This window comes from Anaerolinea thermolimosa, assembly GCF_001050195.2.
Classification (GTDB): domain Bacteria; phylum Chloroflexota; class Anaerolineae; order Anaerolineales; family Anaerolineaceae; genus Anaerolinea; species Anaerolinea thermolimosa.
Window position 1 is genome coordinate 333,521 of sequence record NZ_DF967965.1, and the last position, 88,294, is coordinate 421,814.

Sequence of the window (88,294 nt, forward strand, 5' to 3'; positions counted from 1 at the left end):
GAGTAAGTGAAGGAAGAAACGAAGGCGAATCATGATGGCCGGGGAAGAAAGTTACCGCCGGGGGATCAAACCCAATTGTGAAGCCTTTCCTACAGCTTCGGTGCGGTTGGAGGCTTCAAGTTTATCAAGGATATGCCGAATGTGAGTCTTGACGGTGTTCTCGGAGATGAAGAGACGGGCGGCTATTTGCTGGGTGGTCAGGCCTTCGGCCAGGCAGGCCAGCACCTCACGTTCGCGTTCACTGAGCAGTGCCGGGGGCGGCTGGACGAAAGAATGGGAAACGGCATCCAGCACCGGGCCGATCACCTCAGGAGAGAGCGCGCCCTGCCCCTGAACAACGCTCAGCAAAGCCCGCCGCAATTCTTCTGGTTCGGTGTTTTTAAGCAGGTATCCATTGGCACCCGCCCGGATGGCCCCCAGCAGGTCTTCGTCTTCCTGGGAAATCGTCAGCATGAGAATGCGTACTTCGTTCTTTGCCCGGCGCAAGGTGCGAATCAGCGTGATGCCATCCATGCGGGGCATGTTGACATCCAGGAGGAGCACATCGGGATGGGTTTGCTCGATGACCTGAAGGGCCTCTTCGCCGTCACTGGCTTCGCCTACGATAGAAAATTCTGGCATGTCTCGCAGCAGGCCGATGAGCCCTCTGCGGAAGAGGGCGTGATCGTCGACCACCACCAGACGAACCGGCGTGTTCATGAAGCCGCCTCCAAAACATGCTGAGGAAGGAGCAGTCGCACCGTAGCTCCCCGCCGCGGTTGACTGATGATTTGAAAATCGGCCCCGATTAATTCCGCCCGCTCACGCATCCCGCGTAATCCGTGCTGGGCAACGCTGGGCAGATCCTCAGGGTCAAAACCCTGCCCGTCATCGCTGATCTCAAAGATGAGCTGGTCGCACCATTCCCGCAGGCAAATGGATACCCGGCTGGCATGGGCGTGCTTGCGCACGTTATTCAGGGCTTCCTGGGTGATGCGCACCAGCTGGGCCTGTACTTCGGGTAAAATGTTGATCGTTTCAGAGGGCATATCGACCTGTACAGAGAGGCCGGTGTTCTTTTCGAAGGACTCTGCAAGCATTCTGATCCAGGCCTGCATACCTCCATCCGGCTGGACGCGTAAATTGTCAATGGCCTGGCGAATTTCCTGATAGGCTTCGGCAATCACCTGTTTACTTTCCTGAAGCAGGGTGTTCAGACGGTGAATATCGCCCTGTGCCAGCGCTGATTGCATCTGCGCGGAGTGCATCTTAAGGAAGGCCAGGGTTTGAGCCAGTCCATCATGGATTTCGCGCGCCAGGCGGTTGCGTTCCTGGACGATGATGAGATATTCCAGCGAACGAGTCAGACGTTCGTTTTCGAGAATCCAGGCGGTTTGCGCGGCGAGGGTGCGGAAGAACAGTTCCTGGCGCTGGAGGAGTGCGGGCTGACGGGTGAAAACGAGGATCACACCCAGGTTTTGTCCTTCGGGCAGGAGGAGCGGGAAAGCCCGCCAGGAAAGTGCGGTGCCCGGGATGGGCTGTGGGGTAGAAGAGGGCGAAAGCAATTCATTTTTAACCAGCTGATCGGCCAGCCCGGGGGTTATTTCTTCAGAGGTGCCAGAGAGGATGCGTAATTCAGAAAGGTGCGAATCGGGCAGGGGACGGAGCTGGAGGAGAATTGCCTCAAGATGAAGGGCGTTTCGGACGGAGTCAAAATGTTGGGTAAGGTTGGCTTCCAGATCATGACGTGAGGAGGGAAGCGTGTGGAGGGTACGCAGGGTTTCGACTTCCTGATGGCGCAGGCGCACACTCTCAACCGCCATGGCCACTTCATCAAAGAGACTCTCCAGGAAGGAGCGCAGATGATCTGATAGGCTTCTTCCAACCGGTAGATACAGGTTGAAAATTCCCAGAGGATGCCCGGCGAAGATGAGAGGGAAACAGTATACCGAAAGGGCGATGCTGAATGGGCCCTGTTTGAGCGGGCATTCTTCACCGGTGAGCGCCTGAAGTTTATGGCACTGTTTGCAGCGGGACTGTACTTCGGCGGAGAGGAGATGATCTCCCCAAGATTCCAGCGCAGATGGAGGAATATGACCGAAAGTGAAAGCCGGCATGGGCTGTCCCCAGGTGTCGAAAGGCACAAAAGACGCCCCGAGGCTTTCGGTCACACTCGAAACCACCGAAAGGGCGGCTTCGACGAGTGTTTTCTCGTCGGATGCTGAGGTGAGTTCCCGGTTCAGTTGTAACACTGCCGAGAGACGTTTTTCGGTTTCCTGAAGCCGCTGGTTTACCTCATCGAGGGTGGCGCGCCAGGTTTTTCTTTCACGCTGGAAGTGCCAGAGGCTTTGTGCGGCTATTCCTGCACCGAGGATTACCAGCACCCATGGGAGAACGGTCAAAAGATTGGGCATAGGGTTATTTTATATCAGAAAGGGGAGATTGTTTCCAGTGTGGCAATCTCCCCTGTGAATGGGACAAGAGGCAAGGGGGAATTCCCCCCATTACGAAAGAGTTACTTAAGGGTCTTCACATACGCCAGGATTTTCCAGATTTCATCCTCGGTGAGGATGCCCTTATAGGACGCCATTGAGGCACTGCGCCCGGCTGCAGCTCCACCTTCATTGACTACCCAGAACAGATAGGCTTCGGAGGCGTCTTTGGAGGCCTGCTGAAGATTGCCCGGATGTGGGTCGAGGGCGGCACCGGCAGGGCCATCGCCGAGACCAGCCGTGCCGTGGCAGGATTCGCAATTCTGGGTATAAAGGGCCTTTCCCTCGTCGATGGCGGCCTGATCGCCAGTGTAGGGGTTGGTCTTCCCGGCATATTCGGCGGGGGGGTCTTTACGGACGATGGTGGGCTTGCTCGAACCACCACCGCAGGCGGCAAGGAACAACCCGCTTAGCATTAAAACGGTCAGGGCGATCCAGAATGGTTTTTTCATCGTTTATTCTCCTGTGAAAACCGGATAACGTTTGGTGAATTTGTTCACAAGGTGATTATAATCCTTTTAAAATTTTTGTGAAGGGGGAGTAGAAGCTTACAAAAGGTTATCAATCTCGATAAAATTGGTTGATGATCTGATAGATGACTATTAAAATACAGAGTATTGTCACTAACGTGAACGATATCGATCGATTAAGATGTATGACAATATCCTATATTTTTAGAGGTGGAACTATGTTTCGAATCAGTCGAAGGCTGGATTATGGCTTGCAGTTGATGACCGCTCTGGCACAGAGCGACCAGAATCATGCCCAGGCGACGGCATCCCTTGCTGATCGGCTGGGTATTCCTCTGCCGTTCCTGCATCAGATCGGTCGGTCGCTTATTCAAGGCGGGTTGATCAAAGCCACACCTGGGCCGCGTGGCGGTTTGCGGCTCAATCGACGGGCCGAAGATATCACGTTGTTGCAGATCGTGGAAACCCTGGAAGGCCCCGTGCGCATCACTCCAGAGCCGAACGGGAACGGCAACCACCACGGGGTGAATACCCAGGTCGTCTGGGAAAGTTTGCAGAATAAGGTGATGGCTCACCTTTCATCCATCCGGCTGAGCGAAATTGCATCCGGAATGGAATCAACGCCTGAAAAGGTATTTACTACCTTTGCATCTTCCAATTAACTGACAGGCTGTACTTCCAGCAAAGCAGCAGGCGGTCCCCAGGCGGGACTGCCTGCTGCTTTATTTCGCTTAATTTGTGTCATAATAGATTCTGCCGGGATGGGTGGCCTCATAAGATGAGGAAAGCCGGTGAATGGGAGGAGATGGATGGCTGGAACTTTTTGGGTGAGGAAAATATCCGAGGGGAAACCGCTGACGGTGAACGGGTGGACACTGGTACCGCTCTCTCAGGCGCTGGTTATTCAGCTCCCGGGCTGGCGGGGTGGCCTGGTGTGGAATCGGCCGCTGGGTGTGTGGGTAAGCCGGGACGAAGGGCAAGAACATTTTTTACCTGTGCGTGATACCACACGTACGGCGATCCTGGCCATGCTGGCAGGAGCAATTTCTTTTCTGCTGGTTATGAGCTTATTCCGCCGCAGGGGGTGGTGCTAAGAATTCCGGGTAGCGAGGAGGTGGAAAGATGACGGAGGAATCAGAAGTGAAACAGGCAGGGGCAGTGGCCACAGGAAAGGCGCTGGATGTGGCTGAAGGAACGCTGTACCAGTTTTTGAAGACAGCCGAAGCCAGCGCAGTATACGGCGAACCTGTACGTGAGGGTGATGTGCTCCTGTTGCCCACGGCAGAGGTGGTGACATTCCTGGGTTTTGGGGTTGGAGAAGGGGGCGGTAGTGGCCCTGAAGGCACCGGCGGAGGTTCGGGAGAAGGAGGCGGGGGCGGAGGCAAGACCTACGCCCGGCCGGTCTCGGTGGTGGTGGTCAGCCCGCAGGGGGTAGAGGTGAAGCATATTCTCGACGTCACCAAAGTGGTGCTGGCCGCGTTGACCACCTGGGGGTTCATCGTTGGGATGGCCCTGCGGATGTCGCGCCGCCCGTCCAGGCATTAAAAAAACCACCCCCCGCCGATAAAGGCGGGGGGTAGAAAAACTTGAGAAGTTTCAGGCATTTTGCCAGGCGTCGAGGGCTTCGAGCACTTCCTGGCTGTGCCCTTCTGGTTTGACTCCTTCCCAAACCTTTACAATGATTCCCTGGGGGTCGATCAGGAATGTGGTGCGGAAGACTCCATCATACTCTCGCCCCATGGCCTTCTTTTTTCCCCATACGCCGTAAAGCTCGCAAACGCGATGGTCTTCATCGGCAAGAAGGGTGAAGGGGAGGTGGTATTTTTCTTTAAACTTCGCGTGTGAACGGCTGCTGTCGGGGCTGACCCCCAGGATCACCACACCGCGTTGTTGATAGACATGGTAATCGTCGCGAAAACTGCACGCTTCGGTAGTACAACCGGGGGTGTCGTCTTTGGGGTAAAAATACAGCACAACCGGGCTTCCGCGGAAGTCTGAAAGATTGCGCTCAATGCCGTTTTCATCGGCGAGTTGAAAATTGGGTGCGGGTTGATTGGCTGAAATGGGCATGGCAAATATCTCCTTCTGTTTATAATTTTGCCACAATTTGTCCCATTTTAGAAGGGTCATACCCATCCAGTCCCTGTACAAGTTTCTGGAATGAGGAACTGTGCATCAGCTCTATGAGCGGTTGCAGCAATTCGGATTCGTAATGGCGGGTGGGGATGACCAGCTGGTAGGGCTCGGTGAAGAGGGGCAAAAAATCGAGGTCAAGGGCGCGGGCTGCTGCCAGAACCCCCAGCCCGCAATCGGCGCGGCCTGACGCTACGGCTGCGGCGACTGCCAGATGGGTATATTCTTCATGCTCATATCCGCGAATAGCCGTCGGATCGATGCCAAGGCGTGAGAGATGAAAGTCGAGGAGCACCCGCGTTCCGGCTCCACGCTGACGATTGACAAAGACCACATCCTCGCGCGTCAGATCTTCCAGGCTGGATATTTTTTTGGGGTTTCCTCTGGCCACCAGCAGGCCCTGCAGGCGGTCGGCCCATTGCACCAGGGTAACCGGAATGTCTGGCAGGTATTGACGGATATACGGAAGGTTGTATTCACCACTCTGGGGATCGAGCAGATGCGAACCCGTCAGATGGGCTTCACCACGTCGCAGGGCTACCAACCCTCCCAGGCTGCCCACATTGGCTGAGACCAGGCGTCGGTTCTTCCGGGGTAATTCCTGGGCGAGCAGGTCGAGGCTCGGGTCGTGGGAGCCAATCGCCAGGATAGTGCGCTCGATTTCACCGGCAGAGCGATAGAGGTTCACACGCACGCTGGAGCCAGCTTCCAGCCCCTGAATGCCACGGGGAATGATAGCCAGCCCGTCGGCGCGAACCAGCGAGGTGATCACCCCTGCTCCGCGCGAGAGCGGGGACGCCAGAAGGGTATCATCGACTTTTCCAACCACCACGCGCACAAAATCATCGTCACCGGGGGGAGAAGTGATCTTGCGGGTAAGGCAGGCTTCGATCTGTACTGGCTCGCGGGGAGCTCGTCCCAGCCAGGTATCGAGCAGAGGGCGGACGAAAATCTCGCCGGTGAGCGCAGCTGACACCGGGTATCCCGGCACCCCGATAATGGGGATATCTCCGCCGGTGCGGCGATGAATCATGCCCAGAATCACCGGGTGCCCGGGGCGCACGGCCACACCATGGACGAGTAACTCACCCAGCCGGGCCACCACACTGGCTGAGAAATCTTCTGCACCGGCGGAAGAACCGGCGTTGAGGAGGATGAGATCGCATTCCTCCGCGGCCTGCTGCACCCGCTGGCAGATTTGCTCCTGATCATCTGGAGTGATGGGATATCGAATAGCCGTGCCACCCCATTCGTTCACCTGTGCTGAAAGAACCACGGAGTTGAATTCGATGATGTCACCAGGCTTAACTGGTTGCCCAATAGGCACCAGCTCGCTGCCGGTGGGTAAGACCCCCACCCGTGGGCGCCGGGCAACCTGAAGCTGGACGTTCCCGCTGGCCGCCAGGGCGCCCAGGTCGATGGGGCGCAGGGTGTGCCCTGCGGGGAGAACCAGCTCGGTGGCAACGATATCTTCACCCATCGGGCGGACGTGAGTCCATGGCGGGAGGGGTTCACGCAGGCGGATGGTATGAGGATGGCGCGGGTCGGAGGCTGGTTGACCGTGGGCGTCTAGCGGCTCAACCGCTTCAATGGGCACCACGGCGTTGGCCCACTCGGGCAGAGGATCACCCGTGTCGACATACCTGGCCTGTTCCCCGATTGACAGAGCCACAGGACGGGATGGTAGAGCCCCTGAAGTATGTTCAGCACGCAGGGCAAAACCATCCATCGCGGCGGCGTGGTAATGGGGTGAAGAGAGCCGTGCCCAGACGGGTTGTGCCAGTGTGCGCCCGGCGGCATGTTCATCGAGGGGAATCGATTCCACCCCCAGAACCCCCCAGAGGCCGGCTTTTTCCAGAGCCTGCTGGAATCGTTCCTTTGCCTGGGCGAGCGGAATATCGTGCAGGTAGACGGACATGGCTGGCTCCCAGCTTTATAAAATCTCAATAGGTGGGTAAGACCCCCACCCGTGGGCGCCGGGCAACCTGAAGCTGGACGTTCCCGCTGGCCGCCAGGGCGCCCAGGTCGATGGGGCGCAGGGTGTGCCCTGCGGGGAGAACCAGCTCGGTGGCAACGATATCTTCACCCATCGGGCGGACGTGAGTCCATGGCGGGAGGGGTTCACGCAGGCGGATGGTATGAGGATGGCGCGGGTCGGAGGCTGGTTGACCGTGGGCGTCTAGCGGCTCAACCGCTTCAATGGGCACCACGGCGTTGGCCCACTCGGGCAGAGGATCACCCGTGTCGACATACCTGGCCTGTTCCCCGATTGACAGAGCCACAGGACGGGATGGTAGAGCCCCTGAAGTATGTTCAGCACGCAGGGCAAAACCATCCATCGCGGCGGCGTGGTAATGGGGTGAAGAGAGCCGTGCCCAGACGGGTTGTGCCAGTGTGCGCCCGGCGGCATGTTCATCGAGGGGAATCGATTCCACCCCCAGAACCCCCCAGAGGCCGGCTTTTTCCAGAGCCTGCTGGAATCGTTCCTTTGCCTGGGCGAGCGGAATATCGTGCAGGTAGACGGACATGGCTGGCTCCCAGCTTTATAAAATCTCAATAGTTACCAGTGAGCCGGCTTCGATGCCGGTGGCATCGGCGGGGATTTTCAGCAGGCCATCGGCTCGCGCCAGGGTAAAAATCAGGTTGCTTTTGTAGAAAATCGGCTCAGCCATCCATGTTCCTCCCTGTGAAGTGAGCTGTACGGGCAGGTAATCTTCTCGCCCGGCCTGCGAGGGCACATTAACGGCCAGGCGCGCTTGGATGGCCGTTCGCGGGCGGGGGGCGATGAGCCCGAGGCAATGTTCAATCACGGGCACCACGAACAGGCGGGCAATGACCAGTGCGCTGACCGGATTCCCCGGAAGACCGATCACGGCTTTGCCACCACAGACAGCCAGAATGGTGGGCTTGCCGGGTTTCACATTGATCCCGTGCACCAGCACGCCGGGTTTCCCGGCGCGGGCGATGATTTCAGCGGTGAGATCGCGTGTGGATGCGGAAGACCCGGCGGTGATGACCACAAGGTCGTTTTCATCAAGGGCCTGACGGAGGGTCTGATTGAGGGGTTCGGGATCATCGGGTACGATGCCGTATCGGCGGGGGCGGGCGCCAGAGGCAGTGACCAGAGCGCTGAGGGTGTAACTGTTGACATCCCGCACCTGGCCGGGGGCAGGCGTCTGTTCCGGGGGGATCACCTCATCGCCGCTGGAAAGAATGCCCACCCGGGGTGGGGCCGTTACAGGCACCTCCAGAATCCCCAGAGCCGCCAGTCCGCCGATTTCAGCCGGGCGAAGGCGCACCCCAGCAGGGAGGACTTCATCACCCGATCTTACATCTTCTCCGGCGAATAATACATTTTCGCCGGGGGCAGCGGCACGTAAAATCTCAACCTCTCCTGGCCGGCTGTACTGGGTGTATTCCAGCATGACCACCGCGTCTGCTCCTTCGGGGAGCATTCCTCCAGTGTGAATGAGCGCGGTCTGACCGGGGTTTAAGACGAAACCCGGTGCACTACCCATGGGAACTTCACCCGCCAGGGTGAGGTAAGCGGGGAGGCTCTCAGAAGCGCCAAAGGTATCACGCGCGCGGACGGCAAAGCCATCGACGGCGCTGCGCGAAAAAGCAGGGAGGGGTTCGGAGGCGTAGATAGGTTGGGCACTCACGCGCCCCAGGGCGTCGGTGAGGCTCACCATTTCAATCTGTGGGTTGGGGGGTGGGAGGTGTTTGAGGAGCAAGGTGAGGGCTTCAGTGGGGGGGAGGAGTTCGAGAAATTCGGGCATGGATCATCCACTCCACAGGGCCAGGTTGAGGAAGTAAATGGTCAATGCGAAGGTAGAGGCCGCGACCACCGTCAGTAATTTCCAGCGGGGGCGTGCTCCGTTGCCGATGGAGGTGATTAAAAAGATCTGAAACAGGCCGATGGGCAGCCCGAGCAGGCCCGGCCAGGTTAGTGCCCAGGGTAAACCTGCCAGAGCCGCCGAACCGAGAAGGAAGTACCCCCCTAAAATGAGCAGATTATGCAAATTCATGCCGCGCTGCCAGCCCAGGCGGGTGAGCATGTTCAGACGCTCTTCGCGGAGATCGGCAGCATACGCCGGCAGGCGGAGAGCCAGCAGAGAGGCCAGGGTCAGGAAGGTGAGGGGGAAGGTGATGAGTGCCAGGAGGCGGTGCAGTTCCCCTGCCTGTAAAAGAAAAGCCAGAACCGGAGTAAGGTTGGCCAGAAAAAAGGCCAGCACCAGCTCGCCATAACCGGAGCGGGCCAGGCGCAGGGGAGGGACAGCGTCGGCCAGGGTGAGGAAAAAGGAAAGCCCCAGTACAAGGAAGCCCGACAGAGTCAGGGCATGCCCGGCGAGTAAGAGCACGGTAAGCACGGCGCCGATCGTCAGGGTGGTGGCTGAAATTTGCAGGAGGTTGAGGCGCGTCAGGCGGGGTGGGTCACCGGGTTTGCGTATGGGATCAGAGAGGGGAGAACGGTCGAAATATTCCCGTAAGAAATAACTGCTTAAAAGGAGGGTAAGCATGGCAGCCTGCCCGGCCAGGTATGCCTGCCAGTGAATGGCGATCCCCAGGTATTTGGCGATGCCGGCCCCAAGAGAGTATGTGAGGATGCAGGCGAGGAGAGCCCAGGGATGGACGATGCGCAACAACTCACGGGTTGGGGAGGGAGGGGGTGTGTTCATTTACTGGCGGAAGAAATGGGCGATGAAAAACCAGATGTTTTCCGGGCGTTCACCTAACCGGCGCATGAAATAAGGATACCAGTGTGTACCGTAAGGCACGTAGACCCGAACCGGGTAACCGGAGGATGCGAGCTGATCCTGCAGGTCGCGCCGGATGCCGTAGAGCATTTGAAATTCCAGCGCGTTTTGAGGAAGGCCCACCTCTTCAGCAACCTGCCTGGCTGCCCGGATGCGTGCCGGGTCGTGGGTGGCCAGGGCAGGAAGGGGTGGAAAACGGCCATCCTCGCTCAGGGTGGGGCAACCGGCTTCCAGAGCACCCTGAATCAGAGATCGGGCGAGTCGATCATAATTTTCATCCACATCCGACTTGTGCGGGAAAGCCACCGAGACCGGCTCTTTGTAGGCCCCTTTGCACAGACGCACACGGCCTTGCCTGGCCAGAATACGGTCGAGGTCGGCACCGGTGCGGTAGAGATAGGCCTGCAGCACAATACCCACATTATCAAAGCCCTGTTCACGCGCAGCATGATAAAGGGCCAGGGTAGGCGCAGTGAGTGAGGAATCTTCCATATCGATGCGGATAAAATTGTTCTGCTCTCGCGCCTTCGTAAGGATGGTAAAGAGAAGCTCCTGGCACAGGGCAGGGTCAATGACCAGGCCGATCTGGCTGAGCTTGAGCGATACATTGGCGCGAACATGGTGCGCCTCTATTTTTTCGAGGAGAGACACGACCTCATCCGCTGCGTTACGGGCTTCCTCGCGGCTGGTGGTGGATTCTCCAAGATGATCCAGGGTGGCCTGAATGCCCCGGGCGTTCAGGTCACGCACGGCTTTAAGGCCTTCTTCGGCAGTTTCACCTGCCACAAAGCGCGAGGCGGCACGCCAGGCAAAGCTCCAATGGGTGATGAGCCGCTGCGCCCAACCGGCTTTTGAAAGGGAAACGAAAAACCAGCGAAGCATGACTTTGATTCTATCATCAATTGCTGATCTGTTTTTGGGGCGTATGACATGGATATGGTGTGCCTGTACCTCTCTATATGGGGCAGGGGCTCGTTGAGGCGATACTGATAAACTTTGATATAATTTTCACAGAAAGCCCTTTTTGCAAAGAGATGGTCTCATTTGTCACCCAAGGAGGAGTGCAAAACCATGAAGCGTGTAACCTGGATTTTTGTGTCGGTGCTGGTGTTCACCGCCCTGGTGCTTGGGGCGTGCGCACCTGCGGCTTCAAGCGGCGGCGCGAAAAAAATTCGCGTGGCTACCGATGCCACCTTTCCACCTTTCGAGATGGTTGATGAGCAAACCAAGCAATTAACCGGCTTCGATGTGGAGCTGATGAATGCCCTGGCAAAGAAGGCGGGCTTTGAGGTGGAGTGGACCAACGTAGGCTTCGATTCGATGCTGGCGGGAATTTCTGAGTGCCAGTATGATGCGGCTATTGCGGCCATCACCATCACGGAAGATCGTAAAGCCACCATGGATTTTTCTGATCCGTATATCAACGCCGGGCAGATTGTCACCGTTCGGAAAGAGACCACAGATATCAAGAGCAAGGATGATCTGAGCGGCAAAAAGATCGGCGCTCAGATTGGCACCACCGGCGCCATTGAAGCCGGAAAGATCGCGGGGGCCGAGGTAAAAACCTACGATGCTTATGATCAGGCCTTCCTCGACCTGGCCAATGGGCAGATTGATGCCGTCATTGCGGATTACCCCACCACACTGGCTTTTCTGGCTACCAATCCCGATAAGCTGATGACGGTTGGCGAAGTGTTCACCGACGAGAATTATGGCATTGCAGTTTGTAAAAAGAAAAGCAGTGAATTCATGGGGCCGATTAACGAAGCGCTCAAAGCTCTCAAAGATGACGGAACGGTAAAGAAGCTGGAAGAAAAGTGGCTCGCGGGCCAGTAAGCACCATCGGGCTGTGGGGGCCGGGGCTACCCGGCCCTCTTGTTGTGTTTCATTAAAGGCGGTGAGCATGGCAAATCCATCGGTTCCTCAACCCGATTCCCACCTCCCCACCATTCCCGGCAACGAAAATGCCCTGCGATGGGATCCGGGCTGGCTCCTGGTGGTCAGTGCGATGGCGTTACTGGCCATTCTGGTGTTCGTGGTACGCGATCCTTTTGATCGTATCTTTCGTTTTGTGCTGGATGGTGTGCGGGTTACCGTGGTAGTGACCCTGGTGACTTTTGGGCTGGTTTTAATCATCGGCATGATTGGCGCACTGGGCCGGCTTTCGCGTATTGCGCCGTTGCGCGGGCTGGCCACGGTGTATGTTGAGGTCGTCCGCGGGATTCCCCTGCTGGTGCAATTGTATTTCTGGTATTATGCTTTTCCATCCATCGTCCGTGACCTGGGTGCCCGGTGGAATATTGCAGGAATGAAGGATTTTGTGGCCAACCCTTATTTTATGGCCATCCTCGGGCTGACGCTCTGCTACGCGGCCTATATGACTGAAGTTTACCGGGCAGGGATTCAGAGCATCCCCAAGGGGCAGATGGAAGCGGCTCGCAGCCTGGGAATGACCTACTTTCAGGCCATGCGCTACATCATCCTCCCTCAGGCCGTGCGGGTGATCCTGCCACCGGTTGGAAATGAATTCATCACCCTGCTCAAGGATTCCTCGCTCGTTTCGGCGGTGGCAGTCTCTGATTTGACTCGCCGGGGGCGAGAGTTTCAGGCCATCACTCCTTTACCTCTCCATATCTACCTGATGATTGGCCTGATGTATCTGATCATGACTCTCCTTTCGGCACGGGTGGTAAGTATGCTGGAGGCCGGCGTGCGCCGTGAACGGTGAGATGATAGAGCAACCGATCATTCAAATTGAGAAGGTACACAAGTATTTTGGCCGGGTGCATGCCTTAAGAGGGGTGAGCCTTGATGTATTCAGGGGAGAGGTTGTAGTGATCATCGGGCCTTCGGGGTCGGGCAAATCTACACTTTTACGGTGCATCAACCGCCTGGAGGAGTTCGACAGTGGGCGGATTGTGGTGGATGGCATTCCACTGGATACGGCAGAGAACATCAACGCGGTGCGCGCCGAAGTGGGAATGGTCTTTCAGCAGTTTAACCTCTTCCCTCATCTGACCGTTCTGGAAAACATTACCCTGGCGCAGAAGGTAGTACGGAAGCGCAACGCTGAGGAAGCTGAAAAGATCGCCATGGACTTACTCGGTAAGGTGGGCATCCCGGAGAAGGCCAACGCCTACCCCTTACAGCTTTCGGGGGGGCAACAGCAAAGGGTGGCCATAGCCCGTGCCCTGGCGATGAATCCAAAAATCATGCTCTTTGATGAGCCAACCAGTGCCCTCGACCCGGAAATGATTCAGGAAGTGCTGGATGTGATGCTGGCACTGGCGAAGGAAGGCATGACCATGGTGGTGGTTTCGCATGAGATGGGCTTTGCCCGGAACGCTGCCAACCGGGTGATCTTCATGGATGAAGGACTGATTATAGAAGAAGCTCCGCCCCAGGTTTTGTTCACCAACCCATCCCAGGAACGCACCCGGCTTTTCCTGAGTAAGGTTTTATAGCGCCTGGAGGATCGAAAGCAACGTATGTTGTTCCCTCTGGGAAAACTCCCCTACGATTTTCTGGCGAAATTGCTCAGCCAGGCTCCGGTCACCGATCCGCGGGTTTTAATTGGCCCGGGAAGCGGCCTGGATTGTGCGGTCATTGACCTGGGTGAGCGCTATCTGGTGTTCAAGTCTGACCCGATAACCTTTACCACTGACCAGATCGGATGGTACGCCGTGCAGGTCAATGCCAATGATATTGCTACCACCGGAGGGGTGCCGCGCTGGATGCTGGCCACCCTGCTTCTGCCGGAGGGGAGGGCGACGCCTGAACTGGTGGAGAGAATTTTTGATCAACTGAGCCAGGCCTGCGCGGCGTTGGGTATCAGCCTTGTAGGTGGACATACGGAAGTGACCTATGGGCTTGATCGGCCGGTGATCAGCGCGGCGCTGGTGGGAGAGGTAGAAAAGGGGCGGCTTGTCAGGCCGGACGGGGCGCGTCCTGGGAACAGACTGCTTTTGACCAAAGGGGTACCGGTAGAAGCCGTCTCTATTCTGGCTCGTGAATTTGGGGCGCATCTCAAGGCGGTTTTAAGCGAAGACGAGTTGCAGGAAGCGCGAGATTACCTGATGAACCCGGGCATCAGTGTGGTGCGTGATGCCCGGATTGCCGTTGGAGCCGGGCGAGTGAGGGCGATGCACGATCCCACAGAAGGCGGACTGGCCTCTGCTTTGTGGGAACTGGCTGAGGCCAGCCGGGTGCGCCTGGTGGTTGACCCTCAGGCGGTGAGGGTACCCGACCTGGCCCGGCGTATTTGCAGCCAGCTGGGGATTGATCCGCTGGCGTCGATCGCTTCGGGGGCGCTGTTGATGGCAGTGGAAGCGGATGATGCTGACATCATTGCCAGCGCTTTAGAAAAAGAAGGGATCCCGTGCGCAGGCATTGGCAGGGTGGAGTCCGAAGGGACGCCGGAGGTGCTTACGCCGGATGGAAAGGCCCTGGTGCGCCCCATGCGGGACGAAATTGCCCGTCTTTTTGAGCGAGAAGGGTGACGCTGACGAGCGAATCAGCAGATCAATGATCGGATGAACGGGTGTTTTACCACCTGGCCTTGCGGCTGTTGCCTTTCAGCTCATCCTGAAAGACGATGCTCAGGAAAAAGCTGACCACGCTGACGATCAGTGATCCGAGGAAGGCCGGTACAAAGCCATCTACGGTGAAACCGACCCCGAACTGGGTGCCGATAAGACCTGCCAGATAAAAAAGAAGCGTGTTGATGAGCAGCGCGCCCAGCCCGAGGGTGATAACGATGATTGGACAGGAAATGACGGTGAGGATGGGGCGTAAAATGGCGTTGACCAGCCCGAAAATGAGTGCCAGCCAGAGGACTTCCCACCAGTGATCAAATTGAGGGGTGATTCCCCGCCCGTTGAGCAGGTAAATGGCAGCGTATAAACCAGCGGCATTGATTCCAAGGCGGATGAAAAGTTTGGTCATGACCGTTCCTCCTGTTGTTGAATACATTGTACCCGGAATGGCTGTTTGCCGGAGTGTGATTTTCCCATCCTCTGCTTTGATGGGATTTACCCGCTGACACCACCTGATGTTCCTTTATTCCCTGCAACGATATTCCATCCACACGAGGGTATTTTGAAGTGAAAACTGGCAGGTCAGGAAGGCGTCTACTCCACGCCCGAAAGGGTAGTTTACGCTCATCGGGCGGTGGCGGTACTGGAAATGCTGCAGGGCCACAGGAAGCAAAGCGCGTAAGGCTGCATCTTCGTGTTCAGGCGGAGAGGCTATCCACAGCATATCCGAGTAGCCGCGAATAGGTTCCCAGGAGGCAAACCCGAGCGTCTGGACCGGCTGGTTACCGTTGCCATAATATCGGGCGGCCCAGTGAAGCTGAGAATTCCCGTTCAACCACATCCACAGCTGGTTCCACCATGCCGGGTGGAAGTGATTTACCTCAAAACTCATGTTCCAGGTTGTATCGGGGGGGTAGTTTAGCTCCAGCCAGCGGCGTTGCAGGGGCCAATCGATGCGCTCGCGCGGGCCAATTTCCACCCCAAAGGGGGGGATTAGATCGGGCACCCCGTTGCTCAGCCATGTGGAACGGCGTGACCTCTCGACGAAACCTACCGAGGCGTAGAGGTTATAGGCCGGGGCGTTATCGTCTCGCACCTGAAGCCAGGCTGATTTCACCCCCCGTTCCCGAATGTACTCAAGGGCGCGCAGGGTCAGTTCGCGGGCAATGCCCCGTCGGCGATAATCCGGATGGACAGCCACATTGGCGATCATGAAAATCCATTTTCCACCCTTGAAGATGGGGATCAGGCTTAAATTACCAACCAGCCGGTGATCTTGCTCCCAGACAAAACCAAAGAGAGGGGAAGATATTCGCTCACCGCGCCAGAATGTCCAGCGAACGAGGGCAGGGTCAGCGGCGGCCTGGCGGATGTGGCGCAGATATTCACGGCCATCGGGGTCAAGGGTAGACGAAAAACAAAGCTCCATCAGATCGGCCACGGCAGAGAGGTCGCGGCGCGCATCGAGTGGACGAATGTGACTGATTTTTTCCGCAGGGTGGTAGCGCACGAGGTTATTTTACATCTGAGGAAGGCAGGAGGACAATTGAAACGGGGTGGAAAAAACGGGGGTGTGGTGGGCCCTTCTGGAAAAAAGGGTTCTCTAACAGGAATCTTATATAACAAATGTTCAATGTTAATAAACTCGATGCTATAATTCTGACACAGTGGGATTTTCTCCACCAAAGGATGGAAGCTTATGATGCGATTTGATCGTTTTACCGAAAGAGCTCAAGAGGCCGCTCAACGCGCGGCGGAGATCATCCAGCGATATGGGCATAACCAGATTGACACAGAGCATATCCTTCTGGCGATGATCGAACAGCCGCAGGGGGTGGTTCCTCAATTACTGGAAATATTAAAGGTGGATGCCAATTTACTGGCAGAACGCCTGGATTATATCCTGCGTACCAGCCCGAAGGCGAGCATTTTTGGCGGAGGTGCCGGGCAGATTTTCATCACTCCGCGGGTGAAACGCATCATCGATCTGGCCAATGAAGAGGCCAATCGGATGAAGGATGAATATATTTCTACCGAGCACCTCTTTCTGGCGGTGTTGAGCGAGCGAAACACGCCAGCGGCGCGTTTGCTGGAAGGGGCGGGCGTTACCCGCGAGCGTGTCAATGAAGCGATTATGCAGCTGCGCGGGGGGCAGCGCGTTTCAGACCCTCAGGCCGAGACGCGCTATCGAACGCTGGAAAAATACTCACGTGACCTTACCCAGCAGGCGCGGGAGGGGAAGCTCGACCCGGTGATTGGTCGGGATAAGGAAATTCTGCGTGTGATGCAGATTCTTTCTCGCCGCACCAAGAATAACCCTGTTCTCATTGGAGAAGCCGGGGTCGGAAAGACAGCCATCGTAGAGGGTCTGGCGCAAAAAATTGCCAGCAATGATGTGCCGGAGATTCTGGCGGGTAAACGCGTGGTGGCGTTAGACCTGGGGGCCATGATTGCGGGTTCGCGTTTTCGCGGTGAGTTTGAGGAGCGCCTTAAAGCCGCCATTGAAGAAGTTCAACGTGCGGCAGGCGAGATCATCCTCTTTATTGATGAATTGCACACCGTGGTGGGGGCGGGCGCGGCACAGGGGGCGATGGACGCTTCCAACATGCTTAAGCCCTCACTGGCGCGGGGCGAATTGCAATGCGTGGGTGCAACCACGCTGGATGAATACCAGAAATATATTGAGAAGGACTCTGCGCTGGAGCGGCGTTTTGCGCCCGTATTTGTGGACGAGCCGAGCGTAGAAGATACCATTCAAATGTTACGTGGTCTGCGAGACCGGTATGAGGCCCACCACAAGGTAAAAATTTCTGATGAGGCCCTGGTGGCTGCGGCGCGGCTCTCTGCGCAGTATGTGCCTGACCGTCATCTACCCGATAAGGCTATTGACCTGATTGATGAGGCGGCGGCCAAATTGCGAGTGGCGCTTTACTCTCTGCCGCCAGAGTTAAAAGCGCGCAAGACTGAAATCGACCGGTTGATGGCCGAGGAGGAACAGGCTGGTCAGGAACGTGATTATGAGCGTGCGGCTCTCAAAAAGGCGGAGCGACTGCGCCTGGAAAGTGAGTACAACGAGTTGCGGGTAAAATGGGAACGTGACCATCAGCTGGATGGACAGGTGGATGAGAATGATATTGCCGAGGTCATCGCACAATGGACGGGTATCCCGGTGAGCCAGATGATGGAGTCTGAAGCGCAGCGTTTATTGCACATGGAAGAACGCCTGCACGAGCGTATCATCGGGCAGGAGGAGGCTGTTCACGCGATCGCCGATGCCATTCGCCGTGCCCGGTCGGGTCTCAAAGACCCACGACGCCCGATTGGTTCGTTTATCTTCATCGGGCCTTCAGGAGTAGGAAAGACTGAACTGGCACGTGCCCTGGCTGAGTTCCTCTTTGGTGATGAAGACGCCCTGGTGCGGCTGGATATGAGCGAATACCGTGAACAGCATACGGTTTCGCGCCTGTTTGGTGCCCCACCCGGATATGTGGGGTACGAAGAAGGCGGGCAACTTACCGAAGCGGTGCGCCGACGGCCTTATCGGGTGATCCTGTTCGATGAAATCGAAAAGGCCCACCCTGAGGTCTGGAATGCGTTATTACAGATCCTGGATGATGGTCGCCTTACCGATGGGCAGGGCCGGCAGGTGGACTTCCGCAATACGGTGTTAATCATGACCAGCAACCTGGGCACCGAGTTCGTGCGCAAGGGGGGCACGCTGGGCTTCCTGCAACCCAACGACACAGCCGAAGATCGGCAGATGCATGATAAGATCGAAAAGGCCCTCAAATCGACCTTCAGGCCTGAGTTCCTCAACCGTATTGATGAGATTATCATCTTTTCACCGCTCACCGAAGAACAGATGTTGAGCATTGTGGATCTGCAGATGAGAGAGGTGCAAACACGGCTGGTGGAGCACGGCCTGGAAGCCGAGCTGACCGACCGGGCACGCCAGTGGCTGGCAAAAGTGGGCTACGACCCGAACTTTGGGGCGCGTCCATTGCGCCGGGCATTGCAAAAATACGTCGAAAGCCCGCTCTCTGTCAGCCTGCTTTCGGGTGAGTTCCACCCCGGTGATAAGGTGGTGGTGGATGTGGAGGAAGACAGAGTGGTCTTTCGTAAGGTGACCGAAAGCGAGCCATCGCCTGTAAACCAGGCTTAGGCAAAATCAGCGGGGCTATCTCCAGGTACAGGGGACAGCCCCGCACCGTTCTCTTTTGATGCACAAAGGCATGGAGCCCGCCTGAGCCGGGCCCTGGTGTTGTGAGGAGGCGGAGCGAGAACCAGCGGGCTGGCATTGGAATTGCATGATTCGGGTATACTAAGCAATATATGGCACTGGAAGTGTGGCAGATTGTGACGTTTCTTTCGGGCCTGCACCTTTTCCGGGGGATCGAGGAGGAGCGCCTGAAGTGGATCGCCGGGCAAATGACCGAATTGCGCCTGCGCGAGGAGGAGCTTGTCTACGAAGAGGGGCAAGAACCCAATAACCTGTACTTCATTTTTGAAGGCCGGGTGCAGATGACACGCTACCGGCGGGGTGCCCCCAAAGAGGAAGAAATGCTTGGCTTCCTCGATCAGGGTGATTACTTTGGGCTGGAGGTTTTGGAAGCAAGGACGGCGCGTCGCACAAGTGTTCAGACGACTACGGCAGTGGTGCTTCTTTGCTTTTCTGCCGAAGCCTTGAACGAGGTCTTTGCACAGGTTCCAGAATTGATTCCCCGGCTGGATTTAATGATTGCTTCTTTTCATCTGATGCTGCGGACGAACCTGGATTGGCTTAATCCGGAGGAATACATCCTCTATATTGCTCGCAAGCATCCATTCTTCCTGTGGGTACGTCTTTTACCTCTTATTCTTCTGATCACAATAGTGGTCGGGTTATTCCTTGGATTGTATGGCACACTGGGCTTGAGCCTTTTTTTGATCTTGATGGCAGGTGCACTGGCGGTCGCCGGGGGTGTGGGACTCTGGATTTATGTGGATTGGTCGAATGATTATTACATCGTCACCGCCAGGCGCATTGTATTCCAGGAGCGTATCGTTCTGCTCTACGACAGTCGACAGGAATCGCCCATGGAGCAGGTACAGTCTACCGAAGTGGATCGCTCTTACCTTGGGCAGTTGCTCGGATTTGGCGATGTGCGTATCCGCACCTATACGGGGGTGATTGTGTTCCAGGCGGTGCGCCTGCCTGCGGAAGTGGAAAAAATCATTCAAGAGCAGATCAAGCGGGTGCAATCTACCCTGCGACAGGCCGAAATTCGTTCGATAGAAGAGACAATTGCCCGCAGGATCGGCTTGCTACCCGCCAGGAGCGGCCCGCCCGGAGAGGCCACACCTGCCAAACCCGCTCCGACCCCGATGCAGCGCTTCATGGCAGACCTGTTTCACCTGCGCTATGAATATGGCGATACCATTCAATATCGCACGCACTGGTGGATTTTGATTTCGCGCATCTGGCTGGTTACGCTCTTATTGCTCGGAGTGGTCTTTACCAGTCTGTTCTTGCTGGTAAAGGCTGCCCTCGGGCAGATGCCGGAAGGATTTCCGGTGGTGGGGGCCTTCCTGGGGTTGATGCTGCTTGGACTGGGGTTCTTCCTCCGGTGGGTCTATGTTTATATTGACTGGCATAATGATCGTTACCTCATCACCAGTGATCAGGTAGTGGATATTAACCGGAAGCCTTTAGGGAAAGAGGAGCGTCGCGCGGCGCCGATCCGCAATATTCTCAGTGTGGAGTTTAAACGTCTGGGAATCATTGGACTGCTGCTTAACTTCGGGACGGTCTATATTCGGATTGGAGATACGCTTTTCACCTTTGACAATGTTTATAATCCTTCGGAGGTGCAGCGGGAGCTGTTCCACCGGATGGCGGTGCGAAGCGTGCGTGAACGTCAGCAACAGGCTGAAGCCGAACGTCAGCGCATGGCTGACTGGATTTCAGCCTACGATCGATTGACCCGCCGGTGAACCAGTTTGCATGGGCCTGTTAAGTTATAAGTTATAAAGAAAATGTTACCGAAGGAGGGGGCTCTTTGGTGCAGGTAGAGATACTACGGCGAGGTTGGCTCTAGCCTCAACGGCCAGATGACTTCAACAATACGTTGCTGAACAAGGGCATCCTTTATCAACGCAGGCGAGAGACAGTAAGATGAAGCCCCTGCTTCGGCCAGTAGTTCCGCCGCCTGGCGGGGCTCCTGGGGCACTACCTCTAACCCACTACCGGGCATGTTGAGAACGGGCACCAAATCCGTGATATTCATTGCCAGGTTGAGGGCGCTGTCATGCAGTTCCTCCCAGGTATCCACCACCCCGGTAGTCAGTAAGACCACTGCGGCAAACATGGCTACCAATAGAGGTTTCCACTCCTGGCGCAAGAGCACCAGCATCAGGGCTAACCCTGAAAAGAACGCCCCTATAACTTTGGGGCCAAAGTGAAAATGGACTATCAGGTATATGATCCAAAGGATAAAAAGAAGCGCGTATGGCGCCCATTGCCGAAAGCGGGCTTTGAATTTTACCCATGGGATAACCAGGGAGCCAAGAGCTTCATCCTTTTCGCCTGGGAACGCCTCCCGGACATCTGATCGCGCCCGATTAAACTGCAATTAGCGAGACCTCATTTATTTGTAAGATGTATAATATCTCCAGGTTTGCTTGTGGTTAGATGACACCGGCACACAAACCGATCTGCAACCCTACGACGCATTGAGGGGACTTGCTCTTTCAACCCCGGGGGAGGTTTCTGTGATCATCAGCGCCAGCCGCCGTACCGACATTCCGGCCTTCTACACACCCTGGTTCATCCGCCGCGTGCGCGCCGGGTACTGCACCGTACCCAACCCCTTCAACCGCAACCAGGTGAGTTACGTCTCGCTCAAGCCTGAGGATGTGGATGTCATCGTCTTCTGGACGCGCAACCCTGCCCCGCTCATTCCCTACCTGGACGAATTGGATGCGCACGGCCTGTGCTATTACTTTCAATACACTGTGCTGAACAACCCGCGCGCCCTGGACCCCCAATCTCCACCCCTGCCGGCGGCGCTGAAGACCTTCCTCCGCCTGGCCGAAAAAATCGGCCCGCAGAAGGTCATCTGGCGCTACGATCCCATGGTCTTCACCCTCCACACCGATGCCGAGTACCACCGCGAGACCTTTGCCCGCATTGCCACAGCACTGCGCGGCTTCACCCGGCGCGTGGTGATCAGTGTGATGGACCGCTACCCCAAAGCCGAGAAGCGCCTGGCTGTGCTCGAATCGCACGGCTTTGCGCTGAATGAAAATGTCATGACAAACCCGGCTTTCGAGCGCCTGATGCGCGATCTGGTCGCTATCGCCGCCCAGAACGCGATGGAGATCGTCAGCTGCGCCGAAGACCTCGACCTGACGCCCTACGGCGTGCGCCCGGGTAAGTGCGTGGATGATGAATACATCCGCAGTGTGTTCGGCCTTGAGGTGACCCACAAGAAGGATCCCCACCAGCGCGAGGTGTGCGGTTGTGTAGTCAGCAAGGACATCGGTGCCTACGATACCTGCCTGTTTGGCTGTCAGTACTGCTACGCCACACAGAGTTTCGACCGCGCACGGAAACAGCACGCCGAGCACAACCCCGAATCGCCCTCGCTGATCGGGTGGTATGAGGCACCACCGCCGACCAAGGATGAGGTGCCACCGCATGATGCAAAGCAGTTGAATTTATTTTAATCAGCGGGAAGATGAGCATGATCAGGCATGATCCCTATACCTACCTGCTGGACGAATTGCGCATACGCAACGACGCCGAGGACGAGGAAACGTTTGCGGATGCCCTGCATCGCTTACAACCGTACGTCACCCGCCTGCGGGAGAGTTACGATGCTTCTCCCTCACGGGTGGATTTTTCGTGTGAGCACACTCGCGCCGCCTACATGCTGGTCTATTATCCTCACTACATCGAGCCGCTCTACCAGATTCTGTGCGCCCTGCCCCAAGATGTGATTCAGACCTGCTTCAACGGTGAGAAGGTGCGCGCCGCCTTCCTGGGAGCCGGCCCGGTTCCTGAGGCCTTGGGGTGGGTGGCCTTTCTAAACGAGTATGCGCCCCAGGCCAGAGTGGCACTGGCGAACCTGCTGGACTGGCACGTACATGCCTGGCGCATCGGGCAGGAAATTACGGCCTACGCCCTGGCGCCCTACTACTGGCCGCGCGGGAAGACCCTGCTCCAACCGTTCGAATTCGATCTGCTCAACCCCGCCGCACTGGAACAACCGCGGCTCCAGCAGGCCATTCGGCGATCCTCGCTCATCGTGATGCAGAACTGCCTCAACGACCTGCTCCATGCCCGCGAGGCCGTCCTGGAAACTTTCCAGCGCATCCTGGACCTGGCGGAATCGCCCACGCTGGTCGTGGTGTGTGATCTCTACTTTCCAGGCGTGTGCGATCTCATGGCTGAGATGCTCGCCGCCATGACACAGTGCCACTGGGGAGAAGTGGTCTTTCCCTTACAGTACCGTGAAGTGACCTCATGCATCCCCCCGGAGGTCATCACCCGCCACCTGCTCACCGGCGACAGAACCCGACGCCTCATCCCCCGCAAACATACCCGTTTTTATGCTCTGGCTGTGTGGCATGTTTAACCCTTAAACTGCGAGTGTAACCGATGAACGAACGCCTGGACGCCCACCTCTCTGCTATGGAAGACCTGCTCCGCGAGAGCGGCCTGCAGATTGTCGAGCGGCGGGCCATTTCCTACGGCGTGCAAATCGTGCTCACCGATGGTCAGAGTAAGGTGCCACTCAATTTCTTTACCAGTGGACGTATCACCGCCCAGGGCAGGCCTTCGGATTTACAGGTCAAACTCGACGCCTGGGCTAAACAGCAGGAAGCCACCTTTCGCGGCCAGGCGGCCGAGGAAGAGCGCAAGTCGCAGGCCAACATCCTGGTGGCGGCACCGGCCCACTTTCATAAGGTGCGCAGTTTGTTGGCCGACATGCCCGGTGTGAGCTTCGTCTCGCCGCGCGGCTCGGCCCTGCTCCATGCCGAGATCGAGCAGGAGCATCAGCACGTGGCGGTGACGCTGTACCCCTCGGGTACGCTGGTGATCCAAGGGCTGGCTTCGCGCTTGCTCGATGAGATCACCCAAACCCTGAACGTGCATGTGGTCAAGCCCCTGGACTGGGCACTGGTAGAAGGCGCACCGCCGACGGAAGATGAGCGCTATGCCGTCCTGGAAGACGGTGAGACTTCACCCGCCCTGGCGTGGCTGCAGATGCACTGCGACCCGCAGGTGCTGTGGTTCACCCGCCCGTCCCTTTTCTACACCTTGGTCGCGGCGGCGCAACTGCGCGAAGCCTGGCCGAGAGTAAATTATCCCCTGGCTGAGGCGCGGGTGCTGGTCTTGCCCTTTGCGCGGGCGCTGAGCGGCTTTTTGACCCAATTGGCCCTGCATCTAGGCTGGGTGGAGGGCGATGCGTTTACAGTGCCCCCTGCGCTCGATACCCTGCGCGGCTGGTGGGAACGCCTGGCTTCTGCTTTGCCCGACCCACAGGTGCAGGATACGCTGGCGGCGGCCTGGCAGGCCCTGTGCGATGCTCTGCGCCCCGATTTTGTCCTTCAGCCTGCGCCGCCGCTTTGCCCCGAGGACGCTGAAGCGCAGATCGCCGCTGTGTTGAAGACCATCACACACTTCTACCGCATCTGGGTGGCATCGCCAAATGTGCCCGCTGCCTCTCCCCCGGCCCCAACGGGTGAAGCCGATGACCACGCCGAAGCCTGGATCGGTACAGACGAGGCTGGCAAGGGGGATGTCTTCGGCCCGCTGGTGGTGGCAGGGGTGGCAGTCACCGCCGAAACCCTGCCTCAATTGCAGGCGCTGGGGGTGCGCGACAGCAAGGCACTGGATGATGCCGCCATCCTGCGCCTGGCGGGGGCGATCAAGGCGCTTTGCCCGCACGAGGTGCTGGTTTTGGAGCCGCAGACCTATAACAAGCTCTACCCCCGGCACGGTAGAAACCTGAACCGTCTACTGGCCTGGGCACATGCGCAGACCATCGCTCGCCTGGCACAGCAAACCGGGATCACCCATGCCCTGAGCGATCAGTTCAGCACGGCGCACGAGTTGGAAACCGCCGTGGCGCAGGAAGCCCCCGGGGTGCACCTGCGGCAGTTTCCGCAGGCCGAGCGTGACCCGGCCGTAGCGGCGGCGTCCATCCTGGCGCGGGCGGCTTTCCTGGAAGGTCTGCACGCCCTACAACAGCGCTTTAAGGGTGTTTCCATCCCGCTCGGGGCGACCGATCCCCAGGTGCGCCAGGCCGTGCGCGATATCTACGAGCGGTGGGCCATGGACGGACTGCGCGCCGCGGCCAAGTGCCATTTCCGCACCGTGACCGAGGCGCTGGGGAATGTGCCCTTGCACTGTTAGATCAATCCACCAGTCCCAGACTCTGCTCCCGGGCAACTGCCTGGGTGCGTGTGCGCACGCCCAGTTTCAGGTAGAGATTGTTCAAAGGGCGGTATTTTTCACCTTATTCCCCTTTCCGAAGCCGCCCGCAAGTATGGGCTAGACGAAGCCTGCTGGAGAGGAAAAAATACGGTAAAATAGTCAGCATTGACTGGCTTTTATTGTTTTTGAACGAAGGTAGCGAAAAGAATGGCTATTCGAACGATTGTAACGGTTCCAGACGGTGTACTGCGGCGCAAGGCCAAAAAGGTCACCACTTTTGATAAGGAATTACACACCCTGATCGAAGATATGATTGAAACGATGCGTCAGGCTCCGGGGGTGGGGTTGGCCGCACCGCAAATTGGGGTTTTACAGCGGGTGATTGTGGTGGAATATGGGGATGAAGAGGACGAGGAAGCCCCCAAAAAACTTTTCGCTGTGGTTAACCCCGAAATCACCCATGCCTCAGAAGAAATGGTGGTGGGGAATGAAGGTTGTCTTTCCATCCCCCGGATCATGGGTGAGGTTGAGCGCCATGAAAAGATTGAAGTGCGGGGGCAAAATAAGTTTGGCAAGCCCGTGAAGTACAGGCTTTCGGGCTGGCTGGCACGCATTTTCCAGCATGAAATTGATCATCTTGAGGGCGTGCTGTTTACCGATCGAGCAACAAAGCTCTGGCGAGTTGCTGAAGAAGAAGAGGAAGTGCCGGACACGGTTTAAATCCCGGCCCAGGCCATGTACCTGACCCGCCTTTCGTTGACTAACTTTCGCGCGTTCACCCGCCTGGATATGGAAGTTCCCAGGCGGACGCTTTTGCTGGTTGGGGACAATGCTCAGGGCAAGACGAGTATCCTCGAAGCGGTGTATTACCTGGCCACGTTTACGTCCTTCCATGCTCAATCAGACAGACAACTGATCAACTTTCTGGCCGGTAGAGAAGCGCTGGCAGTGGGGCGGCTGGTCGCAGAATTTCAACGCGGCGAAGCCCGCCATCAGCTTGAGGTGCGTCTGATTCAAGAAACAAACGGGGCCGGGTCGCGTTTTCGCAAGGAAATTTTACTGGATGGGGTCAAACGCACCCCCAATGAGGCCACAGGGGCTTTTGAGGCGGTGATTTTCCTGCCGCAGATGACGCGCATTGTAGAGGGAAGCCCCGAAGAACGCCGCCGGTACCTCAACCTGGCGCTGGCGCAGGTGGTGCCCGGGTATGCGCAGGCGCTCAGTGAATATGCCCGTGCGCTGGAACAACGCAATGCACTGCTCAAACAACTCAATGAACGCGGGGGAGATGCCGATCAGCTGTTGTACTGGGATGCCATCCTGGCTGAGCGTGGAGCAGAATTGATCTTTCATCGGATTGCAGCCATTCAGGAGCTGGAGCGTCTTTCAGCGCGTATCCATGCAAGGTTGACGCATAACCTGGAAGTGCTTCAACTGGTGTATCAGCCGGCGTATGATCCCCTGCCTCAACCGGAAGGACAATTCGCCTTGCCGCTGGTAACACCCATGAACCGCAGTGGCTTTACCCGCGAGCAGATTCGCCGGGGCTTCATGGAACGCCTGATGACCCTGCGGCAGGAAGAAATTGCGCGCGGGATGACCACCATTGGCCCCCACCGGGATGAGGTGCGTTTCTTGAGCAATCACATTGACCTGGGGAATTACGGCTCGCGCGGACAGGTGCGAACGGCACTGCTTTCTCTCAAGCTGGCCGAGGCGCAATGGATGCGAGAGCGTTCGGGGCACTGGCCGGTGATGCTCCTGGATGAGATTTTAGCCGAACTGGACGACCGCCGGCGTGTTGATTTACTGGAATACCTGGGAGAATGTGAACAAACCCTGCTTACCACAACCGACCTGAAACTTTTCTCAGAAGATTTCTTGCGAAAGAGTGTTCTCTGGCAGGTGGAGCAGGGGGTTATTTCGAAAATTCAACCCGCCTGTACTGAGGGGTAGGCCTTTCTGACAGAAAACTAACGCAGTGGATTCCGAGCTGGCACACCCACCCGGCGGGGGTAATTTTGCGGGGTGGCCGCGATTTTGTCAATGATAATCAGGAAGCGCTCTTCTGCCACCCCCGGCAGGGTGACGGGGACAAGCTGACGGAGCCGTCCACCGAGAAGGCGAATGGCGTTTTCACTGGCATGGGCCTCAGCCGGAGCGCTTTCGCCTTTCTGGGCCAGGGCAGCGCCGCCCACCCGCACCAGGGGGAGGAGATATTCAGCCAGCACATTCATCTGGGCCACCGCGCGCGCTACGGCCCACTCAAAATGTTCTCGATATACCCGGTTTTGCCCCAGCTCTTCCGCACGGGCCTGGATCACCTCAACATTTTCAAGACCCAGGGTTTCTACAATGTGGCGGCAAAATTCTACTTTCTTGCCGATCGAGTCGACCAGGGTAAGGCGCATGGTGGGGTAAAGGATTTTTAGGGGAATGCCCGGAAAACCTGCGCCTGTGCCGATGTCGATCAGGCTTTCGGGAGGGCGGTCTCGCCAGGCCAGCGAACAGGTGAATGAATCCAGAAAGTGTTTGATACGAATACCGGCTACATCGCGGATAGCGGTCAGATTCATACGGGTGTTCCATTCGAGGAGCTCTTCTTCATAGCGCTTTAAAAGAGCCACCTGCCGTGGAGTGAGGCGGATCTGGAGCAAAGATTGGGCTTCCTGCAGGAGTTTTTCCATGTTGAGGCGATTATACCCGGAAGATTAAAAAAGCTTAATCCCTTGACAACTCACCCATTGATTGATAGACTGAAGCTTAATCTTATGAAAGGAGAAAGGCGCATGAACAGGTATGCTTCCATCTGCATCGCAGTAATTATGCCGGATCGCACCGACCTCGGTGGCGCTGTGTTGATTCCTTGTCGTAGTGCGCCTGCTCCCAGATAGAACGAACGGAACGAACTGAGAGGCCACGGGTGCACCGACAGAACCCCCGTGGCCTTTTTCTTTGCCCTGGAATGATCAGGCCACGAGCATTCAAAAACCGTGGCCTGTTTTTTTTTGGAGGAGAAGATGGACGCTGTGATCGTAAACGACCTGTATAAGCAATTCGGAAAACGTGGTGAAACCCTGGTGAGTCGCCTCTGGAAGCGGGCTTCATCCAACGGGAAGAACGGGAATGGATCGGCTCAGGGGAATGGGGCTCGTCCGGTGGTGATCGCGGTAGACCATGTGTCTTTTTCGGTGCAAAAAGGGGAGATCTTCGGCGTGCTTGGCCCGAATGGGGGCGGCAAATCGACGCTCATCCGGCTGATCTCGACCCTGATGCTTCCGGATGCAGGTCACATCACTGTGCTGGGATACGATGTGGTGCGCCAGCCGATGAAGGTGCAGGAGCGGATCAACCGGGTTTCGGTTGAGGCCAGCTTTTTCAAGAAGCTTTCGCCGATGGAAAACCTGCTCTACGGTGCGCGGCTGTACGGTTTGAATGCAGGTGATGCGCGCCGCCAGGTGGTGGAGATCCTCACCCGGCTGGGCCTGGAGAAACGCTCCATCTATAGCCCTATGGAAGAAATGTCGCGAGGAATGCAACAAAAAGTGGCCATTGCCCGCGCGCTGCTTTCACGGCCTGAGCTTCTTCTGCTGGATGAACCCACCACAGGCCTGGATCCGCGTTCAAAACGTGAGGTTCAGGCGGTGGTGCGTGAGATGCGTGAGCAGTATGGCACCACCATTATCCTGACCACCCACGATATGAACGAGGCGGACACCCTCTGTGATCGGATCGCCATCATGAACAGCGGCAAGATCATCGCCCTTGACACGCCTGCGGGGCTTAAGGCTATGGTCAGTCCGCAAGACGGCAGGCCACCAACGCTGGAAGATGTTTTTCTGGAATTGACCGGCGAAAAGCTGGTCAAGCCGGAGGAAGAAGAACCATGAACAACCATTTCATCTTTGAAAGCCGGGAGCTCCGGCTGACTCCTCTCAATATCGAACAGGATGCGCCGGTGCTGGCTCAATGGAGCCGTGATCTGGAGATCGCTCGCCGCCTGCGCAGTGACCCGTTCGTTCAACCTCTGAGCGTGAGTGAAGCGCGCCGGGTGTTTGAGGCCTGGTTGAAAGAGGTGGAGGCATCGAACCGAAACACGCTTTTTGCCCTGCGCCCGCAGGAAGATGAACGCCTGGTTGGCTTTCTGCGTATCACTGGTATTCTCTGGCTGCATGGAACGGCGAACTTTGAGTTGCTTCTGGGCAGTGAAGAAGATCGAATGCGCTATGCCGATGAGGCGCTGGTGCTTGGGCTAAATTATGCTTTTGGGGAACTGCATCTGTTTCGAGTTTCAGTGCAGGTGCCAGAATACGATGCGGCTGGCCGGGCGTTGTACGATCGGGCGCGTTTCACTCTGGAGGTGCGTCAGCGGCAGGCTGTGTTCCATGAAGGGCGCACCTGGGACCGTCTTCAGTTTGGAATGTTACGCCCGGAGTGGGAGGCTTTTTATCAACGTGAGGGGGTGGCCCTATGACCACCCCCACGTTAGAGGGGAAGCGGGTGCGCCTCGGGCGCATGGAGGGAGAGAAGGACCTGGAATCCTGGGCTGGCTGGTTTAGAAACGTGGAATTCCAGCATTTGCTGGATGTTGAACCACCCCACCTCTGGTCTGCCGGGCAGATTCAAACCTGGTTGGAAAGGAAAGACGACAGGTCTGTACTTTTTGGGATCCGCACTCTGGAAGATGATGCGCTGATTGGTTTTGTTACCCTGGAAGCCCCGGATTGGACGGCACGAACCGCCTGGACATCCATTGGGATTGGCGTGGAGGCGCGGTGGGGGCAGGGGCTGGGGAGGGAAGCCATGAGCCTTCTCCTCGGATATGCCTTTGAAACCCTTCATCTAAACCGGGTCTCGCTGACGGTTTTTGAGTACAACCAGCGCGCCATTCGATGCTATCTCCGGTGTGGTTTCCTGGAAGAAGGCCGGGCAAGGCTGGCTGTTCAACGCTTTGGAAGGCGATGGGATCTCGTATATATGGGTTTTCTATATGAAGACTGGTTGTGCCTGAAGAAGAGGGAAGAGCCGGTTATCCTTTCTTAAGTCAAAAAGGATCTTCTATGACTGCATTAACCTTACAATTGCGTGCTTCCTTTGCTTTTGTGGAGCGCAATTTCAACCTGATTAAACGTTACTGGGCCTGGGAAATGGTCTGGCTGATTTATTCGACTGCCGAAAGTCTCTCGGTGAGCTTCATTGGTCTGGGAATGGGAGCAATTAGCGGCAATGGAGCGGCGGCCCCGCAGGTTAACACGGGGTATCTGGTATTGTATTTACTCATCGGCACGCTGGTATGGCGCTTTCTTTCGATGATCTTTTACTGGATTACTGACTTGATTAACATTGAACGGTGGGAAGGCACCATCGAATATACGCTGATGGCCCCTGTGCGCCGCCTGACTCACATGGCCGGGCAGACTGTCTTTGCAGTGGTGTATAGCCTGTTTTTCACCGGGATCATCCTCACGGTGACCACGCTGGTCTTCAAGATTGATCTGAGCCGGGCAAATATTCCTGGTGGTGTGGCGATGATTTTGTCGGGGAGTATTTCCTTCATCGGCATTGGCATCATGGCTTCATCGCTACCCCTGCTCTTTCCTGAGCGAGGGGCGCAGATGACCAACGTCTTTATCGCCCTCTTAATGCTGGTTTCGGGAGTGTATTATCCGGTGAGTGTGTTGCCAGGGTTTTTACGCCAGCTGGCTGTGTACAGCCCGGCCACCTATGTGCTGGAAGGGGTGCGACTGGCCATGCTGGAGAATGTGCCCACCCATGAGTTGTGGGGCTTCATGCGCCCGGTATTATTAATCGGGGTGTTCCTGGTGCCTGCGGGCCTGTGGGTGTTTGCTCAGGCTGAACGCTACGCCAAACGCACCGGAAAACTGCACCGAAATGGGTGAACAGCCATAAAAGTGCTTTCAAAGAACGCCGAACTTGGCGTGTGAGAGAGAACGATGGGGGTTAGGCCCTTAATCCACGAGGGCACGGAGGGCATCCGGGCAGTGAAGGGTGATGTGGCCGCCTTGATCTGCCGATAGGATGCCCTGCCGTTTAAATGCAACCATCACCTGGTTGGCCCTCCGGCGAGATGCACCAACCAGCTCAGCGATGTCATTTTGTGGAAGGCGCAGGCGGATCAGCACACCCTGAGGAGTGTTTTGCCCGTATTCTTCTGCCAGCAGGAGCAACTGATGAGCAATGCGTCCGGGAACATCCAGGGCGGCAAAGGTACGGATCAACCGGGTGGTGCGCCTGACCCGTTCAACCAGGGAATGGAGTAGATTTTCGTTGGCTCTGGGGATCGTTCGCAACATTTCCAGGAAGTGGGAGCGGGCCATCCAGAGGGTGGAGGTGGCTTCCAGGGTAATCACACTGGCCGAGCGCTCAGCCTGGTCGATGACGCCCAGTTCACCGATAATATCTCCCGGCCCTTGAATGTTGAGGGTAACCTGAGTACCATCCATCTGTGGCAGATAGACTTTCACTGTTCCATCAAGGATGAAGTAGACCAGATCGCTGGGTTCGCCTTCGGTCACCACGTCAACTGCCGGTGGAAACTGACGAGCGTGCAGGCGCTGGCATACCCAGGACATTTCTGACGGGGTAAGACCTTTAAAAAGGGTGATGCGGGTGGCAGCTTCAAGGGGGTAGTTCATGGACACCCTTAATGTACCCGGTCTGAGAACTGATTACAAGCTTAAAGAATTACGAATGGCTTACAATCGTGCCGTTGATCTTTCTGGATGACCATGAATGTTCTTTTGTTTATCGGGTTTGGGCATGGGTAGCGTGGGGGACCTGGACCACCCCGTCGGTTTGATTGAGGTGCAGGGTCAGTCCTTCCCGTGCTACCATTGTACCGGGGAGCAGACGTTCGGCCTGGGCTGCGATGCGGTCCATCTGTTCATCATCGTATTCCGGTGCATGATGAAAGAGCACCAGTTGCCGTGCACCAGAAACCTGAGCCGCCTGGATGGCGATGCCCACCGTAGAATGTCCGTAGCCCTGAGTGTTGGGCAGTCCTGCGGCCATGCCAAGATAATGCTCATCGGTGTACTGGGCGTCATGGATGAGCAACCGGGTTCCCTGAGCGAAATGAGCCAGCCTGCGGTCGCCATTGACATACCCTTCGGTATCGGTGGCGTATACCATCGAAACATCGTGCCAGTCGATGCGATAATGTAAAACTCCGTTGGGATGGGCATAAGAGCGCAATACCCGGATGCGGATCAGGTCGGGGTCTTCCATCAAAACAGGGTCGCTGGCGCTTCCCAAGGCCACACCTCCGACTGATTCGCCGATGGCCAGCAGGTCGGGTTCGCGCAGAGTGGCGAAGCTGAGCCAGGCATTGAGTTCGGAGAGATGCAGTGGAAAATAAGGGGGTGACATGACCGCTGCAAGCGCCACTTTGGGGCTGGAATTGAGGAAGTCGGGCCCGAAGAGGTGCAGTCGGGTGCTTGGGACAAACGCCGGAGTGAAAAATGGAAACCCCTGGGTATGGTCGTGATGGAGATGGCTGAAAAGCAGGACGGCCTCAACGGGTTGTTTATTCTCGCGAGAACGGCGCATCAGTTCGCGCCCCAGCGGGATGATCCCCGTACCGGCGTCCAGAATGATCGTCCATGCACCAATGGTCACTTCAATGCAGGGAGTGTTGCCTCCATAACGCACGGTAGATGCTCCCGGGGTTGGGTAACTGCCGCGCACACCCCAGAATCTCACGCTGAATTCTTGATTTTCATTCATCCCTGCATCCTCCCTTCATCCTTCTGACCTGCCCTATGAGAATACTGGAGAGGCAGGAGAAGAGCAAGGAAAAAGTTCTCACTCCGAAGATTTGTTGATATACTAGCCCCGATGCATCACTGGAGGGCTATTCTCTTCGATATTGGCGGGGTTCTGGTGTGCACAGAAGACCCTGCTCCGCGCCAGCGCCTCGCTCAGCAATACGGGCTAAGTCGTGAAGGGCTGGAAAACCTGGTTTTCGGAAGCCCGGTCAGCCTGGCGGCGGAGCGAGGCGAGGCTTCGGAGGAGGATGTCTGGCAGTTTGTCCGGCGCTCTCTCCACCTTAATGAGGCGGCGCTGGTTGAATTCAAGCGCGATTTCTGGGCCGGTGATCGGCTGGATCAGACTCTGGTTGCCTGGCTGGCCAAAAAACGTTCGCATTTCCGCATCGGGTTGCTGACCAATTGCTGGAGCCGGGAGCCTTTGACGTATTATTCAACGCTCCTTGGTCTGCCTGATCATTCCCTGGCCGGGGCTGTAGATGCTGTGGTGAGTTCAGCCCAGGTGAGGGTGCGTAAACCACACCCGCGAATTTTTGAAGCGATCCTTCAGGTGCTCGGTGTGCCTCCTGGCGAGAGCATATTTGTGGATGATTTTCTGGAAAATGTGGAAGGCGCACGTGCGCTGGGTATGACGGGGATTCATTTCCGCAAGCGGGAGGACGTGTTATCTGCCCTTGACCGGATGCTCCATGGGGGACGGCTTCATGAATAATGGCGGAGCCCTGCACGTACTGGGGGTTGTGGCAGATACGCATGTGCCCGACCGGGTGAATGCTCTGCACCCGGAATTGCTTTCGGCGCTGAGAACTGCCGGGGTGGAGAGGATTCTTCACGCTGGAGATGTCTGTGTTCGCCAGGTGATTGAAGAACTGGAAAGTGTAGCTCCGGTAACGGTGGCGCGTGGAAACCGCGACTGGATGCTTTCGCCCTTGCCTCCATGGAGTGCCCTGCTGGAACTGGATGGAGTTCGGGTGGCAATGGCTCATGGGCAGGGGAGTTTTTTTACCTACTGGCTGGATAAATTCCTCTTTGTCTTTCAAGGGTACCGGTTTGAGCGGTATCAGCGGGTAGTGGCAGCGTCTTCGGCTCTGGAGGCCGATGTGTATATTTTCGGGCATACCCACCGCGCCGAAAATCGCCTGGTGGGAGGACGGCTTTTCTTCAATCCCGGTTCGGCCAGCTTTGGTTTTATTAAGGGCAGCCGTCACCCGTCCTTCGGTTTGTTAACCATCCGCCCCGGTGGGCAGGTGCAGGGAGAAATTCGTCCGCTGAACGGGTGGCGGGTGGTAAAGGGGCGCTGGGAGCGATTGTAAATCCCGGGACACCCGGCCTGGGCAGAAGAGCCTGCCGTCACCCGGGCTTTGTTCCATGCGGTACAGGCTAAAAGAGGGGAGCTGCCCGGGCGATGATTTCGGGCAGCTCCCCTGAATGTTTTATGAGACTCGTCGTATGCGCAGTACGGTTGACGAAAAATCAGAAAGCATAACCGGTACTCCCTGCTCCATCCAGGCCAGGCCTGAGCGGGGTTCGGATTCGCCTTCAATTTCGTAAAGTGCGTTTTCATCCAGCCCGCGCAGGCGCACCGGCGGGAGCATAACCGGCTCAGGGATATGGGTGCGGAAGACAAAAAGGACCCCTTCGGAACGATCTTTACTCATGTATTGAACTGCCGAGAAGGGGGACTGTTGCGGCGATAGGAGCCGGAACTGGTCGCCGAGTTGAACGATGGGGCGAATTTCTTTGTAAAGAGCAATCCAGTGAGCGGCCTGCTGGCGTTCTTCTTCGCTCCAGTGGAGCAGATTCCCGCCCACACCCAGGGCACCACACATGGCCACATGGAAGCGGAAGTCTAAAGGAATGCGCTCGCTGGCGGCATCGGTTACCCAGGCTTCCATCACGCTGGCAGGGAAAATGCAGGAGAACCCCTCCTGAATGTTCAGGCGAGCGGTTGCTTCGGTGTTATCGCTCACCCATACCTGATCGGCCAGGTGTAAGATACCCAGGTCAGCGCGCCCTCCACCCCCGGAACAGCTTTGCCAGATGACGTTGGGATGGCGGCGGCGTAATTCACCCCACACGCGGTATACTCCCTGCACATAACGCACCCAGAGTTCACGCGGGTCACCAGGAGCATCTGGCCAGCCAGGTTCGCTGACGTTTCGATTCATATCCCATTTGATGAAAGCAATATTGTTCTCACGGAGGAGGCGGTCCAGGGTCTCGATCAGGTATTCCTGTACATCAGGCCGGGCCAGGTTGAGGATGAGTTGATTGCGGGCTTCGGTGCGGGGACGGGAAGGGAAGTGAATGACCCAATCGGGGTGCGCCCGGTACAGGTGGCTGTCGGGATTGACCATCTCAGGCTCGATCCAGAGCCCGAAATCCATTCCCAGATCATTGACTTTACGGATAAGGGGTTGCAATCCATCCGGGAATTTGGCAGGATCGGGCCACCAGTCACCCAGTCCGGCATTGTCGGAATGGCGCCCCTGGAACCAGCCGTCATCTACGACGAAGAGTTCGATGCCCATATCGGCGGCGAGTTCAGCCAGGCGGGTTTGACTCTGGACGTCAACATCAAAGGTGGTGGCTTCCCACGAGTTGTAGAGCACCTTATGGGTGATGGGGCCGTGAGGAAGGATGGAATGCCGGATAAAATCGTGCAACAGACGGCTGGCCGCGCCGAAGCCGCCCTTCGTATAGCCTGCAAAAGCTGAGGGAGTGGTGAATACTTCTCCCGGCTGAAGGCACCAGGCAAAATCCCAGTCGTTCAGCCCGATGTTGATCCGGGTGGAGTCAAAATCGGTTACCTCTGCAGTGATCTTCCAGTTTCCGCTCCAGGCCAGGGCGCCGAACCACACTTCTCCCTGATCTTCATCCGCCGTCCCGCGATCGATGGCAAACCAGGGGCTGGCATGATGGCTGGTTGTGATACGGCGGCTTTCCAGCACTTTCAGGCCGGGTTTGAGAAATTCACGCTGGAGATGGTTTTCATCCAGCCATTTTCCGCTCAGATGAGTCAGGCGGTATTGACCGAACCGTGGAAGGTGCCACTGGGCAGAGAAAATCCGCTCCAGGGTGACGGGCTGGCTGCCCAGGTTTTCCACGGTAACCCAGCGCTCGATCAGGTCCTCGGCAACATGGGCGCGGTAGTGCAGGTTCACCCGCAGAGGATAGAGAGCATCGTGTAGATGCAGGATGAGTTCTTCTCCCTGGGTGCTGGCCTCTTCAAAGAGCAGGACTGTGTCACGGGTGCCATCTGAGAAAGTCAGTTTGAGGCAGGGGTCAATATATTTCAGACCGCCGCAGGCAGGGTATTCCTCTGGAACCACCTGTCCCGGGCCGTTAAAAGAGGCCCACCCTGGCATGGCGATTGGAGGTGGGTAATCCGTCGGGCGGGGGAGGCGCACTCCCCAGTAGCGATGGGTGAGTAACCCCATGGCATTCATGCCTGTGGCGTAACCGGTGTTTCTTGTTTCGATGATCCAGGAGTTGGGGAAAGAGAAGATAGGCATAGGATTTCTCCAGATGTGAGAGGCCTGACTCAGGCCAGGTAAAAGAATCGCCCCTGATGGGTTTGCGAGTCTAAAAGATAGAAGGATCGTTCTTCCACTCTGACGCCGCCCAGTGCACCCGGGTTGATCAGACGCATCTTCCCGATTTGTTCATCGCGGCGCCGATGGGTGTGGCCGGTAAAGAGAAGATCAACCGACTGGCTGCGGATCAGTTCTTGAAGAGCGGCGGAGACGTGCCCATGGACGGCGGCAATTTGCAGCCCTTCGATCTCTCCGCGGTAAATCATGCCTGAGTAGTTCGAGGGGTTAAGCTGGAGCAGTGCCTGGCGGATGGCACCGGTGGCAATGTCTCCATTTCCGCACACATGGATCACGCGGAAACCGCCCAGAGCGGAGGCTGTTTCGGGGGTGGTCAGGTCGCCACAATGGATGAGCACTTCGGCCCCTTCCTGCCTCAGACGCTCCAGGGCAACCTGCAGGTTGTGAAGATGGTTATGAGTATCGGAGATGATGCCGATTTTCATCGTCAAACAATTTCCAATAGCCTGAAGGCAATATTGCTTCTTCGGAAAGAACGCTCCAGAGCCGCTTTGTGGGTCTCATCCAGCGAGGTGATTACCAGCCGCAGGCTGAATCCGCCATCGGGTAAAGTGTTGTTGACCGAGCGCAGGATGTTCCCTCCATGCCGCGAGACGATTCCGGCCAGGCGGGAAAGCACCCCGGGGCGGTTGTCTTCCTGGGGGGCAACCAGGTTGACGGTCGTCCAGTGCAGGTTCTCGCGGGTAATACCGGCCTGAATGAGCGCCTGACGCAGATCTTCCACCCGGATGGCGCCCCCGCCCACCGCCGCGTACAGGTCTTCCAGGCTGGCGCAACCGAGAAGTTCAAGAAGGGTATCGACACGGTCTGCCTCCAGAGTTTGCACATCTTCGAGGGCCAGAATACCGGCCTCGGCAAGCATTCCACGTACCCTTTGCCGCCCCTGGTCGGCAGATTTCCGCAATGCCTCGATCGCCAGCACCACCCGCAGCAGGCGGGCAGTCGATTCGTTACAGAAGCTCAACCATTCTTCAGAGGGGGTGAGACGTTTACCGCTGGTGACCACCTCAACCACGTCTCCCGGGGAAACACGGTCGGAGAGCCGGGCAAGGTTGCCATTGACTTTAACAGCGCTGATCTTATCCAGCAGGAATTCTTGCTGGATGGATGCTACTGCATCGAGCACGGTGGAACCCTCTCTCAGGAAGCGCGCCCCTGCAGGTTGTGAAGATGGTTATGAGTATCGGAGATGATGCCGATTTTCATCGTCAAACAATTTCCAATAGCCTGAAGGCAATATTGCTTCTTCGGAAAGAACGCTCCAGAGCCGCTTTGTGGGTCTCATCCAGCGAGGTGATTACCAGCCGCAGGCTGAATCCGCCATCGGGTAAAGTGTTGTTGACCGAGCGCAGGATGTTCCCTCCATGCCGCGAGACGATTCCGGCCAGGCGGGAAAGCACCCCGGGGCGGTTGTCTTCCTGGGGGGCAACCAGGTTGACGGTCGTCCAGTGCAGGTTCTCGCGGGTAATACCGGCCTGAATGAGCGCCTGACGCAGATCTTCCACCCGGATGGCGCCCCCGCCCACCGCCGCGTACAGGTCTTCCAGGCTGGCGCAACCGAGAAGTTCAAGAAGGGTATCGACACGGTCTGCCTCCAGAGTTTGCACATCTTCGAGGGCCAGAATACCGGCCTCGGCAAGCATTCCACGTACCCTTTGCCGCCCCTGGTCGGCAGATTTCCGCAATGCCTCGATCGCCAGCACCACCCGCAGCAGGCGGGCAGTCGATTCGTTACAGAAGCTCAACCATTCTTCAGAGGGGGTGAGACGTTTACCGCTGGTGACCACCTCAACCACGTCTCCCGGGGAAACACGGTCGGAGAGCCGGGCAAGGTTGCCATTGACTTTAACAGCGCTGATCTTATCCAGCAGGAATTCTTGCTGGATGGATGCTACTGCATCGAGCACGGTGGAACCCTCTCTCAGGAAGCGCGCCCCGCCGCTGGGGGTGAGAATTTCAATGGGGCGGTAGTGGGAGGTATCGCGGTGGTGACGAATGCAGTCGATCACCCCCCACATGTTTTCACCCTCCATTTCCCGGGTGGCGATGGCTACTTCGACGGCTCCATAATCGGGTAACCAGATGGTGACCTGAATGGCACGGTAACCATTCTGGGGGTAGGCAATGAAATCGTCAAAGCGGTCGTTATCCAGGTAGGGGCCAAAGAAGGTATTGACCGCTCCAAGGAGTTCGTAACAGGCTGTGCGGGAGTTGTTGTCGACCACGAGACGAAAGCTGATCAGGTCATTGACATGGGCGAAATTATTCAGGGGGGCTTTCCGCGCCCGTGCCATACGGCGGAGCTTTTGCCAGGTTTGCCAGTACCCTTTGACGAAGATAGAAACCGAGCCTTCTATACCGGCTTTTTCCATGAGATGAGCCAGTTGCTCCATGAAGGGTTCGATGAACGAAAGTTGCAAGCGTGGGTCGGCGTCTATGCGGGCATGGACATCGGCAAAGGTCTCGGGCTCGGCGTAAGGAAAGGCGAGGTCCTCCAACCAGCAGCGCCATTGATAGCAATTCAGGATACCTGCCAGTTTCCCGTAGGCGCGAATGGCTTCGGTGGCTTTCTGCACCCGTTTGGCGGGCGGCATGTGTTGCAGGGTGAGGAGATTATGACTTTTGTCGGCCAGTTTGACCAGAAAGACACCCGGATCGCGGAACATGGCGATCTTTCGCAGGGTTTCCAGCTCGCGGGAGCGGCCATCTCGCGGGTTGCTCAGCTTGGTCACCCCATCGACGATATGAGCCACTTCTTCACCCAGGGGGCCGGGGAACTTCTGGCGGATGCGGTCGAGGCTCTCGCCGGAGTCTTCGACGCTATCGTGGAGAAGGCCGGCGATGGTCCAGGCTTCATTTCCCACCAGCCGGTCGAGGAAAGCCCCTACCCAGGCGCAATGGGTTTCAAAATAAGGTTCGCCGCTGAGACGTTTCTGCCCGGCGTGGAGCTCTCGTCCCCAGGCATAAGCCTCGGCGATGGCCGGTGTGCGCGGGACGAACTTCCCCGGCATGATATCATCAGCCAGGTTGGGGCGCATCTCATGAATGGTTTGAATGTGCACCATGTAAAAATTTTAACCTTAATTTGAAGAAAAAGCTGCTTTTTACACTCCATTTGTTTGTGAGATTCGTCACAGGATTGATGTCAATGCAAAATAGAAATGTCCCCTGAAATGCAAAATAGAGATGTCCCCTATGAAGAGTGGTGAGACAATGCCAGATGTGATGTTGAGGTCCATGTTAGTCAGTGCCATGGGGTGAAGCTTCTTCGATGGGTTTCCCGTTCAGGTGGTGACCATAGCGGCGCCAGGGGTGATTGGGGGCAGGGGACGGTGGAGCCTTGACCTGACGATCGAGGGATTTGGTATCCACGATGTCGGCTTGACGGATCGCCTTCTGGTAGAGGGAGTAAGGCAAGGGCTGGTTTTTGTAGAGGATCGTCACTTCTCCTTGAGGGGTCTCGCAAACGGTTACCCGGGCATTGCGTAAGGCATAGTCTGGGCGTTCGGATTGGATCTGGTAGATCATGTGCTTGAACTGGAGGGTCAGGTTTTTGGAGAGGGTACGGGTTTCCTGGTGAGACAGGATCAGGTCCAGGTTTTCGGCAGGTAACAAGGGTCGATGGGCATTGTGATGACTGCGCGGGGCTACTGCAAAACGGCGGTTGAAATCTTCCCGAAACTCGGGTAAGAAAGCATTCGCCGTGGCCATGTCAGAAATCCCCCGTAAACGCAGTTCTTTCACCAGGCGGTCTTGCAGGGTCTGGTTCGCCCGTTCAATGCGTCCTTTGGCTTGGGGAGTACTGGCACACAGGATCTGGATCTCCAGTTCCTGCATGGCCCGTCCAAATTGGGTCAACCCGGAGGTGGTTGCCAGAGGACGGGGCTGATTGACCCGAAAAATGCCATGACGGTCGCTGTAGAAGGCTAGCGGCTTGCCATAACGCTCCAGGTAGTGGCGCGTCGCCTCACAGTAGGCGAAAAAGGTCTCATCGGGCACAAACCACAGTTCCATCAACTGTCCCGTCGCATCATCGATAAACACCAGCAGGGTACACTGCGGACCCCGTTCTTCGAACCAGGCATGATCCGAGCCATCGATTTGCACTAACTCCCCTAAACACGCTCTCCGTTCGCGCATCTGGTGCACTGGCGCTTTCTTCCCCCGCCGCGGCTTCCATAGCCCTTCAGCTATCATCAGTTTGCGCACACTTTCCCGCGAAAGCCTCAATTGATGCCGCTCGCTCAACTTCTCATGCGCTAACGTCGGACCAAAGTCCGCATAACGCTCATACAGCAGGTCCAGGGCTTTCTGCCGCGTTCCTCCATCCAGCCGATGGTTGCTCGGCTTCCCCCGCCTTCGGCTCACCAGCCCTGCCGCTCCTTCGCCTTTGTATGCCCGATACAGCCGTTTGATCTGTCGTACACTCAGCCCCAGTATCCGCGCGGCTTCCCCTTGCGTTAGCCGCTTGTCTTTTATCCGTTGCATCGTTTCTAACCGGGTGATCTCTTCTTTACTCATCGCTAGTAGTTCGTCCATTCCCTTTCTCGTCCCTCCTATGGGGACATTTTAACTTTGCACAAAGGGGACTTTACTACTTTGCACTAACATCGTCACAGGATTGATTGACAACCTTGTTTTGGGGGGGTATAATCACCTTTCGTGACACTAATAAGGGAGAGTACGTGATGGAGCCAGAAGTAGCGAAAGAGACCGAAGTCGAAACCAAACCAGAAATTAAACCCAAAATGCATTTTACCGGCAAGGTTTTAAAAACGGGGCTGGCCGGGGCTCTGGTGGATATCGGTCTGGAAAAACCAGCGATGATTCACATTTCGCAGATCGTTGCTCCAAACGATGAGCCGATCAAACGGGTGGAAGATGTATTGCAACCCGGGCAGGAAATTGACGTCTGGGTTCGGCGGGTGAAGGATGACCGGGTGGAATTGACCATGGTCAAACCGCTTGACCTGGAATGGCGAGACATCAAAAAGGGCATGACCGTCAAAGGGAAGGTTGTGAGGCTGGAGAAGTTCGGTGCCTTTGTTGAAATCGGCGCTGAACGACCAGGTCTGGTGCACATCTCAGAAATGGCCTACGGGTATGTTCGTCAGCCATCCGATGTGGTTAAAGAAGGGGATGAAATTGAAGCGCAGGTGATCGATTTCAACCGCAGAAAACGGCAGATCAAACTGAGCATGAAGGCCCTTTTGCCGGAGCCGGTGGTTGAGGAAGAACCCCCTGCACGTGAATTTGTGGAGATGCCCAAACGCGAAAAACCCCAGCGCAAGAAAAAGGCGAAATCTGCTCGCTCACGCGGTGGAGAATCGGGCAGTGACGTTGAAGAATTGCTGGCGGCTCTTGGGCAATCCTCAGCCGAGGCGGAGGAAGAGACAGCCATGGCCATTGCCTGGCGAGAAGCCATGGAACGCGCTAAAGCCCGCAAGCAGGAAGAGAAAATGCGCCGGAACAAGGGAATTTCGCAGGAACAGGAAGAGATTCTCAGCCGTACTCTGGACAATAAAGTTCAGACCACCTGATGCAACGAACGCTCCCACGACTCTCTCCCATGCGTTCAGAATAGAACCCGCTCCAAGGCGGGTTTTCTTTTGCAAAAGCAGAATGCCTGTGGTACACTAACTCCGATGGGTTCAACCGAAGCCTCCCCATCCAGGGGGAGGCAGAATGATGGTGAGGTTGGAAAAAGGAAGATGATGGAAGGATTGAAAAACAGACGACATCCCAGACCTCGAACCTGCTGGGCGGGGAGGTGCCGGTCAACGGCCCTCCCCTCTTCTCTTAAAAGGAGGGGAAAATGACGACAAAATACATTTTCTTTACGGGCGGTGTAGTCAGCTCGGTTGGAAAGGGTGTGACGGCGGCGGCCATGGGGCGGTTGCTCAAGGAGCGCGGCTTCTCTGTGGCGGTGCAGAAACTCGACCCTTATATTAACGTAGACCCGGGCACGATGAGCCCTTATCAGCACGGCGAGGTCTATGTGCTGGATGATGGAGCCGAGACTGACCTTGACCTGGGGCATTATGAGCGCTTTATCGATGTGAGACTGAACAAAGTATGTAATGTGACCACTGGCCAGGTGTATGCTGAGGTGATCAGTAAAGAGCGCCGGGGCGATTACCTGGGCGGCACCATTCAGGTTATTCCGCACATTACCAATGAGATCAAACGGCGCATCGGTCTGGTGGGGAAGACCACCGGCGCGGAGATTGTACTGGTAGAGGTGGGGGGCACAGTGGGAGACATTGAGAGTCTCCCCTTCCTTGAGGCGATCCGTCAGTTACGCAGTGACCTGGGACGCGAAAATACCTTTTACGTGCATGTCACCTGGCTCCCATGGATTGGCGCGACGGAAGAATTAAAAACCAAACCCACTCAACACTCGGTGCGTGAGCTTCGTTCGATTGGTATTTCTCCCGATATGATCGTGGCGCGTTCTGATCATCCGGTGGATGAGTCGTTACGGGAAAAGATTGCCCTCTTCTGCGATGTGGAACGCCGCGCGGTGGTGCCCATGGTGACCACTTCGGTGTTGTATGAAGTTCCATTGCTGCTGGAAGAGGCGGGCGTGGCCGAGCTGGTGCTTCATCGTCTGGGCCTTGAGGCGCGTACCCGCCCGGACTGGAGCGATTGGAAAAAACTGGTCGAACGCGTGCGTCAGCCCAAGCCCAAAGTACGCATTGCTCTGGTGGGGAAATATGTTGAGCTTCATGACGCTTATATGAGTGTGCGCGAGGCGCTTAAACACGCTGCGCTGGCCCTGGGGGTGGAACCGGAGATTCACTGGGTGCACTCGGCGGAGCTGGAAAAAGGGAAGGGCTGGGATCAGGTGGTGCAGGCGGACGGTATCCTCGTGCCGGGTGGCTTTGGAAGCCGTGGAATCGAGGGGAAAATCCGCGCTATTCACCATGCGCGCACGCAAAAAGTACCTTACCTTGGTTTGTGCCTGGGAATGCAGTTGATGGTGGTGGAGTTTGGGCGGTATGTATTTGGAAGCGACGAAGTCAACTCCACCGAATTTGACCGATCTACCCCCTACCCGGTGATCGATTTAATGCCCGAACAGCATGGCATTACGGATATGGGTGGGACGATGCGCCTGGGTCTGTATCCATGTCGCCTTCAACCAGACACGCGTGCGCGTGCCTGTTACGGGGTGGATGTGGTGGAAGAACGCCACCGGCATCGTTTTGAGTTTAACAATGCGTTCCGCGATATTTTCACGCAGCGTGGCATGGTGCTTTCGGGGCTTTCCCCTGACGGGCGACTGGTGGAAATTACCGAGATTGCCGATCATCCTTTTATGGTGGGAACTCAGTTCCACCCGGAATTTCTCTCACGCCCCAATCGGCCGCATCCACTTTTCCTGGGGTTCATGCGGGCAGCGGCTGAACGTGCCGGTGTGTTAGAGACTGAGAAAGAAACGGTTACAAACGCCTGAGGCAGAGCCGTGCAAGGTTCCGGCGAATGAGCTGCTCGGATTGGCGTTCCTGTATTATACTTGGGATGCCTGTAGCAAAGGGTTGCGGCTTGATCGCCGCCGAAAAAATTTGACTGACGAGGTTTGAAGCTATGGACACTGTTATTGAATCGATTATGGGGACTGAAATTCTGGATTCCCGGGGCAACCCCACCATAGAGGTGGAAGTTGTCCTGGCCGATGGAAGCTGGGGGCGTGCCGCGGTACCCTCAGGGGCTTCGACTGGCGTGCATGAGGCGCTTGAGTTGCGAGACGGGGATAAATCGCGCTTCCTCGGAAAGGGCGTGACGAAAGCCGTTGAGCACGTAAACAACGAGATTGCCGACGAGCTCGTCGGGTGGGATGCCGTGGAGCAGAAAGCCATTGACATGCGCCTGCTCGAACTGGATGGCACGCCGAATAAATCGAAACTGGGGGCTAACGCTATCCTGGGTGTGAGCCTTGCGGTGGCCAAGGCGGCGGCCAATGCCCTCGGTTTGCCGCTTTACCGCTACATTGGTGGGGTGTATGCTCACGTGCTTCCGGTGCCGATGATGAATATCCTCAACGGCGGCGTGCATACAGGCTGGCAGTCGACCGATGCGCAGGAATTCATGGTCATGCCGCTGGGTGCCCCCACCTTTGCGGAAGGTTTGCGCTGGGGGGCAGAAGTTTATCATGCCCTTAAGAGCGTGCTGAAGTCACGTGGTTATTCCACGCTGGTGGGCGATGAGGGCGGTTACGCCCCGGCGCTCAAGGCCAATGTCGAGGCGGTTGAGGTGATCCTTGAAGCGATTGAAAAAGCCGGTTTCAAAGCTGGAGCGCAGGTGGCCATCGCGCTTGACCCGGCGGCTTCGGAGCTGTTCGATGAGGAGACCCGCAAGTACAACCTGCGCAAAGAAGGTAAGATGCTTTCGGGCGAAGAGATGGTGGCTTTCTGGAAGAACTGGATTAATCAGTATCCGATTGTTTCTCTGGAAGACGGCTTGGCCCAGGACGACTGGGAAAGCTGGAAGCTTCTGGTGGCCACGCTGGGAGACCGTATTCAGATTGTGGGCGATGATTTGCTGGTGACCAACCCCGTGCGCGTTCGGCGGGCGATTGCCGAGAAAGCGGCCAATGCCTTGCTGGTAAAGCTCAATCAGATTGGTACCCTCACTGAGACCATCGAAGCGGTTGAGGCCTGCCATCGCGCCGGATGGCGCGCAGTGACTTCTCACCGGAGTGGTGAGACAGAGGACTCTACCATTGCCGACCTGGCGGTGGCGCTGAATATGGGGCAGATTAAGACCGGTGCCCCGGCCCGCTCGGATCGCGTGGCCAAGTATAACCAGTTGCTGCGCATTGAAGCCGAACTGGGCGATACAGCAAAATATGCCGGCTGGGACGCGCTGGTGGTTCGTCCACCCTTTGCGAAGTAATTTCTCCCTGGTTTTGACAAAAGACCCCGAGGGTTTTTAATGCCCTTCGGGGTCTTTTGATTCTGGTATGTCGTCCAGAAAATGGAGAATTTCCTGGACGACCTGCCCAAAGGCAGGACTTGTGGGAAGCACCACGTGGTGCTCTCCATTAACCTGGGAATAGCGGGCATTGGGCCCGATCATACTGGCGAGCTTTCGAGAAAGCTCCGGGCGGGTGATCGGGTCGCGTTCTCCCTGAAGAATGAGGGTGGGCATCTGGAGACTGCGTGCCTGCTGACGAACATTCTTCCCCATCTGGCGGAATTGTTCCAGAAAGAGAAGTGGAACCTGAAGCGGGCGTATGGCCTGTTGCACCTCAGGGTGTGCCAGGTTAACCTCTGGTGCTACCTGACCAGCAGCGGATTGAAGGTGAAGGGTAGGGAAGGATACCAGGCGAAATGGCCGAAGGGAAACCGGAAGGACAAGGCGAACCAGCCAAACGGCGGCACGGAGAGGGAGAGTTTCGTTGAACCAGAAGGGAGCAATGAGCACCAGGCGGTCGGGCTGGCTGGCAAGTGCCGCAGAGATGGCAAGTGCCCCGCCCATGGAGAACCCGCAGAGCACCACGGGCTTCCCTGTGGCGCGCGCTGAGGAGACTTCTCGGGAGAGAAACCGAACCCACCCGGCGGTGCGTTGCCTGAAGAGAGACGAAATTTGAACACCAAATCCCGGTAAAAGCGGCACCCTCACAGCCCATCCTGCGCGGTTGAGCTCTTGAGCCAGAGAACGCATTTCGTTGGGGGTGCCCGGAAAGCCATGCACCAGAATGACCAGGCCACGATCTCCGGGCAACTCGAAGGCTTCGTGTTCGGGGGTGGAGAGCAGGTTGAGGTCGGGCAAGAGTGGGTCGCAGCCGGGGGTAGTCAGGGCGTGGAACAGGCTGAAGAGAAGCAAGAAGCCTCCCTGAAGGGTGATTCCCCAGCCCATGCCCCGCCAGAAGGGTTCGGTTCCTCCTTCTTCTGTCAGGACCAGAAAGCCCCCTGCGGCGAGGATCAGCAAGGCCAATCCGGCGCTGATCCACAGGGTGCGCCTGAAGGTGCGCGCAGCATGGGCCTGTCGGTTGCTGTCAAAGGGCAGGCCAAGCCTGGCAGTGGCAAAGCGCAAGCTGAGGAAGGCCAGGATGACCTCGATAGCCCCCCAGACCATTCCCTGTAAGCCCAGCCCTTTCCAGATAGCATCCTGCTGGAAGATCAGGTATAACCCGGCGCCCAGGCTAATCGCGCCCCAGGTAAACAGTCTTCGGCTGAGAATGCGCTGGAAGTCGTAAATCATGGCAAATGTTTATCCTCCTTACCCGGCTTGGAGCTTATCCAGAATCGCAAGAACACTGGCATTGGTGGGAATATCCTTCATGGAATCGCCATAATGCTGAAAGCGAATTTTACCTTCCAGATCGATGACAAACAAAGCAGGCATGCGTCCCATTTTTAAAAGATTAAATTCTTGATCATACTGGCTGGCAACCCGCGAGCGAAGGTCGGGGCAACCGATGAAAGGCAGATTATTCTCCTGCCAGTAACGCTTGAAGGCGTTGGGGCCATCGGGGCCGATGGCGATGATTTCAGCGTTGCGGGCGGTAAATTGAGTGTAATCCTGGCGCAACTGCGCCAGATGTTGACGGCAATAGGGTCATATAAAGCCGCGCAGCAGAACCAGAACGATGAATTTTTTCCCACGAAAGTCTGATAATCGGATCGTGCGGCCAAGTGTATCGGTGAGTTCAAAATCAGGGGCTGTAGGATCGGCGGGTAAATGGGTAACCATAGAGAAACTCCTTTCGTGTGTACGAAAGAGAAACAAAGATTATGGAAGAGCTTCAGAAAAATGATCCCTGATGAATTCAATCACCGGATTCAGGAAGAGGTCGGGACATTCTTCCTGGGGAAGGTGCCCACAGGCCGGGAGAACTGCCAGACGCGCCCCTGGAAGTTCAGAAGCCAGGCGGACGCTATCGGCGGCGGGAATGATCTGGTCGTTTTCTCCGCTGATCACCAGGGTGGGGAGGAAAATTCCCCTCAGCCGGGGAGCCAGGTCTTCATTGCCACTGCCTGCTTTGGTAAATTCCCACAGTGCCGCATCCCAGTTGGCCATGTGCAGGGGTTTACGGTAGCCAGCCTGGATTTCGGGAGTGATGCGGGAGGGATCGTGCCAGGCGGCCCGGAGGAAAGCTTCTCCCTGCTCACCGGCCAGGGAGCGGGCAAAGAAAGGCCCCAGCCGATCCATCTGAGGGGTGTGAACCAATGGTTGCAAGATGCCAAAAGGGCGCCGGTTGCCGGTGTAAATGGCCGCATCCACCAGCACCAGCCCGCTCACACGTTCTGGATGAGCCAGAGCGGCCTGAACTGCTAACCGCCCACCGGCAGAATTACCCACGAGAATGGCTTTTTCCATTCCCAGGGCATCCATCAGACCCAGGAGAAGGGTGAGGTTGCCTTCTACCCCGTAGGGGCTTTCTCCCTTCCAACTGCCCGGAAGGGGGCGTTCGGTGAGGCCAAAAGCGGGCCGGTCATACGCTACTACTCGTGCATACTGGCTGAGAGGCCCCATCACCTCACGCCAGGAAAAGACACTGGCGCCAAATCCATGAAGCAGGATCATCACCGGTTCGTCCGTGCCGGCTTCTTTATAATGCACCTGTAACCCATTTGCGGTGAGAAACCGGCTATCGGGGTCAGCCAGTGCTTCGACGGGTTGAATATCGGGCAGGGGAGGAACAGGGATCACCAGCGGCCCGATGATGAGTAGCACCAGAAAGAGGCCTGTCACAGCCGCAAGGACGCGAAGAGGGCGATTCATGGAGACTCCTTCAGGCTGGTCAGGAAGTCCGTCAGGGCTGAAACCACCTGCCGTTGTTGCTCTTCACGCGAAATGGAGGCTGGCTTATCACCTGGCTGGTTACCATACCATCCAAACTCGGCATGGTTGCCGCCGATGATTTCAACCCAGCGGGTGTCTGAGGGGAGCAAAGCACGCGAGGCGGCGATTTTCTCAGCGGTGGCCAGTCCATCCTGCGTGGCATAGATGGAGATGCTCTTTACGTTCACAGATGAAAGGTCGTCGCTTGCGGCCGGGTACGAAGCAAGTAAGGCCAGCCCGGTGATTTTCCCGGGATGATTCCGGACAAAGTTAGCCGCCATGGCTCCACCGAGGGAATGGCCGCCAAGCACCCAGCGGCGAACTTCAGGATGGGCAGCAATCACCTTCCCTGCAGTATTGGGAGCCAGAACAGCCAGATTGAGCGGCATGGGGGGCAGAATCACCAGATATCCGTTTCTGGCGAGTTCCCTGGCCAGGGGGGCGTAGGCCCGGGCATCCACATGTCCACCCGGGTAAAAAATGAACCCGGTATCCGGTGAACTACCGGCTGGTTTAAATTCGTACCAGGAGGAGGGACGGCTAACTGAGAGTGCAGAATCGCGCTGCATGGCCGCCAACGCCTCAGGCATGGGAGGAGAAGGGGTGAGGCCCCAGAAGACAAAACCACCTGTGACCAACAGAAGGATGATCAGCAGGCCAATCAAAACCTTGCGTAAAACATTCATACCATGATTGTAGAATGAAGCAATGGCCAGATCAAGGTCAGGATTGTACAAACCTCATACAGCGGTGCGGATTATTCCTGGAGCATTGAGCGGGCCATTTCCCAGATGCGGTCGAACATGGCGGGGGTGAGGCGCCCCGTCTGGGTGTTCTGGCGGCTGGGATGGTAAGAAGCCAGAAGCCAGGGGAGGTTAACATCGGGTTGGTAAAATGCCGCGTGTTGAAAAACCAGGTGATTGGATGAAACCCCCTGCTGGCGATACCAGGCCAGCAACCAGTCAAAGGCGATGCGACCGAGGGCCACAAAACCCTGCAGGTGAGGGCGTAAGAGGCCGATTTCTTCTTCGAGGTAAGGGTGGCAGGCGGCGATTTCCTGCGGGGTGGGTTTATTGTCTGGAGGGGCACAACGTACAGCAGCGGCTATGTAGAGGTCGTTCAATTGCAGGCCATCTTCTCGATGATGAGACAACGGTTGGTTGGCGAACCCCGCACGGTACAGGGCGGCATAGAGAAAATCGCCCGATGCATCGCCGGTAAAGTTGCGCCCGGTACGGTTTGCGCCATGTGCACCGGGGGCCAGCCCGACTACGAAAATGCGAGCATGGGGATCGCCAAACCCGGGGACGGGTTTCCCCCAGTATTCCCAATCCTTATAGGCGCGCTTTTTCTTTTCAGCCACTGCTTCACGCCACGACACCAGGCGAGGGCAACGCCGGCAGGTGATGATGCGCTCCGATAACGATGCCAGAGAATCCTCAAGATCACTCACGCTGTTCTCCTGTTTGGGGTGAAAGCCCATTTAAAAACGTATCAAGGAGAAAATGTACCACGGCAGTTTCGTCAAAGCGGGGAGAACCGGTTGCGGAAAAGAAGGGATACATCATTCCCAGGAATGCCCAGGTGGCCATTTCGGGATCCACGGAGCGGAGTTCTTTTTTTTGAATGCCGCTCCGAAGGATATCGGCTATGCCGTCAATGAAGGTAGCATGGTACCGGCTGGAGAAGGACTCCCGCTTTTGCGGGCTGAGCTTGTTCATCTCCTGGGCCGCAAGCCGAATGAGCGCCCGGCGTTCCATTGGAAGGCGGGTAAAAATCGCATGGATGAGAAAGCCCAGCTTCTGAGGAGTCCCTCCGGGTTGAGATGTTGCCTCAGAGATTAAGGCGGTGAGTTCTTCCAGACTGCTCTCCAGGATTGCCAGGAAGAGATCCTCTTTATCAACAAAATAATAATACAGGCCAGGCTTGGAAATATGACAACTGGCCGCAATCTCACGCATGGAGATACCATCGTAACCGCGGATGACGAACAGCCGCGCGGCTTCGTTTAGAATGTGAGAGCGCATATCAGATGGCGAGGAGGGCTCCATAAACATCTGGGGTTGATTTTACCTCTCTTTGTCAGAGTTGTTCTGCTTCTCCAGCCACCGCATGCTCTCGGATAGTCTCCAGTTCGGCATCCCGGTTTTTCAGAAACCAGGCGGCCAGGAGGAGGAGAACCCCCACACCGGCTACTGTCAGGAACGCGGTGCTGTAACCGGCCAGCGGGCTTTGGACGGCACGTGAGGCGGCCACAGCTCCCACGAGGGCACTGCCTATCAGTTGACCAACGCTGGAGAAAAGAGTGATCACTCCCTGAGCAACGGATCTTTCCTGCACGCGGGCTTCGTTGAGCATGATGTATCGCACAGGAGCACCCAATAAAGCACTTAAACCCAATCCTACGAGCACCCCGGATAGGATGAAGAGGGGAAGTGAGGTAGAAAAGAGGCTGAGCAGAACCAGCCCGATGGTCATGACCAGGTTGCCGACGAAAATGACCGGTTTCGAGCCCACATGATCGAGCAGGCGGCCAGCCAGGGGTGAACCAATCATCATGGCCAGCACCACAGGCATAAGCATCCAGCTCGCATTTTTCTGCGTGATCCCGGCGCCTTGCAGGCTGATCACAGCCAGCAAAGGCATAAAGACCAGGCTGGCCTCAGCAAAACCAGCACCTGCAGAGAGAAGATAGGCCAGGCCAAGTTGACGGCGGTTAAAGAGACGCTCTGGGAGGATGGGATTCTCTGCACGGTGCTCTACAAAACGTAGAAGTACGAGGAGCCCAAGCGAGAGACCCAGAAAGGGCCCCACGGCTGGTGAAAACAGACTGGAAAAGAAATGCGTGGTATCGAGCTGGTTGATTCCGAAGGCGAGGCTTCCCAATAGCAGGCTGAGAACGGCCATACCTGCCCAGTCAAAGCGTGGTGAGTGACCGGGACGTGTGACCGGAAGCAGGCGAATACTGAAGAGAATGATCACCCCGGCTACGGGCAGGTTGATGAGGAACAACCAGTGCCAGGTGGCCAGACTGAGCACCACTCCACCCAGAATGGGGCCGATGAGAAAGGCCAGCCCGAAGACGGCTCCAATGAGCCCCAGGGCACTACCGCGCTTTTCAAGGGGAAAGGTGTCGCCGATGACGGCACTGGCTACCGGGAAAATGCCTCCGGCGCCAAATCCCTGAATGGCCCGCCCGGCGACGATCATGAAAAAGTTACCAGAAAAGGCGACAAGCGTGGAACCTGCGGCGAAGAGAGCAAGATCGAGGATGTAAATCCAGCGGCGGCCATAGAGGTCGGAAAGTTTTGCCATGAGGGGAGTGCTGACCAGCTGGAAGAGAACATACATGCTAAAAATCCAGGTGAGAGCGCGCTCAGAGACCTGGAATTGAGATCGTATGGCGGGTAAAGCTGGCCCGACGATGGCGATATCCAGGGCGCCCATCAGCACACCAAAAAAGAGAACCGTGAGCAAGCGATTTCTACGTTGATTTTCCATTGGGTAAATCCATTCCTTTGTTCTGGCTATTTACCGACCGGTCGGTCAGTACTACGCTATCATACCATGAGAAGAAGGGATGTCAAGAGATGAGGGGTGATCAAGAATCCTCAGGTGAGTATTCTTCTTTCAATGTCCACCCTGTGGGTGTCCAATCTGGCAATGGGGGGGAAAGGTTAGCCAACCAGGGATCGATCCACGGGTGAAATGGGTTGTGATTGGCCGATACCGGTGTATGTGATGTCTGTGAACCTTTTGAATGAAACCTGCGCCTGAATCGTTACACCCGGGTGAGAGGAGATCTGGAGGGGTGATTTCACCAACCGCCTGTGTAACAAAGGTAAACGAGTGTTTGTCCCATATCTGGTTGGTTTTTGATTGCTTACCACATATGGTGATAAAAAGTTGTAAATCAGGCGGATTTGCCCCCATATGTGGGGTTTCAAAAGTCGCCCACCATTTTTGGGACAGACACAAACGAGAAAAAGCTTGACAGAACAAGTGTTCTATTGTATACTGTTGCAGTATTCAATAGCCCGGTGTTTTCAGGAGGTATCCATGTCTCGAATAGTGCATTTTGAACTTCCCACATCGAATGTGCAGGTCAGCAAAAAGTTCCTCGAAGAGGTCTTTGGCTGGAAGATCGAAAAATGGAATGGCCCGGTGGAGTACTGGACGGTTACCACAGGTGATCCTTCAGAGCCCGGAATTAACGGAGGACTGGGTGGTGCGGCGAATGAGTTCCACGGCACTGTGAACACTTTAGAAGTGCCCAACCTGGATGAAACCCTTGCCAGAGTCGTGGCCGGTGGCGGGCAGGTGGTGATGCCCAAGGATGAAATCCCGGGGGTGGGCTGGCTGGCTTACATTCGCGAGCCTGGCGGGGCTGTGCTGGGGGTGATTCAAAACTTCCCTGAAAGATCAATGTAAAGCAACACATCGGGGAATTTGGGCAGGGTAGGAACAGCTACCCTGCCCCTTTTTCGGTAACAGACGGTATCCATTCGTTTCCACGGGCAGGAAAACGAAAGGGTATTCTGGATTCTTCTGCTATACTTATACCAACATATCCCGCAGGAGGTTTTCATGTTTGCCAATGCCCTGATCGTCCTGCTGGTACTGGTGCTGTTTTTTTTAGCGGTACTGCTGGTGCGTACAGCGCTTTATGGGCGTCCGCCTCAGGCGGTGGAGCCAGCGGCCCTGGCTGAGGTATCCGGGGAGGTGGTGGCCGAACATCTGGCAGAAATCATTCGCCATCCCACAGTCTCTGAGTTGGACCCCGAAAAAATCGATTACGCGGCCTTTATTGAATTGCGCGCTTCTTTAGAGAAGCTGTATCCGCGGGTGCATTCTACCCTGCGGCTCGACCCGGTTAACCGTTACAGTCTACTATATACCTGGAAAGGCAAGGATGAGCGCCTGCCTCCCATTCTGTTGGCCAGCCATTCGGACGTGGTACCGGTGGACCCGGCTTCGCGCGGCGAGTGGAAGTACCCTCCGTTTGAGGGGCGTCTGGCGGAGGGATACCTCTGGGGGCGGGGTACGCTGGATAATAAAAATACCCTGATTGCCATGCTGGAGGCTGTTGAGACACTCCTCAAGAGCGGCTATCAACCTGAGCGAACGATTTTGCTGGCCATCGGGCATGATGAAGAAGTGGGCGGGCGGCAGGGCGCAGCCCAGATCGCCGGGCGGATTCAAGCCTACAATACCCGGCTGGCAGCTGTGCTCGACGAAGGTGGGGCTGTGTTTTCCTCAGGGATTGTGCCCGGGGTCAAATTGCCGCTGGCGCTGGTAGGAATTACGGAAAAGGGTTATCTCACCCTGCATCTGGAGGCGGAAGGGCAGGGTGGACATGCTGCCTACCCGCCACGGCACACAGTGATCGGCGTGCTGGCCATGGCAATCGCTGCTCTGGAAGATGCTCCGATGCGCGCTCGTACTGCGCTGATCGAGTTGATGTTCGAACATCTGGGGGCTTTTCTTCCTTTCGGACTGCGCCTGGTATTCGCCAATTTCTGGCTCTTCAGGCCGTTATTCCGCAGAGCAATGCTCACCAACCCACGGATGGCGGCGATGATGCGCACCACAACAGCGGTGACCATGATCTCAGGTGGAATCAAGGACAATGTCTTGCCGGCTCATGCCAGCGCGGTGGTGAACTTTCGTTTGTTGCCGGGTGACCACATTGCTGATGTGGTGCAGCATGTTCGTAAAGTAGTGGGGGAAGATACCGTTCAACTTCACATTCCTGAAGGTGCGGCCTGGGAATCTCCCCCGGTGTCTCCCGTGGATGGAGCGGCCTTTCGCAGTTTGAGCCAGGTTATTCAACAGGTATTCCCCGAAGCGCTGGTGGCCCCTTACCTGGTTATGGGGGCTACGGATGCCCGGCATTACGCGGGAGTGTGCGACCATATTTATCGCTTCAGCCCGATGATTCTGGATGAAGAGGGGGTTACATCCATTCATAATAAAAATGAACGCATTCCCATCGATGTTCTGGCACGAATGGTGCAATTTTATGTGCAATTGATTCAGGTGTGGGGAGCGGCCTGAGGATGGGAGGTCTTCAGGGTGGGTTTTCCCATGGATTGATGCGACTTCTGGAGGAGAACGATGCCAATCTCAGCCGAGCAATTCAAAAACATTCATGATCTGGTGCGGTATCTCAATGATCTGGAGAGCAAAGTAAACCTGCTGGAAGAACAAAATTCAGCCCTGCGTACCTCTTTGGAGGAAATGAGCACACGGAATGCTGACCTGGTGGCTTTTTTGAAAGAGAACTGGCCAAAGACCAGCCTTTTCCATCGCAGTTTCTGGGTGAGGGCCCTGACCATTTTCGGGCACAACCTTGTCATTCAACTGATTCTGGGGGTATTCCTGACGATCATCTATTTTGCCATTCTGGCGCCTGTGCTGATACAGCTTTTCCGGCAGATGTCGGGTTCACTGCCCTGAGGGCCATCTGAGGAATTCTCCGCTGAGCGAACGATCTCTCTCTTCACTTGCCCGACAAATAGAACACCTGGCGGTGCGGGTCTGGCCGGGGATAACCAGTTTGCCCGCTGAACGGCGGGTTGTTGCCGCACTGGATGTGCTGGGGGCGGGGTATTATGCTGTTTTAAGCCTGGCAGGCCTGGGCTGGTTAGTGGCAGTAAGCGACTGGGGGGTTTTACGGGCGCACAGTTTGTTGTTTCTCGTGCTGTTACTGCTGGCGATGCTGTTCAATCGCTTCCGTTACTTTGCGTTTACCGAATTAAGTTTTGGAAAAACGTCGAGCGTTTTTAGCTCCATGGATGGGGTCGCTGGATGGACGGCGGCGCTGTTGCTGGGACCGATCGGATTATGGGTCGGTGTGATCAATGTGGCTGTACGTTTTGCCATGGATCTGCCGGGAAATTTGCAGGCTTCTGCGCGCTGGGAGTTGTTGCGCGTGGAGCTTTCTAACCTTGTGGAAAATACCCTTGCCCGGTTGGGAGCTCTGGTATGTTACCGCGCGATGGGTGGGGCGATTCCATTCCCGAGCATGGAAATTCATACAGTGATTGTGGCATTGCTGGCTACGGCTGTCATGGTTCTCCTTCAGCAGGTGATCTCTGTGCCATTTTATGTCCTTCTTGCAGCTGCGGTGGAGGTCATTGACCACGAGGTTACGCCTTTCCGCTTTTTACGCTTTGTGGTGGGGAAGGGAATCATGCTGGCGGTAGCGGCACCTTTTGCGGTGCTGGCGGCAGGCTTATACCGCGATTATGGTCTGTGGATGATGTTGTTCTTCTTCGGGGGGCTGGTGGTGGTAAGTTACCTGGCCAATCGCTTCAGCCGTTCAGCGTTGCATATTCAATTGCAATCGCGCATGATGGAAGGTCTGGAGAGTCTCAGCCGGGCGTTGTTGCTGGCCCCGCCTGACAGGGAGCGGATTCTCCATGCCATTCGGGAGCATATCACTCAGGGGCGGTTACACCTTCCCGGTAGACTGGAGATTTGTCTTTTCCCGGGCGAAATCATCCTGCATGAACCAGCCATGTGGTCTGCTCTTCCAGAAGATGCCTGGAACTGGTTGCGTGATCATCCCGGAGCGCACCACTTCGGACCGGCTATGCCCCTACCCTGGAACGAAGTAGAAACGGATCGCAGTACGGCTCTGGTGAGTATCAATGATTATGATAGTGGGGAGATGGTGGGTGGAATTTATCACTCGGTTTCAGCGCGTGGATTAATTGACCGCCAGCTTTATTTGCTCTACCTTCCGGCGTTGAATACCCTGGCAGACCAAATTTCACTGGCACTCCGCCGGGTGAAGGGGTATCAGCAGTTGTTGCAGCACCGGCGTGTCGAAGAAGAATTGAGGCTTGCGGGAGATATTCAGGGGAGTTTTCTGCCTGATCGCTTCCCTGAATTACCGGGCTGGAGCCTTTCGGCGATGCTGGTTTCAGCGCGGGATACCTCCGGGGATTTCTTTGACTTCTTCACCCTACCCGATGGGCGGGTAGGCATCGTACTGGCTGATGTGGCCGATAAAGGCATCGGGGCGGCACTGTACATGGCCCTGAGCCGGGCTTATCTCCGCAGCCTGGCGTTGGAGAAAGACCCACACCCTTCTGCCACCCTGGCGGCGCTTAACCGACGTATTCTCCAGGACACCAGTTCAGATCTTTTTGTAACGCTGGTCTATGGCCTGATTTCTCCGGGGAGCGGCACCTTCACCTACTGTAATGGTGGGCATCCACCTCCTCTGGTGGTGCGCTCTAACCCGGACCAACCTGTTGAGTTGCTGGTGCGGACCGGGATGGCGATAGGCGTAACGGAGAACACTGAGTGGCAGGAGGGTTCTATTGAACTCTTTCCGGGAGACTATATTCTGATGTACAGCGATGGGATTACCGAAGCTCAGTCTGACAGCGGGGAGTTTTTTGGACTGGAGCGTTTGATCCGTGAGGTTGAGGCGATGCGGGGACGGCCACCGGCTGAGGTGCGTGAATACCTGATTCAGAGGGTGCAGGATTTTTCGGGTGAGGTGCAGGAAGACGACATTGCCCTTTTGGTTCTGTGTAAAACGGGGTGATTCTGTGTCAACACGGATGCGTTCAGAGGGGAGGCCAACCAAAGGTATCGCGGTGCCATGGGAATTGCGGGTTATCCTCTGGGCCGGGGCCAGCGCGGGAGGAATGCTTGGAGTGTGGCGTGCCTTCACAGCATGGGTGGTTCATTTTCCCTGGGTGCAGATCGCCGGAATGGACCTGGTGTATGGATTCGGGCTGGGGGCAGGTCTGATTGGGGGCATGTGCGCCGTGGCCAGGCTGTTTCCTGTCATTTCATCCAGCCCGAAGGTGCAACATCTGGCGGCTTTGCTCTCTTTTCTGGCGGGAGGGGCCGCTTTTGGGCTGGTGGGAGCTGCATTCTTCTTCGCTATGCCCGGTTTTACCCTTTCTGAGCAGTGGATGGAGCTGGTGGCTACCTTTGAAGCAGGGTTGAGCCTGGCATTGGCGCTCTGGCCATTCCCATTTCAGGGGCGGAGGAGAGATTTTCTACCCCGGAGCTGGCCGTGGCGTATGCTCATCGCAGGGGCCCTGTTTGTTTCACTCCACGGGGGGTTTCTGTTCCTGCATATTTCGAATCAGAGCGCGCTTGTCATCTGGCCAGGGGCGGTATACCAGCAGTGGTCTGGAAAATGGGCAGGAGAGGTTCTCCTGCCGAACGCGTTTAACCGCCTGGCCCTGCTGGATGCATTTGTAAGTGGAGCGTTGCTTTGTTTGGCATTGCTGGTGAGCCTGCGGCTGGCTGCTGGAAACCGGCTGTGGGCTTCACGGCCATTACGCTAGGGTTATCTCCTGGTCAGGGAGTCGAGAAATTCGATCACCAGTGGATTGAAGAGATCAGCCCTTTCGTAGTTGGATACGTGGCCGGCTTCCGGTAACGCTTGAAACCGGGCACCGGGGAGGCGTTCCAGAAGGTCTGGCGCATACGAAATGGGGACAGTACGGTCTTCTTCACCCATCACGAGCAGAATCGGCTTGCCGGTTTTACCCAGACGGGCATATTCTGCCATCGGGTCGATGTCGAAGTGGCGCAGGGTGGAAATGAGAGCACGACGAAACCCGCGATATTGCATCTGGACGCGGTAGTTGGCCTGCCATTCCGGGAGGAGAGCCGGGTTGTAAAAACTATCTTCCTGCCGGGCAAGGATGTATGGTTGAATGTAAACGGTGTAAAGGTACTCACCCACCCCGGGCAGGTTGACCGGAAAGATGGTCTGGGGGGTAATTTGCACCACCTGAGGGTCTACCAGGGTGACGCTGGCCACGCGGTCAGGATATTGATTGGTGAAGGCGGCCACCAGGGCTCCGCCCATTGACAGCCCGACTAGGTGAACCGGTTCCTGAATCTCAAGGGCCTGAAGGAGGCCAGAGATTTGACGCAGGAATAGATCGAGGTTATAGGGGCCGGGGGGACGATCCGAATAACCGCGACCGTACAGGTCAAAGCGAAGCACACGAAATCCAGCCTGAGCCAGTACAGGGGCATTGCGATCCCAGGCGAACATGGGGGCCGAGAACCCGTGAACCAGTACCACCAGGGGGCCCGTGGCCGGGCCGGTGAGTTCGTAATGCACCATGCCATCCGGGAGTTCGATAAAATCACCGGGGGCACTGGCGCGGGTGTTCTCGTCGAGGGGGAACTTTTCCTGATCGTAAGCGGCGTACGCTCCCCAGAGGATGACAACTCCGAGGAGGAAGGCGGCCAGAATGCGCAATTTTCGCGATGGATGGGAAAGCATGAGCTTGATCCTGGGATGAGTATACTCCAGGATGAGCATTCAGGGATGCGGGAGAGGGGCACAGAGATGCACCGATGGAAAAATTGAGATTTTTCATCTATTGACAGCTATTCAGTTAAATAGTATATTTTCACCATGCAATTCCCGAAGCGAGACAACCGGATGAATTTGACTACTCAGCGCCGAGAAATTTCTTTCGCGGGGCAGTCGAGCTACATCCGTTGACCTTAAGAATAAGTCTAAGTGTACTCAAAAGCCCCGCACCCTGGCGGGGATTTCTTTTTATGTGGAGGAGAGGCGTGGACGTGGACTGGTGTATTTTTCATCCCCCTTCATCAGCGGCTGAAGTCCTGGCGGGCAGCCCTCGGGTCATCGCGGTCGGGTCTACAGAAGAACTGCTTGCCCTTTCCTGCGGTGAAAATGGCAACAGTCTGTACGAGGTGGCGTACGATGTGCCCGGAAAGGGACGAGTGGTTGAGGCGGTGGTGGCGCGGGTGCGGAACGGAATCTCGGTGAACTATACCGAGCCGTATATGCGCCGGAGAGATCCCGATTGTCTGGTTGTGGGCGATGCCTTGCCTACCGATAAGGAACGGTTTCGCGATCGGTTCGGGATCGATTTCTCAGTCGTCAGACAGGAAGCCTTTGAATGGCTGAAGTCGCAAGAGCTGGTGATTTTTGGCTTTCAGGCCGGTCGGCCCGGGGTAGGGCTGGATACCCTGGTCATTGCACCGGCCAACGCAGGGTTCTTCGCGCTGGGCCTTGCCTATTTGCAGGGAATCTTACCACTGGATCAAATCCAGGCCGGGTTTAACCCCAAAGCGGTCATCTACACTGCGCCGGTGTTTCGTCACACGCACTTTAATGGAAAGCAGGTGGTGGTACATAACCGCCTTCCTGATTGTTATGAAATGTTCTCTTTCAATCTCTACCCGGGGCCGAGCGCGAAAAAGGGGGTCTATGGAATGCTCATCGACCTGGGTGAGAAGGAAAACTGGGTCACGGCGCACTGCTCGACGGTGCAGGTGGTGACCCCTTACGACAATGTGGTGACGATCATGCATGAGGGTGCCAGCGGCGGCGGGAAAAGCGAAATGCTTGAACAGGCGCATCGTGAACCTGATGGCCGATTGCGCCTGGGTGAGAATATCATTACCGGCGAAGTGCGTCATCTGGTCATCCCGCGCACCTGTGATCTTTACCCGGTAACGGATGACATGGCGCTGTGCCACCCATCCATTCAAAATGGGAACGGGAAGTTAAGTGTGATCGATGCAGAAGATGCCTGGTTCGTGCGTGTGAACCACATCACCAGTTATGGCACTGACCCTTACCTGGAAAAGTTAACCGCTCAGCCAAGCGAGCCGCTTTTATTCCTTAACATCGATGCGGTACCCAATGGACGGGCGTTGATCTGGGAACATACGATGGATGCACCAGGAAAACCCTGCCCCAATCCGCGGGTGGTGGTGCCGCGGCGGGTGATCCCGAACATCATCAATGACCCGGTAACGGTGGATGTGCGGAGTTTTGGGGTGCGCACGCCGCCGTGTACCAAAGAACAACCCAGCTATGGCATTCTTGGTCTGTTCCATGTGTTACCGCCGGCGCTGGCCTGGCTCTGGCGGCTGGTAGCACCGCGGGGGTTCGATAACCCTAGCATTATCGATACGAACGGGTTGAGCAGTGAAGGGGTTGGGTCTTACTGGCCTTTCTCGCCGGGGCGCAGGGTGACTCAGGCCAACCTGCTTCTGGATCAGTTTGTGCGCTTTAAACGCACGCGTCACATTCTCATCCCCAACCAGTATATCGGGGCATGGAAGGTAGGTTTTATGCCCCAGTGGATTGCGCGTGAATACCTGGCAAGGCGAGGAAGCGCACGGTTTAAGAGCGATCAGCTTCGCCCGGCGCGTTGTTCGTTACTGGGTTACACTCTTCACCAGCTGCATGTGGAAGGCAGCCTGATTGCACGCTGGTTCCTTCAGGTGAACACTCAACCTGAAGTGGGCGATGAAGCGTACGATCAGGGAGCTGAAATTCTGTACGGTTTCTTCCGGTCTCAGCTCCAGACCTTCCTGGAGGAAGATCTTCATCCACTGGGGCGGCAAATCATCGAGTGTTGTCTGGAGGGGGGGAGCCTGGAAGACTATGAGAAGCTAATCCCGGTAGAATGATGCTGAAAGCCCGGCTTGATCCTGCCGGGCTTCTTTTTTGTCAATTTACGCGTACATGTGAAAGAGGGCCTCTCCGAATTCTTAAATGATTTCTCTGGCGCGTTCTTTGGCCTGCAGCCAGGCGCGGTAAAGTTCCGGGTGTTCAGGCTGCCCCGGAGGAAGATTCTCAAGCAGGATGGTGACCCAGCGGAGCATCACCAGATGATGATAGCTGGAGATAACCCCATCCGATGGGAGTTGATTAAGGGCGGTGCGAATCAGTTGAATATCGGTGGAATCTTCGAGCTGGCAGAATCGGCGAAGCTCTTTACGGGCAATTTCCACACTTGCAGAGTAGAGGTGTTGAAAAGCCGGGCTTGCGTTTGCTCGTCGCATACTTTCATCATATCATTTTCCACGAAGGGGGGGATGCGCCTGGATGTTGCAATTGAATCACAAAATCAGAAAGCGATTGGTTCCCATTCTGACCCGTTCGTGATGATGCACTTTTCAGAGAATCAGATAGATGGTAACCGGGGAACATTTGAGGAACAGAAAAAACCAGGGGAGGAATTCTGTCTGTGCTCCCACGCGAAGCGCGCAGGGCGGGAGGAATTCGAATCCTCGTTTTGGCCTTTGTACACCTCGATGGTGTGAGAGGGACAAAAAAATTCCCCCAGGGGAGGAATTCTGTCTGTGCCCCCACGCGAAGCGCGCAGGGCGGGAGGAATTCGAATCCTCGTTTTGGCCTTTGTACACCTCGATGGTGTGAGAGGGACAAAAAATTCCCCCAGGGGAGGAATTCTGTCTGTGCCCCCAGAGGAATTCGAATCCTCGTTTTGGCCTTGAGAGGGCCACGTCCTGGGCCGCTAGACGATGGGGGCCAGAAGCGGGGTGATTTTACCACAGCGCCGGGTGGGTGTCAATCAATTTCAGAGAGGCGCGAAGGTGTAGCCGGAGGGAGAGAGATATCCTTTACATTGACTCTCATCGCCAGTAATGCTATCATCCGTTGATACAAGGACTTATCTTGATCTTTAATAATCGAACAGGAGGAATTATTCATGAGTTCCGATTTTATTGCTCGTTTGGTGGGGATGGTGGCCTTCTCCATCGTAGGCGTGTACTGGGGAACCTATCTGGGGCGGCTGGCAAACCAGGCTTCTGGCCCATTTCCTTTCTCGGTGGAACAATACGCCTTCACCATTGGTATGGTTGGGGCACTGGTTGGACTTATTCTGACGCCATTTTTTACCACGCGGCCCATCAAAGCGCTGCGTCTGCAATTATCGAAGCTTTCGGCAAGATCATTATTCGCTTCTCTGGTTGGGTTAACAGTGGGGTTAGTCATCGCCGCATTACTGGCTTTTCCTCTCTCGCTTTTGCCATCTCCGTTGGGCCAGGTGATGCCTTTCATTGGCGTGGTGCTTTTGGGCTACCTGGGTGTGGCCGTGTTCAATATGCGGCAGGATGATCTGTTCGCCCTTTTACAGGGGTTCTCCCGGCCTGCCGGGGGCCTGCCTGTTGGCCCGGCTGAGGGAACTTCACCAAACTGGGCGGAGAGCCGCACTATTTTGCTGGACACCAGCGTCATCATTGATGGACGGATTGCCGATGTTGCCCGGACGGGGTTTCTGCCCGGTTCCTTTTTGATTCCACGATTTGTTCTCAATGAACTGCAATACATCGCTGATTCCTCGGATTCCTTACGCCGGCAGCGTGGCCGACGTGGCCTGGAGGTGCTGGCTCAGTTGCAGCGTGAACCATCCATCCCGGTGCGCATTTCGGATATCGATGTGGAAGGTGTCCGCGAAGTGGATGATAAACTGGTGATTCTGGCGCGTCAGCTGCGTTGCCCTATCCTGACCAATGATTACAATCTGAACCGGGTGGCTGAGTTGCAGGGCGTGACGATTTTAAACATCAATGAACTGGCCAATGCTGTAAAATCAGTACTGTTGCCCGGGGAGATGCTCAGCGTCCGGGTAATTCAGGAAGGGAAAGAAGCCGGGCAGGGCGTTGGTTACCTGGAAGATGGAACGATGGTGGTGGTGGAAGGCGGGCGTGGCTTGATTGACCAGGAAGTCAATGTGCTGGTGACCAAAGTGTTACAGACAGCGGCTGGTAGAATGATCTTTGCCCGCCCTGAAAAAGATTGATCGCTCAGTTTGAGAGAAAATAGACGGTTGGGTGATGCAAAGCAAGGAGCGTTGAGAATGGGAATGAAAATTTACAATACTTTGACTCGAAAAAAAGAGGATTTTGAGACCCTCGAACCGGGAAAGGTGCGCATGTATGTATGCGGACCGACCGTTTACAACAAGGCGCATGTGGGTCATGCCATGTCGGCGCTGGTTTTTGATATTATCCGACGTTATTTAATGTATCGCGGGTATGATGTAACCTTCGTGATGAATTTTACCGATGTGGATGACAAGATCATCCTGCGGGCCAATCAGCTCGGGGTGGATCCTTTCGAACTGGCAGAAGGGTATATTGAGGAATACCGCCGACAGTTGGAGCAGTTGAATGTGCTTCCGGCAACCTTCAACCCGCGCGCTACACAAACCATTCCTCAAATTATTGCAATGGTGCAGGGATTGATCGAAAAGGGATACGCCTACCCTGCGAATGGTGATGTGTACTTTCGGGTGAGGCGCGACGAGGATTATGGCAGGCTTTCTGGCCGCCGCGTCGATGAGATGCAATCGGGTGCGCGGATTGAGATCGGGGAGCATAAGGAAGACCCGCTGGACTTTGCTCTCTGGAAGGCGGCTAAACCTGGCGAGCCCGCATGGGATAGCCCCTGGGGGCCGGGGCGTCCTGGCTGGCACATTGAATGCTCGGCCATGAACCTGACTCACCTGGGGGAACAGATTGACATTCATGGCGGGGGCAACGATTTGATTTTCCCGCACCATGAAAATGAAATTGCTCAGACCGAAAGTTTCACCGGAAAACCCTTCGCCCGTTACTGGGTGCACAACGGGATGCTCCAGCTGGGCGGGGAGAAGATGTCGAAATCTCTGGGAAATCTGGTGACCATTGAAGAATTCCTCCGTGAACACGATGCAGATGTGTTACGGCTGATGGTGCTTAATTCGGGATATCGAAACCCGCTTACTTTCAATGATGAGGTCATCGAGCAGACGGAACGCACCCTGGAGCGGTTAAAATCAGCTCTGCGGCCGGCGCTGCCTGGTGCAAAGGGATTGGACGAGGAAAGCGCCCGCAAACTGACTGCCCAGGCAGAAGAAACTCGTGAGGGATTCATCCGGGCTATGGATGATGATTTCAACAGCGCGGTTGCCCTGAGCCATCTTTTTGAGCTGGTGCGAGCCATTAACCAGGCCCGTACGGCGGGTGCCATCGATGCCGATTTACAGGTTGCACAGGGCGTTTTACGTGAACTGGCCGGGGTGCTCGGCTTACGCCTGCAGGAAAAGACAGAAGAATCGCATGCGGCGGATCCCTTTATTGATCTTCTCGTAGAAGTGCGCACAGAGTTGCGAAAGCAAAAGCTCTGGGCGCTTTCGGATCTGGTACGCGACCGGTTAGCTGCTCTGGGTGTAATCCTGGAAGACAGCAAAGAAGGCACTACCTGGCGGTATCAAAAGTGAAAGAGTGGATTACCGGGAGAAACCCGGTTTTTGAGGTGCTTCGTGCCCGCCGCAGGCAAGCCTTCAGATTGCTGGTGGCGGCTGGAGTTGAAGAGAAGGGCCGCCTGGAGGAGATCCTTCGCCTGGCAACAGCGCGAAAACTGAGCGTGAACCGTGTGCCGCGCCAGCAACTGGACGCCTTGGGTGAGGGACACCAAGGAGTGGCCGTGGAGGTCAGTGGTTACCCGTATGCGGCCATTCAGGATATCCTTAACTTGGCGAAGCAACGGCGAGAAGCGCTCTTTGTATTGGCGCTGGATCTGATCCAGAACCCGCAAAACCTGGGTACCCTGTTAAGAAGCGCCGAAGCTGTGGGGGTGCACGGGGTGATTTTGCCCCTGGCACGTGCGGCCGGGGTAACCCCGGCGGTGGTGCATGCTTCAGCAGGGGCCAGCGAACACCTGCTGGTGGCTCAGGCGAACCTGGCCCAGGCCCTTGCTCTGCTTAAGGAGGAGGCTGATGCCTGGGTCATTGGACTGGAGGGAGGGGCCGGAGCCCGGCCTGTTGAACAGGTGCCTCTGGATGGCCCTCTGGCGCTGGTGGTGGGCAACGAAGGTGAAGGAATGCGATCGCTGGTGCGTAAAACCTGTGATGCCCTGGTAGCCCTGCCCATGATGGGCAAGATCGAGTCGCTCAATGCGGCTGTGGCCGGGTCGATTGTCCTGTACCGGGCTCTGGAAGCCCGGCGGAACAGGTCTGGAGGGGCTTAAGGGTGACATTTCTTGTCTGAAGGGGAGGTAAGAATTGAAGGTCGATTTTCATGTTCATGCCTCAGAACGCTCGGGATGTGCCGTAAGTGGGGAAGAGGAAATGATTCGTGCGGCCCGGGCGGCGGGGTTAGATGCCATTGTGTTTACCGATCATCACCGGCTGGTTTCACCGATGCGGCTGTCGGAGCTGAATGAGCGCTACGCTCCGTTTCGGATTTACGGCGGGGTTGAAATTACCACCCGAGAAGGAGAAGACTGCCTGGTATTCGGGGTGCAGGATCCGCTTTTGGAAAGCACCGAGTGGCCTTACTGCGAACTGATGACCTTTGTAAGGGAGCGGGGTGGTTTTGTGGCGCTGGCTCATCCTTTCCGGTATGCACCGGAAATCAGGGTGGATTTAGAAGCCTGCCCGCCGGATGGTATTGAAGTAAGGTCACGCAATACCCCGCCTGCGCGGGAGGCCGATATTCGAGAAATTGCTCGCAGGTATGGGCTGGTTATGTTATGCAACTCTGATGCCCATAACGTGCAGTCGGTGGGGGAGTACTTCAATGAAGTCTCTGAGCTTTCGGACGGTGACCGACAGCTGGTAGAGCGTTTGCGAACGTTGAAAAACGGGTGAATGGATGGAGAATTCTATCCGGGCAGGCTACCGGAGTGTTATCCCGGTAGCCTGCCATTTTAGTAGAGTGGATATATTTATGAGAGGACGAAAGCCCAGAGAATCCACAACCCGATCATCAGACCGCCCATTCCGGCACGAATGATAACTGCCCAGCCACAGCCCAGTGCCATGCTTTTTGTCGAGTCCAGGGCTTTGCGCCAGTCACGCAGACGGTAGAATTCCACCGCAAAGATGCCGGCAAGGGCAAGGATTAAACCGCCGAAAGGGGGCAACAACAAACTTCCTGCCACGCCGAGGATCAGGGCCACGCCAATGGCCAGCCACGAAGCCCCCTTCTGGCGGGCAGAAGCGCCCATGATGACGTTATCAATCAGGCTTCCGGCGAGCATCAAAAGGGTCATGAGACCCAGAATGATCCACCCGGCGGTATTAAAACCGGAGAGAATGCCATAAACGACACCGGCCAGCCAGATGATCACCAGACCGGGCAAAATGGGAATGACCAGCCCCAACCACCCGACCAGCATAACGGCCAGGGTGACGGTGAGCAGGGTGGCTTTGCCCAGAAGGGGAACGTTCATCTCAAGGTTTCTCAGGGGGTGATGATATCAATTCCACCCATCCATGGGCGGAGCACTTCGGGGACGAGGATCGAGCCGTCGGGCTGCTGGTAGTTCTCCAGCACGGCAATGAGGGTACGGGGCAGGCCCAGTCCCGAACCGTTGAGGGTGTGCACCAGGCGGGTTTTGCCACCTTCTGCCGGGCGATATTTGATATTGGCGCGTCGAGCTTGAAAATCGGTGACGTTGGAGACCGAGCTGACCTCCAGCCATTCGTTGCAACCGGGTGCCCAGACTTCGATGTCGTAGGTGATGGCGGCATTGAATCCCAGATCACCCGTACAGAGCTGTACCACGCGGTAGGGCAGACCCAGTTCGGCGCAGGTTTGTTCGGCATCTGCCAGCATCTTCTCCAGCTCGCGGTCCGATTCTTCGGGGCGGCAATAAATATACATCTCAACCTTGTCAAACTGGTGGCCGCGTTTAATCCCACGCACATCGCGCCCGGCGCTCATCTTCTCGCGGCGGAAGCAGGGGGTGTAGGCTGTGTAGTGAATGGGGAGGGCGGCTTCTTCGAGAATTTCATTCATGAAGAGGCCGGTGAGAGGGACTTCGGCGGTGGGAACCATCCAGAAGTCTTCTTCGGCGTCGTGGTAGAGGTTATCACGGAATTTAGGGAGTTGCCCGGCAGCGAAGAGAGTCTCTTCTTTGACCATAAAGGGCAAATACTGTTCCGTATAACCCTGACGGATGTGCAAATCGAGCATCCAGGCAATGAGTGCCCGTTGAAGACGAGCGCCAGCCCCACTGAGGACGTAAAAGCGTGAGCCGGTAATCTTCACCCCCTGATCGAAATTGATGATCCCCAGGCGAGGGCCAAGATCCCAGTGGGGAAGGGGCGTGAAATCAAAGGTTCGGGGTTGCCCTACGGTACGGATGACCACATTCTCGTGTTCGTCGCGGCCCAGGGGAACCCCGGCTTTAGGTATATTGGGGATCTGAGCAATCTCTGCGGTGAGCGCTTCCTCTACCTGACGCACCTGTTCGTCGAGGGCGGCGATTTCTTCGCCTACCTGGCGCATGGCCTCGATTTTCGCCTGGCGTTCAGCCGGGTCTTTGCTTCGGCCAATTTCTTTCGAGACGGTGTTTCGTTCGGCCTTCAGGGTTTCAACGCGGGTGAGCAGGCGCCGTCGTTCGGCATCCAGTTCCAGAACGCGATCTACTACACTGACATCCATCTGACGGCGGGTGAGGGCATCGCGTACGACTTCGGGGTTTTCTCGAAACAGATTGATGTCTAACATGGCAGCACTCCTTGTATTGAAAGAATCGCCCCCTCTCCGCGCAGGACGAGGGGGCGCCCGTGGTGCCACCTGCTTTCGCCACCCCATGGGGGGGCCTCTTCCTGGCGGTAACGGCGCCAACCGTCTCTCTTATGGCCTGGCCGGGCCTCTGCGAGAGCGACCTGCTCTTTGGAGCAACCGGGGTGGATTTCACCGCCTGAATGTTCGGCTCGCACCAACCGCCGACTCTCTGAAAGGGTGCAGTTACTTGGCCCCGGGCGGGTCTTTACGGGTTAATTATACCAGTACCGCGCGCATCCGGGTTCATTTCATGCGAGGGGAGTTCTGGTTCTTCTTAACCGCAGATCGCACGGCGGTTATTTACATAACGTGTCAAAAATGTAGATTCGGTCATCCGTGCGCACGGCGAGGGTACGGTTATCGTAGGCCCATTTGGTTTCCCGCGGTGTGTCGAGAGCAGTATCCAGAATATATTGCTGTTTCTCGCTGACCAGGAGCACCATGGCGCGATCATCTTCATCAAAATAAGCCACTTTGCTGTTGTCTGGCGACCAGTTGGGCTGGATCATGTACGGGTAGGTTGATTCATCGAACATGACCTCGTGACGGCGCAAATCAAAGCGGTCTCGAACGAGACGTGTGGCTTCACCAAAGGGATTAACCACACCTTCATTGACGTTGATTTCATACGTCTGGTCGCAATCGGGGCCGCAGGCGCTGAGCACACGCAATCGTCGACCCGCCAGCCAGGAAAGGACGGCCTTGGAAGAGCTACCGCCGGGTTCTGTACGGGCGGACTCAGCGGGGAACCAATCGTGCATTTCGCCCCCATCAGGAGAGTACGTCATCACGGTATAAAGGCCATCGGAGGCACGCCAGGCGACGAAAGCCAGCAGGGTGCCATCAGGAGACCACGCCAGGTCACCGAAGACGCGGATGTTCGGTAAAGGAGAAGGCGTGTTTTGAAAATCTGGCCCGCTGACCAACTTGAGCGTTCCGGCAAACCAGTTAGAGCTGGCTCCGGGGGCCACGAAGGCCAGCTCCTCTGAGTCGGGGCGCCAGGCCATTAAATCTCCCTGGGGTTGTTCCACGCGCAGTGGTTCTGCATTTGCCAGCAAGCATGAACGGTCGGCTACGGTAGGGAATTCTCTGGAGGTGGAGGTGGGAAGTGGGGTGAGGGTGGGGCCCGCCTCAACTACTGGCGCCGGTAAACCGGGCACCAGACCACAGGCGGTGGTGAACAAAACGAGACAGAAAAAGGCGATAACGTTTTTCATTGGTTTCTAATTAAACCACATCCGGGGTGGTTTGGCTGGAAGACAATCATCTTCTACATGAACAAACTGGTGTAAGTTCTTCGCTATAATGAAAAGGATCCAAACCATGATCGGTGGAGCCGGGATGATCGACGAAAAGGTGCTTGTGGCAAAAGGGAGTGCCGGTTCAAAGGTGGAACGAACGGGGCCATCTTCCTGGCGGCTACAAATTCCGGCAGGAGAAACCCCCGAATACCGCTGGGCACAGCTGGATAATTACGGAAACCAGCCGCGAAGCCGATTTGCTCTTCGCCCACCTTTCGCTCTGAGTGTGCGGGCGCGGGTCTCGCAGGCTGATCTTCCCGGCACCTGGGGGTTTGGGCTTTGGAACAACCCTTTCACTGTTGAACTGGGTATTGGCGGGGTAACGGCGCGTTTCCCTGCTTTACCCAACGCGGCGTGGTTCTTCCATGCTTCGCCTCCCAATGCTCTCTCGTTTCGGGATGATTTACCGGCGCATGGCTTTTTAATGGCAGTATTTTCCTCTCCATTAATTCCGCCCGGTGTGCTTGCACTGGGTTTACCGTGGCTGCCTTTGCTGGCCTTTCGTCCTGCGGCGCGGTGGATTCGCCGGTGCCTGGGACGGATCATCCGTGAGGATTCCGCCCGCCTTGAGATAGACCCCACTGTATGGCATGAATATCGCCTGGAATTAAAAGAAACTTCCTGCCGGTTCGAAGTGGACGGCAGGAAGATGCTGGAGACAAAGGTTGTACCGCGTGGACGGTTGGGACTGGTGTTATGGATAGATAACCAGTATGCGGCTTTTTCGCAGGATGGCCGGTTGCGCAGCGGGGCTTTACCCAACCCGCAGGCCTGGCTTGAGCTGGAACTCAGGTGAAAATTAACCGGTAGGCAACATCCAGGATCAGCCCGAGGAGGAAAAGCATTCCAAAGCGGCGGTTGTGAACGAATGCCGCGCCGACGAACCAGAGCGGCCAGCTTTCGCGGTATGCTGGAGGCGGCTCTGCAGGGCGGGGGTTAGAGAGCATTTTCCAGGTGCCAGGCAGCAGGGGGAGTGCACCCAGAACCACGAGCATGAAGGGGGTGAAATACCCGGCAATCACCAGACCAATCACGAGCAGATACATTAAGGCGATCATCACCTGAACGCTGATCCGGGCGGCCTTTTCTCCAATGACCACGGGCAGGGTGTGAATGCCTTTGGCTTTATCGGCGTCGAGTTTATCAATGTGTTTACCGTAAATCACGGTGGTGGTTCCGAGGGCGTAAGGGAGGCCGGCCAGCACTACCCGCCAGTCCCACTGGCCGGTAATGATGAAGTAACTTCCTCCGATCATCAGCGGCCCCCAGACGATGATCACAGCGATCTCTCCGAGGCCAATGTATTTAAGCGGCCAGGTATAGAAAAACAGGAAGAATGCCCCGATGGCCAGAAGGAGGAGAGCCAGCCAGCCTCGCATGGCCACCAGGTATCCTCCTGCGGCCAGGGCGATGAGCCCGGTTACAGCAGCATAGGTGAGCAATTCGCGCCGGGTCATCAGGCCGGCTTCAAGGGGCTGGGGACCGTACTGGGTGCGGTAGTAGTTGTCTTTATCAACCCCACGGTTGTAATCGGTGTAATCGTTCAGCAGGTTGTTGAGAGCATGGGCAAACACCAGCCCAATTACTACCAGCAACCAGTAGAGAAAGTTGAAGCGACCCTCGCGTGCGGCGAGCAACCCGCCAATGGTGGCGGAGATAAAGGTCATGATCAGGACAGCGGCGCGGGTGGAGATTAACCAGCGCGAAATGACATCCAGCCGTTTCCATTCTTCCTGATCGACTCTTGGAATGACTTGAAGGGCTTTGATCCACATCCCAATGTTCATCAGAATCTCTCCTTTTGCGGGTTCACGGTTACAGTGCGGCGAATTGTAGCACAAATTGGAGAGGATTCGTAAGATTAAAAGGGGTATTCGGGTACAACACCGGGTGATTTTTTCTTTATTAAAGAAAATGCTATACTTGTGCCCATGCACATCGAAATCGTCGAATCGGTGAATGATGAAGTGGTGGCGGCGTTTGCGCGGTTGATGCCCCAGCTTAACCCCAGTCATTCCCCGCCGGAGCAAAGTGCTCTTGAGGCAATCGTTCGTTCTGAGGCGAGCACCCTGCTTCTTGCCCGCAATGAAGCCGGGGAGGTGGTGGGCACTCTGACGCTGGTGGTTTTCCGCACTCCGGCGGGGGTTCATGCCTGGATTGAAGATGTGGTGGTGGATGAAAAGGAGCGCAGCAGGGGGATTGGAGAGGCTCTGACCCGCCGGGCGATCGAACTGGCCGCCGGGCAGGGGGCAGGGGAGGTCAATCTTACTTCCCGTCCGGAGCGCGAAGCGGCCAACCGGCTGTATCGGCGGCTTGGCTTTCAGTTAAGGCATACGAACCTTTATCGTCTTTCTCTCAGGCAGGCCGATGAATCCGCGGGATGAATATCAGAATTCTATAAGATTATCTTTCCGCCGCTTGACGCCCTTTTTCAGGCATGGTATGATTTGTTACGAGTTGTTAGCACTCTCGAGGTGAGAGTGCTAATTTGCAGATAGGATGCCTGGTATGATCGAACCAACCGAACGGCAGCGTTTTTTACTCGCTCTGGTGGTGCATGAGTATGCCCGCACGGCTGCACCGATTGGTTCGCGGTACCTGGTGGAGCATTACAACCTGGGTATGAGCTCTGCCACGGTGCGTAACGAGCTGGCGGCCCTGACCGAGATGGGATATTTGCGCCAGCCACACACCTCAGCCGGGCGGGTGCCTACTGAAGAAGGGTATCGGTATTTTGTGGGGCGCCTCCTTCAGGAGACTCATCTTCCTGAGACGTTGCGCCATACCATTGCCCATCAGTTTTACCAGATGGGCAATGATGTTGATCAGTGGATGCGCCTGGCGGCATCGGTGCTGGCGCACCAGTCGCGAGCGGCTTCGCTGGTCACGGCGCCGCACCCCGAAAAAGCCCGCCTGAAGCACATTGAATTGATCTCAACCCGCGGACGGCAGGTGTTAATGGTGCTGGTCATTGTGGGGGGAGAAGTCCGACAGCGGCTGATGACTCTCTCTGAGCCAGTTCCACAGGATGTGCTTTCTGCCGCGGCAGATAGCCTCACCCGCCAGTTCCAGGAGATGGACGCTGAAGCCATTCGTCAGGCGCGGGTTGAGTTGAGCGCGCTGGAGCGCGATGTGCTGGACTGGGTCGTTGAAGACCTGGAGCGGGCCGAGTCGCGGATTGCCGGTGAAATTTACCTGGACGGATTGACCAATGTGCTGGCAGAGCCCGAATTTGCCAGCTCTGAAGAGGCACGCCGGGCTTTGCGTGTGCTTGAAGAACGGTCACGTCTGCAGGATTTGCTGGCTCGCACGGTGCTTGCAACCGGTACAGTAGGTGGTGTGCAGGTGTTGATCGGTGGTGAGGGCACATGGGACGAATTGCGGCAGAGCTCGGTCTTGTTAGCCCAATACGGGGTTCCCGGCCTGGCCATTGGCACCCTGGGTGTTCTGGGGCCCATGCGCATGGCCTACGGGCGGACGATCTCTGTGATGCGGTTTCTCTCCGGGTTGCTCAGCGACCTGGTGGCCGAGACTCTGGCCGAAGGCGATTAAACCCAGTGGAACACGGCAGGCGTGAGGATGGGCTTCTCAGGTCGGCCATAAATTTTGGATGGAATTGGTAGGGAAGAACTATGGTAGAACGGAATAATCATCATCCCGAACCGCAGAACAATCCCTCTGATGAACAGGTTACTGCGCCGGGTGCAGAACTTCAGGGGAATGAACCGGCTGGCTCTCAGGAGGGCGCCGGAAAGGAAACACAGCAGGTGGCTGTGGTTCCCATCGAGGAATATGAGGCTATGCAAAAATCGTTGGAAGAAGTAGAAAACCGGGCCAGAGAATATTTTGATGGCTGGCAGCGTGAACGTGCTGATTTTGCCAATTACAAACGGCGTATCGAGCGCGACCAGGCAACCCTCAGTCAGACCATTGCGGCTGAAGTGATCAAAAAATACCTGGTCGTACTGGATGATCTGGATCGGGCGATGAAGATGCGCCCAACCGAAGGGGAGGCCGCTGCCTGGGCGGATGGCATCGAATTGATCTATCGGAAATTGCAAAATATCCTCGAAGCCGAGGGGATCAAACGGATTCCTGCGGAAAACGAAGAGTTCGACCCGATGCGTCACGAGGCGATTTCTTACGAAGAAAGCCCGGATCATCAGAGTGGGCAGATCATTGGGGTCGTTCAAGAAGGTTATATGCTCGGCGACCGGGTGTTGCGCCCGGCACGAGTACGAGTCGCTCGATAGGAGGCATGCTCTCATGGGAAAAATCATAGGTATCGATCTGGGGACGACCAACTCGGTGGCCGCGGTGATGATGGGAGGTGAGCCGGTGGTCATTCCTTCGGCGGAGGGTGAGCGCCTGGTGCCCTCGGTGGTGGCCTACAACAAAAATCATGAACGAATTGTCGGGCGGGCAGCACGCAACCAGGCTATCATCAACCCCGAAAACACCATTTTTTCCATCAAGCGCTTTATGGGGCGCAAGTTCGATGACCCCGAAGTGCAGCGTACTATCAGCCGCGTGCCGTATAAGGTGACCAAAGCACCCAACGGCGATGTGCGCGTGATTCTGGATGGGCGGGAATATTCGCCGCCAGAAGTATCGGCTATGATCCTGGCGAAGCTCAAACAGGATGCTGAAGCCTATCTGGGAGAACCGGTCACCCAGGCAGTCATCACTGTTCCGGCTTACTTTAATGATGCGCAACGTAACGCCACGAAAGATGCTGGCAAGATCGCTGGCCTTGAGGTGTTGAGAATCATCAACGAACCGACCGCTTCTTCGCTGGCCTATGGGCTGGATAAGAAAAAGAACGAGGTCATTGCGGTGTACGATCTGGGGGGCGGCACTTTCGATATTTCGATTCTCGACGTGGGGGAGGGGGTCTTCCAGGTGCGTTCGACCAGTGGTGACACCTTCCTCGGCGGCGATGACTTTGACCAGCGCATCATGGATTACCTGATCTCCGAATTCAAAAAGGAGACTGGCATTGACCTGCGGAATGACCGTCAGGCGCTCCAGCGTCTGAAGGAGGCCTCTGAAAAGGCCAAGATTGAGCTTTCGTCGGTAATGCAGACCGAAATCAACCTGCCCTATATCACGGCAGATGCCACCGGCCCCAAACACCTGGTGATGACCCTGACCCGTGCGCGCCTGGAGCAACTGACGGGTGACCTGATCGAGCGCTCACTTGACCCCGTGCGGCGAGCGTTGAGTGATGCCGGCCTCCAGCCCTCGGATATCGATGAGGTGGTTCTGGTGGGCGGGATGACTCGTATGCCTGCAGTCCAGGAAGCTGTGCGCCGGTTGTTTGGAAAAGAACCTCACAAAGGGGTGAACCCCGATGAGGTGGTGGCGGTAGGTGCGGCGATCCAGGCGGGGGTGCTGGGTGGCGAGGTGAAAGATATCTTGCTGCTCGATGTGACGCCCCTCACCCTTTCGGTAGAGACACTGGGTGGCGTGGCCACGCCATTGATCGAGCGCAACACCACCATCCCTACCCGCAAGAGCCAGATTTTCTCCACAGCTTCTGATGGCCAGACCCAGGTGGAAATTCACGTCGTTCAGGGTGAACGCCCTATGGCGGCAGATAACAAATCGCTGGGGCGCTTTATCCTGGATGGTATTCCACCTGCTCCACGGGGCGTCCCTCAGATCGAGGTGACCTTTGATATTGATGCCAATGGCATCCTCAAGGTGACTGCTCAGGACAAGGCTACCGGCCGCAGTCAGCACATTACCATCACGGCGTCGTCCGGCCTGACCGAGGCAGAAATTGAGAAGATGCGGCGGGAAGCCGAACTGCATGCCGAGGAAGACCGAAAACGGAAAGAACTGATCGAAATCCGGAATAACGCCGATAACACTGCCTATTCTGCCGAGAAACTCTTGCGCGAACATGGTGATAAACTCCCGGCAGATTTAAAGAAGCAGGCCGAAGAGGGTGTGGCGAAACTCCGCGCGGCGCTCAATACCGAGAACGCTGAAGAAATTCGCCGGTTGACCGAAGAGCTGGGGCGCACTATCCAGAAACTGGGTGGGAGCATGTATCAACAGCCAGAAGGGCAGGCAGCCGGTGGAAGTGGCCCGGATGGAGGCTCTTCCCCTGGCGGGAGCGGTGAACCCGGCGACAATGTGGTCGATGGTGAATTTCGAAACGTCTGATACCACTCCATGAATTCCCGATCCCCCTCGCCCCCCGCGAGGGGGATCAAGACTGGTTGATACACATTTATGGCACAGAGAGATTATTACGAGGTACTTGGGGTTCAGCGCAGTGCCGGGCAGGATGAGATTAAATCGGCGTTTCGAAATCTTGCACGGCAATACCATCCGGATGTTAATAAATCGCCGGATGCCGAGGAGCGCTTTAAAGAAATCAACGAGGCCTACGCGGTGCTTTCCGATCCCGAAAAGCGCGCCGCCTACGATCGCTACGGCCATGCGGGGTTAAATGGCATGGGCGGAATGCCCGACTTTTCGACCATGGACTTCTCGGATATTTTCGAGGAGCTATTCGGGTTTGGCATGGGAATGGGCAACCGGCGGTCGCGCAACGCCCCTCGCCGCGGGGCTGACCTGAATTACCCCATCTCTCTGTCGTTTGAGGAAGCCGTCTTTGGGGTTGAGAAAGAGATCGAAATCACCCGGGATGAGGTTTGCTCACGTTGCCGCGGGACAGGAGCCGAGCCGGGCACTTCACCACGCCGCTGCCCGACCTGCGGAGGGCGCGGTGAAGTACGCCAGGTGCGCCAGACGATTCTGGGTTCTATGGTGCAGGTGACCACCTGCCCTACATGCAACGGCGCCGGGGAAAGCATTGAAACCCCCTGCAAGACCTGTCATGGACGCGGGTTGGAGCGCAAAACCATTCGGAAGACGGTTTCGATTCCGGCGGGGATTGATAATGGCCAGCAAATTCGCCTGGCCGGAGAAGGACAGCCCGGGGTAAATGGCGGCCCCAATGGTAACCTCTACCTGGAGGTGCAGGTAAAACCGCATAAGTTCTTCCACCGAAAACAGGATGATATCTGGTTGAACCTGAATATCAACATTGCTCAGGCGGTACTGGGTGCCGAAGTGGAGGTGCCAACCATTGATGGCACGGCGCGGCTTAACATTCCGCCCGGCACGCAACCCGGGAAGGTGTTCACCATTCGTGGAAAAGGGGTGCCGCATCTCCGTTCGAATGGACGGGGAGACCAGCATGTGGTGGTCAACGTAGAAGTGCCTACCCGGCTGACGGCCGAACAGCGCAAGTTGTTTGAGCAACTGGCTCAGACCCTGGGTAGTGAAGTGAAACCCGAAGAGAAAAGTTTTTTTGAACGCTTAAAGGAATTCTTCTAGTGACAGACGCCAAATGGTTGGAAGTTTCGCTGGTGGTAGAACCAGAGCTGGCTGAAGCGGTCTCAGAGACGCTCAGCCGGTTCGTTTCCGGGGGGGTGGTGGTAGAAAGCAACGTGCGGTACAACGACGCCGAAGACGAAGGCACCCCCTACGGGCCGGTCAGAGTATACGGGTATTTGCCGGTGGACGAACAAATTGAAGAAACGCGCCAGAAGGTGGCAGAGGCTTTGTGGTACCTGGGGCGCATTCAACCCCTGCCCGAACCGGCATACCGCCCTATCCAGGATGAAGACTGGATGAGCGCGTGGAAACAACATTACCGACCCATCCCCGTGGGGCGCAGGTTGTTAATTCTACCGGCCTGGTATGAAGTGCCAGAGGGTGAATCGCGCATTCCGGTGAAGATTGATCCGAGCATGGCCTTCGGCACGGGGACGCATCCCACCACCCAGTTGTGCATGGAATTTCTGGAAAGTACCGTCGTGCCGGGGAAACCGGTGATCGATGTGGGCTGTGGCTCAGGGATTCTATCGATTGGCGCGCTTAAGCTGGGGGCAAGTCATGCACTGGCGGTGGATATTGACCGGGCGGCTATCCTTGCTACGCGTGAAAATGCCCGGGCGAATGGGGTGTTCGAACATCTTGAAACAGGCCTCGGCTCAGTGGTGGAAATTCTCAGGGGAGATTTCAGCCTGTGCCAAGCGCCGCTGGTGCTGGCGAACATCCTTGCGCCGGTGATTGTGCGCCTTTTCGAGGCCGGGCTGGCCGAGCTGACTTCGCCGGGCGGGGTGATGGTGCTTTCGGGTATTCTCGATACCCAGGTGGAGCAGGTACTGGAAGCCGCGGAAGGGCGCGGGCTGAAGTTCATCGAAGAGCGGAAAATCAATGACTGGGTGGCGCTTTCTCTGTGCAGGCCGGGCGCATGAGGTATAATCTCCTCTGAATTCACCAATCAGAGGGCATGGATGAGCGAGTACGAAGCAGTCATCGGGCTGGAAACCCACATTCAGCTGAATACCACCACCAAAATTTTTTGTTCCTGTAAAGCCGATTCGTGGAATGAGCCACCCAACACCAACATTTGCCCGGTGTGCACCGGTCAACCGGGGGTGCTGCCGGTCTTGAACCGCGCGGTAGTGGAAAAAGCGGTGGTTCTCGCTCATGCCATGCGGGCGGAAATTCGACCGCTTTCGTTTTTTGATCGAAAAAATTACTTCTACCCTGATCTACCCAAGGGGTATCAGATTTCACAATACGACATGGCCCTGGCTCATGGGGGCGGCATGGATGTTCCCATGCCACAGGGTTATGTGCGGCATGTCAGTATTACGAAATTGCACATCGAAGAAGACGCCGGGAAGACCAAGCACGAGAATGGTCGTCGGCTGATCGATTTTAACCGCTGTGGTGTACCGTTGATTGAAATGGTCACCGGTCCCGACTTGCGAACGGCAGAGGAAGCGGCTCAGTACCTTATCCGGTTACGCCAGCTGTTGCGCTGGCTGGGCATTTCGGAAGCGGATATGGAGAAGGCCCACCTGCGCTGTGACGCAAACGTGTCCATTCGTCCCAGGGGGGCCACTTACCTGAACCCCAAGACGGAAATTAAGAATGTGAATTCCATTGATGCCGTGCGCACGGCGATCCAGACTGAAATTGCCCGGCAGATCCGCGAAGTGGAAAGCGGACGCACCGTAGAGGCCTGGACTCTTGAATGGGATGAGGACAGCCTCACACTGCGGAAGATGCGCTCCAAAGAAACCGAAGCCGATTATCGCTATTTTCGTGAGCCTGACCTTTTGCCCGTACGGATGGATGAAGCCTGGCGCGAGTCGATTCTGGCCGGGTTCCCCGAACTGCCATTACAACGGCGCCAGCGTTTTATGGAGCAATATGGCTTGCCGGAATACGATGCCGAAATTCTCACCAGCGAACGGCAACTTTCCGATTATTATGAGGAAACCGTGCGTGCGTATGGGGGAGACCCGAAAAAAGTTTCAAACTGGTTGATGAATGAGGTGTTACGCATGATCAATGAGCGTGCTTTGCAGCCCGCTCAGATGAAGTTATCGCCGGTTTTTCTGGCGGAAATTGTCAGAATGGTGGACGCCGGCACGATTAATATGACCACAGGCAAGGCCTTGCTTCAAAAAGTAGAAGATTCGGGAATCTCTCCGGCCAGGATTGTGGAAGCTGAAGGGCTGGCCAAAGTCAGTGATGACGCGGCTATTCGGGCGGTATGTGAGCAGGTGCTGGCTGAAAACCCCTGTGAGGTAGAAACCTTCCGGAGCGGCAAGGCAACCCTGATGGGCTGGTTTGTGGGGCAGGTGATGCGGAAAATGCAGGGCAAAGCCGACGCTAACATCGCCAGGGCCATTCTGGAAGAGCTACTCCGATAGCCTGTTCATCCGTCACGCCGGTACGTAACTTTCTGCCGGATAATCCGACTAAACCTGTAGTAAGCCTACGCTCAGGTTAACATCGCTCGACAGAGCGATGAACTCAGGTGATTCAGGGGTAGATCAGGTGTATACTACGCTTTGGTTTTCCAAAGGAAACGAAATTCACCGAATGATGGATGCGGATTCTCTGCTTGCCCGCGCACAGAACCTGGATCACCAGGCGCTGGCAGCGATTCACGAGACGTACTATCCCGCGATTTACCGCTACGTACATTATCGCCTGGACGATGAGGAACTGGTTGAGGATATCGCTGCGGATGTTTTCATGTGTCTGCTGGATAATTTACAGGATGGGCGGCACACTATTCGAGATATCCGGGCGTGGTTGTTTGGCACAGCCAGCCATTTGGTGAACGATGTATTGCGGCGCAAGTATCGGAAACCAGTTGAAAACCTCGAAGATCACGAATATCTTTCCAGCAATGTAACCCCTGAACATGCGGCTGAGTCGCAGGATCAGGCACGAGCAGTCAGGCGTGCCATGCGGCTCCTCACCCCTGAACAACAGCAGGTGCTGGTGCTGCGTTTTTCCATGGAATTTTCTCTGGAAGAGACGGCTCAGGTGATGAATAAGTCGATCGGGGCTATTAAAACGCTTCAATTTCGGGCGCTTGGGGCTTTACGCAGGCATTTGATCCGGGGGGATGAAGAATGATCCGGAATGAAGAGTTGAACCGTGTCTTTGAGGATTGCCTGGCGCGCCTGCAACATGGCGCGTCTCTGGAGGACGTTCTCCAGAAATACCCGGAATGGAAAGCAGAGTTGCGCCCCGTGCTGGAGGCCATGCTGGCGCTCTGGGAAGCACGCGGATCTGATACGGTGCCGGTAGCTGCGATGCGGCGCAGCCGTGAGCATTTGCTCGAAGAAGCCCAGCGCCGCCGCGCGGTGGAGCCGCCGCCGGGTTTCTGGGTGAGGTGGTTTCGAAAAGCGAGTGTTTTCAGTGTACCGGCGGTGGTATTTCTCGTTGTGCTTGGGCTGTTTCTGACGGGATGGGCCTCGGTCAAGGCTTTGCCGGGAGAGGCGCTTTACCCGGTGAAGCTGGCGGCTGAGCAAATTACCCTGAACTTATCGTCCAGCCCGGTTCAACGGATGGAACTGGAAGACGCTTACAACCTGCGGCGCGCTGAGGAAGTGGAAGCTCTGATCCAGCGCAAACGCCAGCAGGAGGTGACGTTCACGGGCTACCTGACTCAGGAAGGCGATCAGACCTGGCGGATCAACGGTATTCCCCTCGATGTTCCCTCTACGCTTGAAGAGGGATTACGCGATCTGGCCGGTTCCTATGTATATGTAAGGGGGACGTCTACCCAGGATGGGCATTTTGTGCTGGAGCGGGCCGATTCCTGGTTTTATACCCTGACGGGAAAAGTACAGGCCGTGCAGGATGGGCGCCTTCAGATGAATGATCTTTGGGTGACCCTGAACCCGGAGGTGGTTGGAAATCAGAGGCTGGAAGTAGGGCAGGAAGTGGTGGTGTCGGTCATCCGACTGGCAGATCGCGGTCTGCTGGCGGTGAAAATTACCCTCAAAACCGGTGGAAATGAGCCAAAGGAGGATCGCTCGGGGCAGGAAGGAGAAGTTGCCACGAAAGTGATCATTCATCCAACGGAGACGGCTACCCCTCAACCTGAGGAAATCAGGCAGACGGAGGACACCCCCATGCCTGATGAAGAGAGACAGCCCACAGCCACTGTGGAAGATTTACGCCGTCATGATGATGGGGGAAAGGCCACCCCTACCTCAGAAAAACGCGGCGATTCAGAATCCTCAGGCAAAGATCACGACAGGACCCCGGAACCTACTCGCACGCCCGATTGAGAGATTTGGGTGAGGGAGAGAGGCAGATAGACCGAACGGTTGCCATGGGGAGTAACCGGCTGGAGCGCCTCAGGCTGATGGATGGCCATCCAGGCTACCTGAGCGGCCATCCAGGCGTTTAATTCGGCGGCGGGCAGTACCTTATCCATGGGTAAGATACCGCGCAGCAGGCGGTAACGGGTAATCTCTTCAAAAAACTCCATGGCATCCGGAACATCCAGGCCCAGGTCTGCCAGCACAAGTTGACGCTGTAAACGCCCCTCAAGGGTGGCGGCACCCAATGGAGGGCGTTCCAGCAGGGCTGAGAAAGCGGCCTCGGCCTGGGTCTCAAGCCATTGTCGTGGGGCGTCCTCTTCGGGAGCAAAGGGGCGAAACCCCAGTTCTTGTAACTGGTCGATCAGTAAGAAGCTGGCACGTAACCAGGAGGGGCATTCAGGTGGAGGATTACGTGGAAAACCGCTCTCGGCTGGCCAGTTCCACTCTTTTTGAAGGAGAAAATCGCCAAGGGCACGGCCCTGTGTGGAGGGCGTCTGTCCTGTACGATGGGGAGGGCTGAAGGCCAGAAGGGTGGTCGATTGGCCGAAGGCAAAGGAAAGCACGTCCACGGCTGTGCCCGAACCTACCGCCAGAAGTTTACGTGATGGGTCGAGACAAAGATACGTAAAAGGGCGGCGTCCCGTGGCTGCATCTACCCCGATGAAAGAGGAAAAGGCGGGCGGCATAAAATCAGTTTAGCGTAAATGCAGGATTTTGGCAACTTGTTTGGAAAAATGGTTTACTTTTCCAGCTTCTGATAGTAAAATGAGTGTGTTGGTCCCACGTTAACAGATGGCTGTTCTGGATGATTGCATTTGCAAGCCCGGGTGCCTTTGGGCGCCGGGGTGACGGTGTGGTCGCTCGCGTAGTACGGTCGGCTTGGTTTCTTGACCCCGGGTAGGCGGACCCTCCACAATCAGTTTGCCGGAAAAGAAGACCTTTCTGTTCGATGGGGTAGTCGCCTATTTTTTTATGTTTTTCAGGAGTCAAGATGAATATTTATGTTGGAAACCTGCCGTTCAATACCAGCGAGGAAGAACTGCGATCAGCGTTCGCCGCGTTTGGTGAGGTTTCTTCCGCCGCCGTGATCAAGGATCAGTTCACCGGTCAATCGCGTGGCTTTGGCTTTGTCGAGATGCCAAAGAGGGAAGAGGCCGAAGCAGCCATCAATTCCTTGAACGGCAAAGAGTTCAATGGCCGGCCTTTGAAGGTCAATGAAGCCCGCCCGCGCGAAGAGCGCCGTGGCCCCGGCGGTTTCGGTGGTGGCGGTGGTGGCCAGCGCCGCGGCTCCGGCGGTGACCGCCGTGGTGGTGGTCAGCGCCGCGACTGGTAAGTTAGAAAAAGCAAATTTTTCCCTCCCGATCATCCATCGGGAGGTTTTTTTATCCCGCGCGGTTGGGGAGAAGATCGGCCTGCTACTGAGAGAGACGGCGGCTTTCGATGGAAAGGATGCGTCGGAGGATTGCTACTGCGGTGGCATAGGTTGAATCCATGCCGTAATAAGAGAGAGTCCCCGCACCGAGGTTTTTTCCCTTGCTCAGGGGAGTATCTGATACATAATGCAGGATGCCCAGATCGAATGGTAAATCGTACAGGTGGACAATCTCGTCCACCGGGTGGCGCTTGGGGCGAGAAAGCTCATATACCGCCGAAAGATAAGGCCCGGCTTCCATCTCGATATCGGCGTAACCTTCCCGGAAAAAGACATCCATGATGCGAATGTTCTGCAGAAATGTGCCCAGCACACAAATGGCTTTTTGATTGTCGAGTACGGTGCCGTAGGTCAGGTAGGGGAAGACGTCTTGAGCGCGAAAACAGTTCTGGAAAAGGTAGGTGTTGTGCGAGTGTTCATCCTGAACCACATTGGGGATGAGCACATCTCCGCGAACGCCGTTGAGAGAGGCCGATTTTCCCATGATATACACCCCAAGTAAAGCACAGGTCTGCTCCCCGACTTTGGAAAGCAGGTTGTAGGCTGCCAGGCCGAGGGGGTAATCAATGTTGATAATGAGAGCATCACTGGAGCTCAGGGGAGAGAGATCGAGGCCTTCGCGCAGGCGAGGGTCGAATTGAGCGGGATCGAGGCGCGAGAGATGGATCACCTGGGTCTCCAGTTCAAAAAAATGATTGCTTGGAATGCGCAGGATACCATGGGCGGCCTCATGGGCAAGTTGCGCTTCAAGCAGGGCACGGCCTTCGGGAGTCTGCTGGAATTTCTTGAGGACGTAATACAGGAAATTTTCGCGGCTGGAAGGCACCTGGCTGGTTTGAATGTCTTTCCATTCGTTCAGGAGATCGGGGTTTTCTCCCTGGTGGATGTAGCGAGACAGGACTTCTTCCTGTTGCAGGGCAAAGCCCGTGAGTAAATTCGGCAGGCTGTGGGTGTTGCTGGAGACAAAATATACAGGGCGCTCTTGAATCTCTGGCGCGTGGGTGCCCAGGTTGGCCCACCAGGCGTGGGTGGCGCGCTGATAGGAGCTGAGAGAACCGGCCAGAAGACGAACACTGAGGTTGAGTTTTTGCCGGTGAATGAGCTCCATCATGGAGACAAACTTATCTCCCCAGATCGATTGCAGCCGTTCGAGGTCATCAGGCGGCAGGCGAAGAAGGTTGGCCAGCTGAGAGAACCGTTCGGGGTCTGTCAGCACCTGCTGGAGGGGGATATCGCGGGGCCAGGCAGAAAGGAGTAAATGGAGTTTATTCCATTCGATTTGAAGCGCGGTAAGCGAGGGGACAATGTCTTCGATATCCGAACGGGAGGCGATATAACAGGCCAGTGTGCCCTGACCATCGAAGAAGCAACGACGACGGCGAGCGCGTGCAGGGGCCGGTTGCCACGTCTCGATATTCGCATAGCCTTGACGGCGAAAGACGTCTTCAGTCTGTCCAAGCACCACGGTATGTACCTGGGGAATGCACTCCGGTAATCGCAACAGGCTGTAAATAAACGCGGAAAGATCGGGCGAGGGCTTTCGGGCATCGGGATGAAGCAGTGAATTCATTCCGGCATGCACTTCTTCCAGTGTGCGAATGCGAATTTCGGAACTGGAACGGAGCAGGGAGTACAAAGTTGCCCGGTAGAGGCGGATTTCTTCAGAAGTGGCACTGGGAACAGTTCGTTCCACGGTTCCTCCGGGGGTATGGGATGCTTTGATTATACCGCCAGGAGGGGAGGGTTATCCAATGGCCTGCAGGGGTGTGTCCTTTACTTTCTAACCGCAGGGAGGAACAGGTACTGGGGATTGGTGGTTGTGATGAGGGTGATGGTGAGATTCTGCGAGGCTTTGCCATCGGAGCTCTGAACAATGAGGCTGGTCTGAAATTTTCCTGTCGAAGATGGAGGGGTGAGGGTAATGTTTAAGGTGGTGCCGTTCGTTCCGCTGGCAGGAGAGTAACTGATCCATTCCGGGGTAGAACCACCGGCAGGGCTTGCGGCCCAGTTGAAGGATGTTCCCAGGTTGGACTGTACCGTTACCTGGTAGGTGCGCGCGGGCGCAGAGGGTTTGGTAATGGCGGTGATCTGGTTTGTTGAAAGCTGAATCCCGGGCTGAAACAGGTCGGCCAGGGTTTTATCGGCGTATCCGACAAAAGCGTTGTTGTAAATAGGGGGTTTAATGGGGTAATCCGTCCAGGTTTCCCAGCTCAGCCAGAGGGGCAGATTGGGGAAAGCCTGATGGGTAAGCGCGACAGCTTTGGAGGCTTCGTAATCACTGTAGTTTTTAAAAGCGTTGCCCAGGGTCTGCCCTGAAAACAAATTTGTGATAAACACTTTAAAGGCATCGCCGTACCAGTTGGCGTAGTAACCGGCGGCGCCCATTTCAAAAAATGGCTGTGAGTACTGGCTGACGCGCCGCTGGGCTTCGGCCTGGGTGATAGAGCCGGGGTCGGTGGTTGAAGAGCCGGTAGCAAAGCAGGCATAGATCATAACAATGGCATTCGGAGCCAGCTTGAGATCGCGTTTGATCTCGTCACTGGTGTACATACGCTCGGTGACCTCGAAGCCTCCCACCTGGGGGGTGTTGACGTTGCCATTCCAGTAGAGGCCGTGTCCGCGGTAGAGAAGGAAATGTGCCCCACTGGCGGCGGCGGCAATATCGGCCCAGCGGTCGTTGGGGGTATAAAATTTATAAACCTGCACGCCGTAGCTCTGGAGGGCGGCGGCGGCGAGTTCCATGTTGGCTATCTCAGCCTGGGTGCCTTCTTCCAGGGGGCCTACTATCAGCACGGCTTTCAATGGGATCAGCGATGAGGTTAGGGATGTATCTGACAGAGGGGAATCTACCTGGGAGATAGAGTCGCTGGCAGAAGGGAGTGACGGAGCAGGGGCGGAGGATGGAGTTTCCGCAGGCCGGGAAGGGTCAGGAGATTGAGCGTTGATTGGTTTTACCCAACCTGCAAACGCGAAAAGAAATAACACGCAAATACCTGTAATGGAGAAATGGCGCCGCATCATTACCTCAGGAAAGCAGTTTAATCAAAAACTCTGCTGAAAACTTCTGATGACTGTTCTAATTTACCCTGAAATGTCCAATTTATAAAGGAATTCGTCCGATCAGTTTAGAATTTGTAAGGTGAAATAAAGAAAAAGCTTTTTTTAAGTCGATAAAAGAGAAGAAAAGTTTCGGGTTGATATAATTGGACTGATGATTCATTTCGGAGGAGCATCATGCGCGCAGTGGTACAACGCGTGAAACAGGGCAGTGTATGTGTTCAGGGAGAAAAGGTGGCCCGGATTGGTCACGGGCTGGTAATTTTACTGGGAGTAGGTCCGGAAGACACAGAAGAAACCGCACGTGAGCTGGCAGAGAAGATCGCCATGTTGCGTATTTTCGAGGATACCCAGGGAAAAATGAATCTCTCGGTCCGTGATGTCGGTGGCGAGGCAGTGGTTGTTTCTCAATTTACGCTTTATGCCGATACACGGCGAGGACGCAGGCCGTCTTTCACCGGGGCGGCGGCCCCCGATAAGGCACGCCCGCTGGTGGATCTGTTCGCCCGTTCGCTGGCAGAGCTGGGAGTGCCAACCCAGCAGGGGGTCTTTGGCGCAGAGATGCTGGTGGAAATTCTCAATGACGGGCCGGTGACGATCTGGTTGGAGATGTGAGACAGGGGCAAACCTGCTCAGGGCAGGAGTCCCTTCCAGAGCGCACCATCGAATTGCACGGCCAGGGCGCCGGAGGCCAGGACGGCCTCAACATCGGCATGCCGGTAGAGGCCGCAACCGACGATCAACGGAAGGCCAGTCGAACGAAGGGCATGGAAAGCCGCCAGCATTTGAGGGAAGAGCGCCGGGCCGTAAAGCCGTCCTTCAACGAGAGTGCGGTCGGTGCGAAATAAAACCCCACGTGGGGCTGATAGGATGAGGCCACTGACGGGGGATTTCCCAGTCTGGAACACCCAGGCTTCACGGTATCGGTCTACCGGGAGGCTTACCAGCAGGGGGAGTTCTCCGCAGGCCGCCTCAATCATGCGGAGATTTTCATCATCCGTGAGCCCCGGGGGGAGCCCCAGTTCAATAGCGGTAACCCCCTCGATGTTTTCCAGGTGCGCGACCATCTGGGCGGCTTCAGCAGGTGAGGATGGGATGATGTGCACCCATACCGGCAGGGGAGAACGGGCCCAGCGGCGCGCAAATTGTTTCAGGGTGGCAAAGAGGCCTGGGTTGGGCAGACCGGTATGAAGCAGGAAGCCCCCTGCAAATTGCAGAACCGTGCGATTCTCTGCCGGTGCGCGCGGTTTCAGGCTGATCGGATGGGTGATAAATGCTCCAGGAGGGAGATCAAGCGGCCAGTGAGAGGGCGGGGCAAAGCCAAACATACTGGCAGCATTCAGGTAGGGAGATTTCAGCATCAGGTCTTGTATTCCCATGGACTAGGGGGCCTCTTCCAACGAACGGAGGGAAAACACAGGGCCATCCAGGCAGATATGTTTCCAGCCTGCGCGGGTATGTACTGCGCATACACCACAAGAGCCAAGGCCGGCACACGGCATGGGGGTGAGAATCAATCCCTCGGCAGAGAGGGAAGCCCTTTCCTGAAGATGATTGCCAAGGAGCTGACGCAGTTCGGCGTAGTGCTCCCTCGCAAACGCAGCGGCCAGGTAGTCGGCCCAGGCCACGGCTTCTTTCAGTTGAGAAAACGGGAGTACTTCGACTTCTTCAGGGAGCGCGGGAGGAGGTGGAAACGTGGAGCACAGGGTGACTGCTGCTCCCTGTTTCAGGGCAAAGCGCGTCAGGGAGAGTAACAGACCGGCAGGGGACTGGTATGCGACCAGTGCCACCCTGCGGGCTTCTCGGGGAAGGGTGAAGCCATGGCCGAGGGGCCCACGCAGGCGCAGTGTCAAGCCCGGATACCAACCTGCAGGGAGTGGAGGGGAGACCTGTAGCGGTTCATCAGGTAAAGACATGGAGAAAAGCGTTACGGGGAGAGCTTCTTCTTCGCGCTGTGAGGATGCGATGAGATACTGACCGGGGCCAGGGCGTACGGCGCGGGGGCAATCGACCAGACCCGCCAGGCCCGATTCTGTGAATCGGATTTCTAATAACGTGCCGTTGACAATGGGCATGGTTTAATTGTAGCGGTGTTCTCTGGACATCAGGGATAAAACAGGCTGGAAACTGCGCCCACTTCTTTTTTTAATTTCACCAACCGTTTTTGGGACAAACACTCCACAAATTGGTGCTTGACACAGAACGGATGTTCAAATATAATGGTCATAGCACATTTGACCGATAATGGGTGTGGAGGATCAAGCAATGATGGCGAGAAAATCAGAAGGTCTTGGAGAGCGGCCGATCAAAATTCTACAATTTCTGACGGAGTACCAGGACAGGCGTGGCTATTCCCCATCCATTCGAGAGATCGGCAAACACATCGGGGTGGATTCCACCTCGCTGGTGGACTACTATCTGGATCAACTCGCGGAAAAGGGATATATCGAGCGCGACAGCCGGGTATCGCGCTCGATCCGTATTATTAAGGAACTTCCTGAGAGTCTCTCAGGGAGGGCGAAGCCAGAAACTGCCGGGGCGAAGATGCTTTCTGCTGTGGGAAAGGCCGTGAGTGATGCGGCGGCGGCCGTCAGTGAAGTGGCGACCGAATTGCTCAGTATTCCGCTGGTCGGGCGTATTGGTGCCAGCCTGCCCATTCCCATGCCTGAAACCTCCTCGGCCTACTTTGACTCGTACAGCTCGGTAGAAATTGCTCGAAGCCTTTTACCTTCTCGCGAGAAGATTGGCGATCTCTTCGCACTGGAAGTAGACGGGGTTTCGATGATTGATGCCATGGTCAATGATGGGGATATCGTGATCATGAAAAAAACCAGCACCGCCAACAACGGGGATATGGTGGCAGTGTGGCTTGAAGAAAACAACGAGACCACTCTCAAGTATTTCTACCTTGAAAATGGCAAAGTGCGGTTACAGCCTGCTAACCCCACCATGGAACCGATCATGATAGATAACCCTGAACAGGTGCGAGTGCAGGGGAAAGTGGTGATGGTGGTGCGGCAATTCAAGTCGCAATAATAGTGCTCTCCTCAGCCTTCCTGTCTGAGGTTGAGCGTGGAGATCAGCTCCCTCCGAGATGTTTAATCTGAATAAAAAAACGACCGGCTGAACCGGTCGTTTTTTCCATTGGGCGAAAAGAGTTACACAACCTCGACCACGGCGCCCGCGGCTTCGAGTTTTTCCTTCGCGTCCTTGGCGGCATCTTTCCCGACGGCGGAGAGCACTTTCGCTCCGGCGGTTTCGGCCATAGTTTTGGCTTCGACCAGGCCCAGGTTGGTGAGCTGGCGAATGACCTTAATGACCTCGATTTTCTTGGGGCCGGCATCCTTGAGGACGACGTCAAATTCGGTTTTCTCCTCAACAGGTTCAGCAGCGGCGGCGGCACCAGCGGCGGGCATGGCGGCCACAGCGGCCACCGGGGCGGCGGCAGAAACGCCCCATTTTTCTTCCAGTAATTTCACCAGTTCAGCGGCTTCCAGAACCG

87 protein-coding genes, 1 tRNA gene and 1 pseudogene (1 of these 89 only partly in view) are annotated in these 88,294 nt (G+C 56.3%); 47 read left to right on the forward strand and 42 right to left on the reverse strand.

Translation table 11 applies throughout. From position 1 onward, the window contains the following. From ATHL_RS01485 to ATHL_RS01500, 4 genes are all read right to left on the reverse strand, one after another. Positions 1-33: the start of a S8 family peptidase gene (locus tag ATHL_RS01485; protein WP_062189059.1), read on the reverse strand. 1,674 nt of this gene lie to the left of the window's left edge; the window shows 33 of its 1,707 coding nt (coding positions 1-33); the start codon lies at positions 31-33; its stop codon lies beyond the left edge, outside the window. 18 nt (positions 34-51) lie between these two features. After that, complete coding sequence (locus tag ATHL_RS01490) at positions 52-699, reverse strand: response regulator (protein ID WP_062189061.1); 648 nt, start codon at positions 697-699, stop codon at positions 52-54. Beyond that, on the reverse strand, positions 696-2,393 hold the full coding sequence (locus tag ATHL_RS01495) for a sensor histidine kinase (protein WP_062189062.1): 1,698 nt from the start codon (positions 2,391-2,393) through the stop codon (positions 696-698). The genes ATHL_RS01490 and ATHL_RS01495 overlap by 4 nt, the downstream gene beginning before the upstream one ends. 101 nt (positions 2,394-2,494) lie before the next feature. Further along, positions 2,495-2,923: a cytochrome c gene (locus tag ATHL_RS01500; protein ID WP_062189064.1), complete on the reverse strand. Its 429-nt coding sequence runs from the start codon at positions 2,921-2,923 to the stop codon at positions 2,495-2,497. A gap of 236 nt (positions 2,924-3,159) precedes the next feature. Here ATHL_RS01500 and ATHL_RS01505 point away from each other — a divergent pair, with 236 nt between their 5' ends. The 3 genes from ATHL_RS01505 to ATHL_RS18705 all read left to right on the forward strand — a co-directional run bounded on the left by ATHL_RS01505 (position 3,160) and on the right by ATHL_RS18705 (position 4,486). Continuing rightward, positions 3,160-3,603 carry an RrF2 family transcriptional regulator gene (locus tag ATHL_RS01505; RefSeq protein ID WP_062189066.1) on the forward strand — a complete coding sequence of 148 codons (444 nt, stop codon included), beginning with the start codon at positions 3,160-3,162 and terminating at the stop codon, positions 3,601-3,603. Positions 3,604-3,750: 147 nt separating this feature from the next. Continuing rightward, positions 3,751-4,035, forward strand: a complete 285-nt coding sequence (locus ATHL_RS01510) for a hypothetical protein (RefSeq protein WP_062189068.1) — start codon at positions 3,751-3,753, stop codon at positions 4,033-4,035. 28 nt (positions 4,036-4,063) lie between these two features. Beyond that, on the forward strand, positions 4,064-4,486 hold the full coding sequence (locus ATHL_RS18705; protein ID WP_062189069.1) for a hypothetical protein: 423 nt from the start codon (positions 4,064-4,066) through the stop codon (positions 4,484-4,486). Positions 4,487-4,537: 51 nt separating this feature from the next. Here ATHL_RS18705 and bcp read toward each other — a convergent pair whose 3' ends face one another. Genes bcp through ATHL_RS01545 form a run of 6 tightly spaced genes read right to left on the reverse strand, consistent with a single transcriptional unit; the run spans position 4,538 to position 10,713 of the window. Then, the gene (gene bcp / locus ATHL_RS01520; RefSeq protein ID WP_062189071.1) at positions 4,538-5,011 is read right to left on the reverse strand and encodes a thioredoxin-dependent thiol peroxidase; all 474 of its coding nucleotides are present in this window, start codon (positions 5,009-5,011) and stop codon (positions 4,538-4,540) included. Positions 5,012-5,030: 19 nt separating this feature from the next. Then, positions 5,031-6,992: a molybdopterin biosynthesis protein gene (locus ATHL_RS01525; protein WP_062189073.1), complete on the reverse strand. Its 1,962-nt coding sequence runs from the start codon at positions 6,990-6,992 to the stop codon at positions 5,031-5,033. Between the two features lie 25 nt (positions 6,993-7,017). After that, complete coding sequence (locus tag ATHL_RS01530) at positions 7,018-7,602, reverse strand: hypothetical protein (RefSeq protein WP_062189075.1); 585 nt, start codon at positions 7,600-7,602, stop codon at positions 7,018-7,020. Between the two features lie 15 nt (positions 7,603-7,617). After that, complete coding sequence (locus ATHL_RS01535; RefSeq protein WP_062189077.1) at positions 7,618-8,853, reverse strand: molybdopterin-binding protein; 1,236 nt, start codon at positions 8,851-8,853, stop codon at positions 7,618-7,620. A 3-nt stretch (positions 8,854-8,856) separates the two neighbouring features. Continuing rightward, positions 8,857-9,753, reverse strand: coding sequence for a prenyltransferase (locus ATHL_RS01540; protein WP_062189079.1), 897 nt, complete (start codon positions 9,751-9,753; stop codon positions 8,857-8,859). After that, positions 9,754-10,713, reverse strand: a complete 960-nt coding sequence (locus ATHL_RS01545) for a proline dehydrogenase family protein (RefSeq protein WP_062189081.1) — start codon at positions 10,711-10,713, stop codon at positions 9,754-9,756. It abuts the gene before it with no gap. 189 nt (positions 10,714-10,902) lie between these two features. Between ATHL_RS01545 and ATHL_RS01550 the strand changes: the two genes are divergently transcribed. The 4 genes from ATHL_RS01550 to ATHL_RS01565 all read left to right on the forward strand — a co-directional run bounded on the left by ATHL_RS01550 (position 10,903) and on the right by ATHL_RS01565 (position 14,330). Then, a complete protein-coding gene (locus ATHL_RS01550; protein ID WP_062189082.1) occupies positions 10,903-11,667 on the forward strand; it encodes a basic amino acid ABC transporter substrate-binding protein in 765 nt (254 codons plus the stop codon). A gap of 67 nt (positions 11,668-11,734) precedes the next feature. Then, entirely contained in the window at positions 11,735-12,559 is an 825-nt protein-coding gene (locus tag ATHL_RS01555) for an amino acid ABC transporter permease (RefSeq protein WP_062189084.1), read from the forward strand. A gap of 1 nt (position 12,560) precedes the next feature. Next, positions 12,561-13,295, forward strand: coding sequence for an amino acid ABC transporter ATP-binding protein (locus ATHL_RS01560; RefSeq protein ID WP_062189086.1), 735 nt, complete (start codon positions 12,561-12,563; stop codon positions 13,293-13,295). A 24-nt stretch (positions 13,296-13,319) separates the two neighbouring features. Further along, positions 13,320-14,330 (forward strand): AIR synthase family protein, encoded by a 1,011-nt coding sequence (locus ATHL_RS01565; protein ID WP_062189088.1) that lies wholly within the window; start codon positions 13,320-13,322, stop codon positions 14,328-14,330. 46 nt (positions 14,331-14,376) lie between these two features. Here the strand turns inward: ATHL_RS01565 and ATHL_RS01570 are convergent, their stop codons facing one another. Together ATHL_RS01570 and ATHL_RS01575 are read right to left on the reverse strand one after the other, a co-directional pair. After that, entirely contained in the window at positions 14,377-14,775 is a 399-nt protein-coding gene (locus ATHL_RS01570) for a phage holin family protein (RefSeq protein WP_062189090.1), read from the reverse strand. A gap of 114 nt (positions 14,776-14,889) precedes the next feature. Next, complete coding sequence (locus tag ATHL_RS01575; protein WP_062189092.1) at positions 14,890-15,876, reverse strand: GNAT family N-acetyltransferase; 987 nt, start codon at positions 15,874-15,876, stop codon at positions 14,890-14,892. A gap of 192 nt (positions 15,877-16,068) precedes the next feature. Between ATHL_RS01575 and ATHL_RS01580 the strand changes: the two genes are divergently transcribed. Together ATHL_RS01580 and ATHL_RS01585 are read left to right on the forward strand one after the other, a co-directional pair. Then, on the forward strand, positions 16,069-18,528 hold the full coding sequence (locus tag ATHL_RS01580; RefSeq protein ID WP_062189224.1) for an ATP-dependent Clp protease ATP-binding subunit: 2,460 nt from the start codon (positions 16,069-16,071) through the stop codon (positions 18,526-18,528). A 170-nt stretch (positions 18,529-18,698) separates the two neighbouring features. Then, on the forward strand, positions 18,699-20,339 hold the full coding sequence (locus ATHL_RS01585) for a cyclic nucleotide-binding domain-containing protein (RefSeq protein WP_062189094.1): 1,641 nt from the start codon (positions 18,699-18,701) through the stop codon (positions 20,337-20,339). Positions 20,340-20,422: 83 nt separating this feature from the next. On the opposite strand, the gene ATHL_RS18710 is transcribed toward ATHL_RS01585, so the two are convergent. Continuing rightward, positions 20,423-20,758: a hypothetical protein gene (locus ATHL_RS18710; protein WP_162787537.1), complete on the reverse strand. Its 336-nt coding sequence runs from the start codon at positions 20,756-20,758 to the stop codon at positions 20,423-20,425. Positions 20,759-21,026: 268 nt separating this feature from the next. On the opposite strand from ATHL_RS18710, the gene ATHL_RS01595 reads away from it, so the two are divergent. From ATHL_RS01595 to recF, 5 genes are all read left to right on the forward strand, one after another. Further along, a complete protein-coding gene (locus ATHL_RS01595; protein WP_201797917.1) occupies positions 21,027-22,073 on the forward strand; it encodes a DUF1848 domain-containing protein in 1,047 nt (348 codons plus the stop codon). A 17-nt stretch (positions 22,074-22,090) separates the two neighbouring features. Further along, positions 22,091-22,984 (forward strand): hypothetical protein, encoded by an 894-nt coding sequence (locus tag ATHL_RS01600; RefSeq protein ID WP_062189099.1) that lies wholly within the window; start codon positions 22,091-22,093, stop codon positions 22,982-22,984. 23 nt (positions 22,985-23,007) lie between these two features. Beyond that, positions 23,008-24,768: a ribonuclease HIII gene (gene rnhC, locus ATHL_RS01605; protein WP_062189101.1), complete on the forward strand. Its 1,761-nt coding sequence runs from the start codon at positions 23,008-23,010 to the stop codon at positions 24,766-24,768. Between the two features lie 228 nt (positions 24,769-24,996). Next, the gene (def, locus tag ATHL_RS01610; RefSeq protein ID WP_062189103.1) at positions 24,997-25,509 is read left to right on the forward strand and encodes a peptide deformylase; all 513 of its coding nucleotides are present in this window, start codon (positions 24,997-24,999) and stop codon (positions 25,507-25,509) included. Between the two features lie 15 nt (positions 25,510-25,524). Beyond that, entirely contained in the window at positions 25,525-26,745 is a 1,221-nt protein-coding gene (gene recF / locus ATHL_RS01615) for a DNA replication/repair protein RecF (protein WP_062189105.1), read from the forward strand. Between the two features lie 17 nt (positions 26,746-26,762). Here recF and rsmG read toward each other — a convergent pair whose 3' ends face one another. Beyond that, on the reverse strand, positions 26,763-27,476 hold the full coding sequence (rsmG, locus tag ATHL_RS01620) for a 16S rRNA (guanine(527)-N(7))-methyltransferase RsmG (protein ID WP_062189107.1): 714 nt from the start codon (positions 27,474-27,476) through the stop codon (positions 26,763-26,765). Between the two features lie 333 nt (positions 27,477-27,809). Here rsmG and ATHL_RS01625 point away from each other — a divergent pair, with 333 nt between their 5' ends. From ATHL_RS01625 to ATHL_RS01640, 4 genes are read left to right on the forward strand one after another with little or no spacing between them, the layout of a single operon-like run. Further along, entirely contained in the window at positions 27,810-28,679 is an 870-nt protein-coding gene (locus ATHL_RS01625; RefSeq protein WP_062189109.1) for an ABC transporter ATP-binding protein, read from the forward strand. Further along, positions 28,676-29,263 carry a GNAT family N-acetyltransferase gene (locus ATHL_RS01630; RefSeq protein ID WP_062189111.1) on the forward strand — a complete coding sequence of 196 codons (588 nt, stop codon included), beginning with the start codon at positions 28,676-28,678 and terminating at the stop codon, positions 29,261-29,263. The genes ATHL_RS01625 and ATHL_RS01630 overlap by 4 nt, the downstream gene beginning before the upstream one ends. After that, positions 29,260-29,832 (forward strand): GNAT family N-acetyltransferase, encoded by a 573-nt coding sequence (locus ATHL_RS01635; protein WP_062189113.1) that lies wholly within the window; start codon positions 29,260-29,262, stop codon positions 29,830-29,832. Before ATHL_RS01630 ends, ATHL_RS01635 begins: the two co-directional genes overlap by 4 nt. Before the next feature lie 17 nt (positions 29,833-29,849). Beyond that, on the forward strand, positions 29,850-30,689 hold the full coding sequence (locus ATHL_RS01640) for an ABC transporter permease (RefSeq protein ID WP_062189115.1): 840 nt from the start codon (positions 29,850-29,852) through the stop codon (positions 30,687-30,689). Between the two features lie 69 nt (positions 30,690-30,758). Here ATHL_RS01640 and ATHL_RS01645 read toward each other — a convergent pair whose 3' ends face one another. Both ATHL_RS01645 and ATHL_RS01650 read right to left on the reverse strand, forming a co-directional pair. After that, entirely contained in the window at positions 30,759-31,445 is a 687-nt protein-coding gene (locus ATHL_RS01645) for a Crp/Fnr family transcriptional regulator (RefSeq protein WP_062189117.1), read from the reverse strand. 109 nt (positions 31,446-31,554) lie between these two features. Continuing rightward, on the reverse strand, positions 31,555-32,535 hold the full coding sequence (locus ATHL_RS01650; protein WP_062189119.1) for an MBL fold metallo-hydrolase: 981 nt from the start codon (positions 32,533-32,535) through the stop codon (positions 31,555-31,557). Between the two features lie 111 nt (positions 32,536-32,646). On the opposite strand from ATHL_RS01650, the gene ATHL_RS01655 reads away from it, so the two are divergent. Next, entirely contained in the window at positions 32,647-33,288 is a 642-nt protein-coding gene (locus tag ATHL_RS01655) for an HAD family hydrolase (protein WP_062189121.1), read from the forward strand. After that, entirely contained in the window at positions 33,281-33,889 is a 609-nt protein-coding gene (locus tag ATHL_RS01660) for a metallophosphoesterase family protein (protein ID WP_162787538.1), read from the forward strand. The genes ATHL_RS01655 and ATHL_RS01660 overlap by 8 nt, the downstream gene beginning before the upstream one ends. 120 nt (positions 33,890-34,009) lie before the next feature. On the opposite strand, the gene ATHL_RS01665 is transcribed toward ATHL_RS01660, so the two are convergent. The 5 genes from ATHL_RS01665 to ATHL_RS01685 form a co-directional block, all read right to left on the reverse strand. Continuing rightward, positions 34,010-36,091 (reverse strand): alpha-galactosidase, encoded by a 2,082-nt coding sequence (locus tag ATHL_RS01665; protein ID WP_062189125.1) that lies wholly within the window; start codon positions 36,089-36,091, stop codon positions 34,010-34,012. 29 nt (positions 36,092-36,120) lie between these two features. Beyond that, entirely contained in the window at positions 36,121-36,615 is a 495-nt protein-coding gene (locus tag ATHL_RS01670) for a metallophosphoesterase family protein (protein ID WP_062189127.1), read from the reverse strand. A 2-nt stretch (positions 36,616-36,617) separates the two neighbouring features. Then, complete coding sequence (locus tag ATHL_RS01675) at positions 36,618-37,334, reverse strand: TGS domain-containing protein (protein WP_114679455.1); 717 nt, start codon at positions 37,332-37,334, stop codon at positions 36,618-36,620. 64 nt (positions 37,335-37,398) lie between these two features. Further along, positions 37,399-39,255: an HD domain-containing protein gene (locus ATHL_RS01680; protein ID WP_062189131.1), complete on the reverse strand. Its 1,857-nt coding sequence runs from the start codon at positions 39,253-39,255 to the stop codon at positions 37,399-37,401. A 175-nt stretch (positions 39,256-39,430) separates the two neighbouring features. Then, positions 39,431-40,729 (reverse strand): ISNCY family transposase, encoded by a 1,299-nt coding sequence (locus ATHL_RS01685; protein WP_084001090.1) that lies wholly within the window; start codon positions 40,727-40,729, stop codon positions 39,431-39,433. Positions 40,730-40,878: 149 nt separating this feature from the next. Here ATHL_RS01685 and ATHL_RS01690 point away from each other — a divergent pair, with 149 nt between their 5' ends. The 3 genes from ATHL_RS01690 to eno all read left to right on the forward strand — a co-directional run bounded on the left by ATHL_RS01690 (position 40,879) and on the right by eno (position 45,088). Continuing rightward, positions 40,879-41,730: a S1 RNA-binding domain-containing protein gene (locus tag ATHL_RS01690; protein ID WP_062189135.1), complete on the forward strand. Its 852-nt coding sequence runs from the start codon at positions 40,879-40,881 to the stop codon at positions 41,728-41,730. A 275-nt stretch (positions 41,731-42,005) separates the two neighbouring features. Next, positions 42,006-43,649 carry a CTP synthase gene (locus ATHL_RS01695; protein WP_062189137.1) on the forward strand — a complete coding sequence of 548 codons (1,644 nt, stop codon included), beginning with the start codon at positions 42,006-42,008 and terminating at the stop codon, positions 43,647-43,649. Positions 43,650-43,780: 131 nt separating this feature from the next. Continuing rightward, the gene (gene eno, locus ATHL_RS01700) at positions 43,781-45,088 is read left to right on the forward strand and encodes a phosphopyruvate hydratase (protein ID WP_062189138.1); all 1,308 of its coding nucleotides are present in this window, start codon (positions 43,781-43,783) and stop codon (positions 45,086-45,088) included. A gap of 36 nt (positions 45,089-45,124) precedes the next feature. Here eno and ATHL_RS01705 read toward each other — a convergent pair whose 3' ends face one another. From ATHL_RS01705 to ATHL_RS01740, 8 genes and pseudogenes are all read right to left on the reverse strand, one after another. Continuing rightward, a complete protein-coding gene (locus ATHL_RS01705) occupies positions 45,125-46,399 on the reverse strand; it encodes an alpha/beta hydrolase (RefSeq protein ID WP_062189140.1) in 1,275 nt (424 codons plus the stop codon). A gap of 18 nt (positions 46,400-46,417) precedes the next feature. Then, positions 46,418-46,744, reverse strand: a pseudogene (locus ATHL_RS01710) (peroxiredoxin family protein); the annotation flags it as partial. A gap of 12 nt (positions 46,745-46,756) precedes the next feature. After that, positions 46,757-46,891, reverse strand: a complete 135-nt coding sequence (locus tag ATHL_RS19560; RefSeq protein WP_084001092.1) for a thioredoxin domain-containing protein — start codon at positions 46,889-46,891, stop codon at positions 46,757-46,759. 39 nt (positions 46,892-46,930) lie between these two features. Next, positions 46,931-47,923 carry an alpha/beta fold hydrolase gene (locus ATHL_RS01720; protein WP_062189145.1) on the reverse strand — a complete coding sequence of 331 codons (993 nt, stop codon included), beginning with the start codon at positions 47,921-47,923 and terminating at the stop codon, positions 46,931-46,933. After that, positions 47,920-48,669 carry an alpha/beta hydrolase gene (locus tag ATHL_RS01725; RefSeq protein ID WP_062189226.1) on the reverse strand — a complete coding sequence of 250 codons (750 nt, stop codon included), beginning with the start codon at positions 48,667-48,669 and terminating at the stop codon, positions 47,920-47,922. The genes ATHL_RS01720 and ATHL_RS01725 overlap by 4 nt, the downstream gene beginning before the upstream one ends. Positions 48,670-48,740: 71 nt before the next feature. After that, positions 48,741-49,466, reverse strand: a complete 726-nt coding sequence (locus ATHL_RS01730) for a uracil-DNA glycosylase (RefSeq protein WP_062189146.1) — start codon at positions 49,464-49,466, stop codon at positions 48,741-48,743. After that, the gene (locus ATHL_RS01735; RefSeq protein WP_084001093.1) at positions 49,429-50,040 is read right to left on the reverse strand and encodes a TetR/AcrR family transcriptional regulator; all 612 of its coding nucleotides are present in this window, start codon (positions 50,038-50,040) and stop codon (positions 49,429-49,431) included. The genes ATHL_RS01730 and ATHL_RS01735 overlap by 38 nt, the downstream gene beginning before the upstream one ends. Positions 50,041-50,065: 25 nt before the next feature. Then, the gene (locus ATHL_RS01740) at positions 50,066-51,484 is read right to left on the reverse strand and encodes an MFS transporter (RefSeq protein ID WP_062189149.1); all 1,419 of its coding nucleotides are present in this window, start codon (positions 51,482-51,484) and stop codon (positions 50,066-50,068) included. Between the two features lie 558 nt (positions 51,485-52,042). Here ATHL_RS01740 and ATHL_RS01745 point away from each other — a divergent pair. The 5 genes from ATHL_RS01745 to ATHL_RS01765 all read left to right on the forward strand — a co-directional run bounded on the left by ATHL_RS01745 (position 52,043) and on the right by ATHL_RS01765 (position 57,303). Beyond that, complete coding sequence (locus ATHL_RS01745) at positions 52,043-52,414, forward strand: VOC family protein (RefSeq protein ID WP_062189151.1); 372 nt, start codon at positions 52,043-52,045, stop codon at positions 52,412-52,414. Between the two features lie 156 nt (positions 52,415-52,570). Then, positions 52,571-54,040, forward strand: coding sequence for a M20 family peptidase (locus ATHL_RS01750; protein ID WP_062189152.1), 1,470 nt, complete (start codon positions 52,571-52,573; stop codon positions 54,038-54,040). A 60-nt stretch (positions 54,041-54,100) separates the two neighbouring features. Further along, positions 54,101-54,442, forward strand: a complete 342-nt coding sequence (locus ATHL_RS01755) for a hypothetical protein (RefSeq protein WP_062189154.1) — start codon at positions 54,101-54,103, stop codon at positions 54,440-54,442. Between the two features lie 100 nt (positions 54,443-54,542). Continuing rightward, positions 54,543-56,546, forward strand: coding sequence for a PP2C family protein-serine/threonine phosphatase (locus tag ATHL_RS01760; protein WP_062189156.1), 2,004 nt, complete (start codon positions 54,543-54,545; stop codon positions 56,544-56,546). Between the two features lie 4 nt (positions 56,547-56,550). After that, on the forward strand, positions 56,551-57,303 hold the full coding sequence (locus ATHL_RS01765) for a hypothetical protein (protein WP_162787539.1): 753 nt from the start codon (positions 56,551-56,553) through the stop codon (positions 57,301-57,303). A 2-nt stretch (positions 57,304-57,305) separates the two neighbouring features. Here ATHL_RS01765 and ATHL_RS01770 read toward each other — a convergent pair whose 3' ends face one another. Then, positions 57,306-58,298 carry an alpha/beta fold hydrolase gene (locus ATHL_RS01770; protein WP_084001094.1) on the reverse strand — a complete coding sequence of 331 codons (993 nt, stop codon included), beginning with the start codon at positions 58,296-58,298 and terminating at the stop codon, positions 57,306-57,308. Between the two features lie 260 nt (positions 58,299-58,558). Here ATHL_RS01770 and ATHL_RS01775 point away from each other — a divergent pair, with 260 nt between their 5' ends. Then, on the forward strand, positions 58,559-60,433 hold the full coding sequence (locus ATHL_RS01775; protein WP_236822310.1) for a DUF4914 family protein: 1,875 nt from the start codon (positions 58,559-58,561) through the stop codon (positions 60,431-60,433). A gap of 81 nt (positions 60,434-60,514) precedes the next feature. Here ATHL_RS01775 and ATHL_RS01780 read toward each other — a convergent pair whose 3' ends face one another. Together ATHL_RS01780 and ATHL_RS01790 are read right to left on the reverse strand one after the other, a co-directional pair. Continuing rightward, positions 60,515-60,808, reverse strand: coding sequence for a hypothetical protein (locus ATHL_RS01780; protein WP_062189164.1), 294 nt, complete (start codon positions 60,806-60,808; stop codon positions 60,515-60,517). A 415-nt stretch (positions 60,809-61,223) separates the two neighbouring features. Continuing rightward, positions 61,224-61,296: transfer RNA gene (locus ATHL_RS01790), tRNA-Glu, on the reverse strand. A gap of 180 nt (positions 61,297-61,476) precedes the next feature. Here ATHL_RS01790 and ATHL_RS01795 point away from each other — a divergent pair. Genes ATHL_RS01795 through ATHL_RS01810 form a run of 4 tightly spaced genes read left to right on the forward strand, consistent with a single transcriptional unit; the run spans position 61,477 to position 65,403 of the window. After that, a complete protein-coding gene (locus ATHL_RS01795) occupies positions 61,477-62,571 on the forward strand; it encodes a PIN/TRAM domain-containing protein (RefSeq protein ID WP_062189168.1) in 1,095 nt (364 codons plus the stop codon). Between the two features lie 57 nt (positions 62,572-62,628). Next, a complete protein-coding gene (gene cysS, locus ATHL_RS01800; protein ID WP_062189170.1) occupies positions 62,629-64,032 on the forward strand; it encodes a cysteine--tRNA ligase in 1,404 nt (467 codons plus the stop codon). Further along, positions 64,029-64,781 carry a 23S rRNA (guanosine(2251)-2'-O)-methyltransferase RlmB gene (rlmB, locus tag ATHL_RS01805; RefSeq protein ID WP_062189172.1) on the forward strand — a complete coding sequence of 251 codons (753 nt, stop codon included), beginning with the start codon at positions 64,029-64,031 and terminating at the stop codon, positions 64,779-64,781. The genes cysS and rlmB overlap by 4 nt, the downstream gene beginning before the upstream one ends. Positions 64,782-64,815: 34 nt before the next feature. After that, the gene (locus tag ATHL_RS01810; RefSeq protein WP_062189174.1) at positions 64,816-65,403 is read left to right on the forward strand and encodes a PHP-associated domain-containing protein; all 588 of its coding nucleotides are present in this window, start codon (positions 64,816-64,818) and stop codon (positions 65,401-65,403) included. Positions 65,404-65,480: 77 nt separating this feature from the next. On the opposite strand, the gene ATHL_RS01815 is transcribed toward ATHL_RS01810, so the two are convergent. Both ATHL_RS01815 and serS read right to left on the reverse strand, forming a co-directional pair. After that, positions 65,481-65,987, reverse strand: coding sequence for a DUF456 domain-containing protein (locus ATHL_RS01815; RefSeq protein ID WP_062189176.1), 507 nt, complete (start codon positions 65,985-65,987; stop codon positions 65,481-65,483). An 11-nt stretch (positions 65,988-65,998) separates the two neighbouring features. Next, entirely contained in the window at positions 65,999-67,270 is a 1,272-nt protein-coding gene (gene serS, locus ATHL_RS01820; RefSeq protein ID WP_062189178.1) for a serine--tRNA ligase, read from the reverse strand. Between the two features lie 62 nt (positions 67,271-67,332). On the opposite strand from serS, the gene ATHL_RS18715 reads away from it, so the two are divergent. Next, complete coding sequence (locus tag ATHL_RS18715; RefSeq protein WP_162787540.1) at positions 67,333-67,470, forward strand: hypothetical protein; 138 nt, start codon at positions 67,333-67,335, stop codon at positions 67,468-67,470. A gap of 156 nt (positions 67,471-67,626) precedes the next feature. Here the strand turns inward: ATHL_RS18715 and ATHL_RS01825 are convergent, their stop codons facing one another. After that, positions 67,627-68,547: a TolB-like translocation protein gene (locus ATHL_RS01825; RefSeq protein ID WP_062189179.1), complete on the reverse strand. Its 921-nt coding sequence runs from the start codon at positions 68,545-68,547 to the stop codon at positions 67,627-67,629. 124 nt (positions 68,548-68,671) lie between these two features. Here ATHL_RS01825 and ATHL_RS01830 point away from each other — a divergent pair, with 124 nt between their 5' ends. Beyond that, the gene (locus ATHL_RS01830; protein ID WP_236822311.1) at positions 68,672-69,427 is read left to right on the forward strand and encodes a hypothetical protein; all 756 of its coding nucleotides are present in this window, start codon (positions 68,672-68,674) and stop codon (positions 69,425-69,427) included. On the opposite strand, the gene ATHL_RS01835 is transcribed toward ATHL_RS01830, so the two are convergent. After that, positions 69,420-70,418 carry a prenyltransferase gene (locus ATHL_RS01835; RefSeq protein WP_236822312.1) on the reverse strand — a complete coding sequence of 333 codons (999 nt, stop codon included), beginning with the start codon at positions 70,416-70,418 and terminating at the stop codon, positions 69,420-69,422. The genes ATHL_RS01830 and ATHL_RS01835 overlap by 8 nt on opposite strands. A gap of 144 nt (positions 70,419-70,562) precedes the next feature. On the opposite strand from ATHL_RS01835, the gene ATHL_RS01840 reads away from it, so the two are divergent. The 9 genes from ATHL_RS01840 to ATHL_RS01880 all read left to right on the forward strand — a co-directional run bounded on the left by ATHL_RS01840 (position 70,563) and on the right by ATHL_RS01880 (position 80,267). Beyond that, positions 70,563-71,015 (forward strand): GNAT family N-acetyltransferase, encoded by a 453-nt coding sequence (locus tag ATHL_RS01840; RefSeq protein ID WP_062189183.1) that lies wholly within the window; start codon positions 70,563-70,565, stop codon positions 71,013-71,015. A 124-nt stretch (positions 71,016-71,139) separates the two neighbouring features. Then, positions 71,140-72,183, forward strand: coding sequence for a heat-inducible transcriptional repressor HrcA (gene hrcA, locus ATHL_RS01845; RefSeq protein WP_062189185.1), 1,044 nt, complete (start codon positions 71,140-71,142; stop codon positions 72,181-72,183). A gap of 80 nt (positions 72,184-72,263) precedes the next feature. Next, positions 72,264-72,884: a nucleotide exchange factor GrpE gene (locus ATHL_RS01850; protein ID WP_062189187.1), complete on the forward strand. Its 621-nt coding sequence runs from the start codon at positions 72,264-72,266 to the stop codon at positions 72,882-72,884. Between the two features lie 13 nt (positions 72,885-72,897). Then, entirely contained in the window at positions 72,898-74,805 is a 1,908-nt protein-coding gene (dnaK, locus tag ATHL_RS01855; protein ID WP_062189189.1) for a molecular chaperone DnaK, read from the forward strand. Between the two features lie 69 nt (positions 74,806-74,874). Further along, positions 74,875-75,987: a molecular chaperone DnaJ gene (gene dnaJ, locus ATHL_RS01860; protein WP_062189191.1), complete on the forward strand. Its 1,113-nt coding sequence runs from the start codon at positions 74,875-74,877 to the stop codon at positions 75,985-75,987. Beyond that, entirely contained in the window at positions 75,987-76,913 is a 927-nt protein-coding gene (prmA, locus tag ATHL_RS01865) for a 50S ribosomal protein L11 methyltransferase (RefSeq protein ID WP_062189193.1), read from the forward strand. Before dnaJ ends, prmA begins: the two co-directional genes overlap by 1 nt. A gap of 39 nt (positions 76,914-76,952) precedes the next feature. After that, positions 76,953-78,386: an Asp-tRNA(Asn)/Glu-tRNA(Gln) amidotransferase subunit GatB gene (gatB, locus tag ATHL_RS01870; protein WP_062189195.1), complete on the forward strand. Its 1,434-nt coding sequence runs from the start codon at positions 76,953-76,955 to the stop codon at positions 78,384-78,386. 172 nt (positions 78,387-78,558) lie between these two features. Next, positions 78,559-79,104, forward strand: a complete 546-nt coding sequence (locus tag ATHL_RS01875) for a sigma-70 family RNA polymerase sigma factor (RefSeq protein WP_162787542.1) — start codon at positions 78,559-78,561, stop codon at positions 79,102-79,104. Continuing rightward, positions 79,101-80,267, forward strand: coding sequence for a DUF5667 domain-containing protein (locus ATHL_RS01880; protein ID WP_062189199.1), 1,167 nt, complete (start codon positions 79,101-79,103; stop codon positions 80,265-80,267). Before ATHL_RS01875 ends, ATHL_RS01880 begins: the two co-directional genes overlap by 4 nt. Here ATHL_RS01880 and ATHL_RS01885 read toward each other — a convergent pair. Further along, on the reverse strand, positions 80,228-80,989 hold the full coding sequence (locus tag ATHL_RS01885; RefSeq protein WP_062189201.1) for a hypothetical protein: 762 nt from the start codon (positions 80,987-80,989) through the stop codon (positions 80,228-80,230). The genes ATHL_RS01880 and ATHL_RS01885 overlap by 40 nt on opposite strands. A gap of 305 nt (positions 80,990-81,294) precedes the next feature. Between ATHL_RS01885 and ATHL_RS01890 the strand changes: the two genes are divergently transcribed. Next, a complete protein-coding gene (locus ATHL_RS01890) occupies positions 81,295-81,636 on the forward strand; it encodes an RNA recognition motif domain-containing protein (protein WP_084001097.1) in 342 nt (113 codons plus the stop codon). 82 nt (positions 81,637-81,718) lie between these two features. On the opposite strand, the gene ATHL_RS01895 is transcribed toward ATHL_RS01890, so the two are convergent. Next, a complete protein-coding gene (locus tag ATHL_RS01895) occupies positions 81,719-83,428 on the reverse strand; it encodes a DUF6909 family protein (RefSeq protein ID WP_062189205.1) in 1,710 nt (569 codons plus the stop codon). An 80-nt stretch (positions 83,429-83,508) separates the two neighbouring features. Continuing rightward, a complete protein-coding gene (locus ATHL_RS01900) occupies positions 83,509-84,528 on the reverse strand; it encodes a BACON domain-containing protein (protein ID WP_162787543.1) in 1,020 nt (339 codons plus the stop codon). A gap of 441 nt (positions 84,529-84,969) precedes the next feature. Between ATHL_RS01900 and dtd the strand changes: the two genes are divergently transcribed. Further along, entirely contained in the window at positions 84,970-85,407 is a 438-nt protein-coding gene (gene dtd / locus ATHL_RS01910) for a D-aminoacyl-tRNA deacylase (RefSeq protein WP_062189211.1), read from the forward strand. A 17-nt stretch (positions 85,408-85,424) separates the two neighbouring features. On the opposite strand, the gene ATHL_RS01915 is transcribed toward dtd, so the two are convergent. Together ATHL_RS01915 and ATHL_RS01920 are read right to left on the reverse strand one after the other, a co-directional pair. Further along, positions 85,425-86,171: a hypothetical protein gene (locus ATHL_RS01915; protein WP_062189213.1), complete on the reverse strand. Its 747-nt coding sequence runs from the start codon at positions 86,169-86,171 to the stop codon at positions 85,425-85,427. A 3-nt stretch (positions 86,172-86,174) separates the two neighbouring features. Next, positions 86,175-86,867, reverse strand: a complete 693-nt coding sequence (locus ATHL_RS01920; RefSeq protein WP_062189215.1) for an iron-sulfur cluster-binding protein — start codon at positions 86,865-86,867, stop codon at positions 86,175-86,177. Between the two features lie 190 nt (positions 86,868-87,057). Here ATHL_RS01920 and lexA point away from each other — a divergent pair, with 190 nt between their 5' ends. Then, positions 87,058-87,828, forward strand: a complete 771-nt coding sequence (gene lexA / locus ATHL_RS01925; RefSeq protein ID WP_062189218.1) for a transcriptional repressor LexA — start codon at positions 87,058-87,060, stop codon at positions 87,826-87,828. Positions 87,829-87,950: 122 nt separating this feature from the next. Here lexA and rplL read toward each other — a convergent pair. After that, positions 87,951-88,294, reverse strand: a 344-nt coding sequence (rplL, locus tag ATHL_RS01930) for a 50S ribosomal protein L7/L12 (protein WP_084001099.1), incomplete at its 5' end; no start/stop codon positions are given.

What these genes read in the sequence shown, in the direction of transcription:
- ATHL_RS01490 (WP_062189061.1), bottom strand. Translation starts at nt 699, where the DNA reads ATGAACACGCCGGTTCGTCTGGTGGTGGTCGACGATCACGCCCTCTTC.
- ATHL_RS01495 (WP_062189062.1), bottom strand. Translation starts at nt 2,393, where the DNA reads ATGCCCAATCTTTTGACCGTTCTCCCATGGGTGCTGGTAATCCTCGGT.
- ATHL_RS01500 (WP_062189064.1), bottom strand. Translation starts at nt 2,923, where the DNA reads ATGAAAAAACCATTCTGGATCGCCCTGACCGTTTTAATGCTAAGCGGG.
- ATHL_RS01505 (WP_062189066.1), top strand. Translation starts at nt 3,160, where the DNA reads ATGTTTCGAATCAGTCGAAGGCTGGATTATGGCTTGCAGTTGATGACC.
- ATHL_RS01510 (WP_062189068.1), top strand. Translation starts at nt 3,751, where the DNA reads ATGGCTGGAACTTTTTGGGTGAGGAAAATATCCGAGGGGAAACCGCTG.
- ATHL_RS18705 (WP_062189069.1), top strand. Translation starts at nt 4,064, where the DNA reads ATGACGGAGGAATCAGAAGTGAAACAGGCAGGGGCAGTGGCCACAGGA.
- bcp (WP_062189071.1), bottom strand. Translation starts at nt 5,011, where the DNA reads ATGCCCATTTCAGCCAATCAACCCGCACCCAATTTTCAACTCGCCGAT.
- ATHL_RS01525 (WP_062189073.1), bottom strand. Translation starts at nt 6,992, where the DNA reads ATGTCCGTCTACCTGCACGATATTCCGCTCGCCCAGGCAAAGGAACGA.
- ATHL_RS01530 (WP_062189075.1), bottom strand. Translation starts at nt 7,602, where the DNA reads ATGTCCGTCTACCTGCACGATATTCCGCTCGCCCAGGCAAAGGAACGA.
- ATHL_RS01535 (WP_062189077.1), bottom strand. Translation starts at nt 8,853, where the DNA reads ATGCCCGAATTTCTCGAACTCCTCCCCCCCACTGAAGCCCTCACCTTG.
- ATHL_RS01540 (WP_062189079.1), bottom strand. Translation starts at nt 9,753, where the DNA reads ATGAACACACCCCCTCCCTCCCCAACCCGTGAGTTGTTGCGCATCGTC.
- ATHL_RS01545 (WP_062189081.1), bottom strand. Translation starts at nt 10,713, where the DNA reads ATGCTTCGCTGGTTTTTCGTTTCCCTTTCAAAAGCCGGTTGGGCGCAG.
- ATHL_RS01550 (WP_062189082.1), top strand. Translation starts at nt 10,903, where the DNA reads ATGAAGCGTGTAACCTGGATTTTTGTGTCGGTGCTGGTGTTCACCGCC.
- ATHL_RS01555 (WP_062189084.1), top strand. Translation starts at nt 11,735, where the DNA reads ATGGCAAATCCATCGGTTCCTCAACCCGATTCCCACCTCCCCACCATT.
- ATHL_RS01560 (WP_062189086.1), top strand. Translation starts at nt 12,561, where the DNA reads ATGATAGAGCAACCGATCATTCAAATTGAGAAGGTACACAAGTATTTT.
- ATHL_RS01565 (WP_062189088.1), top strand. Translation starts at nt 13,320, where the DNA reads ATGTTGTTCCCTCTGGGAAAACTCCCCTACGATTTTCTGGCGAAATTG.
- ATHL_RS01570 (WP_062189090.1), bottom strand. Translation starts at nt 14,775, where the DNA reads ATGACCAAACTTTTCATCCGCCTTGGAATCAATGCCGCTGGTTTATAC.
- ATHL_RS01580 (WP_062189224.1), top strand. Translation starts at nt 16,069, where the DNA reads ATGCGATTTGATCGTTTTACCGAAAGAGCTCAAGAGGCCGCTCAACGC.
- ATHL_RS01585 (WP_062189094.1), top strand. Translation starts at nt 18,699, where the DNA reads ATGGCACTGGAAGTGTGGCAGATTGTGACGTTTCTTTCGGGCCTGCAC.
- ATHL_RS18710 (WP_162787537.1), bottom strand. Translation starts at nt 20,758, where the DNA reads ATGCTGGTGCTCTTGCGCCAGGAGTGGAAACCTCTATTGGTAGCCATG.
- ATHL_RS01600 (WP_062189099.1), top strand. Translation starts at nt 22,091, where the DNA reads ATGATCAGGCATGATCCCTATACCTACCTGCTGGACGAATTGCGCATA.
- rnhC (WP_062189101.1), top strand. Translation starts at nt 23,008, where the DNA reads ATGAACGAACGCCTGGACGCCCACCTCTCTGCTATGGAAGACCTGCTC.
- def (WP_062189103.1), top strand. Translation starts at nt 24,997, where the DNA reads ATGGCTATTCGAACGATTGTAACGGTTCCAGACGGTGTACTGCGGCGC.
- recF (WP_062189105.1), top strand. Translation starts at nt 25,525, where the DNA reads ATGTACCTGACCCGCCTTTCGTTGACTAACTTTCGCGCGTTCACCCGC.
- rsmG (WP_062189107.1), bottom strand. Translation starts at nt 27,476, where the DNA reads ATGGAAAAACTCCTGCAGGAAGCCCAATCTTTGCTCCAGATCCGCCTC.
- ATHL_RS01625 (WP_062189109.1), top strand. Translation starts at nt 27,810, where the DNA reads ATGGACGCTGTGATCGTAAACGACCTGTATAAGCAATTCGGAAAACGT.
- ATHL_RS01630 (WP_062189111.1), top strand. Translation starts at nt 28,676, where the DNA reads ATGAACAACCATTTCATCTTTGAAAGCCGGGAGCTCCGGCTGACTCCT.
- ATHL_RS01635 (WP_062189113.1), top strand. Translation starts at nt 29,260, where the DNA reads ATGACCACCCCCACGTTAGAGGGGAAGCGGGTGCGCCTCGGGCGCATG.
- ATHL_RS01640 (WP_062189115.1), top strand. Translation starts at nt 29,850, where the DNA reads ATGACTGCATTAACCTTACAATTGCGTGCTTCCTTTGCTTTTGTGGAG.
- ATHL_RS01645 (WP_062189117.1), bottom strand. Translation starts at nt 31,445, where the DNA reads ATGAACTACCCCCTTGAAGCTGCCACCCGCATCACCCTTTTTAAAGGT.
- ATHL_RS01650 (WP_062189119.1), bottom strand. Translation starts at nt 32,535, where the DNA reads ATGAATGAAAATCAAGAATTCAGCGTGAGATTCTGGGGTGTGCGCGGC.
- ATHL_RS01655 (WP_062189121.1), top strand. Translation starts at nt 32,647, where the DNA reads ATGCATCACTGGAGGGCTATTCTCTTCGATATTGGCGGGGTTCTGGTG.
- ATHL_RS01660 (WP_162787538.1), top strand. Translation starts at nt 33,281, where the DNA reads ATGAATAATGGCGGAGCCCTGCACGTACTGGGGGTTGTGGCAGATACG.
- ATHL_RS01665 (WP_062189125.1), bottom strand. Translation starts at nt 36,091, where the DNA reads ATGCCTATCTTCTCTTTCCCCAACTCCTGGATCATCGAAACAAGAAAC.
- ATHL_RS01670 (WP_062189127.1), bottom strand. Translation starts at nt 36,615, where the DNA reads ATGAAAATCGGCATCATCTCCGATACTCATAACCATCTTCACAACCTG.
- ATHL_RS01680 (WP_062189131.1), bottom strand. Translation starts at nt 39,255, where the DNA reads ATGGTGCACATTCAAACCATTCATGAGATGCGCCCCAACCTGGCTGAT.
- ATHL_RS01685 (WP_084001090.1), bottom strand. Translation starts at nt 40,729, where the DNA reads ATGGACGAACTACTAGCGATGAGTAAAGAAGAGATCACCCGGTTAGAA.
- ATHL_RS01690 (WP_062189135.1), top strand. Translation starts at nt 40,879, where the DNA reads ATGGAGCCAGAAGTAGCGAAAGAGACCGAAGTCGAAACCAAACCAGAA.
- ATHL_RS01695 (WP_062189137.1), top strand. Translation starts at nt 42,006, where the DNA reads ATGACGACAAAATACATTTTCTTTACGGGCGGTGTAGTCAGCTCGGTT.
- eno (WP_062189138.1), top strand. Translation starts at nt 43,781, where the DNA reads ATGGACACTGTTATTGAATCGATTATGGGGACTGAAATTCTGGATTCC.
- ATHL_RS01705 (WP_062189140.1), bottom strand. Translation starts at nt 46,399, where the DNA reads ATGATTTACGACTTCCAGCGCATTCTCAGCCGAAGACTGTTTACCTGG.
- ATHL_RS19560 (WP_084001092.1), bottom strand. Translation starts at nt 46,891, where the DNA reads ATGGTTACCCATTTACCCGCCGATCCTACAGCCCCTGATTTTGAACTC.
- ATHL_RS01720 (WP_062189145.1), bottom strand. Translation starts at nt 47,923, where the DNA reads ATGAATCGCCCTCTTCGCGTCCTTGCGGCTGTGACAGGCCTCTTTCTG.
- ATHL_RS01725 (WP_062189226.1), bottom strand. Translation starts at nt 48,669, where the DNA reads ATGAATGTTTTACGCAAGGTTTTGATTGGCCTGCTGATCATCCTTCTG.
- ATHL_RS01730 (WP_062189146.1), bottom strand. Translation starts at nt 49,466, where the DNA reads ATGGGCTTTCACCCCAAACAGGAGAACAGCGTGAGTGATCTTGAGGAT.
- ATHL_RS01735 (WP_084001093.1), bottom strand. Translation starts at nt 50,040, where the DNA reads ATGTTTATGGAGCCCTCCTCGCCATCTGATATGCGCTCTCACATTCTA.
- ATHL_RS01740 (WP_062189149.1), bottom strand. Translation starts at nt 51,484, where the DNA reads ATGGAAAATCAACGTAGAAATCGCTTGCTCACGGTTCTCTTTTTTGGT.
- ATHL_RS01745 (WP_062189151.1), top strand. Translation starts at nt 52,043, where the DNA reads ATGTCTCGAATAGTGCATTTTGAACTTCCCACATCGAATGTGCAGGTC.
- ATHL_RS01750 (WP_062189152.1), top strand. Translation starts at nt 52,571, where the DNA reads ATGTTTGCCAATGCCCTGATCGTCCTGCTGGTACTGGTGCTGTTTTTT.
- ATHL_RS01755 (WP_062189154.1), top strand. Translation starts at nt 54,101, where the DNA reads ATGCCAATCTCAGCCGAGCAATTCAAAAACATTCATGATCTGGTGCGG.
- ATHL_RS01770 (WP_084001094.1), bottom strand. Translation starts at nt 58,298, where the DNA reads ATGCTCATCCTGGAGTATACTCATCCCAGGATCAAGCTCATGCTTTCC.
- ATHL_RS01780 (WP_062189164.1), bottom strand. Translation starts at nt 60,808, where the DNA reads ATGCGACGAGCAAACGCAAGCCCGGCTTTTCAACACCTCTACTCTGCA.
- ATHL_RS01795 (WP_062189168.1), top strand. Translation starts at nt 61,477, where the DNA reads ATGAGTTCCGATTTTATTGCTCGTTTGGTGGGGATGGTGGCCTTCTCC.
- cysS (WP_062189170.1), top strand. Translation starts at nt 62,629, where the DNA reads ATGGGAATGAAAATTTACAATACTTTGACTCGAAAAAAAGAGGATTTT.
- ATHL_RS01815 (WP_062189176.1), bottom strand. Translation starts at nt 65,987, where the DNA reads ATGAACGTTCCCCTTCTGGGCAAAGCCACCCTGCTCACCGTCACCCTG.
- serS (WP_062189178.1), bottom strand. Translation starts at nt 67,270, where the DNA reads ATGTTAGACATCAATCTGTTTCGAGAAAACCCCGAAGTCGTACGCGAT.
- ATHL_RS01825 (WP_062189179.1), bottom strand. Translation starts at nt 68,547, where the DNA reads ATGAAAAACGTTATCGCCTTTTTCTGTCTCGTTTTGTTCACCACCGCC.
- ATHL_RS01830 (WP_236822311.1), top strand. Translation starts at nt 68,672, where the DNA reads ATGATCGACGAAAAGGTGCTTGTGGCAAAAGGGAGTGCCGGTTCAAAG.
- ATHL_RS01835 (WP_236822312.1), bottom strand. Translation starts at nt 70,418, where the DNA reads ATGAACATTGGGATGTGGATCAAAGCCCTTCAAGTCATTCCAAGAGTC.
- ATHL_RS01840 (WP_062189183.1), top strand. Translation starts at nt 70,563, where the DNA reads ATGCACATCGAAATCGTCGAATCGGTGAATGATGAAGTGGTGGCGGCG.
- hrcA (WP_062189185.1), top strand. Translation starts at nt 71,140, where the DNA reads ATGATCGAACCAACCGAACGGCAGCGTTTTTTACTCGCTCTGGTGGTG.
- ATHL_RS01850 (WP_062189187.1), top strand. Translation starts at nt 72,264, where the DNA reads ATGGTAGAACGGAATAATCATCATCCCGAACCGCAGAACAATCCCTCT.
- dnaK (WP_062189189.1), top strand. Translation starts at nt 72,898, where the DNA reads ATGGGAAAAATCATAGGTATCGATCTGGGGACGACCAACTCGGTGGCC.
- dnaJ (WP_062189191.1), top strand. Translation starts at nt 74,875, where the DNA reads ATGGCACAGAGAGATTATTACGAGGTACTTGGGGTTCAGCGCAGTGCC.
- gatB (WP_062189195.1), top strand. Translation starts at nt 76,953, where the DNA reads ATGAGCGAGTACGAAGCAGTCATCGGGCTGGAAACCCACATTCAGCTG.
- ATHL_RS01875 (WP_162787542.1), top strand. Translation starts at nt 78,559, where the DNA reads ATGATGGATGCGGATTCTCTGCTTGCCCGCGCACAGAACCTGGATCAC.
- ATHL_RS01880 (WP_062189199.1), top strand. Translation starts at nt 79,101, where the DNA reads ATGATCCGGAATGAAGAGTTGAACCGTGTCTTTGAGGATTGCCTGGCG.
- ATHL_RS01885 (WP_062189201.1), bottom strand. Translation starts at nt 80,989, where the DNA reads ATGCCGCCCGCCTTTTCCTCTTTCATCGGGGTAGATGCAGCCACGGGA.
- ATHL_RS01890 (WP_084001097.1), top strand. Translation starts at nt 81,295, where the DNA reads ATGAATATTTATGTTGGAAACCTGCCGTTCAATACCAGCGAGGAAGAA.
- dtd (WP_062189211.1), top strand. Translation starts at nt 84,970, where the DNA reads ATGCGCGCAGTGGTACAACGCGTGAAACAGGGCAGTGTATGTGTTCAG.
- ATHL_RS01915 (WP_062189213.1), bottom strand. Translation starts at nt 86,171, where the DNA reads ATGGGAATACAAGACCTGATGCTGAAATCTCCCTACCTGAATGCTGCC.
- ATHL_RS01920 (WP_062189215.1), bottom strand. Translation starts at nt 86,867, where the DNA reads ATGCCCATTGTCAACGGCACGTTATTAGAAATCCGATTCACAGAATCG.
- lexA (WP_062189218.1), top strand. Translation starts at nt 87,058, where the DNA reads ATGATGGCGAGAAAATCAGAAGGTCTTGGAGAGCGGCCGATCAAAATT.